This is a genomic window from Virgifigura deserti, assembly GCA_003576685.1.
Lineage (GTDB): Bacteria > Pseudomonadota > Alphaproteobacteria > Dongiales > Dongiaceae > Virgifigura > Virgifigura deserti.
The window spans coordinates 620,744-707,661 of the sequence record QOZR01000001.1; the positions used below are offsets into that span (position 1 = coordinate 620,744).

Consider the following 86,918-nt stretch of genomic DNA (forward strand, 5'->3'; position numbering starts at 1 on the left):
TCGCCTGGATTCCTTCCGGACTCTCGCTGTTGACCTCCATGTTCCTGCATGGCGGTTGGCTGCACCTGCTCGGGAACATGCTGTATCTCTGGATCTTCGGGAACAACGTCGAAGACGCGATGGGGCATGTGAAGTTTCTCCTGTTCTATCTGCTCTGCGGCGTGATCGCCGCTCTGACGCAAGGCTTCACGGATCCGGAGGTCCTGGTCCCGATGGTCGGGGCGAGCGGCGCGATCGGCGGCGTGCTCGGCGCCTACATCGTTCTGCATCCGCACGCCCGCATCCTGGTCCTGATCCCGCTCGGCTTCTTCATCACCACGGCCCGAATCCCGGCATTGCTCGTTCTCGGTCTCTGGTTCGTCCTCCAGTTCATTCAGGGCTCGATGGTCGTCGGCGAACAGGGCGGCATCGCTTTCTGGGCCCATATCGGCGGCTTCATCTCCGGGGCGGTGCTGGTCGTTCCGTTTCGTGACAAATCGGTCCCGCTGTTCGGCCGACGCCGTCGCGGGCCGTGGGACTAGGCGCCTTTGCAGACGCCGTATTTCGGGCGCTGCTTGATGTCGTAGGCGTCGCATCCTATTGTGACGGTACCTGTCATTGCATTGGCACGGGCGCGGGCGGAGATACTGCGATTACGGATGTTCTTGCCGCGGCAGAGCCGGCACCATCCGCGCAAATGGCTGTGGGTGGATGTGTTATGCCGCTTTCCCGCCTCACTCTCCTGGTCGCTGCCTTGGTCCTGACCGGCTGCGAGTATATGGGCCTCGCGCGCCCATCGGTCGTCGAGCAGCTCGAGCCGCCGGTGGTGCGGCTTGTCAACGAGCTGCCGCAGGTCGACCGCCCCAACGAGGCTTTGGTCACTCGCATCTACGCCACCGGCGGCCTGGCGCACGCCAGGTTGGGCGACGACGGCATCATGCGCGGCGAGATGTGGGCGCGCCCGGCCCAACTCATCTGGACGCCTGCCATCATCGTCATGCCCGAAGGCGGCCGACTCGAACTCACCGTCCACAACCCTGATATGATGAAGCACGCAGCGTTCATGCCCAGCAACGGCGGGCACCGTCTGCTGGAACTGCCGCCGCGCAGCTCCGGGCGGATCGCGATCGAGCTCGACGCACCTGGGTTCTATTGGTTCGGCTGTCCCGTCGGGAATCATGCCGGGCGAGGCATGCTGGGCTTCATCTTCGTCGAGGGCGGCGTGCCGCCTCAAGCGCGGCTCGATCGCCCACCCCAGCCGCAACCACCCGAAGACTGAGGCAATCCGAAGGAGGAGGAGATGCCCGCTCGGCTCCGAGGAATTTCGCTCGTCGTTACGTTGCTGCTCGCGGCCTGTATGCCTCCGCTCGAGCGCTTCCCGGTCAGCCGAGAGGCGCAGCCTTTCGATGCCGCAAACGCGCGCCTCGCCGGCACCGCACCACCGGTTGCGGCGACAGTGACGTTCGAGCGCCTCGTCAATGCCCGCTCGGAACCGCAGAACTGGCTCACCTATTACGGCGCCTACGACGCGCAGCGCTATAGCCCACTCGACGAGATCGATCGCGGCAACGTCGCCCAACTCCGGCCAGCCTGGATCTTCCAGTCCGGGCTCATCGGACTCGTCGCCGATCCTTCGGATTACGCCTTCGAGGCAGCGCCGCTCGTCGTCGATGGCGTACTCTACACCACCGGCCCCGACGGCCATGTCTGGGCGCTCGACGCGCGCACGGGTGGGATGCTCTGGCACTACAGACACGCGATCCCGCTCGACGTTCCTTTATGCTGCGGCAACGTCAATCGCGGCGCGGCAATAGCCCAGGGGAAGGTCTTCGTCGTCACGCCCAACGGTTACCTCGTGGCCCTCGATGCCGCGACGGGAAAGCCGGTCTGGACGCAAGTCTTCGCCGACGTGCGCGCAGGCGAGAGCGCATCCCTGGCACCGCTCGTCGTCAAGGATATGGTACTCACCGGCAGTTCGGGCGGCGAGTACGGCGTGCGGGGTCATATCGACGCCTTCGATATCGCCACCGGCGAGCGGCGCTGGCGGCGCTACAATGTGCCGAAGCCGGGCGAGCCGGGGTCCGAAAGCTGGAGCGGCGACTCCTGGCAGCGTGGCGGGGGCACGGCTTGGATCACCGGCAGCTACGATCCCGAGCTCGACCTCGTCTATTGGGGCACCGGAAATCCTGGGCCGGTCTTCGACGGCTCGGTTCGCGAGGGCGCCAATCTCTTCACCAATTCGATCATCGCCTTCCGGCCGGACGACGGCAAACTCGTCTGGTACTTCCAGATGACGCCGCATGGGATGTGGGATTACGACGGAGTCAACGAGAACATCCTCTTCGAGCAGGGCGGGCGCCGGCTCCTCGCTCATTTCGACAAGAACGGGCATCTCTATGTCCTCGACCGCACCAATGGCGCACTCGTACTTGCGACGCCCTTCGCACGCGCGGATTGGGGTGAAGTCGATCCGCGCACGGGTCACGTCACGGTTCGGCGCGTGCCAACGCCCGGGGGCACGGAGATCTGCCCCGGGCCGGCTGGGGCCAAGGAGTGGCCGCACGCGGCCTACAGCCCGCGCACGGGATTGCTCTACGTTCCGGTCGTCGAGCAGTGCGGGACCTTCAAGACCGCGGATACGGATTTCGGCGAAAGCCTGCCTTACTGGGGCGGCGACGTGGAAATCGTCAAGGAGCGGCAATGGGGCCACGTGAAGGCATTCGACCCCTTGAGCGGCCGTGAGGTCTGGTCGTGGCGGGGCGAGCATCCGATGCTTGGCTCGCTCCTCGCCACGGCCGGCGATCTCGTCTTCGCCGGCGAGCCCACGGGCGCCTTCTCGGCCTTTGACGCGCACACGGGCGAGAAGCTCTGGTCGTTCCAGACCGGCAGCGGTATTCACAGCAGCCCCGTAGCCTACAGCATCGACGGCAAGCAGTACGTCGCGGTCCATTCCGGCTGGGGCGGTTGGATCAAGGGATTCGCGCCAGAACTCTACGGTGCGCCGCGCGGCGACGCGCTTGTCGTGTTCGCCCTGCCCTGAGCCCCTGTCCTGATCCAAGTACGGAATCTCTCAAGGCGCGGAGCGGTCGAGCCGAAGCCGGGTGACGGCGATGTGATCGGATCAAACTCTAGGGCTTGCCTCCTGGATGTTGTCCGGGCGTCTTGGTCTTGGGATTTCCGCCCACGCCCCAGCCAACGCCGGGGAAGCCCGAGGCCACGGCGTCGTCGGGTGTCAGCGCGACCGCCAGCATCATCGTAATCGCCGGCGGCGTCACGATCGCGTACTTGCCGAAACGCTCGAGAAATCGCCGGCGCTCTTCGTCCCGTTCCGATGGTGACGACGTCTGCTCCGTTTCCATGGCCCTTGATCTCCTTGAGGACGCAGGTGAGTCCTGCTCAGGCACGTCTTGAGAGTAAGGCGAGTCTCGACCCAGGGCAGCCGACCTTTTGGAAAGCGTCCGACGCCAATAGCACTATGCCAAAAGTGGCATGCCATCGTTATCTCCGCTCGGTCGGGACAAGGGCACAGAGGCACGACACGGCCGAGTCGAGATCCGAAACATCCATCTCGAAGCTGTCGATCCCGGCGGCCCAACCTACCAGTCGGCGAACCTTGTCGGAGTCCAAGGACTCGCGAAGCCCGGAGCACAGCGCCACGAGGCGCTGCAAGCCCTCCGCCGGCGTCAATGGCCGCAACGCCGTCGCAGCGTCCGGGCGGTATCGGGGAAAGACGATCCATCGCACGCGAATTCCGGTTCCGTCATGCCCGCCGATGGTCCAAGGCGGCGCCAAATAGCGCGCTCGCTTGCCGTCATGGCGCAGGTGCGGGACGAGCCCGGCAAGACTTGGCCAGCGGCGCGACATCGTCACCCATGCGCCTTCCTTGATGCATAAGCTCTCCGGCACCGACACGGCATTCAAGTCTTGTTCCTCCAAGAGGACGATATCGTCGGACATGTAGCTCCAGCCGGCATCCGCCAGACCCGCGGCCAACGTGGTCTTGCCGCTGCCGGAGGGACCCGGGAGCAGCAGGCAGCCTTCGGGCGAGGCGACTGCGGCCGCGTGGAGAGCGATGAAGTAGCGACAGCGCCTCACAGCGAGATGAAGGAGGAGACCTTCGACCAGAGGAGCGAGCGCTTCCGGCGCATTACAGGAGGCCAGAATCCGCCCATCGCTCCGTACTTCGCAGCGACCCGGTATTGCCGTCACCACCAAGGCGATGTCCGCGCCCGCCGCCGATGTGATTTCCAGATGCTGCAGGATCGGACAAACACGCTCCTCCAGCGTTCGGTCGGAAAAGGTGATCGAAACGATGCTGTTCAGCAGCCGATAGCTGCGGCCGCCGGCGCATCCTGCACCGACCGGCGCTTCATCCACTCTCACCCTCTCCGCCTTCACGTGCCGCGGTCGCCCCTGGGGCTTACTGCCCGCCAGAAGGCCAAGGTCGCGCCACTGGCCGACGATGTCGCGCACGTACCCAGCGGCACTGTCGCGCTCGATACCCAGACTTCGCGCCGTGGCCGCGGCGACCGCCGCTGCGTCCGACTCTTGCTCCAAATGACACCAGACGCAGGTCGCCGCGCCGTTCAAGCGGTAAAGAGTCTGTGCCGATCGGTCGAAGAGGATACCCTCCTCGCCCAGGATATGCAGCTCTACGCCTCGCGCCGGATGCAGCGCCCCGTCGCAAGGCACTCGCTTCCGCGGCGGCATCACCGAACCTGAAAATCATAGCGGATCTTCTTGGCCGACCCGCGGCGGAGAACGGACCAAACCCGCCGAGCCCGTGACAGGTTAAGGTCGATTGCGCCGACGTCGCAGTCGCAGACATACTCCATGTTCACTCGGCTGAGCGGCTGGGTCAGGCCGGTCCAGTAACGCGCCGCGAGCGCCAGAGGCGCACTGCGAAGCTGCAGAAGGCAGCGCTGGAAATGCAGGCGCGCCCGGGGCGTCTCGTCGAGGCTGCGGGGCATCGGCAGCGCCAGCAGCCGGTGGGCGAGGCAGAGCGTGGCGTCCACGACATGCGCCAATCCCTGTTGTCCCATGGTCCCACGGATGGCAACCCAATCGATGGCCTCCGCGTGGCGGTGTGAGGTGACGGCGAGGTCATGGAGTTGCCGCAGCGAGATCACACCGAGGCGATGATTGGGGCCCGCGACCGCGGTGTTGACGATGTTGTGCAGAACGCGGTGGGCGGGCGACGGCGCCAGCAATCGCAGCCAATTTGCGGACAGGGAAACGGCGGACGCCAGGACCGCCTCGGCCGACAGCACACTCCGCTGCGGCCCCAGATCCCGGTGAAGGTCGATGGTTGCGAGCCCGCCGGCACGGGCCAGCGTGACGCCATGAGCGGGCCGTCCGTCCATCCCGCTTACGGCGACATAGCCGATCCGTGTCAGCGCGTCGATGGCAGCGGTGAAAGCCGGGCGCGGCACCAGGAGATCGATGTCGGCCATCATTCGACCGTCCCCGCCATGCCGCTCGAAAAGCTGCAACGCTCCCTTGAGCACCGCAGGGACAATGCCCTGTCTGTTCAACTGGCGCGTGACCTCGAGAGCGTCACGACGGATGGTCGCGTTCCGTCGGGCGTTCATACCGTGGATCTCGGCTAGGTATGATCGCAGATCGGGCGGCAGAGCGTCCGAGACGCCCTTACGCTGGAGAGACTCGAACAGCGTCGGCGTAACGAGGTGGTCGTTGGCCAACGCGACAACCTCCAGCCAAGAACCTTCGTTGGCGGCAATTGCGTTGCGCAGCGCCGCGACGGCCGCGTCGGAGTCATCGACGGCAAGACACTGCCCAAGGAACAGGAACACATCCACGCCAGCGCGCATGGTCGCGATCCTACGCGCGACCCGCGGTGCAGCCGAACGCCTTTCCGGGATACCCCGGTCGGGGGCCCATGGACGCCCTGGAGACGCCCTGGGGACGCCCTGGGGACGCCCCGGGGATGCGGCTGGGGACGCGCTGGGACCGCAACGGGGCGGACTGCGCCGGCGGGCGCTATCGGCTGGGTGGCTGCCGGCTCCGATGATTCGGGCCTTCCGGTCCCTGCGGATCGCCCGGATCCGGCGGCAGAACCGGATCGTTCGGGTTGCCGGGTACCGGGGGTTCCCCGGGATTGCGCGGACGGTGCGGGCCTTCGGGAGCCGGCGATTGGCCGGGGCTCTCCTCGCCGGGCAAAGGATTTCCAGTCATCGGATGCTCTCCAGGTTGTGTGCGATCAGGATTCCCTGAGAAGTAAGGAGAACGCCCGCCCCGCGGTTCCAACGGCTGCTCGAGGCCGGCTGCCATCCCGGTCCTGGACAATCGGAACCTTCGCTCCCAGTGGTCGTTAGACATTGTGTGCCTCGGGCGCGACCCGGCCCTCGAGACGATGGAAGAACGAGAGAAGAATGAAGGGAAAGCGGCCCTCACCTCCTGAAGAATCGCAGGAATTGAGTACGCGGGAGGCGCGCTCCGGCAAGGTCTTGGGCGTTCAGCGATATGTCTTGGCGATTTCCACGGTATTGGTCATCGTCGCCTTCGTGATCGTTTACTTCGCCTTTACCTAGTGGATCGAGCGCGACGCCGCTCCTTCCCTTACTGGGCCAGTCGGTGCGCGCTGCGCAGGATGTCGAAGAGATCAAGCAGACGGGCCGCATAGTGGTCCCGCAGCGTGAGCGACATCGGCCCCTCGTCGGTCAGCTCCCGCTCGATCGCCGCGAGGAGCTTTGATAGCCGCCGGCGATGGATGCCGAGCCTGCGTTGAACCGGGTCGGTCAGAATCCCCGCGAATGCTGCGACGCTCGCTGCCGTCATGAACAGCCCGCTCGTCACGCCGGCAACCAGCAGCGGCCCCGCGGTAACGGGAAAGGCGCCGTACCATAGGCCGCCGATGCCGGCGCCGAGCGGGAAGCTCATGATCGCCGTATGTTTCGCGATCGCCCCGGCGACGGCCGGACCGAGGGTCAGCATGCCCGGCGTGAACTGTCGCGCCGTGAGCGCCCCGACGCCGATGCTGACCAGCGATGTGGCAATGTCGCTCGCCGCCACGCGACTGCCGACATAAACGGCCACGACGTCCGCCAATCGGGCGTGGAATCCGGGATCGCGCGCCCGGTGGCCGATAGCCATGACGCTTGTCCGCACCGCATTGTCGACCCGCGGATCGCCGAGAATCGCCTCCGCGATTGCGTCGCGCGCGTGAATTCGCTCGCCGCGGGTCGGATGAACTTGCCGATAGGGCAGTTCGAGCAGATCAGTGTAGAGCAGCCATTCGATCTCGGCCGCCACATCGGTCTTCAGGAACAGACTTCGATGGCCGAGCCGATGGCCAAGCCGCTCGACCCGGACCGCATACCGCGCATCGAGCCGCTTCGCCACGGCTCGCCCCGCCAAGCCGGCGGAGAGAAGCGCGAGTTGCGGGAGCGCCAGGACGAGATTGGCCGGCGCCCGAAGCAGGTCCCAGCCAAAAGCCTGTCCATGCACCCGGACGGCGCCTCTGAACGAATAGTGCCGGTCGACGAACCCGGCAAGCCGGGCGCGGCGCTCGGTGCAGTAACGCGCGATCGCGGCATCGACGATGCCCGCCGCCGTGCCCGCATCGGCAGGCACGGGCAGCCGTCCGGAGCCGTCCGCTGTCGATGCCGCCTCTTCTCCGCTGTCCATCCGGTTCGCCGCTCCTGATCGTCGATATCGCCCGAGGCCACATCATCCCGATACCCCTACCCCGGGCCCTTAAATCGTCCTTCTTCAGTCATCCAATAACTACAGACAAGAACGTCGCAACCTTTTTGCGCCGACCGGTGTTATGACGGCGGTGGGCGCATAACAAAATGGGTCAACATGGTGAATAGTCTCGACCGTAGTCAGTTTTCACCCGGCCTCCTCGCCTCAATGCGTCGCCTTGACTGGGTGAATTTTTTCGCGCTCATGATCGCTATCATATTTATGTCTCCAGCCTCGGCGCAGACTGTCCATGACGCCGAGATCGAGTGCCTGGCGCTTACGATTTACTTCGAGGCGCGGGGCGAACCCGATCGCGGAAAGATCGCTGTTGGCTATGTGGTTATGAACCGCGTCATGGACCCGAGCTTTCCCGACACCGTCTGCGCAGTGGTCGAACAAGGCGGCGAATCGCCGCGCTTCCATTGCCAGTTCTCCTGGTGGTGCGACGGGAGAAGCGACGAGCCGACCGATCTGATAAGCTGGCAGCAGAGCTATTGGATCGGCCATCTCATCTACTGGGATCTCCTCGACGACCCGACGCAGCAGGCGCTTTGGTATCATGCCGACTACGTTCATCCGCCGTGGAAGGACACTCTGGCGCAGGGCCCGACGATCGGCCAACATATCTTCTATAATCGGGTCGAGGACCTTGTGGAGGCCTCGGACCGCGCCGGACCGCTGCTTGCATCCAGCGCAGAGTAGCACATCTCCCGCAGACTGCCGGCGAGTCGGAATCGCCCGCTACCTCGCCATATTGCTCTTTGCCCTGCTCTGCCTCCCACGTACGGCCTGGACGCAGCCCACGGCCCTGACAATCGCAATCACCGGGAGCGAGGGTGCGACCTTCTCCGGCAATTGCACGGTGATGACGGATAGCGGCCCGCAGACGCTGCGTCTCGACGGCGCGGTGCCGGAAACCTACGAATTGACGGCGTCAGGTTTGAGTTGCCGGGTCCGGCAGACCGGCCAAGGCGGAAGCCTTACCGTCGAGCTGCGCCGAAACGGAGCGGTCGTCAGCCATTCCAGCATGACCGGGGGAAGCGGAAGCCTGTCGATCACCGTGCAATAATCACCCGGAACGGATCGGCGCCCCGACCGTTGCATCCTCAAGCCAATGAGAGGAGATACGACGATGGCCGACCGTAAGCCGACTCGAAAGATGACGGACCGAAGCGAAGCGCAGAAGGCGAACCGCGCCCGTCCGGTAAAGACGCCCGACGAGTTCACCCGCGACAAGGCCGTCGTCCACCAGGGCGAGAAAACCGCCGGCAACGAGCCGCACCGCCAGATCGGCGGCTCACAGACGCAGCGAGACGACGGCTAGAGCCGCGAGCAGCCGCATCGACGGATTCGAAAGAACGCCCGGCCGAAGCGATGGCCAAAAGACACTTCACGGCGCAAGCCCGCTTGCGGTAGGAATGGTCCCCGCGAGTGTTCCGGTGCTGATGCCATGCCCCAGAGCGCGACCGAGACGAAGATTTGACACACTTCGTCGAGAGTCACCGTATCGGATGCGGCGGCCACAGGAGTCGTGATCAAAGGGTGCCGTTCATTCGTTGGTGATGTGTAACCCGGCCTCGCCCGGCCGGATGGGGGAATTTGTGACCTTCGTCTTCTTTCTTGCGGACCTGTTGTCAGGCGTTCAGGTCTGGACCGCTCTTGTCGTTGCATGGCTCGGCCAATGGCCCCATGCAGCTGACGCCGCTTTCGGCGGGATCCTTTTGGTTATCATGGCCGCGGCTGTCGCGGTGGCGCTCTGGCAGGCCGTCTACCGGACGGTGCTGGTCTGGTTGCGCACCCGATAGCAGCTTCCGGGACCGGTGCGAGACTGCTCTGCGCCGACCTGCATCCACGGATCAGTTTGCGTTCGATACCTGAACAGGAACGGTTTCGCCTTGAATCGATCAGCTGGGCGATATCGTCTCGGCATGTCAAGCTTGTGATGAATGGAACCAGCCATGGCACCATGCGTTCACGGTGTCATGGCATTGGAAGCAAGTATAGATATGCCACAATCGTGGCAGAAAAACCGCATTCTTGCCGCATTGCCTGAAGCCGATTTCGCTCGGCTTATGCCTTATCTTGAGCCATCTCCACTCCATGCGAAGGCTGTTTTGTTCGATGTCGGCGAGTCCTTTACACAGCTCTACTTTCCGCATTCCGGCGTGGTGTCTCTGGTTACGGTAATGGAGGACGGCACTACGGCCGAGACGGCGATGGTCGGCCGGGAGGGTATGGTCGGTCTCAGCGCTCTCGTCAGCGACAGCGGCCTGACGAGTCGGCATACCGTGCAGATACCGGGCGTCGCCTCCTGTATCGACTTCTCGCGCTTCCGGAGAATCATGAGGGAGAGTGCCGCGCTGCGGCCGGTTCTATCTGCCTATGCGCAGGCGCTGTTCTCCCAGGTGCTGCAATCCGTCGCCTGCAACAGCCTGCACGGGTTGCGCCAGCGATGCTCTCGCTGGCTGCTGATGGCCCATGACCGGGGCCCTGGCGATACCTTTCCACTGACGCACGAGGCTATGGCGGAAATGCTGGGTGTGCGCCGGGCCAGCGTCACGCTCGTCGCCAGAACGCTTCAGAAGGCAGGATTGATTCACTACCGGCACGGCATCCTGACGGTCCTGGACCGACGCGGGTTGGAGGCGGCTTCCTGTGAATGCTATCGGACAGTTCGGCGGATATTCGAGCGACTGCTTCCGCTGACCTTCGCCTGATTAAGGCGCCCGAAAGGCACTTTTAATCGGGCAAAAAGCAGACGCGAACCGTTGTACCGCGATCGGTTTCGATCTCGACGCTCCCGTCCAGTTGGACCGTCAAGGCTCGGATCAGCGTCAATCCGAAGGAGGTTCGATCCGCTTGATCCTTGCCACCGATATCGCCCCCAACGCCGTCGTCGATCACGGAAAGTTCGACCTGCCCTTCATCGAGGCGCTTCAGCCTGATCCGGATCGAACCGCCGGTATGGGCGGGAAAGGCATGTTTAAGGCAATTCGTGACGAGCTCGTTCACGACTAACGCAAGCGGCACCGTCTTTTGGGCCGCGACTCTGACATCCTCACCTTCGACATGAAGCGCAATTTTCCGCTCCGCACAGAGGGAGCGCCATAGGGCGGCCTGCTCGGCAAGATAATATCCGAAGTCTCCCTGACCTTCCGTTGTCTCCATCTGGGTTTGGAGCCGCCCGAGCGACAAGACGCAGTCGCGTAGCTGCAGCAGGTGCTCGCGACTCTCGGAATTCTTTGTTTGCTGAAGGCGAAGGCCGATCAGACTGGCAAGCAGCTGGAAGTGATTGCCGACACGGTGACGCAGCTCCGCCAGCGCAGTTTCTTGCATTCGGGTCAGGTCGTCGACGTGTCGGCGAAGCCGCTCGTTCTCGGCCTGCAATTCCTCAATGCTTGGGTCCGGCCCGTGACATCGCGTGGCCTGAGACATGACCTCCCCCGCCCCCCATCCGTCTCCCCTCTTCGACTGCTTATTGGTCGTATTTCAGGCGGTTCTGTCTGTACGCTTTCGTACAGATCCAAATGGCTTGGCGCTTGAAGCGCCCCGATCGCATCACACTCGCTGCACGTTGCCGGTTCGACCGTTCCACGTTCTCGGATTGCAACCAATAGGCCACTTGGTTCAGAATGACTCTTCCTCTGGGGGTAGCGGAGTCAGACTGCGAGGGAGCCGCAGAAGCTTGGGGCAGTTCGCGCCGCTGCAATAAGGGACCAGCATGCCGATCATAAGACAAAGCCGACGGCTTCCACGCAGGTCCGATCGCGCCACTCCTCCCCAATCTGCGCCCGTCGGCCTCACGATGTTCCGCGAGAATGCGCCGATTCCGGACGAAGCCGACCGAAATTCCGTCGACCGGTCGAGGCTTGCGATTCTCTCGGCCTTCGGTGCGCGGACGCTGGAAAGCACCGATCTTGATCTCCTCCTGCAGGAGGCTGCGGCGCGGGCCGCCGAGGGGATGGGGTTTCGATGTGCGATGGTTCTGGAGCACCGTCCGGCCACGGACGATCTTCTCCTGCGAGCTGGCATAGGCTGGCATGACGGAGTTGTCGGTCGCGTCGTGCTCAAGGCGCATATGGCCTCGCCGCCGGGCCACAGTTTCCGAACCGGCACGCCGCTCGCGATAGAGAATCTGCCGGAGCAGGAGCAATTCGAACAGCCCGACCTGCTGCGCAGCCACGGGATCGTCGCGCTGCTCACAGTTCCGATCCAATGGAACGGCTTCGCTTATGGCGTGCTCGGGGTCGGCACCGACGCGCCACGCCGGCTCGATCAGGACGGGACCGATTTCCTGCTGGCGCTCGCCAACGCCCTTGCAACTGCAATCCGGCACCGCGGAATCGAGGCGGATCTGGCCACTTCGTACCATGAGACCCGGGAAATCCTGGAGAGCATCGACGCCGGCTTCTATGCCCTCGATCACGAGTGGCGATTCACCCATGTCAACCGCAAGGCTGAAGAACTTTCGGGTTTCGAACGGGAGAGCCTGCTCGGTCAAGTCATCTGGGAGGCGTTTCCGCAGGTCGTCTCCGGCGAGATGCGCGCAGCGCATATTCGGGCCGCGGTAGAGCGTCGCCCCATCAAACTCGACGCGTTCTCTACCGTGCTGGGCCGTTGGATCGGAATGACCATTTACCCCAATGCGACCGGGATGTCGGTCTATTTCCGCGACATCACCGAGCGCAGGCAGACGGAAGCAGCGCTGTGCGAAAGCGAAGAACGCTTCCGCAGCACGTTCGAGCAAGCAGCCGTCGGCCTGTCGCATATCGCACCGGACGGTCACTGGCTCAGGGTCAATCAGCGCCTGTGCGAGATTACCGGCTACAGCCGCGACGAGCTGCTGAGCAAGAGCTTTCAGGAACTCACCTATCGCGAAGATCTCGACGCCGACCTCGCGAACACCGAGCGCTTGCTGGCCGGCGAGATCAGCACCTCCGCGACGGAGAAGCGGTGCATCCGCAAGGATGGAAGCCGGATCTGGGTTCGCCAGACGATCTCGCTCGTGCGGGACCAGGCAACCGGGAAACCGCATTACATGATCTCCGTTGTCGAGGATATCGATAAACGGCGGTCGGCGGAATGCAAGCTTCGTGAGAGCCGGGAGCGGCTGAGGACGGCGCTGTCCGCCTCCGGCATGGGCACTTATCGGCGGGAACTTCGCAGCAACCGTGTCGACCGGGACGAAAATCTGTGCCGGCTCTACGGGCTGACCCCCAGCCAGACGGTCGGTGACGTCGCCGAATGGCTCCAATGCATCCATCCCGAGGACCGTGCGACGGCAGCCGCAGCAGTCGACCGCTGCGTGCGCGAAAGCGGCGACCTTCAGGTGGATTACCGCGTCGTCTGGCCCGACGGCAGCGTGCACTGGCTGACCGAACGGGGAAAGACGGTTTTCAACGAAGCCGGCAAGCCGCTCTATGTGACGGGCGCAACGATCGATATTACGGAGCGCAAGCGGGTTGAGGAGAGCCTTCAGGAGCGCGACGAGCGTCTGCAGGCTGCCCTGCACGCCTCGTCGACGGCAGTCTACAGGTGGGATATTCGCAGCGGCGCGATCTTCGGGGACGGGAGTTTGGAGCGGTTCTACGGGCTCGCCCCGGGCGAGGCGGTGCGCGATGTCCACGAGGACCTTCGACATGTTCATCCGGAGGATCAGGCGGCCGTGACCGCGGCCAGCGAACGCTGTGTGCGCGAAGGCATCGACTTCGATATGGACTATCGCATCATCCGGGCCGACGGCACGGTGCTATGGGTTTCGGACAAGGGAAAACTGGTCCGCGACCGTGAGGGAAAGCCGCTCTATGTCACGGGAGCCTGCACGGACATCACCGAACGCAAGCAGGTGGAGGAGCATCGGAAGCTTCTGATGGCGGAGCTGAACCACCGGGTAAAGAATTCCCTGGCCGTGGTGCAGTCCATCGCCGCGCAGACCTTGCGGCACACGACATCGCCGGAGGCCTTTTGCGCATCGCTGACGGGACGGCTCCAGGCGCTGGCCACCGCCCACAACCTGCTGACCCGGAACAACTGGCAATCGACGAACCTGACCGCCGTGGTGTCGCAAGTGCTTGACGCGCATGCGAAGGAAGACAGCCGGTTCGAGATCCACGGATCCGACCTCGCGCTCTCACCGAAGCAAACCCTGACGCTTTCGTTGGTGCTGCATGAGTTGGCGACGAATGCGGCCAAATATGGGGCATTGTCGACAGCCGGCGGGCGGGTGGAGGTTCGTTGGGGCATCGAGGAAACCGATAACCGGCGCCTGCGGCTGACCTGGGTCGAACGCGGCGGGCCGCCGGTTAGGAAACCGACGACCTACGGCTTCGGCACCAAGCTGATCGAGCACAGCTTCGCCTATGACCTCGCTGGCAGCGCGACGCTCACCTTTGGCCGTGGGGGGCTGGAGTGCGAGCTTGTGATGCCCCGCGACGGGGGGATCGGGGCAAGGATGGTGGGTGCGGTGGGGATCGAACCCACGACCACCTGATTAAAAGTCAGATGCTCTACCGCTGAGCTACGCACCCATGGTCGCCGGCTGGACACCGGCCGACGGTGGCGCCCCATCTAACATTTTGGCCCGCCGATGAAAACCGGAAAACCGACCAGAAGGCTGTAACCTGCGGGTCAGGAATCCTTGAAGGTCTGGACGCTGGTCTTCTGGTTGTCGCCGTTCTGCCGTTCCCGGTCGAAGCAGGCGCGCAGCCGTTCGGCGACCCGCGGGCTGACGAAATGGCTGATATCGCCGCCGAGCCGGCCGATCTCCTTCACGAACCGTGACGAGATGAACTGGTGGCGGTCGGACGCCATCAGGAAGACCGTCTCGATGCCGGGATTGAGGCGCGCGTTCATGCCGGCCATCTGGAACTCGTACTCGAAGTCCGAGACCGCGCGCAGGCCGCGGATGATGACGCCGGCGCCGGCCGACTCCGCGAAGTGCATCAGGAGATTGTCGAACGCCTGGACCTCGACGGTCCGCCCGCCGGCGTTCAGCGCGGCGACCTCGGCGCGCACCAGCTCGACCCGCTCGTCGATGCTGAACAGCGGCCGCTTCCCGGCGTTGCGCGCGACACCGATGATCAGGCAATCGGCCAGCCGCGACGCCCGCCGAATAATGTCCATATGGCCGTTCGTGATCGGATCGAAGGTCCCCGGATAGATCGCGGTCCGCGCTTTACTCATCGATGGAGTCCCCCTCCTCTCCTACGGCTTCGGCCTCGTCTTCCGCCGCGCCGTTCACGGCGCCATCACCGTTCTCCCCATGGCCGTTTTCCCCATTGCCGTTCTGGTCGGCGAGCCGTGTCACCGAGGCGACCTGCTCGCCGTCCGCGACCTTGAACAGCACCACGCCCTGGGTCTTGCGGCCGGCAATGCGGATATCGTCAACCGGAAGCCGGATCAACTGGCCGCCGTCGGTAACCAGCATGATCTGGTCGGCATGTGCGATCGGGAAGGAGGCGACCACCGGCCCGTTACGGCTGGAGGTTTCGATGTTCGCGATGCCCTGCCCGCCGCGGCCGGTGACGCGGTATTCGTGGGCGGAGGTCCGCTTGCCGTAACCGTTCGCGGTCACGCTCAGGATGAACTCCTCGCTCGCCTCCAGCTCGGCATAGCGCTCCGGCGACAGGGCGTGGTTGCCGTCACCGCCGTTTTCCGCCTCCGCGCCCCCATTCTCGCCGGCTCGCCGACGCGCATTGGCGATGCGGAGATAGGCCTCGCGCTCGCTGCTGTCGGCCTCGACATGACGCAGGATCGACATGGAGATGACGGTGTTGCCTTCGGCCAGCCGGATGCCCCGGACGCCGACGGAGTTCCGGCCGCTGAAGACCCGGACATCGCCGACCGGGAACCGTATCGCCTGCCCGTTTCGCGTCGCCAGCAGCACATCCTCGTCCTCGGTGCAGGTCTGCACGCCGATCAGGCGTTCGCCGTCCTCGAGCTTCATCGCGATCTTGCCGTTCGCCTTGACGCTCGTGAAATCCGACAACCGGTTGCGCCGGATAGAGCCGCCCGAGGTCGCGAACATCACGAACATGTCCTTCCAGCTGCTTTCGTCCTCGGGCAGCGGCATCAGGGTCGAGATGGTCTCGCCCTCCTGGAGCGGCAGAAGATTGACGAGAGCCTTGCCGCGCGCCTGCGGGTTGCCGAGCGGCAGGCGGTAGACCTTCATCTTGTAGACCATGCCGGCAGTCGAGAAGAACAGCACCGGCGTATGGGTGTCGACGACGAAGAGCTGACTGACGAAATCCTCGCCGCGGGTCGACATGCCGGCGCGGCCCTTTCCGCCGCGGCGCTGCGCCCGGTAGGCGGAGACGGGAACGCGCTTGATATAGCCGCCGTGGGTCACGGTGACGACCATGTCCTCGCGCTGGATCAGGTCCTCGATATCATGCTCGAACTCGTTCTCCTCCAGCGTCGTCCGCCGTGGCGTCGCGAACTGGTCCCGAATCTCGATCAGCTCGGTACGCAGGATCTCCAGGCGCCGCGCGCGCGAGCCGAGGATCTCGAGGAAATCGGTGATACTCTTCGCCAGCGTCTTCAACTCGTCAGCGATCTTGTCGCGCTCGAGGCCGGTAAGGCGCTGCAGGCGCAGCTCCAGGATCGCACGGGCCTGCTCCTCCGACAGGCGATAGGTGCCGTCCTCCGCCACTGTGCGGCCCGGCTCGTCGATCAGCGCGATCAGGGGTTCGACCTCCTGCGCCGCCCAGGCCACCGCCATCAGCTGCTCCCGCGCCGTCGCCGGATCGGGCGCGCGGCGGATCAACTCGATCACCCGGTCGATATTGGCGACCGCGATGGCGAGGCCGACCAGGATATGCGCGCGCTCCCGCGTCTTGCCGAGCTCGAAGACCGTGCGCCGGGTGATCACCTCCTCACGGAAGGCGATGAAGGCGGCGATGATGTCCTTCAGGCTCATCAGCTCGGGCCGGCCGCCGTTGAGCGCGAGCATGTTGACGCCGAAGCTCGTCTGCAGCGGCGTATAGCGATAGAGCTGGTTCAGGACCACGTCGGCCATCGCATCGCGCTTCAGCTCGATGACGACGCGGACGCCGTCGCGGTCCGATTCGTCGCGCAGATCGGCGATCCCCTCGATCACCTTTTCCTGCACGACCTCGGCGATACGCTCGATCATCCGCGCCTTGTTCACCTGGTACGGGATCTCGGTGACGACGATCGCCTCGCGATCCTTGCGGATCTCCTCGACGTGGGCCCGGCCTCGCATCACCACTGAGCCGCGTCCGTTATGATAGGCTTCGCGGATGCCGGCCCGGCCAAGGACGGTGGCGCCGGTCGGAAAGTCCGGCCCCGGCACGAGCCGCATCAACGCGTCGATCGTGATCTCCGGAGTGTCGATATAGGCGCAGCAGGCGTCGATCACCTCGCCGAGGTTATGGGGCGGGATGTTCGTCGCCATGCCGACGGCGATGCCGCCCGCGCCATTGATCAGCAGGTTCGGGAAACGCGCCGGCAGGACCACCGGCTCCTCGGCCGATTCGTCGTAGTTCGGCTGGAAGTCGACGGTGTCCTTCTCGATGTCGTCGAGCAGCGCGCTGGCCGATCGCGCAAGCCGCACCTCGGTATAGCGCATGGCCGCCGGCGGGTCGCCGTCCATCGAGCCGAAATTGCCTTGCCCATCCACCAGCGGCAGGCGCATCGAGAAGTCCTGCGCCATCCGCACCATCGCGTCGTAAATCGCCGCGTCGCCATGCGGATGGAATTTACCCATTACGTCACCGACGACGCGGGCCGACTTGCGATATGGCTTGTTGAAGTCGTATCCGGCTTCCTTCATCGCGAAGAGAATCCGGCGGTGGACGGGCTTCAGCCCGTCGCGGACGTCGGGCAGCGCGCGGCTCACGATCACGCTCATCGCATAATCGAGATAGGAGCGCTTCATCTCCTCCTCGATCGTCACCGGCGTGATGTCGAAGGACGGTGGGGTGGGTGCGGTGGTCACTCGGTTTTTCCAGAAAAATCAATGACATACAAAGGCCACGCCGCCCCTCGCGCAGCGCCGGATCGGCGCGCTCGCAGGCGGGGTTAGCCCCAGGCTTTAAGATCCCGGAAACCTATCAGGTTTTGCAGGTGCGAACAATAAATTGTGCCCACGCAGGGCGTTCTCAAGAGGCTGTCGGCAGAATGATCGGAAGGAGAAAGGCGCCGTCGCTTATGAAGCAACGGCGCCCTCCGAAGTTCCCGCTTTTAGGCTTAATGCGGTAAAATCAATTCATTCCCGCCTTTACCTCGTTCACAAGCGTGATGTACTTGCCGCGATACGGTTCGTCAGGCTCCGGCTCAATCGACATAGCATTGAAAGTCGCTTCCGGATCATCCAATCCAAAGCTCTTGAGGAGTTCAGGGTCGATGAGATCATAGCTCCGCCTGTTCGAGTGAAAATATCCCTGATCCGTGACGAGATATTTCCCGACTTCCGGATCGAGCATCGCGTTGATGAGATCGTACGCCGCCTGCTCGTCGCCGGGTGCGCGTGCATGCCGGACGAGGCCACAGCAATAGCCGAGCATCCCCTCTTTCGGCACCATGTACTCGATCGGCACGCCTTGGTCTCGCAAAGCTTTCACCGAGCCGCTCCACGCATAGGCCGCGACGATCTCCCCAGATGCCATTGCTTGCTCCATCTGGGTGTTGTCCGACCAGTAGAAGCGCATCAGGTCACGCTGTTTCGCTAGATGCTTCCGAACATCGACAAGCTGCTCGTCGCTCAAGTGCAGGTAGTCATCAAAATAGCCAAGGATACGAGCGGAAATCTCGACCAGGGTCGTATCGGTGTCGTACATGGACAGCTTGCCCTTGTACTTCTCGTTGAACAACAAAGACCATGACGGTTCGGCCACATCCGCAGGGTCGACGAGATCGGTTCGATAAGCGACGGAAGCCGTGCCGGCATCCCAAGGAATGAAGTAGACCTCGCCGTTGAACGAGGTTTCCGGAATTGTCCTAAACTTCTCCCAAATATTTTCGTATTCCGGCACGCGAGAGATGTCGACCGGTTGCAGGATGCCTGCATCATTCCACCGTTTGATATTGTAGCTGCAGGGGTGCATGACATCGACATCGAACCCAGCAAGCATCTTTTGTAGCGCCTCCTCCTCGACCGCAAAGATCGAGAACTCCGGGGTGCCGCCATGCTCTTCCACATACTTTGGCATCAGTTCCGGAATGTCGTAGCCGGCCCAAGTGAGAAACGTCAGATCGCCCGCGGCACGGCTCGCGGTCGACAGCAGCGGCATCGCCGCGAACCCGAGCCCGGCCGCCCCGAGCGCGCGGTTAAACTCCCGGCGGGACATCTTTCCACCGAGCAGCCTATCAATAAATTTATTCTTTTCCATTGGTTACGGCTCCTTGCCAAGTCCCTGTCGAAGAACATGATCACAAAGTGGATCATGCGCTTGGCCGAGAAGACGCGCAAGCAGCCACACCGGCCCCGAACCGGGCCGGTGTCCAAGCGAGAAAGACAAGGAGTTAAGCCGAAGTCAAAACGGAATCTCGTCGTCGAGATCCGACATCGGGGCCGGTCCGCGGCTGCCGGACCGGCCGCCGCCCTGGCCGCCGCCATAGCCGCCGGAGCTGCCGCCATAGCCGCCCCCTGGGCCGCCCTCTTCGCCCTGCCCCTCGGCAAAGCCGCCGCCGCCTTCGCCGCGGCCATCGAGCATCGTCAGCTCGCCGCGATAACGCTGCAGCACCACCTCGGTCGTATACTTCTCCTGGCCCGACTGGTCGGTCCATTTCCGCGTCTGAAGTTGACCCTCGAGATAGACCTTCGAGCCCTTCTTCAGGAACCGCTCGATCACGTCGACGAGGCGGTCATTGAAGACGACGACGCGGTGCCATTCGGTCTTCTCCCGCCGCTCGCCGGAGGTCTTGTCCCGCCAGTTCTCGGAGGTCGCAACCGAGAGATTGGCTACGCGCGTCCCGTCCTGAGTGCTGCGGATTTCCGGGTCGCGCCCGAGATTGCCGATGAGAATGACCTTGTTGACGCTGCCAGCCATGACCTTACCCTCGCTGTCGATTTCTCGGGATCGTTCCTCGACGCCACCTTGCGGCTCCAAGCCTTGCTCACTTGTCATTGCCGGGCTTGACCCGGCAAATCCAGGGGCCGTACGCAGAACCGCGCCCGGCAGGACCCTGGATGCCCGGATCAAGTCCGGGCATGACAATCGGAGATAACTCTCGGAACCAATCGCAATCCGACCAGGAACAATCCGTTCTCTGTGTTCCGGGACTTTATACGGATTTCCCGCTTGCCCGCCACAGGCTTCTTGTAATCGGCCCGCCACAGGCTTCTTGTAATCGGATTGCGCGGAGCCACATATCCCGCGCGTCTGCGAAGCGCCTGTCGCGGTCGGTTTTCTGAGTCGATTTTTCCCGCCGCGGCGATAATATTCCGGCCCACATTCCAGAATCGGTCGATCTCTTTCATGCCCACGAAAACCGGGCCCCTAAGCACCGGGGCAACGAGCACCGGCGGTCACCAGATTTCCGTCCGCGGCGCCCGCGAGCATAATCTGAAGAATGTCGATGTCGACATCCCGCGCGACAGCCTAGTGGTCATCACTGGCCTGTCGGGCTCGGGCAAGTCCTCGCTGGCCTTCGACACGATCTATGCCGAGGGCCAGAGGCGCTATGTCGAGTCCCTGTCGGCCTATGCGCGCCAATTCCTCGAACTGATGCAGAAGCCCGACGTCGACTCGATCGAAGGCCTGTCGCCGGCGATCTCCATCGAGCAGAAAACGACCTCGAAGAATCCTCGCTCCACCGTCGGCACGGTGACGGAGATCTACGACTATCTGCGCCTGCTCTTCGCCCGCATCGGTGTGCCCTACTCACCGGCCACCGGCCTGCCGATCGAGAGCCAGACGGTAAGCCAGATGGTCGACCGCGTCATGGCCATGGCGGAGGGCACCCGCCTCTATCTGCTCGCGCCCGTGGTGCGCGGCCGCAAGGGCGAATACCGGAAGGAGCTGGCGGACCTGCAGAAGCGCGGCTTTCAGCGGGTCAAGGTCGACGGCGCGCTCTACGAGATCGACGAGGTGCCGGCCCTCAACAAGAAGCTGAAGCACGACATCGAGGTGGTGGTCGACCGGCTGGTCGTCCGCCCTGGGATCGAGTCGCGCCTCGCCGACAGCCTGGAGACTGCGCTCCAGCTATCCGACGGGCTGGTATTCGTCGATGACGCCGACGCCAAGCAATCGGGCAAGAAGGGCGACGTTGCGGGCCGGACGATCTTCTCCGCCCGTTTCGCCTGCCCGGTTTCCGGCTTCACCATCGACGAGATCGAACCACGCCTGTTCTCGTTCAATAACCCGTTCGGCGCCTGCCCTGTCTGTGACGGGCTCGGGACCAAGCTCTATTTCGATCCGGTGCTGGTGGTTCCCGACGATCGGAAGAGTCTGCGCGAAGGCGCCATCGCGCCCTGGGCGAACTCCTCATCGCAATATTACATGCAGACGCTGGACAGCCTCGCCCGGCACTATCGGTTCAGCATGACCGATCCGTTCGCCGAGCTGTCGGAGGCGGTCCGCAATGCGATCCTGTTCGGATCCGGCAAGGATGCAATCACGATACATTATGACGACGGGCTGCGCAGCTATCGCACGCAGAAGCCGTTCGAGGGCGTCATCAACAACATGCAGCGGCGCTGGCGCGAGACCGACAGCGCCTGGATCCGCGACGAGCTGTCTCGCTATCAGTCTACGAGCCCCTGTGAAGCCTGCCAGGGGCAGCGGCTGAAACCCGAGGCGCTCGCCATCAAGATCGCTGGGCGCAACATCGCCGAGATCTCCGCAATGTCGATCGCGCAGGCCGGCGCATGGTTCGCCGAGCTCAATGACGGCTTGACCGAAAAGCAGCGCGAGATCGCCTATCGAATTCTCAAGGAAATCAACGAGCGGCTCGGCTTCCTGAACAGCGTCGGCCTCGACTATCTGACGCTCGACCGGGCTTCGGCAACGCTGTCCGGCGGCGAGAGCCAGCGCATCCGCCTCGCTTCGCAGATCGGCTCGGGGCTAACCGGCGTGCTCTATGTCCTCGACGAGCCGTCGATCGGCCTGCATCAGCGCGACAATGCCCGCCTGCTCGACACGCTCCGGCATCTGCGCGACCTCGGCAACACCGTGCTCGTCGTCGAACATGACGAGGATGCGATTCGGGCCGCCGACTATCTGATCGATATGGGGCCGGCCGCCGGCGCCCATGGTGGGCGCGTGATCGCCGCCGGCCTGCCGGCGCAGGTCATGCAGAGCACCGAAAGCGTGACGGCGCAATATCTGACGGGAGTTCGGCAGGTGCCGCTGCCGAAGGCGCGCCGGCCGGGTGCCAAAGGTCAGGCGATCCGCATCGTCGGCGCGCGGGCGAACAATCTGAAGAATATCTCGGTCGCGGTACCGGTCGGCACCTTCACCTGCGTGACTGGCGTCTCCGGCGGCGGTAAATCGACCCTGATCATCGAGACGCTCTACAAGGCGCTGGCCCGCCGGCTCAACGGCGCGCGGGAGCATCCCGGCGACCATGACCGGATCGAAGGCCTCGAGTTCCTCGATAAGATCGTCGACATCGACCAGTCGCCGATCGGCCGCACGCCACGTTCCAACCCGGCGACCTATACCGGCGCCTTCACCCCGATCCGAGACTGGTTCGCCGGCCTGCCGGAGGCGACGACCCGCGGCTACAAGCCCGGCCGCTTCTCCTTCAACGTCAAGGGCGGTCGGTGCGAGGCCTGCCAGGGCGACGGCGTCATCAAGATCGAGATGCATTTCCTGCCCGACGTCTATGTCCAGTGCGACGTCTGCAAAGGCAAGCGCTACAATCGCGAGACACTCGAGGTCACCTTCCGGAACAAGTCGATCGCCGACGTGCTCGACATGACGGTGGATGAGGCGGCCGAGTTCTTCAAGGCGGTGCCGGCGATCCGCGACAAGTTCGTTACGCTGCAGCGCGTCGGCCTCGGCTATATCCATGTCGGCCAGGCGGCGACGACCCTTTCAGGCGGCGAGGCGCAGCGGGTGAAGCTGGCCCGCGAGCTGTCCCGCCGGGCGACCGGCCGCACCCTCTACATCCTCGATGAGCCGACGACCGGGCTGCATTTCGAGGATGTTCGCAAGCTCTTGGAGGTGCTGCAGGCACTCGTCGACCAGGGCAACACCGTCGTCGTGATCGAGCACAATCTCGAGGTGATCAAGACCGCCGACTGGATTCTCGATCTCGGTCCTGAGGGCGGCGACAAGGGCGGAAGGGTGGTGGCCGCCGGCACGCCCGAGCAGGTCGCGGCGGTACCGGAGAGCTACACCGGCCACTATCTCGCGCCCTATCTCCGCGCACCGATGACGAAGGCGAAGAAGCGAGCCTGACGGGTCGAAAGGGGGGACTCGACGATGTACAAGCTGTATTACAATCCAGGCAGCGCCAACATGGCGCCGCATGCCGCGCTGGAGGAGATCGGCACACCCTATGAGCTTGTGCTCATCGATACCGAGAAGCGCGAGCATCACAGCGAAGCCTACCGCAAAATCCATCCGCATTCCCGCGTCCCAGCACTGGTCGACGGTGACCTCGTCATGTACGAATCGGCGGCGATCGTGCTGTATCTCTGCGATCGCCACCCGGAGGCCGGCTTAGCGCCCGCCATCGATACGCCGGAGCGCGCGCTCTATCTCCAATGGATCGCCCACCTGACCAACACGGTGCAGGAGGCGCTGATGCATTGGCATCATCCGGATTTCTACGCGCCGGACGAGAGCTCACGCGCCGCGGTGAAGGCCGAGGCGGAGCGCCGGCTCGACCGGATGTGGGGCTACTTCGACGGGGTTCTCGCCAAATCGGGGCCCTATCTGCTCGGCGAGCGGTTCAGCGCGGCCGATCTGTTCTTCACGATGCTGACCCGCTGGACCCGGAATATGGCGAAGCCGGCGACGACCTATGAGAACGTTCGGCGTTGCGCCGAACTGGTGCGCGCCCGCCCCGCCTATCAACGGATGATGCAGGCAGAAGGCATTTCCTGACCGAGGGTGTGACGCGACAATGGCCGAAATTTACGTAGCGCGGAGCGCGACGCTGAACAAATGGGCGTCCGACGTCGGGCTGAGCAAGAATGTCTTCAAGGTCGGCTGCACCGACGCGCCGCTGAAACCATTAATCCATGCCGGCTGGGCCGGGGAAAGCGACTGGGCCCTGGTGAAGAAGCAGGAGGTCGAGGGGGTGACCGAGGACGAGATCATTGATCGGCTGTCGGGCAAGGAGAAGATGATAGACCCGAATCTCTATCCGAAGATCAAGGGCGCCACCGGCATCTTCAAGGTTTCCCCCACTCATGTGGAGAACCATATCCTCGTGTCGCGGGCCTTGGCCGGCGAGCAGAATCGCGCGCCCAAGCTGAAGCCGGTGGATTTCGCCGCCTATCTCATTCACAACGCGTTGCGCTGAGAGGTCTGCCGATCACCGGATCGGTTGCTGACACCCCTTCGGGACGCTATCTCTTCATCCGATGAGCCATGACGGGACAACACCGGTGCATGTGATCGGCGGCGGTCTTGCCGGCAGCGAGGCTGCGTGGCAACTCGCGCGCGCCGGCGTTCCGGTCGTGCTACACGAGATGCGGCCGCTGCGCCGGACCGAGGCGCATGGGACCGACGGCATGGCCGAGCTGGTCTGCTCGAACTCCTTCCGCTCCGACGACGCTTTTCACAATGCGGTGGGCCTGCTGCATGAGGAGATGCGGCGCTGCGACTCCCTGATCCTCGCCGCGGCCGATGCGCACAAGCTGCCGGCGGGCGGCGCACTCGCCGTCGACCGCGTGGCGTTTTCCAGGACGGTCACCGCGCGGCTTGAGGCCGAGCCGCTGATCACCATCGCCCGCGGTGAGATCGCCGATCTGCCTCCCGCCGACTGGGACCAGGTCATTCTCGCAACCGGCCCGCTGACCTCCCCTGCACTGGCCGAGGCGATCCACCGGCTGACTGGCGAGGAGTCGCTCGCCTTCTTCGACGCCATCGCGCCGATCGTCTACAAGGAGTCGATCGACCTTGAACAGGCTTGGTTCCAGTCACGTTACGACAAGGGCGGTCCCAGCGGCTCGGACGGTGCCGACTATATCAACTGCCCGCTCGACCGCACGCAGTACGAGGCCTTCGTGGCGGCGCTGCTGGCCGGCGAGAAGACCGAGTTCAAGGACTGGGAGGCGGACACGCCCTATTTCGAGGGCTGCCTGCCGATCGAGGTGATGGCGGCGCGCGGGCCCGAGACACTGCGCTACGGCCCGATGAAGCCGGTCGGCCTGACCGATCCGCGCACCGGCCGGCGACCCTATGCCGTCGTGCAGCTTCGACAGGACAATGCGCTCGGCACGCTCTACAACATCGTCGGCTTTCAGACGAAGCTGAAATATGCCGAGCAGGTGCGGATCTTCCGGACGATCCCCGGCCTGGAGCAGGCCGAGTTCGCGCGGCTCGGCGGCCTGCATCGCAATACCTTCCTGAACAGCCCGCGCCTGCTGGATTCGCGGCTTCGGCTGCGAGCGCAGCCGCGCCTGCGCTTCGCCGGGCAGATCACCGGCGTCGAAGGCTATGTCGAGAGCGCCGCCATCGGCCTTCTGGCGGGCCGGTTCGCGGCCGCGGAGCGGCGCGACGCCGATCTGCCCCCGCCGCCTCCGACGACGGCGTTGGGGGCGCTGCTTGGCCATATTACCGGTGGCGCCGACGCCCGCAGCTTCCAGCCGATGAACGTGAATTTCGGCCTGTTCCCGCCCCTGCCTGAGGCAATTACCGGACGCAAGGGCCGAACGCAGCGAAAGCCCGCGCTCGCGACACGCGCCCTCGCCGATCTCGATCGCTGGCTCAGCGCCGTTCCGGCGGCGGCGGAATAGGTCAGTACCGGCCCCGAAGGGCGCTGAAGGCGAGGCGCCAGGCGCGGCCCGGTGGCGCTTCCTGCACACGTCCGTCGAAGACATTGTAGCCGGCCTTCTCCAGATCCCGAAGATATAGGTCTGCCAATACCGCAGGCAGTAGGGCCGGCAGGAGCCGGCGTGGTATTTCGCGCTGCTGTTTCCGGGCCTTCCCAAGATATGTGCGGGCCATTTGCGCCACCTCCCGCACGACCTCGGCCAGTTGCGGTGACGGACGAAATTCGAAGACATCGTCCGGCCGAACGCCGGTCCGCGTCGTCAGATCTTCCGGCAAATATAGCCGCCTCGCCCGGGCGTGAAAGGGGACCGCGCGCAGCAGGCCGACCAGCGCCCAGGCGACGCCGATATCGCGCCCGGCCGCCCGCGCCGGCTCTTCCCTGCCCTCGCCGTCCGCCTCTCGATGCCCCGAAAGGAGCTCAAGCGCCAGCAGAACGAGGCTGGACGACGTGCCCTCGGCATAGCCGACCAGCGCCGATAGCGTTTTCGGGGGCGCATCCTCCATATCCGCCTCGCGGGCGTCGAGCAGCCGGTCGAAATGGACCCGCGACAACCCATGCCGGTCGACGGCCGCAGCAAGGGGCTGGACAACGGCGTGGTGCCGGACCGTGCCGGCATAGATGCCGTCGATCGACTCCCGCCACCATTGCAGGCGGATCATACCCATCATCGGCTCGCGCACCATTTCCCGCGTCCGCGCCACCTCCAGGTTGAAGGCATAAAGGGCAAGGAGATCTTCGCGTGACCCGGCCGGGGCGAACAAAGCCGTAAGAAACCGGTCGTGGTCGTCGCGGCGCACCAGATCGGCGCAATAGGAGAGTTCTGGCCGGTTCGCCATATCTTAATCCTGTCCGTCTTAGATTCTTCGCGGAATCGGCGGATTTGGCCGCATACTGCGCTGACACCACAACATATTGCGGCTCGATCGGCCTAGCTTGCTGTAGCCATTGGAGGCAGCCATGAAGAATCCGCTCGAATCACTGCATGCGACGCTCGTCATCGGACTTCTCGGAGCCGTCATTCTTCTGCTCATCCTGCACACCGGCGTCGTGGATGAAGCCGGCTATTACCAATTCCTGTTTCGCTGGTTCCACGTTCTTGCCGGCGTCCTGTGGGTCGGTCTCTTGTACTACTTCAACTTCGTGCAAATGCCGTCCATGCCGAAAATCCCCGACGATCAGAAGCCGGCCATCGGCAAGGTGATCGGCCCCGCCGCGCTGTTCTGGTTCCGCTGGGCCGCGGCTGCGACGGTGTTGTTCGGCCTGATCACGGCGCACCTGAATGGCTATCTGGTCGAGGCACTCACCTTCCAGCAGGGCGTTGCCACCATCGGAATTGGCATGTGGTTGGCACTCATCATGGCTTTCAACGTCTGGTTCGTCATCTGGCCGAACCAGAAGCGCGCGCTCGGCCTCGTCGAGGCGGATGCCGAGGCGAAGAAGCGATCGGCGCGACAGGCGATGCTGTTCTCGCGGGCGAACACGCTCCTGTCGATCCCGATGCTGTATTGCATGGTCGCACAACAGCAGGGTCTCGCGTGATCCGGAACACGGCCCGCCAGACGACGAAGCGGGGCCGTTTTGGCCCCGCTTTTTCTTCGCCTCCTGCAAGACCGCGTCAGGGCACGGCAATCAGCGCGGCGGCAACCTGCCGGCCCTCGGCCATCAGGACGTTGTAGGTGCGACAGGCCGCGCCCGTATCCATCGGCTCGACCACCACGCCCGCCGCCCGCAGGCGGTCGCGAAGCGCCGGCGGGACCATCGCCATCCGTTGTCCGCAACCGAGCAGAAGGACATTGACCGTCCCGGCCTCCCCCGCTCGCGCGACCTCGTCAAGGCTTTCGGGCGTGATCGCCTCGCTGCTGTCGACGGGCCACGGCAGCGTCCGATCGGGAAAGACCAGGATCGACCCTTCGATCGCAGTGCCGCTGATCCGAAACCGCCCCTCACCGTAGGATTCGATGATCTGCCGGCCCGCAGGGATGAGCGGGGTCAAGTCCAAGGTCCGTCAGCCCGCTAGTCGCCTGAACCGGCCGGATCCGCGGCGGGCCGCGCGGTGGATTCCTTCGCGCTTCTGCTCGGCCGCAAATTGAAATAGATCAACATCGGCGCGGCTACAAAGACTGTCGAGTAGGTGCCGATCAGCACACCCCAGATCAACGCTAGGCTGAATCCGCCCAGAACGTCGCCGCCGAAGACATAGAGGACGATCAGCACCAGCAGGACAGACCCGCCGGTCATGATCGTGCGCGACAGCGTCTTGTTAATGGCCAGATTAATCAGGTCCGGCAGCGGCATGGTCTTGTATCGGCGCAATTCCTCGCGCACTCGGTCATAGACTACGACCGTGTCGTTGATGGAATAGCCGGCGACGGTGAGGACAGCTGCTACCGAGGTCAGGTTGAACTCGAGGCCGAGGAGCGCAAAAAGCCCCACCGTAGTAATGACATCGTGGAATAGCGCGATAATCGCATTGACCGCGAACTGCCACTCGAAGCGGAACCAGATGTAGATCATGATTCCGATTATCGCCAGGACGATAGCGGTAATGGCATCGCGTACCAGTTCTGCCCCCACCGTGGGGCCGACGAATTCGGTACGGCGATACTCGTACCCCTCGCCGAGCGCTTCCTTCACCTGTGCGATGGCGCGAACCTGAGCCGCTTCGTCGCCCTCCTGGCGCTGGATTCGGATCAGCACATCGTCCGGAGAACCGAATTCCTGCAGCGCCACCTCGCCGAGGCCGAGATCCGCCAGCGCGTCCCGCATCTCCGTCAGATCCGCGGTTCCCGGCGTCCTGACCTCCATCAAGATACCGCCCTCAAAATCGATTCCGAAGTTGAGGCCCTTGAAGGCGACCAAGCCGATCGAGCCGAGCATCATGATCAGCGACAGGAGAATAAAAGTCCTCCTTGGCCGCATGAAGTTGATGCGGGTGTCGGGGCGAATGAACTGAATACCGCGGAACATCGGAGCGTTAAATCGGCACGGTTTTGGGGCGGGCTTTGCGGAGCCAGAGGACGGCAATCAACCGGGTCACCATGATCGCCGTGAACAGGGTCGTAATGATACCGATGCCCAGCGTAACGGCAAATCCCCGCACCGGCCCGGATCCGAACTGGTACAGAAGCACGGTCGAGATCAGAGTCGTAAGGTTGGCATCGACGATGGAGCTCATGGCCTCGCGATAGCCGGTATCGATCGCCGTGACCGGGCTGCGGCCGTTACGGATCTCTTCCCGAATCCGCTCGAAGACCAGCACGTTGGAGTCGACGGCCATGCCGAGCGTCAGCACGATTCCGGCGATACCCGGAAGCGTCAGCGTGGCTTGGAGCAGCGAAAGGGCCGCGAGCAGCAGGATCCCGTTGAAGATCAGAGCGATGTTGGCGAACAGGCCGAAGAGGCCATAGGCCACGAGCAGCGTTGCCACGATCAGCACCAGCCCAACCATGCTCGCCATCGTGCCGGCCCGGATCGAGTCCGCGCCGAGACCGGCGCCGACAGTACGCTCCTCCAGCACGGTCAGCGGCGCCGGCAAGGCGCCGGCGCGGAGCAGCAGGGCCAGATCCTGGGCCGACTGCACGGTGAAGTTGCCGCTGATCACGCCGCTGCCGCCGAGAATAGGCTCGCGGATAACCGGTGCGCTGATCACCTCGCCGTCAAGGACGATCGCGAACAGCCGGCCGACATTCTCCCGAGTCGCGTCGCCAAACCGGTTGGCCCCGATGGAATCGAACCGGAAGCTCACCACCGGCTGCCCGTCCTGGAATGTCGGTTGCGCGTCGACCAGGTTCTCGCCGCTGACCATGACGCGTTTCTGAACGACATAATGCCGCGGGAGACCCGGCTCGTCGTCGACGCTGGGCAACCGCTCCAAAGTCGGGGGAATCGATGCGGCCTCGGGCGACACCGAACTGTCGACCAGGCGGAACGTCATCTTCGCGGTCTTGCCGATCAGCTCCTTGACGCGCTCGGGGTCCTTGACGCCGGGGAGCTGAACCAGGATCCGATCATTGCCCTGACGCTGGATCGTCGGCTCGCGCGTTCCGGTTTCGTCGATCCGCCGGCGGACGATCTCGATCGACTGCTCGACGGCGCGCCGCGCCCTATCCTCGACCGCCTGTTCCGTCATTGCGATGCGCACGACGCCGTTCTCGATCGACAGGTCCATGTCGCCCGCAACGTCCTCCAGCAGCCCGCGGACCTGATCGGCGGTCGTGGGGTCGCGCAGCGTCACGGTCACCGCATTGCCTTCAATGCCGAGGCCGGTATAGCCGATATCGGCTCCCCGCAACTCGCTTCGCACGGAGTCGACCACCATGGCCAACTGCTCGCGAATCACGGACTCGACCTCGACCTCCAGCAGAAGATGCGACCCGCCCTGTAGGTCGAGGCCCAGATTGACCTGCTGATGCGGCAGCCAGTCCGGCAGCCGCTCGGCAAGATCACGGCTGATCAGATTGGGCGCGGCATAAGCCACGCCGGCGATTAGAACCGCCACGATCAGAATGATCTTCCATTTCGCAAAATGAATCATGGGAACCGCTTCGCAGCGCGCGACGGACCGGCGATCAACCCAGCCATTGTCCTGTCGGCTCCGGGCCTATTTGCCGCGCCCGCCGATCTGTCGGCTTCGGGCCTTCTTGTCCCCGTTCTCCGCAGCGCTCTCCTCCTCGAGGTCCGCCTCTTCGGCATTATCGGCCGGCGCCGTCTTCGACAGGACGTCTGTGATCGTTGCGCGAACGATCCGGACACGGACACCATCGGCGATCTCGAGCTGCGCTTCCGTATCGCTCAGAATCTTTGTGACCACGCCGATGATCCCGCCGGCCGTGACCACGCGATCCCCGCGCCGCAGGCCCGCGACCATCGCCTTATGCGCCTTCATCTTCTTCTGCTGAGGGCGAATCAGCAGAAAATAAAAGACAACAAAGATGAGAATCAGCGGCGCAAGCTGGATCAGGAACGAGCCTTCGCCGGCGGCACCCGCAGTCTGCGCATAAGCGGGGGAAATGAACATCAGGGTCTCCTCGTTTGCCGGCCGGACTATACCGACACAATCACGAATTGCAATGACATCTGCGGACGCCGCGGTTTGGCGAAGCCGGCGCTTTCACAAGGATATTTCGCGGGGGCCAGGTACGCCTTCCATGCCGGATGGCCGCCCCCGCGGCAACAATATTGAACCGGCCGGACTATATGATAGGCTCGCCGCCCGCTACGCAGCGTTAGGGCATAAGATGGGGTCACCAAACCCCGAACACGAGTCGCCAATGACAAATTTCGACCGAGACGCCGCCGTCCTGCCGTTGCTGCACTCGATCGCCGAAGCGCTGGAGCGGTTGGCGCCGCCGCCGCCCACATCGGCCGATCTCGGCGCCGCCGACGCCTTCATCTGGCATGCCGAGGGCGAGTGGCTCGAAGCGGTCCCGACGGTTAACCGTGTCGAGATCGAGCTTCTCCGCGGTGTGGACCGCCTGCGCGACATCCTGCTCGACAACACGCGGCGCTTCGCCGACGGCCTCCCCGCAAACAACGCCCTGCTCTGGGGTGCCCGGGGCATGGGCAAAAGCTCTCTGGTCAAGGCGGTCCATGCCGCCGTCAACGCGGACCGGCCGGGCGCCTTAGCGCTGGTCGAGATCCACCGCGAGGATCTCGTCTCCCTGCCGCGCCTGCTGCATCGGCTCCGGGGCCAGCGTCGCTCCGTCCTGTTCTGCGACGACCTCTCCTTCGACGGCGGCGATGCCAGTTACAAATCGCTGAAGGCGGTCCTCGAGGGCGGGCTGGAGGGGCGGCCGGAGAACGTCATCTTCTACGCCACCTCGAATCGCCGCCATCTGATGCCGCGCGACATGATCGAGAACGAGCGGTCGACTGCCATCAACCCGGCAGAGGCGGTCGAGGAGAAGGTCTCACTGTCCGATCGGTTCGGGCTCTGGCTCGGCTTTCATAACTGCGACCAGGACACCTATTTCGCGATCATCGAAGGCTATGCGCGCCGCTATCGCCTGAGCGTGCCGGTGGAGACACTGCACGCCGAAGCCAATGAATGGGCGGTGACGCGCGGCGCTCGCTCCGGCCGGGTCGCCTGGCAATTCATCCAAGATCTGGCGGGGCGCCTCGGTCAGCGTCTCGATTGAGCGCCGCCCCCTGCTCACCGAGGTGCGAGGTGGGATCGACCGAGCGGGCTCCGCGGCGCAGTTCGAAATGGAGCTGCGGGGTCGAGACGCTGCCGCTGCTCCCGACCCGCGCGATGGTCTGCCCGCGCGAAACCTTGTCGCCCCGCCGGACGAGCAGCGACTCATTGTGGGCATAGGCCGACATCCAGCCATCCGCATGGCGGATCAGCAGTAGATTTCCGAACCCGCGCAGTTCGTTTCCGGCATAGGCGACGACCCCGTTCTCGGCGGCCCGAACCGGCGTGCCGCGCGGAGCGGCGATGTTGATGCCGTCATTATGCAGGCCGCCGTCCTTCGGCCCGAAACTTGACAGGACGCGGCCATTGACGGGCCACAGAAACGTGCCGCTGCTCAATGGTGCCGGCTGCGGAACGACCACGGGCACGGCAGCGACGGGTTTGGCCGGAAGCGCCGGCGATACCGATGCCAAGCTTTCCGGATCGGGGGGCGCGGGCTGCGCGGCCGCGGTCGACTCGGTTTGCGCCGGGACCGTTTCAGCGGCCGCCGGCGATGGCGCGCTCCGCGGGGTTGGCAGCGGAACCGGCCCGGTCTGCGGTAGCAGCAGCGGCGTCGGGGGTTGGGACGCCGCCGGCCCGCTCGAACGCGCTGCGGGGCTCGGCGATGGGCCGGCCGTCGCAGCCGGCCCCGAGCCGAGCGGCGGGAGTTCCTCCACGGTCATCGATCTTGCCGGCGCCGGCGCTGGCGCCGCTGTCCGCACCGGCGCAGACGCGGTGGTCTTCGCGATATCTACCGATGCGACCTCGACCACGGCCGGCAGCCGCAACTGCTGGCCGACTTGGATGACGTAGGGCGGCGGGATGTCGTTGACCCGGGTCAGTGTGCTCTGATCGACCCCATAGCGGTGGGCAATGCTCCAGATCGTGTCTTCGGGCTGCACGATATGCGACTGGGGCGCCGGGATGACGAGGTGCGTTCCCGCCGACAGCTGGTAGGGCGGAGTCAACTGATTGACGTCGATTACCGATCGCACGGGTACGTTGAATCGACCGGCGACTCCATAGACTGTATCGCCGGGAATCACCGTATAGTCCCGCATTCCGGGCCCCAGCGGAGGGGCCGAACGGAGCGCGCCGCTTTGGATCGTGCCGGGATTGGCTGCCGACAGATTTGCCTCGCCGCCGAGCGGCCGGCCCGATTGGTTGCATCCGGCGAGCACGAGGCTCGTCATCAGCGCCGCAAGCAGCGGCAATCCTTTGCAGAGTCCAGCCATCACGTTGCGTGCTTTCGATTCCCCTTGGCCGTCAGCTTTACCGTCAGGCCCCGCTCGGTTGATCGCGTTGGACGGATCGAACCATATTTCATGCCAAATTGCGTCCGCGCGGTCCAGCGGAACCGGTAGAGCGCGACCTGTCCTCCTCCTTTGGGAGTGCCCCGGCGATCAGCGGCACGAACCGGACGTCGCCGAGCTTCTCGCGCCGCGGGCCCTCTTCGGTTCGGCTGATCCGGTAGAGCTCCTGGTCGCCCCTATCCGGGCCGATCGGCAGAACCAGCAGGCCGCCGTTCGCGAGTTGCTCGTAGAGGGCCTGCGGCACGTCATCGGCCGCCGCGGTGACGATGATGCGGTCGAACGGTGCCTGTTCCTTCCATCCGCGGCTGCCATCTCCGGCCTTTGTCACCGTATTGTGCAGCCGCAGCGCGGCAAAGCGCTCCTCCGCCTCGCGCAGTAGCGAACGATGGCGCTCGATCGTGTAGACCCGCCGGGCCAACCGTGAGAGCACCGCGGTCTGATATCCGGACCCGGTGCCGATCTCCAGAACCTTATGACGCTTCTCGACCCGCAGGGCCTGCGTCATCAGCGCGACGACCTGCGGCTGGCTCAGCGTCTGACCATGGCCGATCGGCAGAGTTCGATCTTCATAGGCCTGATCGAGAAAGGGTTGCGGAACGAACGCTTCGCGGGGAATCCGCTCGACCGCGTCGAGCACCGCCGTATCGGTTATGCCCGATCGGCGCAGATACATGATGAGCCGAATCTTGCGCGCTGCCAGACTCAAGAAAAAACCCTTCTCAAGAATACCTTTCTCAAGGGAAAACCTTCTTCAGTTGGCGCAGAGTCGCCGCATGGGTCAGGTCGAGATGGAGCGGCGTCACCGAGATCGCCCCGTGGCGCGTTGCCGCAAGATCGGTCTGCTGACCGACGGACTCGTCGCTGCAGAAATCGCCGATCCACACATAGGACCGGCCGACCGGATCCTGCATCTCGACGATCTCGATACCCGACTGTCGGCGCCCCTGGCGAACGACGCGGGCGCCGACGACCTCGTCCGCGGGCAAATTAGGAAAATTGACGTTGATCAGGACGCCGAATGGCCATTCAACCGAAGTCAGACGGCGAATGATATCCGGCGCATGATGTTCGGCCGTATGCCAGCGGACGTTCTGTGTGCCGTTGCTGCGGGTCTGGCTGAAGGCGATGGCGGGAATTCGCAGGAGCGTGGCCTCCATCGCCGCCGCGATCGTGCCAGAATAAGTCACGTCCTCGCCGAGATTGCCGCCGCGATTGACGCCGGAAAGGACAAGGTCGGGCCGTCGCCCCTTGATGATGTGATTGACGGCCAGCAGGACGCAGTCGGTCGGCGTGCCGTCCACCGCGAACCGGCGCGAGTTCAGCCGGCGGATCTGCAGCGGGCGCCGCAGGGTCAGCGAATGGGCGGCGCCGCTTTGCTCGGCCTCCGGCGCCACGACCCAGACGTCGCTGGACAGGCTGCGCGCCGCCTTCTCGAGCACCTTCAGGCCCGGTGCGTTGATGCCGTCGTCGTTGCTGATCAGGATCCGGGCCTTGCCGAGATCCAGCGGCGCATCAAGCATGGGCGTTATTCATCAGCGCTATTGGCGATTTTGATGACCTCGGTCCCGCCCATATAGGGATGCAGCGCCTCCGGCAGGACGACCGAGCCGTCCGCCTGCTGATAATTCTCCAGAAGCGCGACCATCGTCCGGCCGATGGCCAGCCCGGAGCCGTTCAGCGTATGGACGAACCGGGTCCCCTTCTCCCCGGCGCGACGGAAGCGTGCCTTCATCCGGCGAGCCTGGAACTCGCCGCAGTTGGAGCAGCTTGAGATCTCCCGATAGGCACCCTGGCCCGGCAGCCAGACCTCGATATCGTAGGTCTTCTGGGCCGCGAATCCCATATCGCCGGTCGACAGCACCATGACCCGGTAGGCGAGGCCAAGCCGCTTCAGCACCGCCTCGGCGCAGGCCGTCATCCGCTCATGCTCTTCGGCCGATTGGTCGGGATGAGCGACGCTTACCAGCTCGACCTTGCTGAACTGATGCTGGCGGATCATTCCGCGAGTATCTTTGCCGGCCGCACCGGCTTCGGACCGAAAGCAGGGCGTGTGCGCCGTGAAGCGGAGTGGCAGCTTTTCCTCGTCCAGGATCTCGTCGGCGGCGAGGTTGGTGAGTGGAACCTCGGCGGTTGGAATGAGCCATAAGCCTTCCCGCGTGCGAAACAGGTCGTCGCCGAACTTCGGCAGCTGACCGGTTCCGTACACGGCGCTATCCCGCACCAGATAGGGCGGCACGATCTCGGTATAGCCGAACTCCTGGGTATGCAGGTCGAGCATGAAGGCGGCCAGTGCGCGCTCCAGCCTGGCAAGCGCTCCCTTCAGAACGACGAACCGGGCACCCGAGAGCTTCGCGGCGGCATCGAAATCCATCAGGCCGACGCCCTCGCCGATCTCGAAGTGCTGCTTCGCCGGAAACCCGAGCTCCGGCGGTCGGCCGACCTGTCGCAGCTCGACATTCGCCGTTTCATCGGCACCGTCGGGGATATCCGCAGCCGGCAGGTTCGGGATGCTCTCGAGCAGGCGGTCTAGCGCAGTCGCGGCCGCCTGCTCCTGGGCCTCGGTGCCCTGCATCGCATCCTTGAGCGACGCCACCTCGGCGACGAGCTGGTCCGCATCCTCTCCCTTGCCCTTGGCAATCCCGATCCGTTTCGACAGCTCGTTGCGCCGCTGCTGCATCTCCTGCAGCGCGGTTTGCGCGGCGCGGCGCTCGGCGTCGAGCTCCAGGATCTCGGCCGATTTCGGCGCCAAGCCGCGGCGCCCGAGTCCCTGATCGAACAGCTCGGGGTTATCGCGAATCCATCTCAGATCGAACATGAGAGTGTGAGGTCGTCCAGTTTGCGGAGTTCAGGCAGGTCCCCGCTTTATAAGGCGATGCCTCTCCATCGTCCATTCCGGAACATCGGCGAAGCGGCGGTATTTTTCAGTCGGGTCGCTGGGTCAATCGACCGGTCATTCCACACCGGCGTCGCGAAGCCGCTCTGCCTCCGCCTTCTCGCGCTGCCGCTCCATCATCCGGGCCAGCCAGATCGAGAGTTCGTAAAGCAGAATCATCGGCACGGCGAGGCTGATCTGGCTGATCGGGTCGGGCGGGGTCACGATCGCGGCAACGATGAAGCAGCCGACGATCGCGTAGCGGCGCTTGCTGGCCAGCCCCTGCGGCGTGACGATGCCGGCGCGGGCCAGCAGCGTCAGCAGTACGGGAAGCTGGAAGCACAGGCCGAAGGCGAAGATCAGCTTCATCACGAGCGAGATGTACTCGCCCACCCGCGCCTCCAGTTCGATCGGCAGGCTTTCGGGGCCGCCCGACGTCTGAAAGCCGAGGAAGAATTCCCAGGCGAGCGGCAGCAGCAGATAGTAGAGGACCGAAGCTCCGATGAGGAACAGAACCGGCGTCGCCACCAGGAACGGCAGGAACGCCTTACGCTCATGCTTGTAGAGCCCTGGCGCGACGAACATCCACAGCTGGCTGGCGAAGATTGGAAAGGAGATGCAGGCGGCCCCGAAGAAGGCCACCTTCACCTGGGTGAAGAACACCTCGGTCAGGTCCGTATAGATGAACCGCTGGCCTGTCTGCTGCAGCAGGATGTCAGCAAGCGGCTGCGCCAGGAAGTCGAATATATTCTGGGCGAAGTAGAAGCAAACGCCGAACGCGACCGCCAGCGCCACAACTGAATACAAGAGGCGTGTGCGCAGCTCGATCAGGTGATCGAGCAGCGGCATTTTCTTTGCGTCGTCGATGGGTTCGGACTGAGACACGGACTATGCGCTTTTCGACGTGGGTGCCTCGATGGGTGCCTCAGCTGGCTCCGGCGACGGCTTCGGCGAAATCTTGTTCGGCTGCGCCTCGGACGACGGAGCATCCGAGGCGGGCGGGTTCTCCGCTTTGGAGATGGCGACGGGCTTCTTGTCGTCGAAATCAGGCTTGACCGCTTTCGACACTTCGCCTGTCGGATCTATCGTCTTCTCCAGCTCGCGATTGAGATTCGTCCGGCTGGCGGACTGAAGCGTCTTCTTCGCCTCGTCGAGTTCCGCCTCGCGAACCAGCTCGTCCACGCCGCTTTGGAACTCGCGCGCCAGTTTGCGCGCCTTCCGGACCCACAGAGCGACGGTCCTGAGCGCGTTCGGTAGCTCCTTGGGGCCGAGGATGAGCAGCGCCACGAGGGCGATCACCGCCATCTCGGACCAGCCGAGATCCAACATACCTCTGCCTTTCCTGGCTAACCCGCGCCGGCAGGCTTAGCTGGCGACCTTGTCTTTCTGAGTGGTCGTTTTGTCCGTCTCGATCGCGCCATTGGCAGACGCGTCGACCTTTTCCTTGTCCTCTTCCTTCAGGCCCTTCTTAAAGGCGTTGATGCCCTGGCCCATGTCCCGCATGAGCTTCGGGATCTTGCCGGCGCCGCCGAACAGAAGCAGCACGATGGCCAGCACGATCAGCCAGTGCCAGATACTAAAGCTTCCCATTACGAAATCTCCTTGTCTGCCGTGACCATGCAACTCTGGGCGGCCCTGGAGCGACTATGGCAAAAAGCCTCTCCGCCCGCAACGCATGCGTCCCGTCGCTTCTTATTTAAGCGACTCGACCGGGAATACAAAGGCTTGGCTTCGATCCAGCTCGACGCCGAGAGCCTCCCCCTCTCCAGGCAGAAACCACCCCGGCATGCGGGAATGGAGATGCAGCCGGCCATTCTGCGGATCGTCCGCCCGGAGATGCACGAGGCTGGTTCGGCCCAGCATCCGCGAGGCGATCACATGCAGCACGGGCTTCCCCTCGCCCGCCGCCTCCTCGGCTTGTCCGGCGCGGGTCAAGCGCAAGGCCTCGGGTCGGATCAGCACATCGACCGCGGCGCCATCAGGCAGGTTCGGCGCCGTCAGCGGACCGAAGAGCGTCGCCACGCAGCCATCCCGGACGGTTGCGGTGAACTGGTTGACCTGGCTGAAGAAACCGGCGGAAAAGGCGTCTACGGGCCGATAATAGAGGTCCGCGGGCGCGGCATCCTGGATGATCCTGCCGCTGCGCATCAAGGCGATCCGGTCCGCCATGAACATGGCTTCCTCCGGATCGTGGGTCACCATGAGCGTCGCCGTTCCGCCCCCCTTCAGAACATGCAGCGTCTCGTCGCGAACCTGGTCCCGCAGCCGAGCGTCGAGGCCCGAGAACGGCTCGTCGAGCAGCAGTACCTTCGGTTCGGGGGCCAGGGCCCGGGCCAGGGCCACGCGCTGCTGCTGGCCGCCGGACAGCATATGCGGATAGGCGTCCCGATAGTCGCCCATGCCGACTTGCGCCAGGACGGCAAGGGCCCGCTCGCGCCGCCGCTGCGCCGGAAGCCGCTGAAGGCCGAAGGCCACATTGTCGATCACCCGCAGATGGGGAAACAGCGCATAGTCCTGGAATACCAGACCGACGCCGCGGCGTTCGGGCGGCAGGTTGACATGGGCATCCGCGACCACCTCGCCCCCCATCTTGACCGTACCGCTTTGCAGGTCCTCGAGTCCCGCAGCAATGCGCAGGGCCGTCGATTTGCCGCAGCCGGACGGCCCGAGCAGGCAGACCAGCTCGCCCGGGGCAATGCCGAGATTGAGGCGATCGACAGCGCGCACCGCGCCAAATGCGTGGCTGACGTCCTCAAGGAGCAGGGCCGGCGTCATGGGTCTCGGTTTCGGTATCCTTGGCGGAGTCACGGCGATAGCAGCAGGAGGCCGTATTTGCGATGAACGCGCGGATCGCGGTCACGGTTTTGAGATGTATTGAGAATGCTTCGCAGCTTCAATAGATATCAATGTCGAGCGAGCTATTCCTCGTCGGCCAGCCGCTCATAGGCCGCTTCGTCCTCTCCGGACAGGGCCTCCTCGCCGTCCTCCCCATCTTCGTCCTCCTCGTCGGACTCGCGCGGCCCCGCCGCCGCCATCATCTGCGCGCCGAGCGTCGAAATGGCTGGCCGCGCATCCAGCAGCCCGGCCGCTTTCAACTCCTGGACGCCGGGCAGCGCATCGCAGCTTTCGAGCCCGAAATGGTCGAGAAAACCTTCCGTCGTGACCCAGGTCACCGGCCGGCCGGGTGTCTGCCGGCGCCCTTTCGGCCGAATCCAGCCCGCCTCGAGCAACGTATCGAGCGTGCCCTTCGAGATTGCCACGCCGCGGATCTCCTCGATCTCGCCCCGCGTCACCGGCTGGTGGTAGGCGACGATCGCCAGCGTCTCGACCGCGGCGCGCGACAGTTTGCGGACGACCTGCCGCTCGATTTGCAGCCTCGATGTCAGGTCCGGCGCGGTCCGGAACGCCCATCTGCCGCCGATACACATGAGATTTACGCCCCGATTCGCGTAGGTCCCCGTAAGCTCCTCGAGCAGGCCTGCAATGTCCGCACCCTCCGGAAGACGGGCCTCGAGATCGCGCTCCGCCACCGGTTCGGCCGCGGCGAACAGGAATGCCTCGACCATGCGCAGCAGTTGAAAACGGTCGTCCATCGTCATTGCTCACTTCCCGAAACCGGGCGCAGATAGATCGGCCCGAAGGTACTGTCCTGGCGGAGCTGCGCGCGGCCCGAGCGCACCAGCTCGAGGCTGGCAGCGAAGGTGGCGGCCATCGCCGAGCGGCGGCGCAGGCCATGCTTCATGTCGGGCGGCAGGAAGCTGCTGAGGGTCCGCCAATCAGGCACATGGCCCAGCATATCGCCTAACCGCTTCAGCGCATCGTCCATGGAATAGAGATCGGTCGGCAGCACCCGAAGGACGTCGACGCGGGTGCGGCCCGCATGACTGCCATAGGCGGACAGCAACTCGTAGAGGCTCAGGTCATAGACCGGCTTCGAGACGACGCTGAAGACCTCGGGCATGCCGCGCCGGAAGAAGTCCTGGCCGAGCTGCGGCCGCGCCACCAAGCGCGCCCCGGCCTGCTGCATGGCTTCCAGCCTCTGAAGCTGGAAGGCCAGCGCCGCCGCCATCTCGGCGCCGGTCGGCTCGCCGCCCTCCTCCTCCGGCTCGGGAAGCAGGAGCTTCGATTTCAGATAGGCGAGCCAAGCCGCCATCACCAGATAATCCGCCGCCAGCTCCAGCCGCAGGCGCCGCGCCCGCGCGACGAAGGAAAGATATTGATCGGCCAAATCGAGGATCGACAGCCGGGCCAGATCCACCTTCTGCTCGCGTGCGAGTGTCAGAAGGACGTCGATCGGTCCACCATAACCGTCGAGGTCGAGAACGAACTGGTCGTTCGCCCCCCCGTCCGGCCGGGCATCCTCGAACGGGGCGTCCTCGAAACTGTCGTCGGTCGGCACCGTCGATCTCCTCAGCTCAGCCCCGCCAGCACATCGATGAGATCCCACAGCATATCGACCGGAACGCCGACCAGCCATCGGAACAGGTTGAGGTCGAGGCCGAGCTGTGCGCCGATCAACGGCAGGAGGAACAGCGCCCCCACCAGGATCAGCAGGCCCCATCGCTCGAGACGTGCCAGCGGCAGCGCCAGCTTCGCAGGCAACAGGGCGACGGCGACGCGCCCGCCATCGAGCGGCGGCAGCGGCAGCATATTGAACACCGCCAGCAGAAGATTCAGGTAGATCGATGCGTTGAGCGCCTCGAACGTCCAGGCTCGAAAGGTGATCGGCAGCATGGCCGCGACATGGATCAGCAGAGCGGAAATGAACGCAAGGGCGAGATTGATCGCCGGACCTGCGGCCGCCACCAGCATCATGTCGCGCCTCGGCTTGCCCAGTCGGTCGAAGCGCACGGGCACCGGCTTGGCGTAGCCGAAGAGAAACGGCGAACGCATCAACAGCAGGATCGCGGGCAGGATGATCGTGCCGAACCCGTCGATATGCCTCAGTGGGTTGAAGGTGACCCGGCCGAGGCGATGGGCGGTGTCGTCGCCGAGGCGCCACGCCACGAAACCGTGCGCGGCCTCGTGAAAGGTGATCGCGATCAGGATGGGCAGCGCCAAGGCGGAAACGGTGTAGGCGAGAGCAACGGGATCGAAATCGAGCATCGGACGGCCGGTCAGGCGCGAAGCAGATGGTCGAGACGATCGACGGCTTCGGCCATGACCAGCGGCTCAGGCTGCTCGAGCCGCGCCGCGCCAGCCGCCAAACGCGCCGTCGCGGCAGACGACAAAGGTGCCACGGCGGTGGCGACGGCCTGCATTTCGGCCATATCGCCATTGCAGTGCAGGACGACATCGCAACCGGCCGCGAGCGCCGCGCGGGTCCGCTCGGCGAAATCGCCGGCGAGCGCCTTCATCGACAGGTCGTCCGAGACCAGAAAACCCTGGAAGCCGATATCACCGCGGATTACCTCCGTCACGACGGCCGGCGACGTCGTGGCCGGCCGTTCCGGATCGACCGCGCTGAACACGACATGTGCGGTCATCGCCCACGGCATGTCGTTCAGGGCGCGAAAGGTTCGAAAGTCCGTCTCGCGCAGTTCATCCAAGGGAGTGTCGACAACCGGCAGATGGTGATGGCTGTCGACCATCGCCCGTCCGTGGCCGGGGACATGCTTGACGACCGGCATCACCCCACCCGCCAGAAAGCCCTCGCAGGCGGCGCGGCCGAGCATCGCCACAAGGTCCGGTGTCTCGCCGAACGACCGGTCGCCGATCACCTCATGCGTTCCCGGCATGCGCAGATCGAGCAGCGGCGCGCAATCGACGGTGATGCCCAGGTCGAGAAGCTCGTCCGCGAGCAGTCGCGCATTCAGGCGAACCGCCTCCAGGGCGGCGGCCCGATTTCCGCCGGCCAGCGTGCCGAACACGGCCGGCGGCGGCGCCGCACGCCAGTGCGGCGGCCGCAGGCGGGCGACCCGCCCGCCCTCCTGGTCGATCAGGACCGGTGCATCCGCCCGCCCGACCGCATCGCGCAGCGACTCGACCAGGGCACGGACCTGGTCCGGCGTATCGCAGTTGCGTGCGAACAGAATGAAGCCGAGCGGATCGGCATCGCGGAACAACCGGCGCTCGGAATCGGTCAGCCGAAGCCCGGCGCAGCCGAAGATAACGGCTGCGGATGTCATGGCGCCACGACCAGGCAGGCCTGCTTCTGCTCCTCGAACCGATCGCAGAGCGAACGCGCCGCCGCGCGGTCGGGCAGCGGTCCCGCCTGAACGCGATAATAGACACCCTTGTCGCCGAGGTCGGCACGCTGGAGATTTACCTGCAACTCCTCCAGCAATGTCGGAAAGCGGCGCTGCAAACTGTCCCACTCCGTCTGCGCATCGACGCGCGTCCTCAACGCGGCGAGCTGAACGCGGAAGCTGCCGGTCACCGCCGCAGCGACCTGCGGCGCCGGCTCCGCGCCCGCCTCGGGCTCCGGCTTGGGCTCGGCGGGCGCCTTAGCGACTTCCGGAGCGACCTCGGGTTCCGTCGGCTTTGCCGCAGCCGGCTTCTCCGGCACAGGCGTCGCGCTCTCCGACGCCCCATCCTGCGGCGTCCCGTCCAGCGCCGAGGTTTCGACCGGAGTCGCGGCGGCAGCCGGCGGCTGCGGCGCGGTTTCTGCGGTGCTGGCGTCCGCCGGTGCGCTCTCCGCCCGCATCGTCTCCACTGTAGCAGCGGGCGCCGCTGCGTCGGTCGCCGGGCCGGCGGCCAGTGATCCTGGCGGCGGGGCCGGCGGTTCGATCGGCGTCTCGGGCGGCGGCAGGAGTCGTTCGACCTGCGGTCCGGAACCGGAATCACCGCCGATCTGGGAATAGATCAGCTTGTCCTGGTTGGGGACCTCCATCCCGCCCTCGTCTTCCGGACGGAACTTCGCCGCGCCTTCCTCGGCGGTGATCAGCGGCGCCGTGCCTAGCTCACCGGCGGGTTCCGTTCCATAGGCCCACCAGATGATCCCGGCGAACACCACCAATGTGAGGCCGGCGATCAGCATCGGCAGGATACGACGGCGGCGCGGGTTTTCCGCGGCCTCTCCGTCATGATCGGAATAGGCAATATCCGGTCGCAGGCGACCCGGATAAGTGGGGATATCGGATCCGTTCGTCTCGTTATTCAGCTCAACCTCCTTCTCGTCGTCCGCATGGCCCCGCACCCGCAGCCGATAGTCCGCTTCGAGCGGTGTCAGATCGCCCGGGTCGAGGCGCAGGTCGTGCCGTCGGCCTTGCTGCTGGGATGCCGCAATCGCTGCATCGATCTCATCAGGTCTCAGCTTGTCCGAGGGCATCAACGCATCTCCTCGACCGGTTGGACGCCGAAGATCATCAGTCCCGATGCAACGACGAACGCGACCGCCTGGACCAGCGCCAGACGCGCCATCGTCAGTTCGGGGTCATCCGGCAGCAGGAAGCGGAGACGCGCCTCGTCCTTGCCCATGTTCCACAAGGCGTGAAAGGCCGCCGCCAAATCGTAGAGATAAAAGGCGACGCGATGCGGCTCATGGTGCTCGGCGGCCGTTTCGACGAGCCGCGGCCACTCCGCGAGCCGCCGAATCAGCCCCAGCTCGGCCGGATCGCTCAGGCGCGCGAGCGGTCCCGCCGCGAGAGCGGCGGGCGACAGATCGACCTGCGCCATCTCCGCCCGGGCATGGCGCATAACCGAGGCGGTGCGCGCATGCGCGTACTGGACGTAGAAGACCGGATTGTCGCGCGACTGCTCGGTCACCTTCACGAGGTCGAAATCGAGCGCCGCGTCGTTCTTCCGCGTCAGCATGATGAAGCGGACGACATCCTTCCCGACCTCCTCCACCACCTCGCGCAGGGTGACGAAGGTGCCGGCGCGCTTCGACATCCTCACCGGCCGGCCTTCGCGCATAAGCGTGACGAGTTGGCAGATCTTGACGTCCAGCTCGCCTTCCCCGCCGGTCACCGCCTTCACCGCCGCCTGCATCCGCTTGACGTAGCCGCCGTGATCGGCGCCCCAGATGTCGATCATCAGCGGAAAACCGCGGCGGAACTTGTCGAAGTGATAGGCGATGTCGGCGGCGAAATAGGTCCAGCTTCCGTCCGACTTCTTCAGCGGCCGGTCGACATCGTCACCGAATTCGGTGGCGCGGAACAGCGTCTGTTCACGGGGCTCCCAATCTTCCGGCGCCTTGCCCTTGGGCGGCTCCAGCGTGCCGACATAGATCAGGCCCCGCGCCTCCAGCGTCTCCAGAACCCTGTCGACGCCACCGGCCTCGACCATCGCGCGCTCGGAGCTGAACACCTCCTGATGCACGCCGAGCGCGTCCAGGTCGGCACGGATCAGCGCCATCATTGCGTCGATCGTGAACTCCCGCACCGGCGCGAGCCATTCGCTCTCGGCCGCGTCCCGCCATTTGTCGCCGTCCCGCGCGGCGAGAGCGGCGCCGACATCCTTCAGATACTCGCCGGGATAAAGTCCCTCAGGGATTGCATCGATCGTCTCGCCCAGCGCCTCGCGATACCGCAGATGGGCGGAACGAGCGAGCGTATCGACCTGGGCGCCGGCGTCATTGATGTAATATTCCCGCGTCACGGAATAGCCCGCCTTCGCGAGCAGCGCGGCGAGCGCGTCGCCAACAACGGCCCCGCGGGCATGCGCCAGATGCAGCGGCCCCGTCGGATTCGCCGAGACATATTCGACATTCACCCGCGCGCCGCCACCCATCGTCGAGCTGCCGTAATGGACTCCGGCACGCAGAACCTCGGCAAGTTGCGCGTGCCAGAAGGACGGGTGCAGCCGCAGATTGATGAATCCAGGCCCGGCGACCTCGGCACTTGCGACGGCCTCATGGTCGCGCAACCGGCCGATCAGCAGATCGGCCAGCTCGCGCGGCTTCCGCCCGGCCGCTTTGCTCAGCACCATCGCGGCATTGGTCGAAATGTCGCCATGGCTCGCCTCGCGTGGCGGCTCGACGGCAACGCGACTGAAATCGAGGCCGGCGGGAAGTTCGCCGGCCTGGACCAGGGTTTCCAACAGGCGGACGACGTCGTCCCGGAAATAAGTGAAGAGATTCATCGGGACCTATCGTAGGGATCGAACAGGCGGCGATGCTCGTCGAGGGCGAAGCGATCGGTCATGCCGGCGATATAGTCGGCCACGACGCGCGCGGTCAGCGGCGTTTCGGGATCGTTCGTCTGCTCATGCCACTCGGTCGGCAGGCAATCGGGCTGGCTGACATAAAGCTCGAAAAGATCCTGCACGACGCGACGAGCCTTGTTGGTCATCCGATTGACCTTGTAGTGCCTGTACATCCGGTTAAAGAGGAACGTCTTCAGCGCCCGATCGTTCTCGCCCATCGCGGGCGAAAAGCTGACCATCGCGCGCCCAAGCCCGCGGAGCTCGGCGGCGGAGCCCGGCTTCGCCTCGGCCAGCCGCCGGCGCGTCTCCTCTATCAGGTCGGTCGCCATCAGGTCAATCAAGCGGCGCACCGATTCGTGGATCAGCCGGGCACTTTCCAGGCCCGGATAGCGGGCGGCGACCTCGGCGAAAACAGGCCCGACCAGAGGCACCTCGGCCAGATCCTCGATCGCGAACAGGCCGGCGCGCAGTCCGTCGTCGATATCATGATTGTTGTAGGCGATATCGTCCGCAAGGGCCGCGACCTGGGCCTCGGGGCCCGGCCAAGTCTCCAGCTCGAGGTCCTGCTGGCCGGCGACATAATCGGCGATCGTCGGAGGCAAGGGCTTGGCCTTCGCCTTGGCGTCGGCGCCGCCACCTAGCAGTGGCCCGTTATGCTTCACCACCCCTTCCAGGCATTCCCACGTCAGGTTCAGGCCGTCGAACGCAGCGTAGCGACGCTCGAGCTGTGTCAGGATGCGGAAGGTCTGCTCGTTGTGATCGAACCCGCCGAACGGCGCCATGCAGCCATCGAGCGCCTCCTCCCCCGCATGGCCGAACGGCGTGTGACCCAGATCGTGGGCGAGCGCGACGGCCTCCGCCAGATCCTCGTCGAGGCCGAGCGCGCGGCTAATCGAGCGGGCAATCTGCGCCACCTCGATGCTATGGGTGAGCCGCGTCCGGTAATAGTCACCCTCATGCTCGACGAAGACCTGGGTCTTGTGCTTGAGGCGCCGGAACGCAGCGGAATGGATGATCCGGTCGCGGTCGCGCTGAAACACCGACCGGCCGGGACTTTCCGGTTCGCTGACGAGACGGCCGCGGCTCTCCTCCGGCCGGGTGGCGTAGGGCTGCACGACCTGGGGCGACACCACCATGGCGGCAACATTACGCGCCTCCCGCGCGGCAGGCAACGGCAGCCTGAGAAGCTGCTTGGCTCGGGTGTTTGACAAAGCCAGGGCACTGCTTACATTCATGAGGCGCATAGGCACCATAATCGCCTAGCGGACGGATGGTTAAGAACGAATTAAGCGTTTCCGCGAGGAGAGATCAATGAGCGACGCTGTCGCGGCACCGGAGCGTATGGTCACGATCACTGAGAACGCCGCCAGGCGCCTGGCCAAGTTGGTCGCCGAGGAACCCGGCGAAGGGCTGATGCTGCGCGTCTCAGTTTCCGGCGGGGGATGCTCCGGGTTTCAATATGGCTTCGCCTTCGACGATTCGCACCAGGACGACGACGTCCTGTTCCAGCGCGACGGCGTGACCGTCGTTATCGATAGCGTCTCCCTCGATCTGCTGGCCGGCGCGGAGATCGATTTCGTCGAGGATCTTGTCGGATCGTCCTTTCAGATCCGCAATCCCAACGCCTCCTCCTCCTGCGGTTGCGGCAGCTCCTTCTCGATCTGAGACAGGCGGACCCTCATCGCTCGCCCCTCGACAAGCTCGGGGTGAGGAAACTCAGGATGAGGTTTCCAGAAACCGGACCGGGAGCTTCATGTTGAGCTTGTCGAAACATGAGGCGCTCTGATGACGAGCGGATATGATAGAAAGACGGCCCGCCTCGCGCGGGCCTTTTGGTTTACAGGGGAACGATGATGGTTCGACTCGCCACCTGGAACGTGAATTCGCTCAAGGCGCGGATCGGCCATTTGACGGACTGGCTGCGCGACGCCAAGCCGGACGTCGTGATGCTGCAGGAAATCAAGTGCCTAGAGGAGGCGGTGCCTCGCCTGGAACTCGAGGATCTCGGCTATAATGTCGCCGCCGTCGGTCAGAAATCTTATAACGGCGTCGCCCTGCTCTCCCGCCATCCCCTGACCGTCGAGCGGCGTGCCCTGCCCGGCGACGAGGGCGACGTTCAGGCTCGCTACATCGAAGGGCTGGTCGAACTGCCGGCCGAGACATCGGACGGCGGGGGCGGCGGAGCCGTCCTGCGCGTCGCCTCGATCTATCTGCCGAACGGCAATCCGGTGGACAGCGAAAAATACCCGTACAAGCTGGCCTGGCTGGACCGGCTGCGCGCGCATGTCGCCGACCTTCTGACGCTCGAGGAGCGGTTCGTCCTCGGCGGCGACTACAACATCGCCCCGACCGACGAGGACGTCTATGACCCGGTCGGCTGGCGCGACGATGCCCTCTGCCGCCTCGAGTCGCGGCTGCACTATCGCGCCGTCATCAATCTCGGGCTTACGGACGCCTACCGGGCGATGGAGCCACAGGGACCTGGCTACAGCTTCTGGGACTATCAGGCCGGCTGTTGGCCACGCGACGAGGGCCTGCGGATCGACCATCTGTTGCTGTCGCCGCAGGCGGCGGACCGGCTGAAGGCTGCGGGCGTCGATCGCGGTCCGCGCGGCAAGGACCGGCCCTCGGACCACACGCCCGTCTGGTGCGAACTCGACCTATGAAGGAGGCGGGGCGGAGCGGGATGAAGGTTCCTGGGCGCCGATAATCAGGCGCGCGCCGCGGTCGACGGTGAAATAGGCCCAAAGCCACTTTGCCGCAACGGCGAACCGGTTGCGGAAGCCGATCAGGAAATAGATGTGGACGAGGCCCCACAGCACCCAGGCGAAGAAGCCGCTGATCCTGAGCCAGCCGAAGTCGGCAATCGCCGCCGAACGGCCGATCGTCGCCAAATTGCCGAGGTTCCGATAGCGGAACGGCTCCGGCGCCGGGTGGCCGGCTAGCTTGGCCGAGATGACCTTCGCGACATATTCGCCCTGTTGCTTGGCGGCGGGCGCGACGCCGGGGACCGGGCTGCCGTCGTCCATTGTGACCAGAGCCGTGTCGCCGATCACGAAAACCTCGGAGTGCCCGGGAAGCGAGAGGTCCGGCGCGACCTTGACGCGGCCGGCACGATCCCTGTCCGCGTTCAGCCACTGCGCGGCCGGCGAAGCGGCATTGCCGGCGCCCCAGATGATCGTCCGCGCCTCAATCCGCTGCCCTCCAGCGACCACGCCGTCCTCGTCGCAGGTCTCGACCATCTTGCTAAGCCACACCTCGACTCCTAGCCGCTCGAGCGAGCGATCGGCCGCCATCGAGAGATTCTCGGGATAGGTGGAGAGCAAGCGATCCTGGCCCTCGATCAGGATGATGCGTGCGGATCGCGGATCGATATGCCGGAAGTCCCGAACCAGAATCCGCTTCGCGAGGCCGGCGATCGCGCCGGCCATCTCCACCCCGGTCGGGCCGCCGCCGACGATCACGAAGGTCAGCAGGCGACGACGCTCTTCCGGGTCCGTCTCCGTCTCCGCCCGTTCGAAGGCAAGCAGGATCCGACGGCGGATCGCCGTCGCCTCCTCGACCGTTTTCAGGCCCGGCGCGTAGCGCTCCCACTCGTCATGGCCGAAATAGGAATGCTGCGCGCCCGTTGCGACGACGAGATAATCATAGGAGACCTTCTGCCCGAGCTCTTGCAGGATGACGGTCCGCGCTTGCAAATCGACATCATTGACCGTGCCGAGCAGGATCTCAGCATTCTCTTGGTCACGCAAAATGCTGCGAAGCGGCACTGCAATCTCGCTGGGAGCCAGCTCGGCGGTGGCGACCTGATAGAGCAGTGGCTGAAAGAGGTGATAATTCGTGCGGTCGATCAGGGTGACCTTGGCCGAGGCCCGGCGCAGCGCCTTGGCCGCCGACAATCCGCCGAACCCGGCACCGACGATCACGATGCGCGGCTGCTTCCCCGCTGCTGCGTCCATGGCTTTCTCCGACAACGTCACCGGCCTTTCCCCAGCCTCCTAAGGGACGTTGGCGACGGTTGATTTGTTCCCGTTCATAGAGCTGCGAAGTTCGTAGAATGTTAACGATTTTCGGGCAATTCTCGCCGCAAATCTCCGTCATGAAGGCACGTGCTGATGAAAGCGCCGCTGGCGGGGATCGGAGGGCAGTCCAAGAAAAGTTTTGAGAGAGGCGTCGGCCCACTCTGGTTGGAGAGCAGCCATGAGCCTCTTTCAGGTCGTTATTCTCGTCTGCGCGATAGCGACGCCACGCGGCGAATGCCAGCCCGATACCGCCCTCGACGTGATTCGCGGCCCCGACGCTCAGAATGAATTGATGTGCGGTTTCCACGGTCAGGCCTATCTGGCTTCGAGCGCGATCGGGCGCCATCTTCGCACTGACGAATACGTCAAAATCAAATGCACGCGGACCGGCATCGGCCTGGCAAACGTCGGCTGAGTTTCCGCGCGGCACTCTCTGCGGACTGGACACCGCTTCACCGATGCGTCGGCTCCGCCGGCATCAGCCGCACGCCTGACCGCAGGCGCCGATAGGGCAACAGGCGGTGGTCGATGGGGTTCGGCCCTGGCGCGGCAACGACCAGGACGGTCCCCGCGATCGGCTGGAAATCAGCGCGGAAATGGACGGAACTCTTGAGCGCCAGAATGTTCTGCTCGGCCGGCTCGACGCCGAGATGGCGGAACATCGCCTGGTCCGCCGCCTGCTGCTTCACGCTGGCCACGATCACCCGGACTCCGGCGACCGACAGCAGCGCCATGGGGCCGAGACGCATCCGGGAGCCGCGATAGAAAGGGCCGGTCGCGGCGAAGCTGCCGTCGCCCAGCCGCTCTACCCGAAAGGTGCCGTCGAAAGGTCGATGTCCCGGTAAGCCGGACTTGGCTCCGAGCCTCACGGTAATCTCGCCGCCCTGCCCCACCGCATGCGCCGCCGCTGCGACTTCGGGATCATGGAGAACCGCGACCACCGCGCCTTCCGCCCCCAACCGGACCAGCGCGTCGAGCAGGCCGACCGTGTCGGAGCTCCCGCCGGCGCCCGGATTGTCCTGGGTGTCAGCCAGCACCACCGGCCGGGTGCCTTGCCGCACCAGGTCCTGGGCGCTGCGCACGGCCTCATCGGGCGAGTAGACTCTGCCGGCGAAGTCGGCCTCCCGCCGGCCGATCATATCGGCCAGCGTCTCGGCGGCTTGATCGGCCGCCTGCTGGCTTCGCCCATAGGCCATCACCGACGGGCCGCATTCGGCGATGTCCGCCGGCGGGAAGCCCGGCGCGAAGGACAGGCTCAGCACCTCGCCCTCCTCCAGCGCCTCCAGCTCTCGGTAGATCGAGGCCATCGGCTCGATCAGCGTACATTGCCACGGCAGCGGGATCAGGAAGAGCAGCTTGCGCATCGCCTTATGGACTGCAGCATCGTCGGTCAGAAGCCGATCGAGAAGCCGCGCCGCCCGGGCACCCGTCGCATCCATGTCGATATGCGGATAGGTCCGATAGGCGACCAGGGCCGAGACCTGCGCCACCATCTCCGCGGTGACGTTCGCATGAAAGTCGAGACTGGCCACGACGGGCACCGCCGGCCCGACCAGCGCCCGCACCCGTCGCAGCAACTCGCCGTCGCCGTCTTCCAGATGCTCCGTCACCATGGCGCCATGCAGGTCGAGATAGACACCATCGACCGGCAGGGCCTCGGTCAGGCGCTGCAGCAGCGCCTCGGCGATCCGCTCGAATGCCGCTTGCTCGACATGGGCGGACGGAGTCGCCGCGCACCAGAGCAGCGGCACCAGATCGTGTCCGGCCGCACGGGCCGCGTCGACGAAGCCGGTGACCGGCAGGTTGATTCCGGCCACTGTCTCGAACAGTGCCGGCCCGGCGGTCAGACCCGGCCAGCCCGCGCCCCGCTCGAAATCGGCGAACCGGGCTTTCGAGGGGGCGAATGTGTTGGTTTCGTGCTGAAACCCGCCGACGGCGATTCGGGCCACGGAAAGGCCTAAATGTCCGCGTAGATGTGCGTCTCGGCCTGTCCGCCGGGATGGCAGACGGCGCCCTTCTCCGCGTCACCAACCGTCTGGGCATAGCGCCACAGCGCCCCGGACTGGAAGTCATGCCGCCGCGACTTCCATTCGCCGCGCCGCGCCGCCAGTTCCGCTTCGGTCAGATCGACCTCGAGCGTCCCCTTCTCCGCGTCGATGCGAATGGTATCGCCGTCCTTCAGCAGGCCGATGGGGCCGCCGACCGCCGCCTCCGGGCCGACATGGCCGATGCAGAAGCCGCGCGTCGCGCCGGAGAACCGGCCATCGGTGATGAGCGCCACCTGATCGCCCATGCCCTGGCCATAGATCGCCGCCGTGGTCGCCAGCATTTCGCGCATGCCGGGCCCGCCCCGCGGCCCCTCATAGCGGATCACCAGCACCTCGCCAGCCTTGTAGTCGCCCCGCTCGACGGCGTCGAAGGCCTCCTCCTCGCAATCGAAGCAGCGCGCCGGCCCGGTGAAAGTCAGCTTCTTCATCCCGGCGACTTTGACGATCGCCCCTTGCGGCGCTAGATTTCCGCGGAGCCCGACGACGCCCCCGGTCGGCGAGAGCGGGCTGCTCGTCGGCCGGACCACCTCCTGGTCCGTCGGAATCGTCACATTCTCGAGATTCTCGGCGATCGTCTTGCCGGTGACGGTGATGCAGTCGCCATGCAGGTAGCCGCCGTCGAGCAGCGCCTTCATCAGCACCGGCACGCCGCCGATCTCGAACATATCCTTGGCGACGAAGCGGCCGCCCGGCTTGAGGTCGGCAATGTAGGGCGTCCGCTTGAAGATCGCGCAGACGTCATGCAGGTCGAAGTCGATCCCGATCTCGTGGGCGATCGCCGGCAGGTGCAGGCCGGCATTGGTCGAGCCGCCCGACGCGGCAACGATCATGGCGGCGTTCTCCAACGCCTTGCGCGTCACGATGTCCCGCGGCCGCAGATTCGATTCGATCAGCCGCATCACCATTTCTCCGGACGCCTCGGCATAGGCGTCGCGCGATTCGTAGGGCGCCGGGGCGCCGGCCGAGCCGGGCAGCGCCAAGCCGATCGCCTCCGAGACGCAGGCCATCGTGTTCGCGGTGAACTGGCCGCCGCAGGAGCCGGCGGACGGGCAGGCGACGCATTCCAGGTCGTGCAGATCCTCGTCCGACATCTTGCCGGCGGAATGGCTTCCGACCGCCTCGAACACATCCTGCACGGTCACGTCCCGGCCGCGGAACCGACCGGGCAGGATCGAGCCGCCATACATGAAGACCGAGGGAACGTTGAGCCGCACCATGGCCATCATCAAGGCCGGCAGAGACTTGTCGCAGCCGGCGATCCCGACCAGCGCATCGTAGCAGTGGCCGCGCATCGTCAGCTCGACCGAGTCGGCGATGACCTCGCGGCTGACCAGCGAGGATTTCATGCCGGCATGGCCCATGGCGATGCCGTCCGTCACGGTGATGGTGGTGAATTCCCGCGGCGTTCCGCCACCGGCCTTGACGCCCTTCTTCACCGCCTGAGCCTGCCGCGCCAGCGCGATGTTGCAAGGCGCCGCCTCGTTCCAGGTGGTCGCCACGCCGACGAAGGGCTGCGCGATCTCCTCCGCCGTCATACCCATGGCATAGTAATAGGATCGGTGCGGGGCACGGTCGGGCCCGACCGAGACGTGCCGGCTGGGTAGTTTGCTCTTGTCGAACGTCGCTTTGGCGGTCATCGGCCGTCGCCTCGCTTCTCTCCCTATCCCTCTAAAGCGAAGGATACCGACCTCGGGAAACCGCCTCCAGCCATTTATAGCGCATATACCTGCGCAGCCCGCGCATGGCTGCCAACCGGACGGTCAGCCAACGAGGCTTGTCTCCAGAGCGCATTGGAGTGCCGCGGGTCAGCGCGGCACTACCTTGCGATACAGGTGCCAGGTTGCGTGTCCTAGGACGGGCATGACGATGATGAGGCCGAGAAACACCGGGATCGACCCAATGGCCAAGCCGCCCGCGACGATCAGCCCCCAGAGCGCCATCGGGCCCGGGTTCATAAGCACGGCGCGGATCGACGTCCGCACCGCCGTGGCGAGCCCCACATCCCGGTCGAGCAACAGCGGGAACGACACCACACTGATCGTCAGCACCAGCAAGGCGAAGAGGAAGCCGACGCCCACGCCCACACCGATCATCGCCCAACCGGCACTCGTCGTGAAGATGTCGCGGATGAACGCGTTGACCGAGGCCGGCGGCTCGGGGCCGAGCGTGAGCGCGTAGATCCCATAGGCCGCGGCCAGCCAGAGCAGGAAGATCGCCAGCAGCAGCAGGCCCAGTAGCACGATCGAGCCGAACCCGGGCGAGCGAACCACGCCGAACGCGTCCACCCAGGTAATGTCGATGCCCTGTTCGCGTCGCCGGCTCATTTCATAGAGGCCGACCGCCGCGACCGGGCCGATGAGCGCGAAGCCGGCCGCCAGCGGGAATAGCAGCGGCAGCATGTCGTAGCCGAACGTCAGCCGTGCCAGGAAGACGCCCACGATGGGATAGATGAGGCAGAGGAAGATGACGTCCGTCCGGTAGGCCCCGAAATCGCCGAGGCCTTTGACAAGGACATCCTTCAGGTCGGCCGCCTCGATCCGGCGGACCGCCGGGACCGGGACATGTCGGACTTCCCGGGTATGATGCAGGGATTGGCCCGCCCGTTCCATGGCGAGATTTATAAGTCTGAGCTGATCCCATCCCCACTCGATGGGGTTTCGGATGAAGTTTCCGATGGCCATGTTTGTCCTCCCGAACCATTGGTTCGAGGGCCGCGGGTCATCGTGGCGCAACGCTCAATCCGGCCGTCGGCCACGAAAGAGCCGCGACCCGCCATATGGCAAAGCATACTCCGATGCCGGGCTCACGTCCCCTCACATCTCGGTGTTGAACACCATTTGATCAAGGACCGGTAGCGGACCTGACGAGTTTCCTGTCGACGGCCTTCGCTGACGCTCGGTAGAATACCGCACGTCCTGCCCCTACCCTCCAAGCAGATACAGAGCCGTGCCAAGAGAGAGCCTCGATCTCGACTTCGTCCGTCGCCAGTTTCCGCCGCTCGGCAATGGCTGGGCCTTCTTCGAGAACGCCGGCGGCAGCTATGCGCCGCAGAGCGTCATCGACCGGGTCCGGTCTTATATGACCGAGGCGCAGGTGCAGCCGGCCTGGAGCTTTGCGCCCTCCGCCGATGCGACCGAGCGGATCGCCCGCGGCCGGCGCGCGGTCGCCGAACTGATCAACGCCGAGCCGGACGAGGTGATCGTCGGCCCGTCCACGACGATGAACGTCTATGTCCTCGCTCAGGCGCTCCGCTCCGCTTTCGCGCCTGGCGACGAACTGATCGTCACCAATCTCGACCATGAGGCGAACAACGGCGCCTGGCGTCGGCTCGCGGAGTTCGGCGTGACCGTCAAGGAATGGCGGATCGACCCGTCGAACGGCGCCCTGGCGGAAGCGGATCTCGACGCTCTCCTCACGGACCGCACCCGGCTCGTCTGCTTCACCCATTGCTCGAACGTCGTCGGCACGATTCACGACGTCGCCCATCTCACCCGCAAGATCCACGCGGCCGGGGCGCGGGTCTGCGTCGACGGCGTCGCCTTCGCCCCGCATCGGCAGGTCGACGTCAAGGCGCTCGACGTCGATTTCTACACCTTCAGCGCCTACAAGGTCTTCGGCCCGCATCTCGGCATTCTCTATGGCAAGCGCGAGCATCTTCTGTCGGCGCGCGGCCAGAATCATTTCTTCATCGGTGAGGACGACATCCCGCTGAAGCTCAATCCCGGCGGCCCGAACCACGAACTGACCGCCGGGCTGGTCGGCGTCGCGGACTATTTCGATGCCGTCTATCGCCACCATTTCGACGCGCCCGAGAACAGCTTTCACAAGCGCGCCGGGCGGGTCTATGCGCTGATGGCCGCACATGAGGAGCGTTTGGCCGATCGGCTGCTGGATTTCCTGCGCGGGAAGCCCGGTCTGCGGCTGATCGGCGAGCCGACCATGGCCGATGGCCGGCGGGCGCCGACAATCTCCTTCGCGGTTCCGGGTCGCTCGTCACAGGCCTTGCAGACGGCCCTCGAGCGCGAGCGGATCGCCGTCGGCTACGGCAATTTCTACGCCCACCGCTGCGTCGAGGCGCTGGGGCTGGACCCGGAGGATGGCGTCCTGCGGGTCGGCATGGCGCATTACAACAGGCTGGAGGAAGTCGACCGGCTGATCGAAGCGCTCGACCCCCTGATCTGATACGGGAAACCCGATGCCGTGCCGCGCGTGGCTATTCGATTTCCACACGCATGTCTGCGATCAGCCGCTCGCGCTCCGCAAGTGCGCTGAGCGCCCGGCGCCCTAGCCTTCTCGCAACCAGATTGAGCAGCCCTTCACAGAATACGACATAGGCACCCATGCTGTTGGAGTAGAAACTGCTGGCATGGGGGATGAAGAAAGCGTGCCGGGCGGGCGGAACCAGGGGCGACGCGCGCGAGTCCGTAATCGCGACGACCGAGTGTCCGTTCGCGGCGGCGATCCCGGCGACATGCGCTACGCTTCGTGTATAGGGCGCGCAACTGGCGACCACGACCAAGTCCCCCTCGTCGAGCTGGGATATCGCTTCGGCGACACCCAACCGGGGCGAATCGAGGAGCGCAACATCTGAACGGAGCATGCCGAGTCCATAGGTAAGAAAGCTCGCCAGCGCATGAAACTGGCGGACGCCATGAAGGCGAACCCGACCTGCCGTGGCAAACAGTTCTATCGCACCTTGCAGGGACTCGGGCTCCAACTGGCCGAGAAAGCCGTTGATATTCGCCGTCGACTCGCGCGCCAAGCGCTCGAAGACCTCCAACTCGGCCGCTGTGCCCGCTTGCGCACTCAAAAGCCGACCGGCCTGACGGCTGTAGAAATGGCGCTGGTCGTTGGCGATCGCGTTGCGAAAGACGCTCTGGAATTCGCTGAAGCCGTCATAGCCGAGACGCTTGGCGAGACGGGTCAGGGTCGAGGGGTTGACGCCGAGGAGGCCGGCCAGCTCGGAGATCGATCGCACGGCCGACTGCTCCGGCGCATCGACGAGCTTGGCGAAGACGTCATGGGCTTTGGCGCCAAGCGAGATTTCAGCCTCGTCACGACCGATGCGGATCGCCAGCGCCCTGAGTTCCTCGACAGTCTGCGGTGGTCTGGCCACACTTCCCTCCGCCATCAGGCCACCGTCGTTTCAGGCCGCCGCCGGTACAAGCCCGCCTCCCATGACGAAGCGCGCGGGCTGCCGGGGAACATCGTAGACACTCCACTCCACCTTGTCAGCGGTGACGCCGAAGATCGCGGTTGCAAGCGTGTTCTCGACATCGGGATCGGCAGGATCGGTGCGGTGAATCGGAAGCTCGGGATCGTCGGCGTCCCACAACACCCGCAAGGCGTCCGGCTCACCGGCGGCTTGGCGCATTTGGCCGATCAGCTTGTTGCCGCGTGCCTGCCGCTGCCCCGACGAACCGGTCACGATCTGCGAGACCCGGTCCATATCGGCATGAATGAGATGATTGGCGTGAACGCCGGGCGTCCTGATCCGGCGCACCGAAAGGCGAGTCGCGGTGAATTCGACGCTCAGCAGCCGATCATCGCCCGCCTGCGCCAGCGTGAGGTGGAAGGCGCCGGCCCGATCGGCAGATCGGAGAAGAGCGAGGGCGCCGTCGAGATCGCGCGCATCGAGCACGGCCCGCGTCAGGATCATGCGCGGAACACCGGCGCCGCCATCGAGCGCCCGAACATTGTTGACGGTCTGGACGAGCCCGGCGGCGGTCACGGCAAATGCGTGTCCAGGCAGGGATCCCGGATAGACGAAAGCGGTGAAGGCGGTTCCAGCCTCCGATGCGATTCTCGCGAGGGCGCAGTGTCCGGCAAAGCCCGGATCGCCGTCCTCGTTGTGACCGATGAGATGTGAGGCTCCCGGCGGCGCTCCCGGAAACTGCACCGTGGTGCAGCCGTCCGGAGCCATTGATCGGATATCGCCCCGGCAGTTCCACAAGAAAACCTCGTCGAACGGCAGCCCAAGCCCGTCGGCAAGCCCATGCAGTTCGGCCCAGTAGCACGGGAACTGCGAACGCACGGCGGTGGCCATCCGGGGGATGCGCTCGTCGCCGGCGCGCGGCATCAGCTCGCGCCATGCCGGCGTGGCCGTCAGATGCTCATGGACCGCGCGCGCGCCGAACCGGCCGAGGGCATGGCCGATATCATAGGGTGCGCCCGATACCTCCAGAAACGGTAGCCGAACCGGGTCAGGCGACATGTTGCAGGAACTCTTGGAGGCGGACATTGTCAGGGCTGTCGAGCAGGTCGGACGGCGATCCGTCGACCGCGATCTTGCCATCCTCCATGAAGACGAGCCGCGTTCCTACCTTGCGTGCGAATGCTATTTCGTGCGTGACGACGATCATCGTCATGCCCTCTTCCGCAAGCGCCTGCATGACGCGAAGGACTTCATGGCGCAATTCCGGATCGAGCGCGGAGGTCGGCTCGTCGAACAGCATCAGCTTCGGCTTCACGGCAAGCGCGCGGGCGATCGCGACGCGTTGCTGCTGTCCCCCCGAAAGTTCGCCGGGATAGTGGTCGACGCGATCGGCGAGACCGACCTTGGCAAGCATCTCGCGCGCTTGGCGGCGTGCTTCCCGTCGACTCAGTCCGCGAACCCTTTGCGGTCCGAAGGCGACATTCTGGAGCGCAGTCATCTGCGGAAAGAGATTGAACTGCTGGAAGACCATGCCGGCTTCCTGGCGAATCAGCCGCACTTTCGAACCGCCGGCGCGCACGCTGATGCCGTCGACGATGAGGTTGCCGCCATCGATGAGCTCGAGCGCGTTGATGCATCGGAGAAGTGTCGATTTTCCGGACCCCGAGGGACCGATGACGACAACGACCTCTCCGGCCTCGATCGAAAGATCGATTTGGTCAAGCACCAGAAGAGCGCCGAACCGCTTGGTCACCTTCTTGAATTCGACGATGCTCATAGGATGCGCATCCGCTTTTCGGTGACGCGCAGAATGAGAGTGAGCGTTCCCGTCATGACCAGATAGAGGATCGCGACCGCGGACCATATCTCGACCGCCCGGAAGTTCGCCGCCATGATTTCCTGTCCCTGGCGCGTCAACTCGCCGACGCCGATGACGATGAACAGCGATGTGTCCTTCAGGCTGACGATGAACTGATTGCCGAGCGGCGGGATCATGCGTCGGAAGGCGACCGGACCGATGATGTAGACGAGGACTTTCCACACCGGCAGGCCGAGCGCGAGGCCCGCCTCACGCAACCCCTTGTGGACGGACAGGAAGGCGCCGCGCACGATTTCGGCAATATAGGCGCCCGCGTTCACGACGATTGCGATGATTGCCGCCGTCAGCGGATCGACGCGGATGTCGGCCAGTGTGGGAAGGGCGAAGTAGATGAACATCACCTGCACGACGATCGGCGTGCCGCGGATCAGTTCAATGTAGGTGAAGGCCAGCCCGTTGACCGCGGCATTGCCATAGGCGCGCATCAGGCCGGAGACAAACCCGACGACGAGACCGCCGGTGAGGCCTGCAAGCGCGATCAGGATGGTCAGCCGCGCACCCTTGAGGAGAGCCGGCAATGCGTCCACCACGACGGTCCATTCGAATTCCATAACCCTATCCAATCCGGCCAATCCGGAACCGCGGACCAAGCCCAGGGCAGCGATCCACCGACTCAGGGAGAAAGCGCGCGTCCGAGTTGAACCCCGGAGCGCGCGCAATCAACGAAAGGCGTCAGCTCTGCGGCTCGGTGCCGAACCACTTCTTGTAGATCGCCGCATAGCGGCCGTCGGCCTTGATGGCCTTCAGCGCTTCATTGACCTTGGCGACGAGGTCGCTGCCTTTCGGAAACGCGATGCCGTACTCGTGCGCCATCATCTGCTTGCCGACGGCCTTGACCCTCCCGTCCCCGGCATTGGCTATGTAATAGAGCACGTTCGGCGTGTCGTGCATGGCAGCGTCGACGCGGCCGGTCTGCAGTTCGAGATAGGCGTTGTCGATGTTCGGAAACTGCCGGAGTTCGGTCTCCTTGAAATTCTCCTTTGCGTAATCGGTCGCCGAAGTGCCGGTCTTGACGGCCAGCGTCTTGCCGGCGAGATCTTCCGCGCTCTTGATCGCGCTGTCGGCGGGAACCATCAGCAGGAAGCCGCTGTCGTAGTAGCCGTCGGAGAAGTCGATGACCTTCTTGCGCTCGTCCTTGATGGTTATGCCGGCGAGCGCCACGTCGACCTGCTTGGTCTGGAGCGCCGGGATTATGCCGTTGAAGTCCATCGGCTGAAGCTCGTAATCGAGGCCGAGATCCTTCGCGATCTCGTCCCAGAGATCGATATCGAAGCCGACATATTTGTCGCCATCCTTGAACTCGAACGGCACGAAGGCCGTATCGGTGGCGACAACCAACTCTTCCGCGCTTGCGGATTGGCCGAAGAGAAGGGTCGCGGCCAATGCGGTCGCGACCAGGTTTCCAATGGCGAGTTTCATGACCGGCTCCCTGTGATTCTGACGAATTGAGGCAGGTACCGTACCATCGATGGCGGTCTTACGCAAATATTCGATGCAATCTGACCGTATATGCACTTTTTATTTGCGCTAACCGTTGGCGCAGTTCGAACGGATGAACCTGCTCTCGGTGAAAGAACGCGATGTGCTGGGGCGTCTTCTCGACAAGCTGCTTTACGCTTGACCGCGAGCATTGTAACCACACCTGTCGTCTGTGCGATCTCGCCTCCTGCCCAAAGGAGAGATGTCATGACGGCACCCCGCTTTGCCATCGTCGAGGCCCCATCGATCCTCGGTCTGCGCCCGACCGGGGTCGAGTTCCTGCCTGAGGCGCTTCTCGAGGCGGGCCTCGCCGAGAAGCTGAACGCCCGCCATGCCGGACGCGTCACCCCACCGCCGCACGACGCCTTGCGGGATCGGGAAACGATGATGCTGAACCCGGCCGGCATCCGTGACTACTCGATCGAACTCGCCGATGCCGTGGGCAGCGTGCTGGACCGCGGCGAGTTCCCGATCGTGCTCGGCGGCGACTGCTCGATTTTGCTTGGAAACCTCCTCGCGCTGAGGCGGCGCGGGCGTTACGGGCTTCTATTCATGGACGGACACGCGGACTTCTATCAGCCCGAGGCCGAGCCGACGGGAGAAGGCGCCTCGATGGATCTGGCGCTTGCGACCGGGCGCGGTCCGGATATCGTCACCGACCTGGAGGGCCGCCGGCCCCTCATGCGCGATGAGGACGCGGTGCTGTTCGGCCAGCGCGATGCGGAGATGGCGGAGCAGTATGGCAGCCAGCCAGTACCGGAGCGGCTCCGGACCATCGACCTTGTCGAGATCCGGCGCGTTGGTGCCGGAGCGGCCGCAACGGGTGCCGTGGCTCACCTGACGCGCGACGAGCTGGCCGGGTTCTGGCTCCACCTCGATGCCGACGTTCTCGACGACGCGATCATGCCGGCGGTCGACTACCGCATGCCGGATGGACTCGCCTGGGACGAGCTTACGACGGTGCTGCGCACAGCCGTCGCGAGCGGCCGCGCTATCGGTATCGAGGTCACCATCTTCAATCCGCGCCTCGATCGAAGCGGCCAAATTGCCGAAGCGCTCACGCGGACGCTCGCGGACGGTTTGGCGTCGTAAGGTCGATCTGCCGAATTATCGCAACCTCTTGCGGTTCGCGCCGCCTCACCTTTCCTCGCCAAGCTGCGCGACCGCGCGCAACGGCTGCTGGAACAGGTAGAACTCCGAGACCGGTGAGGTGTCGCTTACGACGATGCTGAAGCTCGCCTTTTCCCCCGCTTCCACGGCGCCGTCCCAGAACGAGACGGAGTCATAAGGCTCATCCACCTCGGCATTCCGCGAGAAAGCGCTCGACAGGAAGGGTCGGCCGATCATGGTCGCCTGACCGAAGGACAGCCCATCGCCATAGGGACTGTGAGAGTCCAGAACTTCGCGAAGCTCCAGCTCATATTCGTACCAGGGCCGGCCGGTGCGGTTGATCGCCACCTTGGTCATGGCGAAACCGACCATATGCTGCGAACCGATCCGGTTGCCGAACCGCGGCGCGAGGCCGCGGATGACGAGAACGATCTCCCCCGGCCCCGTCACCTCCTCAATGACGACGAAGGGGTCGTCGAGCAGGCCGCGCCCCGTCACTCCGAGCAGCGTGAAGCCCCCCAGCTCGTCGCTGAAGGTCACCCCCTCGACGGTGAAGGTCTTCGCGGCCGCTGGGACAACCAAGCTTTGGGCAAGAAGGAGGAGCGCTCCCGCTGCGATCCGGTCACCGGCCCGCATCGGTCGCCGCTCCACCGGCTACATCGCCGCCAGCCGGTCGAGCGCGCCTTTCAGCTTGTTCCGCACCTGAACCGCCTCGGCGAGCCGCTCGCGCTGGTCATCGACAACCTCCGGCGGGGCCTTGGCGAGGAACTGCTCGTTGGCAAGTTTCTTCTCGATCTTGGCCGTGTCCGCCGCCAGCTTCGCGATCTCCTTATTGAGTCGCGCCTTTTCCTGCTCGACATCGACGAACTCCGCCAGCGGCAGGATCACCGTCGCCTCGTCGACCACGATCTGAACCGCGCCTTTTGGCGGCTCGTCCGCCGTAACCGCGATGGACGACAGCCGCGCCAGCCGCAGAATCAGCTCGCGATGCCTATCGAGACGCGCGCGCATGGTGTTGTCGGCGCCGCGCAACTGCATCGGAATCTGCGCTGCGGGGGGAACGTTCATCTCGGAGCGCACGGCACGGACCTCGGTGATCAGACGGATCACCCAGTCCATCTCGGCCGCTGCCGCCTCGTCCACCAGCTCCGGCGGATAGACCGGCCATTCGTCGGTGATCAGCATCCTGTCTGCGGCCGCCGCGCCGCCCGTCTGACGCCACAGTTCCTCCGTCAGGAACGGCATGAAGGGGTGCAAAAGGTGAAGCAACTGCCCCAAGGCCCACGCCGTGGCGGCCCCGGTCTCCTGCTTCGCCGCCGCATTCTCGCCAGTCAGAATCGGCTTCGCGAACTCAAGGTGCCAATCGCAGAACTCGTGCCAGATGAAGTGGTACAGGGCGTTGGCCGCGTCGTTGAAGCGATAGGCCGCCAGCGCCACCTCGACCCGGCGGGCCGTCTCTACGACACGACCGACAATCCAGCGGTTCACCGCTTGGCTGCAGGCCTTCGGGTCAAAGGCGGGGTCCGGCTGGCAGCCGTTCATCTGGCAGAACCGCGCCGCGTTCCACAGCTTCGTCGCGAAGTTCCGGTATCCCTCGACCCGCCCTTCGGAGAGCTTGACGTCGCGGCCTTGGGCGGCGAGCGCGGTCAGGGTGAAGCGCAGCGCGTCGGCGCCGTATTTCTCGATGAGGTCGACGGGGTCGATGATATTGCCCTTCGACTTCGACATCTTCTGGCCGAACTCGTCGCGCACCAAGGCGTGGATGTAGACGGTGCGGAACGGCACGTCCCCCATGAAATGCAGGCCCAGCATCATCATCCGGGCAACCCAGAAGAAGATGATGTCGAAGGCGGTAACGAGCACGTCCCCTGGGTAGTAGCGGTCCAGTTCCGGGGTTCGCTGCGGCCAGCCGAGCGTGGAAAACGGCCAGAGCCCGGAGGAGAACCAAGTGTCCAGGACATCGGCGTCGCGCCGCAGCGGCACGCTCTTGCCGTAATGCTTGGCCGCGGCGGCCTCGACCGCCTCCTCGGTCATCTCGACGAATACCTCACCGTCCGGCCCGTACCAGGCCGGAATCTGGTGCCCCCACCAGATCTGCCGCGAAATGCACCAGGGCTGGATATTCCGCATCCACTCGAAGTAGGTCGCCTCCCACTGCTGCGGCACAAATTTCGTGCGCCCCTCTTCGACCGCGGCGATGGCAGGCTTGGCCAGCGTCGCCGCATCGACGTACCACTGGTCGGTCAACCAGGGCTCGATGACGACGCCGGAGCGATCCCCGTAAGGAAGCATCAGGGTGTGATCGTCGATCCGCTCGACGAGCCCTTCGGCCTGCAGGTCGGCAACGATCCGCTCGCGGGCCTCGTACCGCTCGAGCCCCCGATAGGCCGCCGGCACGTTCTCGTTGAGGCAGGCATTCTCGTCGAAGATGTTCACGCGCTCGAGGTCATGCCGGCGGCCGACCTCGAAATCGTTGAAATCATGCGCCGGCGTGATCTTGACCGCGCCGCTGCCGGTTTCGGGGTCGGCATGCAGATCGGCGACGATCGGAATCCGCCGCCCGACCAGCGGCAGGATGACATGCTGACCGATCAGATCCTTGTAGCGCTCGTCGTCCGGATGGACGGCAACGGCGGTGTCGCCCAGCATCGTCTCGGGTCGCGTCGTGGCGACGACGATGTAGGCTCCGTCCCGCCCCTCGATTGGGTAGCGGAAATGCCAGAGATGTCCTTTGACCTCGCGCTGCTCGACCTCGAGGTCGGAAACGGCGGTGTGCAGCTTCGGGTCCCAGTTGACCAGCCTCTTGTCGCGGTAGATCAGGCCCTGCTTATAGAGGTCGACGAAGACCTTGCGAACGGCCTCGCTCAGGCCCTCATCCATGGTGAAGCGTTCACGCGACCAGTCCGCCGAGTCGCCCAGGCGGTGAAGTTGCCGGATGATGGTGCCGCCGGACTGGGCCTTCCACTCCCAGACCTTCTCGATAAACGCATCACGGCCTATCGTCTTGACATTGGAGCCGCCCGGGGAGCCCGGCCGATCGAGCACGATTCCCGCCTGCGCGAGCTGCCGCTCGACGACCATCTGCGTCGCGATCCCGGCATGGTCGGTGCCCGGCTGCCACAGCGCGTCGAAGCCGCGCATCCGGTGATAGCGAATCAGGATATCCTGCAGGGTGTGATTGAGCGCGTGCCCCATATGTAGGCTGCCGGTCACGTTCGGCGGCGGCATCATGGTGGTGTAGGGTCGCGCGGACGACTCCGGATGCGCCGCGAAGGCATCCGACTTCTCCCACAATGCATATTGCCTGGCCTCGACCTCGGCGGGCCGAAAGGTCTTGTCCAGCATCGCTGAACCTTCTCTTACTGACTCTGACTGATCGGACCGGGCTGTTCGACAACCCGGTCCAAGGAATCCGGACGAAGGAGGTATCCGCCGCTTAGGCCTTGTCTTCCGCCCGTCGGACCATTCGTTGGATTTCGGTGCGGACGACCCGTTCGACAAGATCGGGAAGATTGGCATCGAGCCATTGCCGAAGCATCGGTTTCACTGCTTCGCGCACGAGATCCTCGACCGAGCGGCCGCCATCTATCGGCGTTTCCTTGTCGCGCGACACCGTGCGAGCCAGCTCGGCGAGAGCAGCTGTCGACGCCGCCTCGGCTTCCTGGGAGACCAGCTCCAATTTCTTGCGCGCCTCATTCGACATCTTTTCACTCTCCATCCTGTCATCGGCCTCGAACGCGGGCATCGTCTCAGCCTGCGGCTTGGCCGTTTCGACCTTCGGTTGCTCCGCCGTCTCTGCAGGGGGGGCCTGTTCCAGCTCCGATGGGCCCAGCTCCGGCTGATCCGACTCCGGTTGAGCCGGCGCCCGCTCGTCCAGCGCCGGCGGCATTTTCCGCTCCGTTGCGTCCGGCTCCCCGAACGAGCCGACGGGTGAGTCCTCGGGCAGATCCCCTGGCAACTCCTCGGGCAACTCCCCAGGCAGCTCCCCGGGCGGGCTATCAGGCGGCTCCGGAAGGCCCGCTGATTCGGGAGTCGTCGATAAATCTGTGGCGGCCGGCGATTGCGCGGCGAGGCTGACGACGGATCCGTCCTCGGCGACCATCTCCGTCAGGACCAGAATCTCCGACTCGCCGCTCCCGACCGCCCGAAGCCGCGGCCTTTCCGCCTCTTCATGTGTCGGCTTCTGTTCGCTTTGCGCCGGCTGGGCCAGACGAGGCTCGCTCCTCTCCGGCGGCTCGGATTTCGACTCGCTCTGCGGTTCCTGGCCGTCCTCGGAAATGATCCGCCGGATCGATGCCAGGATCTCCTCCATCGACGGTTCCTGCTGGCTACGCGTCTCGCTCATTCGCCCGCCCCCTCAACAGCCGGTTCTACCGGCGATCGGCGCAGGGCACACAGATCCAATTATTTCGCCGCAAATAACGCGGCATGTCATTCGATCGGCGCCCCCAAGCCGTACCATTTGTCGCGAACCTCGAAGTAATGCTCGTCGACATCGTAATAGCTCACCGGCAAATCCAGATCCGGGGCCGTCAACTGTCCGACCGCGGCCAAGACCTGAAACCCGGCGACGACCCGATCCCGTTGCGCAGTGACGACATTCACCTGCGCGTCCAGCGCCTCCTGCTCGGCATCGAGGACGTCCAAAATCGTCCGGGCGCCGACCTGCGCCTCCTGACGGACGCCTTCGAGCGCGATATCGGCCGCCCGCGCCTGAGCCTGGAAGGACTCGATCTGGGCAATGGCGGTCTGCAGCGCTTCCCAGGCCGTCGTCGCCTGGCGCGCCGCATTGCGCCGTGCTTCGATGATCTGCAGGCGGCGTTGCGACGCGATCTGCTTCGCCTCCCGCAGGCGCGAGGTCACTTCCCCTCCCTGATACAGCGGCACGACAAGCTGTGCCGTGACTGAGGCACCGTCCGTCCGGACACCTTCGAACGAGAGATCCTCCCCCGTCGTCAGATCGCCATTCAGCGATAGCTGCGGCAGCAGCTCGCCGAATACGACATCCGCGCCCTCGACCGCCGCCTTCTCAGCGAAAATCGCCGCCAGCACAGCCGGATTCTGAACCGAGCCGGCGATCGCTTCATCCTGCGTCGCCGGCAGAGTCAACAACAGCTCCGGCGCTTCCAGCGTCCCCGGCATGTCGCCGACCAGCTCCCGATAGGCGGCGCGCGAAGCGGTGAGATTGCCTTCGGCCTGGATGCGGTTCGCGGTCGCTAGCGCAAGCCGCGACTCAGACTGCGAAACATCGGTACGGGTAATCTCGCCGACCTCGAAGCGGTCGCGCGCGGCCTGAAGCTGACGTTGGAGAACCTGCTCGTTGTTGATGGTCAGTTGCAGGACGGCCTGATCGCGGACGACGTCCATATACGCCGCCACGGTGTTGAGCAGGACATTCTGCTCGACCGAGGCAAGCTGCGCGCGCTGGGAAAGGACGAGGTTCTCTGCCTGGTCGGTGGCGGCCACCGTTCGGCCGCCGCGATAGAGCGGCTGATTCAGATTGAGGTTCGCCGAACGCGGAGTCAGCGTCTCGCTTCCGCCGGGCGACGATTCCTGCCATTCGCGGCCGACCTCGCCGTTGAGCGTGACGGTGGGGCGCCAGCCGGACAGGGCCTGAGCCACCAGCTCATCCCGTGCCCGCAATTCGGCGCGCCCGGCCAGCAGCGTCGGATTGTTCTGATAGGCCTTGGCAAGGGCGTCCACCAGCGTTTCCGCACTCGCCGCCCCGACGCCCCCTTGAACGGCAATGACGACAGCGACCGCGCCCGCTGCCAATCGACCCACCGCTCCGTAAAATCGGCGCATCGTTCCCCCAATTCCTGATCGGCCTTGCATCGACAATCCTTTGGTTCCGTCAACCATCTCCGCTCGACGTCTCAATAACGTTGCATCGATGGCTCAACCTGCCGGGCCCAAGCGTCGATCCCGCCGCTCAGGTTCACCGCATTATCGTACCCATTCCGGCGCAACCAAGCCGTCGCCTGCTGGCTGCGCATGCCGTGATGGCAGAGTACCACCAGCGGCTCGTCCTTCGGCAACATCCTTGCCTCGCCGGTCAAATGATCGAGCGGCATATGAAGGCTTCCGGAGATCCGGCAGATCTCCCACTCCCAACCCTCACGTACGTCGACTATGGTCACTCTTTGATTCTGCCGACGAAGATCGGCCAGATCGGCGACGGTGAGTTCCGGCGGAAGGGAGTCAGGCATCCACCGGGCCTAGAAGATGAAACCCGGTTGTCGGGAGAAGCCCGGGAGACGCGCCACCGCCGCGTCGAAGATGATCCGGCCCGAGGTCACGCCGTGCGTCCGCTTCATCAGAGTCGCCCGGCCGACGCCGTCATGGAGCACCACGGCCACGAGCCGCCCACCCTCGGCGAGCTGCTGCAGAATCGCGGGCGGCACGAACTCCACCGCGCCTTGGAGGACAATGACCTGGTAGGGGCCCTGCTTTGGACAGCCTTCCTCTAGCGGTCCTTCGACGACAGTGACGTTGCCGATCGACAGCTCGGCGAAGAGATCGGCCGCCCGAGATGCCAGGGCCTTGTCGCTCTCGACGGCGACCACCGTATTGGCCAGGCGCGCCGCCAGGGCGGATGAATAGCCGGTCCCACAGCCGACATCGAGCAGGGTGTCGCCCGGCTGGATCGCCGCCATCTGCAGGAGCTGTGCCAAGACCATCGGCTCCATCACGAATCGGCCATTGCCGATCGGGATGTCCTCGTCACAATAGGCGAGGCTGCGCAGGGCCTCGGGCACGAACAGTTCGCGCGGCACCGACGCCAAGGCCGCCAGCAACTCCTCGTCGGTCACCCTGTTAGGGCGGATCTGACCCTCGATCATGTTCTGCCGCGCGGCAGCGTAATCCATGATATCTCCGTCGTCTTCCCCAAGCGCCCGGCCCCCTCGGGAAGCCCCCCAGCGAGCCCCCAGCGAGCCTAGGGGCCCTGCGCGGCTTTATACTGACATCCTCAGGCGATGACAATGTCACTCGTAACCATTCCCGGCACCATTCCCGGCCATGGGGCGATCCGTCACGCGTGGCTCCGAAAGGCCTGTGACGTGCTTGATTCGCGGCCGGCCTAGGCTTATATGTCGCCGCTTGCCGCCGGCCCGCCATGATTTCGGGCCGGCGCATCTGGCCCGGTGGCAGAGTGGTCATGCAGGGGACTGCAAATCCCCGTACATCGGTTCGATTCCGGTCCGGGCCTCCACTCCTCGAAGCCTTATCTTGGCAAGGCAAATCGCGTGCCGGCGAACTCGGTCAAGGCCGCGCGCCGCCCGGCTAGGTGCGATGTCAGTAGAATACCTAGGCCGACGAGCATCAGGGCGAACGTTCCAGGCTCGGGAACGGCGGTCGACGACGTCGAGACGAGGCGCCATGAACCCTCAAAGGTACAGGGCGTCGGCGACCAGAAGCAGCCGTCATCGCCGAAGTCGCTGGTATAGGTGCCGGTCCACAGCCCGCCGGGATTGGAGGCCATGGTGAAGGTTTCCTCCAAGGTATTGAGGAAGAAGGTTCCAACGAGCAACGCGCCCTGCGGCTGAAGATCGAGCGTCATCCACGCCAGCGCGACCGGAATTTCGGGGAACGTCGGCTCCGTGCCGCAAAGCGGATAAGCGCCAAAGGCACCGCTGATGGCGCCGATACCGGCCGCCTCGAAGCTGCAGCCGTCGCCGTCGAACGTGACGGGTCCGTCGTCAAAGAGATGCAGCTTCAGATCCACACCCGAAAACGCCGATCCCGGCTCGCCGACGATTTCGGGGTCGCCGACCGCCGCCCGGGTGGTGTGAAACTGGTAGACGACACCCGCCTGTGCCGCTGTCGACAGCAGAAGCGCGCCCAGTAGCGTTGTCAGGAATTTTGTCATTCATTGCCTCCCTACGCGCCCGATGGAGAAGCTTGCAAATTTCGGGCCAGCCACGTGAATCCGCGAGCTTGGATTCGACCGGCACGGGTGACTGTAAAAATCATCAACGATCACGACCGTTGTCTGTGCGCGACTGCCGGGGAATGCCGCGACGGCTCGCGGATCTGGACGCTTCAAGGCCTCCCGTGTATATCAACCTGTGGGCGCTGAGATCTGGCCCCGGCGCGAGCCGGGGACGGAGGCGGAATGAAACCGACCGTCTTCATTCACACCAACCACAAGCAGATGGTCGGCGCCCGGGTCTCCGCCTACTCGATGGTCCGGAATTCGTGGAATCGGGACAAGTTCGCGGTCGAGATCATCGCCCTGTCGGATTTTCCCGCGCTGCACCGGCGCCAAGGCCAGATCTATCCGCGCGAGGGCCGGCGCACCACCTGGGACAACGAGGACCTGCAGTCCTTCACACCGCTGCGGTTCCTGCCGCCGCAGTTGATGAATTATCAGGGTCGGGCGATCGTCACCGATCCTGACGTCTTCGCCGTCGGCGATATTCACGACCTGCTGACGCGCGACATGGGCGGCAAGGCAATTCTGGCACGAAAGATAGCGCCCAAGGACGGTCGCCCTCCCTGTTACGCCTCCAGCGTGATGCTTCTGGATTGCGCGAAGCTGCGGCATTGGCGCTGGGAGCAGCAGATCGACGAGATGTTCGCCGGCGCGCGCGACTACCGGCCCTGGATGTCGCTGCTCCTCGAGCCGGACGACGCGATCGGCCCTCTCGAGGAGGCATGGAACTCGTTCGACGCGCTCGGCCCCGAGACGAAGCTGCTGCACAACACCGGCCGGGCGAGCCAGCCCTGGAAGACGGGCCTGCCGATCGACTTCATGCCGAAGATCGTGGCGGGGCGGCAGCCCCGAAAATGGGGCATCATCCCACGACCGTGGATCTCGCGGATCAGGGCGGCCCTGTCCGGCAGCGCTTCGACCCGCATCTATCGCCCGCATCCCGATCCGAACCAGGAGCGCTTCTTCTTCTCGCTCCTGAGGGAATGTCTCGAACAGGGCATCGTGACCGAGGAGATTCTCTGCGCCGAGATTGGAAAGCGCCATCTGCGGCCGGACGCCTTTACGGTCATGGACCGGCTGGCCACCGGTTGAAAGGGCCTCGCTCCTTGCCTGCCGCCACCGACAGCCGGTCCGACCACACGCAGCCCCCAGGAGAGGCATGAGGCCCGTATCGGAACTTTACGGCAGGCACCCCGGCAGCGACATCTACATCGTCGGAACCGGCAGCAGCGTACGTGTCTTCCCGCTCTCGTTCCTCGAGGGCAAGATCACAATCGGGCTGAATATGGCGTGGAAACTTGCGCCGGTCACCTATGGCGTGACGATACATCCGGATCTCAATGTCCCGGAGTTCATGCCCGGAGAGGCGCCCCGGCCGGAGATCATCTGGATCACCAAGCGCCGCAAGGCGAAAGCGGTTCTCACCCGGACGCAGTTCGCGCAGGCCGACCGGCGCTTCTACAGCTTCGAGGCCGACGGCCAGCCGAACACGCAACCGCCCCATCAACCGAACGACGCCGGCCGCATTCTCGATTGGGTGCGTCGACCGCACGGTGATTATCTCTATCAGTGGTCTTCGATCTCCCAGACGGCCGCCAATCTCGCCGCGAACATGGGCGCGAAGAACGTCATTCTCGTCGGCTGCGACAATTGCGCGTTGCTGGAGAACCATCACGCCCATGACCAGCATACCCGCTGGAAGGGCGTGGATCCGCAGGACCGCTATCGGCAGTACCATGAAGGGCTGTCGGAGGTGCGACTCGCGCTACGCGAACGCGGAGTCAACCTGATCAGCATGACGCCCTTTCTCTCGCTCCTCGATCCGGAGACGGAGTTTCAGCATCTGTGCGCGGAACTGGATGCGCCGACCTTCGTCGCGAACGTCGATGCATCACCTGCGGACCAAAAAACAAGCATCAAGATTCAGAAACAGCCCTACGCCAACCGCGAAGTGAACCGTTGTCGCTTGGATGCCATCAAGGCGCATGCCGGGCGATCCATTCTCAACGTCGGCTGCGGCAGCGGCGCCTACGTTCTTGAGCTTGCCGGAGAATACGACATTCGCGGCATTGATCTTCAGCCGTTCCCAAGCTGGACGGAGATGCCGGACCGGTTCTCGCTCTCCGACGCGGCCAAGCTGAATCAGGCCGACGACAGCGTCGACACGATCGTGTCCTTCGAGACGCTGGAGCATCTTCCCGACCCCGAGAACGTGCTCCGCGAGTACCGTCGCGTGTGCCGGAAGAACGTGATTCTCACGGTTCCGAACTGCGACATCACCGAAGGCATGCGGAAGAGCAACATGCTCTATTCGCACTGGAGCGACCGGACCCGCGTGCAATTCTTCAATATGGAAAGCATCACTGGGCTGGTCCGCAAGGCGGGGTTTCGAGTCGGCCATGCCGCCTACATCAACGAAATCAACCTCAGCCCGCTGCTTCTCGAATATCTCGGTCTGCGTGGCCGCACGGGTCATCTTGCCGCCGGGCTGCTCCGCCGCCTGGGCAGGCAGCGGCACTTCACCACCTCGCTCGTCGTCGGGGAGAAGGCCTGACCGCGCCGCAGATGAGACGCTTCATCGCCGCAGGACTGGAAACTGGGTTCGGTGCCGTCATCTGGTGCCTGAACGTCCTTTCATGGCTGACCCGACGCCGGTACCGGGGCCTCCGCCGTGCAATGTCGAAGGGCGTCTTCCGGCTTCTGCTGCGGCTCGAGGGCCCCGACTCTCTGCGCCCCTCGAACGCGGCGGAAAATCTCGACGATCTCATCTTCCCCATTCCGGAAAAAACCCAAGGCTGGGTTCTCGAGGGAATCTGCAAGGACCTGCAACGGCACTACCCCGGCAAGAGCTCCATCCGGCATGTGAACTGGCGGCTTCCCGACGCGCGGGCCTATTTCTTTCCGCATTACGCGATCTACCCACGCTATCTGGAGGACAATCCGCGGCTCTGGGGCCGGAAGGCCCTGGTCTGGTTCACGCATCCCCGGCGGATCGGCATGCCGCAGGAGCAGCTCGCCGGCTATCTCAACCACGCATCCCGGATCGTCTGCATGAGCCCGACCTTCTATCCGGTGCTGAAAGAATGGGGCGTCGAAGAGGGAAAGCTCGCCTCGCTCATCGGCGCCGCCGACGAGGAGCTCTTCCGGCCGCATCGGCGCGGTGGGGGAGCCGTCGGGTTCTGCACGGCCTATTACGAGCGAAAGGCTCCGGACACTGTCCTGGACATCGTCCGGAGCCTGCCGCACCGGCAGTTCCTGCTTCTCGGACGGAATTGGGGCAGCTACCCTCGTTTCGGCGAACTCCTGGCCTGCGGAAACTTCCGTTATGCCGAGGCACCCTACAGCGATTATCCGGGCTTCTATGCGCAGATGGACGTCTTCGTCTCGGTCTCGCGCCTGGAAGGCGGTCCCATCCCCCTGATCGAGGCGATGATGAGCAACTGCGTCCCTGTCGCCAGCCGCACCGGCTTCGCCCCGCAGATCATCGAGGACGGCCGCAACGGCTTCCTGTTCGACGTCAACGCGCCGGCCGGGACGATCTGCGACCTGATCGAGAGAGCCTTCTCGCTCGACCTGGATGTGAGCGCCACGGCGCGCCACCTGAACTGGAAAGCCTGCGCAGCCCAGTTGGCGGGGATCGTCGAGACGGCGCAGGAACCGTGCCGACCCGCCGGATCGGGCTGATGGTGCGAGCGCCGATGTCGAGGCTGCGACAGTTTCTCGCAAGACATCTTCCGGGCCCCGCGCGCGCCCTCGCGCGCGACACGCACCACCGCTTGCGACGGTGGAACGCCGCGCACCGCGCAAGGCCCTCCGTTGAGGAATTCGACCTCGTCTTCATCATCCCGCCGAAGTGTGAAGGCTGGATTCTTGAAGCGATCTGCGCGGAGATCGGCCGGCGGACGGACGGACGTTGGATCATCATCGAGAACCAGCCGCCCTTCCCGAAGGCGCGCACCTATTTTTTCGCCCATCAATGGGTCTATCTGAAGCATCGCCGCGACTCGCCGCACTTCAAGTCTGCGAACCTTCTCGTCTGGTTCACGCATCCGAGTCCCATACCCTATAGCGAGAAGGAGATCGTCGACGGGCTGAACGACAGCACGAAGGTGATCTTCAGCTGCTCCGCGTTCGCGCGGGCGATGGTCGCCAAGGGGCTCCGCGAGGATCGGGCGGCGGTCGTTCTCGGCGCTGCAGACCCGCTTCTGTTCCGACCCCATCGACGCTCCGGGGTTGGCGCTGTTGGCTTTGTCTCGGCGTTCTACGAGCGCAAGAACCCCGACATGATTCTCCAGATCGTGCAGCGCATGCCGCATCGCAGGTTTCTCCTGGTCGGCCGGAACTGGAAGGACTATCCGCGATTCGCCGAGCTCGAAGCCTGCCCGAACTTCCGGTATTGGGAACTGGACTACGCGGCCTACCCCGACGCTTACGCGCAGATGGACGTGTTCGTGTCGCCGTCGCTTCTCGAGGGTGGCCCGATTCCGCTGGTCGAGGCGATGATGAGCAATGTGGTTCCTGTTGCGAGCCGCACCGGCTTCGCGCCGGATCTCATCGCCGACGGCGAGAACGGCTTCCTCTTCGAGCCCGGCGCGCCGACCGAACGGATCTGTGCGCTGATCGAGCGCGCCTTCGAGCTCGACACCGATGTCCGCGGCACGGTGGAGCACTATGACTGGGACAATTTCGCCCGCCGGATTCTCGATTTCGCCGTCTCGATGCCGGGAGACCGATCCCGAATCACGATCGCCTGGTACGCCCCGGAGCGGGATCCGCAGGTCGCGAGCCTGCGCTATCGCTGCTTCCTTCCGGCGGCGCATCTGGAGGCGCTCGGATTCGACTCCGTCTTCATTTCGCGGACGAATCTGAAAGAGGTCCGCAAGGCCGACTGCCTGGTGATCGTGAAGTATTTCGACCCCTGGTCGCTCGCGGCGGCGCATCTTGCCGACGATGCCGGCATCCCCGTTCTGCTGGACCAGTGCGAGAACATCTGGCACCCGAGCTATCGGGGGGCGTCCGGCAAGGTCTGGCGAAAATATTTCGACGCGCTCGCCGCCCTCGCCTCCGCCGTGATCACGCCCAGCCTCTTCCTGGCCGATATCGCGCGACGGAGCCTGCCGCGCGAACTGCCGGTGCTCATGGTCCCGGACCCGGTGGAATCCGAGGCCGACTGGCGCCTCGTCACGGCGATGTTGCGGCGCCAGGGTGGGGCGTCGCAACCGAAGGGTACCAGACAGAAATCGTCCGCCGTTGCGACGGTCGCATCCGGCCTGCCCGGCAAGCGCATCCTCTGGTTCGGCAACCACGGTTCCGGCCATGCCAAGGGAATGCTGTCGCTGCTTTCCATCGCGCCGATTCTGGAGCGAATCTCCCGAGACATTCCGCTCCATCTCGTGGTCGCGAGCAACAGCCGGGATAAATATGACCGCTATATCGAACCCCTGGCGCTGCCGACCGCCTATGTCGATTGGGACCCGGTCGCGATCCACGAACTGATCCGCTCCGCCGATCTCTGCGTAATGCCGAATCCGACCGATGACCTGATGCTGGCGAAGTCATCGAACCGGATCACTCTGGCACTCGGCCACGGAACGCCGGTGGTGGCCACCATGCTTCCGGCGCTCGAACCGCTGAAGGCGTGCATCGTCGCGGATGACTGGGAGCACGGCATTCGCGCCTATCTCACGGACCCGGTTTTGGTGAAGCGGCATCTCGACAGCGCCGCGGCGATCATCGCCGCCGACTATTCCGGCGCGGCCGTTGCCACCAAGTGGGCGGAGACGCTGCGATCGGCGCTGCCTGTCCGCGCCTCGCCTCCACGTTCCGCCCGCACCTCATCGGCCGAGACGCGCCTCCTCATCGCCGTGACGTTGCCGCAAGATCTCGACCTGCTTCTACCCATCATAGCGGCAGCCCGACAGCGCACGGATCTGGTTCCGACCATCGCGGTGCCGCAGGGCGTCCTGACCGAGTCGCCCCGGGTCTATCGGGCGCTGCTCGAGATGCAGATCGTCCCGCGCGTCGTGACCGAGGCGGAGATCCTGAATGGCGCGCTGTGGGTCGATCAGGCCTATGACGCGCTGCTGACCGCCGCCGAAAGCGACCTGCCCGCGCACAGGCTGGGCCACGCGCTGACGCGCCACGGGCGCAGCCGCGGCGTCCGGACCTACACGGTTCAGCATGGCTACGAGAATGTCGGCCTGACCTATTTCGACTCGGTCCATGACAGGACCGTATCCTTCGCCTCGGCGACGATCTTCACCTGGCAGGACCTCTCGCGGCTGGAGACGGCGGTATCGCCGGAAACGCTGGCGCGCTGCGTCGCCGTCGGTTGCCCGAAGCCGATACAGCCCGCTGCGACGCCACTTCCGATCGAGGCCACGACCGGCGTCACCGTCGCCGTCTTCGAGAATCTCCACTGGCACCGGTTCAGCGACCTCTATCGCCGCCAGTTCATCGCGGACCTTTGCGCGACGGCGCGGGCGCTGCCCGAATGGCGCTTCCTGGTCAAGCCGCATCATGCCGGGCGCTGGCTTAATCACGGACGGCGAAGAGCCCTGTCCGAGAGCCGGAACATCCTGCTCATCGATCCGGCGGACCCACGTTGGGAGGCCTTCACGGCACCGGCCTTGATCGCTCATGCCGACGCCGTGATCTCGACACCCTCGACCGCGATCCTCGATGCCGCCCGGGTCGGCTTGCCGGCCGCGGTCGCCGGCTATGACCTGAATCTTCCGCTCTATCGGCCGCTGCCGATTCTCCGCGAGGAGGCAGACTGGCTCCGCTTCCTGCGCGACTCCGATCGGGCGCAACTCCTGACCCTCGGACGCAGCTTCGTCGACAAGGCCGTCCTCCCGGGTGATGGCGCGGCAAGAATTCTCGACCGGATCATCGAGGATGCCGTCAGCCGGCGAGCGCGCAGGTCGGTTCCGTCAGCGCAGGCCGTATCGTCTGGCGGCGCGTCCGAATGTTCGTCGCAGCGGGAGAAGCCGGGTCGACAATGATGATCGGGCCGCCGCTTCGCGCTCCCGCATCGCCGCATAAGCCGCCCGGTGCTTGATGAATCCGGCGTCGGCATCGATTCGGTCCAGCATGGCCTTGCGCGTCCGGTCAGCGATGGAATGATCGGCCGGCAGGCGCAGTTCGGCCAGCAAGGACGGGCGAAAATGGCCGAAACGCACCTCCTCTTCGATTTCGGCCCAGCTCAGAGCGCCCGCCTCCAACATCTGCTTGACCTCGTTCAACCAGAGCCAGCCGTTCCTGTTGTCCGTCGACACCCAGGGCTGAGTCTCCATGTCAGTGTAGTGGATCAGGCAGGTTTCCGGCCGGTAGACCTCAAGGCTGTTCCACCGGAATGGGACCGCATAGCGAATCTCGGTCTCGTCGAGGATGCAGAGGCGGTGGACCAGATCTTCGTAGCCGTAGGCACCGTCGAGGCCGGCGATGATCGCCTCCGGTTGCCAATCCAGGCGCTCGCAATCGAGCAACATCACCGAGCATTGCTTGGCACGCCTTGTCCGGCCGAGCCGTCGCTTGCCTCGATGCTCCTCGGGTATCGCCTCCTGGATTATCACCTTCGCGCCATCGAACGGCAGGGTCCAAAGTTCGGCGATGTCCTGAAGGACCAGCATATCGGCATCGAGATAGAGGGCGCGGCCGCGATAGCCGGCCAGACGCGGAATGGCGAAGCGCGCGAAGCTGAAGCCCGTGCGCTGGCGTTGGCGCAGATCGCGCGGCTCGGGCAGCGGCAGGTCGAGCATCGGGATCAGCTCGACTGGTAGGTCGGTATGGCGCCTGACGGAATAGTCGAGGACCTTCACCGCCAGGAGCTGGGAGCGGTCGGTGCCGACGAAGATGCGGACCGGATCTTCGGTCGCGCTCATCAGAAGGCCTTATCCCTGCGGCCGCGCATCAACCGTCGACCTCCTCCCGCACGATCCTCATCAGGTACTTGCCATAGGTCGTGTGCTTCAGCGGCTCCGCGAGGCCGGCGAGCTGCTCCGACCCGATGAACCCCTTTCGGTGAGCGATCTCCTCGACGCAGGCGATCTTCAGCCCTTGGCGCCGCTCCATCGCGCGGACGAACTCCGCCGCCTCGAGCAGCGATTCATGGGTTCCGGTATCGAGCCAGGCGAAGCCCCGCCCCATCTTCTCGACCCGCAGCGCGCCCATTTCAAGATAAGCCAGGTTCACGTCCGTGATCTCCAACTCGCCGCGTCCGGACGGCTTCACCCGGGCGGCGATGTCGACGACTTGGTTGTCGTAGAAATAGAGGCCGGTCACCGCCCAGTTGGATTTCGGCCTTTGCGGCTTCTCCTCGATACTGACCACCCGGCCGTCGGCATCGAATCCGAGCACGCCATAGCGCTCCGGGTCTTCGACCCAATAGCCGAAGACGGTGGCGCCCTCCGGCCGCTCCGCCGCATGCACCAGCATCTCGACCAGCCCGTGCCCGTGGAACAGGTTATCGCCGAGTACGAGGGCGCAGCGGTCATCGTCGATGAAGTCGCGGCCGATGATGAAGGCCTGCGCCAGCCCCTCCGGGCGCGGTTGTACGGCATAGGCAATAGTCATCCCCCATTGCGTCCCGTCGCCCAGAAGCTTGCGGTACAATGCGGCATCGTCCGGCGTCGTAATGACGAAAATGTCGCGAATGCCGGCGAGCATCAGGGTCGATAGCGGATAATAGACCATCGGCTTGTCATAGACCGGCAGAAGCTGCTTGCTGACCGCATGAGTTACTGGATGCAGCCGCGTACCTGCTCCGCCTGCCAGGATGATTCCCTTCATTGCCGTTTATCCCTTCCATCGGGTCCCAGCAATTCATCCAAGCACTCATCCAGCGCCGCGCGCCATAGCCGCGGGGTGATGCCGAAGGCGGCCGCGATGCGCCCGCAATCCAGGACGGAGTTTGCCGGCCGTCGCGCCGGCGTCGGGTAATCCAATGTTTCGATCGCCCGGAGGCGCGGCGTTGGAGCACCCCGGGCCGCGGCTGCGGCAAAGATCGCCCGCGCCAAGCCGTGCCAGGTGGTCAGCCCGGCGTTGCAGAAATGATAGGTCCCCCAGCGATCGAATCCATCGCCGACGGCGCGTTCCGCGACCGTCAGAATCGTCCGAGCAATGTCCGCCGCCGCGGTGGGACAGCCGGTCTGATCGTCGACGACTCCGATCTCCTCGCGCTCGCGGCCAAGACGGAGCATCGTCTTGACGAAGTTGTGGCGGAACGGGCTGAACACCCAGGCGGTGCGCAGAATCAGATGCTGATCCAACCGATCCCGAATGGCGCGTTCGCCGGCCTCCTTGCTTTCGCCATAGACGCCCAGGGGGCGGACCGCGTCCGATTCGGTATAGGCCGCGGCCTTGGTTCCGTCGAATACGTAATCGGTCGACAGATGAAGCAGCGGCAGGTCGCGGGAGCGGCACGCCTCCGCAATATAAGCGGCACCGTCGCGATTGACGGCGAACGCCTGCTCTCGCTCGCTTTCGGCGCGATCGACCTGGGTGTAGGCCGCCGCATTGACGACGAAACCGCATTGCGCGACCCCGATCGCACTGGCGATGGCGTCGGGCCGGGTGATGTCGAGGGCGTCGCGCCCCAGCCCCGTCACCGAGAAGCCGGCCGGCGGAACGGCTCGCATCAGCTCGCGCCCCACCTGCCCGTCCCCGCCGAGCACCAGAACGCGGATCCGCCGCTCGCTGCTCATTACGCGACCGGAAACGCCATGTCCGCGTGCGGCCGTTCCCCCAGGCCAAGCCGTTCGCCGCGATAACGCTCGGTCCGGATGCGGTTTGTCCAATTGGGATTTTTAAGATACCAGCGCACCGTCTGGCGCAGGCCGATTTCGAACGTATGGCGCGGCGCCCAGCCCAGCTCCCGCCGAAGCTTCGTCGCATCCATCGCATAGCGCTCGTCGTGACCGGGGCGGTCGGTGACGAAATGGATCAGATGCTCGTGCGGCCGATGCGGCGAGTTCGGCAGCAACTCGTCGAGGATCGCGCAGATCTGGCGGACGACGGCGATGTTCGACCGCTCGCAGTCGCCGCTCACATTGTACTTCTCGCCGATTCGCCCGTGCCGCAGAATCAGATGGAGCGCTTCCGCATGATCCTCGACATGGAGCCAGTCGCGAACGTTCTCACCGGTGCCGTAGATCGGCAGCCGTTCGCCTGCGACGGCGTTCAGGATCGTCAGCGGAATCAGCTTTTCGGGAAACTGGCGAGGGCCGTAATTGTTCGTACAATTGCTGATCACGACCGGCAGGCCGTAGGTCTTGTTCCAAGCACGCGCGAGATGATCGGCCGCAGCCTTGCTCGCGGAATATGGCGAGTTCGGCTGGTAGGGCGTTTCCTCGGTGAACTTGCCGGCCGCACCCAGGGTGCCATAGACCTCGTCCGTCGAGACATGGTGAAAGCGAAACGCGGCGCGCCGTCGCCCTTCGAGTGCCATCCAATATCGCCGCACGGCCTCGAGCAGCGTGTAGGTTCCGACGATGTTGGATTGGATGAAGGCGGCGGGGCCGTCGATCGACCGGTCGACATGCGACTCGGCGGCAAGATGCATCACCGCATCCGGCCGGTGTCGTGCAAACAAGCGGTCGAGCGCGGCGCTATCGCAGATATCGGTCTGCTCGAACCGGTAGCGCGGATGGCAGCTCGCCTCGTCAAGCGATGCCAGATCCGCTGCATAGGTCAGTTTGTCGAGGTTGATGACGGCGAAGTCGGTTTCGCCGATCAGATACCGAACAAGGGCGGAGCCGATGAACCCCGCACCGCCTGTAACGACGACCTTCACGGTTCTTTCCATCTCCCGGTCAGCTAGTGAACGAAGAAATGGCGGCCGAGGTTCCCTAATGGAACTCACCGGTAGTAATACCCCCGCCGATCAGCGGAACCATGTCGGAAGATCCCGCAGCCGCGGGAGTCGTCGGTCCTTCTCGGACAGGATGGCGCTCGCCTCCTCTACCGGCCAGTCGATCGCCAGATCGGGATCGTTCCACAACAGGCCGAGATCGTTGTCTCGGGAATAATACTGATCGACTTTGTAGAGAACCTCGGCTTCCGCCGTCAGGGTGCAGAAGCCGTGCGCGAAGCCGACAGGAATGAGCAGCTGGTTCCAGTCCTCCGCGCTCAGGATGGCGGCGACATGCCGCCCGAAGGTGGGGGAGCCTGCCCGCAGGTCGACGGCAACGTCGTAGATGGCGCCCCGGGTCACGCGCACCAGCTTGGTCTGGGCGAAGGGGGGACTCTGGAAATGAAGTCCGCGGACCGTGCCGCTGGCCGCCGACAGGGAGTGATTGTCCTGTACGAAATCGACGGTGATCCCGCTCGCGGCCAGCATCCGTTTGTTATAGGTCTCGGATAGGAACCCGCGTGTGTCGCCGTGCCTGACCGGCTGAATGAGCTTGATGTCCGGAATCGCCGTTCCGATGACTTTCACGCTTGTCGTTCCTGCGCGATATATGCTCAAGGCTCTCCTTACTAAGACTGCCTTCGTCCTCTCGGTCAAGATTCGAACGCAGCCTGGATCGATAGAAATACCGCGACCGGAGGACACAGGCATTGCTCTCTTCCGGAAGAGCGATTTCCGATCTATCCTTCCAAGAATTCCGCCAATTTTCCGGAGAACCTTCACACCGACAACAATGGTCTGATCCGATAAACCGACGGCGGCGCCTGAGTCTCGTTCACGCCGTCTTCTCCACCGTAGGAGCACGTCGCGCCGGCATGACCACGCCATCCGTCTGCGTCGTCATCGTCACCTACAACAACGCGCCGCATCTGGCCCGGTGCGTCGCCGACCTGTCGCAGCAGATTTACCAGGATTTCGAGGTCATCATCGTCGACAACGGATCGGGCGACGGCGCGATCGACGAGCTCGGAACGCTTCCGCCGAATTTCCGATTGCTGCGATCGCCTGAAAATTTGGGTTTCGCAAAAGCCAACAACTGGGCGGCGCGCAACACCCAGGCGGAATGGCTGGCGACGTTGAACGCCGACGCGTTTCCGGAGCCCGATTGGCTCGAACGGCTGAGGGCGGCGACGGATCGCCATCCCGATGCCCCGATGTTCGGCTCGACCCAGATCGACTTCCATCGGCCGGACCGGCTCGACGGCGCCGGGGACCTCTACCACGCTACGGGCCTCGTCTGGCGGAGCAAGGAGGGCCGGCCGGTGGCAGATGCCGCCGACGAGCAAGCTGCGTTCGGGCCTTGCGCCGCCGCCGCGCTGTATCGCCGCGACGCCTTCCTCGCGGCGGGCGGATTCGACGAGCGGTTCTTCTGTTATTGCGAAGACATCGATCTCGCCTTCCGCCTGCGCCTCGCCGGCGGTCGAAACATTCAGGTCGCGGAAGCCGTCGTCCGGCATGTCGGATCGGCAAGCGCCGGACGACGGAGCGATTTCAGCGTCTATCATGGCACCCGCAACCGGCTTTGGACCTTCGTCAAGAACATGCCCGGCCCCTTGTTCTGGCCGTTGCTGCCGGTTCATCTGCTCGCAAGCCTCATATTGCTGCTGCGCGCCGCGGGCCGGGGCTCGCTGAAATCGACATGGGGTGGGATGGCCCACGGCGTCCGCGGCCTCGGCCCGATCTGGGCGACCCGTCGCGAGATACAGCGCCAAAGGCGCGCCTCGACCCTGGACATCGCACGGGCGTTGCGATGGTCGCCCCTTGCTCCGTTCCGGCGCAGGACGATAGACGCCCCTGGCGCCGAATCATCGACATTCCGCCCCGGCTGCATAGGCTCTTGAGCGGATGGACGCCTCGATGGAAGCAGGCGTCAGCACGATCATGGTCAGCTATCACACGGGAGCCGTGCTGTTCGAGGCGATCGAGGGCGTGCTCGCACAGGATGCTCTTCGTGAATTGATCCTCGTCGATAACGGCAACCCGGATTCGATCCTCCGCGAAATTCACCGCCGCGCCGATCTCGATCCGCGGCTGGTCGTGATCTCGGGTCACGGCAATGTCGGATTCGCGGCCGGCTGCAATCTCGGCGCACGGCGCGCGGGCGGCTCCTTTCTCCTGTTCCTGAACCCTGATTGCCGCCTGCCTCCGAACGCGCTGCCGACGCTCCTTGCGGAAGCCGCACGTCGGCCGCGGCCCTGGATGCTGGGATGTCGGCTGGTCAATCCCGACGGCAGCGAGCAGCGCGGCGCGCGGCGCGAGATGCTGACACCCCGAACGGCACTGGCGGAGGTCTGCCGTCTCGATCGCCTGATGCCGGGCCGCTTCACACGGGTCAATCTGAACGACTTGCCGGTGCCGCGGCACGCCATATCGGTGCCGGTCATCAGCGGCGCCTGCATGATTCTGCCGACTGCGGACTACTGGCGGATCGGCGGCATGGACGAAGGATACTTCCTCCATGTCGAGGACATCGATTTCTGCCATCGCTTCCGCGCCGCCGGAGGCGAGATCTTCTTTGTTCCGCAGGTTTCGGTCCTCCACCACAAGGGAACCAGCGGCGCCGGACGACTGACGGTGGAGTGGCACAAGACCCGCGGCTTCATGCGGCATTTTCGGAAGAACTTCGACGGCACCCCGACGGCCTATAGGGCCGTGGTCAACGCTGGCATCCTCGCGCGCTTCGCTGTGATCACCGCGGGCATCGTCACGACCGCGTTCATCAACCGCCTCCGGGAACCACAAAGGCACAGAGGCACGGAGCTTGGCGTCTTCCTCTGTGTCTCCGTGCCTCTGTGGTGAGTCACCTTCATCCCGCCGGAAACACCGGGCGGAACGGCCGAGGATCGAATCGCAAAGCCTGTTGGGCCGGCCTTCCATCGAACGCAAGATCCTGATTCATCCGAGCGAGCAGCGCCGGACTATAACGCCCGCCATAGATCGGGCGCGCCGCGGCAAAGGCCATCCGCAGCAGGCTTCCCGGCACGGGAAGAATCGCCGGCCGCTGCCCGAGGCCGGAGAAAATGCGGCAAACCATCTCGCGGTAGGGCAGCGTCTCGCCGCCAGGGAGATTGAATGCCCGATCCCACGCATCCGGGTTGTCGATGGCCGCCACCATTGCTTGGGCGACGTCGTCGGCATGAACCGGCTGACGCAATCCGTTTCCTGGCCGGACGATGGGAAAGAAGCCGAACCGGCGGATAACCCGTGCGATCTCGCTGATATTCCTGTCCCGGCCCGGGTCGTAGATCAAGGTCGGCCGCAAGACCGTCCAGCTGCAGCCGGCGTTTCGGCAAAATTGCTGAACCCGTTCTTCGGCTGTCGCGATCCGCGCCACCAGATCGGCTTCGCGAGGGTCCGCGCTCGTCGCCTTGGAGAAGACGCTGGTCGTGCCGACCACGATGATGTGGCGTGCCGCCTCAAGGCTGGGAAGCGCATCGGACAACCGCCATAACGGCACCAGAGACAGGATTACGGTGCCCGCGGGCACGCGCCAGCCTCCCGGGCTCTGGATGTCCAGTCGGCGCCAACGGAACCCCGCCGGCATCGCCGCCTCATCGGTCGGCGGTCGTCGGCTGATAGCGTCGCCGAGGAAGCCCGCAACGGACAGACGCTCACAGAGATAGGGCCCGACGAGACTGGTGGCGCCGAGCACAACGGCGAACGGATGGCCTGACATTTCGCGTCCCGCGGCCGCTTCCTCGATTGTTCGATATCCCGGCCAAAGCTTGGCACCCGCCGACCGGCAAGTGCAAGCTCGGCATAACTCGATTCTCGTGCCCCCGGAGCCGTTTTAGAACTGCTGCGTAGCGCCGATCTCGATCTGGTGACGATCAAAATCGTAGAGATCGAGGCTCGAGTTGCGGCGGGAATAGATATAGCTGAGCTGCGGCGTGAAGCCGAACAGACTCCAACGGCGGTTCAGAAGGCTCACCCGCGCACGCAGTGAGCGGTCTTTTCGCACCTCGTCATAGGCGGCCGCTTTCTCGTCATAGTCGGTAAACGTGACCTCCGGCTGCAGGGTTGCCGTCCAGCCGTCCGGGAACTCGTGCAAATAGCCGATCCCCGTGCGCCAGGCGGTGTTCCGGAACACGTCGACGGCGGCGTCCTCGCGCGCCACGCCGGCCAGGAGACGGAGATAGCTGTTCGGCGTCAGCGCATAGACGGCGACGGCGACCGCCGTCGTCAGCGGCCCGCTCGCATCGTCGTTCCGGTCATAGGTGATTTCCTGGCGTTCGATCGCGCCGCCGAGGATGATGCGCTCGGTGAGGCGCCGGTTGGCCTCGATCCGGCCGCCGATCGCCCAGCTATAGGCCTCGCCGCCATACCAGCGCTTGTTCGCGGTCAGGAGAAGACTGACGTCGCCCTTCTCGATGGAGAAGCGGGGACCGGCATGGAACGAGGCGATGTAGTCGTCGAACGTGCCGCCGCTATATTCGGTGACGAAGGTCTGGGCACCGAGACGGATCTGCGTCCGCTCGGTGACGGGATGATAATACTGGCCGCCGAGCGTGCCCTTGAAGCCGACGCCCGAACGCTCGCGCGCATCCTTGGACAGGATGAAGGGACGCCCGAACAGCTCGACCGTCTCGATCGCCGGGCCGGCATTGATGTTGGTATCGGGCGCCAGCCCGACGCTGAGGTCGACGTGCCAGCCCTTGCGCTCGCGGATCGCGTCGAGGTAGCGGTTGACGTTGTCGACGACGGACTCCGGCATATCGCCCGCGAGCGCCAGACCGAACTGGTGCTTGGCGTTGTCGTCCTCGCCGTTCAGGAAGAACGCCCGGCCGAGCTCGAGCCGGACGCGCGGCAGCGCCGGGTCCCGGACCAGGATCGCCCGGAACCGCTCGATGGCGGTGTCATAGTCCTTCTGCGCCAGCGCGATCTGCCCGAGCAGGAAGTCGATATCGTTCGACCTCGGATAAGACCGCTCCAACTCGAGCAGCAGGTCCCTGGCGCGTTCGAACTCGCCGTCCCGCATCAGCGGGCCGACCTCCTGCAGCGCATGCAGGATGACGCCGCGCGTCGCGTCCACCTTTGGCGTGGCGCCGCTTGCGGAGGCTATCGTCAGCAGCCACGCAAGCACCCCCGCGAGGGCAAACATGATCGGCCTTCCTGGCATCGATGATCCTGCCTGTCGTGAACCGGGCCTGTCGGAACGGCGATTTCTGCTCTCAGAGATCCCGTGCCTGCGAGTCCTTCGCGACGGCTTACTGCGTCACCCCGAAAGCGCCGGTCGCCACGTTTCCAGAGGAATCCTCGAGGGTCCAGGCGCCGCCAGCTTCGTCAGCACCCGGTCCGAAGAACTTGCCCCCAACTACGCCGGAGGCGTCGTCGGCGAGCCCACCAGGATTGGTGTTAGCACCGCCCACGCTCGTCGTGCCGCTGAAGTCATTCGAGCCGGCGGCAATGGTGCCGCCGAAGTTCACGTCATTCCATGGCGAACTCGCTAGCGTTTCGACGTTCGTGGCGGTCGTGCCGGTGAAGTTTCCCGATACGTTGCCGGACCCAAAGTCCGCTGTCATCGCCGCGTTGCCGAGAAGATCGTAGGCGTCGCCGGTGCTATCCACAGCCACGCCGACCATTTTGCCAGTGTATGTCGCGGTTCCACTGGTCGGCATATCGCTCGGACGCGTCTCATAGCCGCCGACACCAACGCCGATGCCGACCTCGAGATCCGTTGGACCGCCGTTCGAGATGGCCCAGGCACCGAGTTCCATATAATCGAGGCCCGCCAGCACACCGTAGAGTTGGAGCACGACCTCCCTGCCGCTAACATTCTTCGTATAGGTGACGACACCGTTTTTCACAGTGCGGTGCGACCCATCGCGGAATTCGACGTCCATAAAGTTCTCGACCTTGAGACGCATGCCGTCCGCCAGCGGCGTAATGGATGCCTTCCGCGCGCCGGGCTCGCCCGTGATCTTCCCGCCGCCGTTGGCGTAATACCCTTGCGTCTGGAGAAGCGGGAACTCGGTGCCGTCCGGCGCATCGGCCAGCTTCGTTCCGTCATCTGCATATTGCGGGTCGTCCGACACCGGGATATTGCCGCCGAGAGCATCGCCCCCGCCGCTCCCGCCGCCACCGGCGCAGGCGCTCAGCGCGACGATCATCGCCGCAGCCGCGAGGCTCTCCAAAATGCGTTTCGATCTGATCATCCTGATCGCGCTCCTTCCTGCCCAGCGCCAGCATGCACCGGAGGCATGCTGGCCACTTCCTTCCTGGAATTCAGCCGATGGTCGCTCCGTTCAACTCCGGACGGCGCTCGCACCGAGCGAGCGAAAATAACCGCAGGCGTGAGTTAACTATTAATCTATGTAAAGAAACCAATCATATTTTAACTGAAACAATATATATCGAGTAAATACCATAAAACTTGGAAAACTTGAAGCCAATTTTCCAGCCTTAACTAAAGAGATTCTTCCCTGCCGACATTCGGGATCTGCTTGAACCCTGTTCAGGGTGGGTAGTCCGGGGCGATCTCGGCGGAATCCCCCGGAGTCGGAGACTCGCTTGCGGGGTCTCGATCGCCCGCACGAGCGGCATCCCGATCGCCGGCCTCGCGATGGCGCCCTCGGCCAACAGCGCGGCCCGCGCATCGCCGTCGAAATGAAAAACCCCGCCTACGTGGCGGGGTGTAGAGCGTTCCGGATATCGGGGCTCAGGCCGCTTTCCGCCGCCTCAGCACGGCCAAGCCGACAAGGCCCGCGCCAAGCAGCGCGAGCGTACCGGGCTCGGGGACTTGTGTCGGGTCATCGCCCACGATCGGTCCGGGCCCCTGCTCTCCGGGATTGGTTCCGAACATGGACCACATGGTGACCAGGATTCCGGTGAAGGCGTCGTCGGTCCCGGATGTGGAATTCCCGAGGTTCATCGGGGCGCCATCGACCGTCTTTTGACTGCTCTCCAGCACCGGCGTGGCTTCAGCGGAAACGTTCGTGAAGCTCAGCGGTATCAAAACCGCCAACGCGGCGGCCAGTGTTGATTTACGGATCATGTTAACCCCCAGGGTTTGCAGCGTCTCCAGAAGACATTGCAATTCCCGCGCCACAATGGTGAATAGTTTACACTACAACAACTTACGAAGAGGGCGACAGGGTCACAAGTGGGACTTGTCAAAAATTGTGACGGTTAACTTCGGCTTTCAGAATCAATCCGTGGCTGATTTCTTGCTAAAGACTATTAATTACTTAACGCTTCCGCAGATGTTCCCAAAGCCGGATAGTTCATATATGCCGGCTTGGCCCGAGAAATCGGAAATCGGGAATTCGGACATCAATGCGGAATAGAATGGGGAGAGGCCGAGGCCACCGCGGGGGGGGGGGGGGGGGGCCCTC

At 64.6% G+C, this 86,918-nt stretch carries 81 protein-coding genes and 2 tRNA genes (1 of these 83 cut by a window edge); 28 read left to right on the plus strand and 55 right to left on the minus strand.

All coding sequences use genetic code 11. From position 1 onward, the window contains the following. The 3 genes from DT069_RS03015 to DT069_RS03025 all read left to right on the plus strand — a co-directional run. On the plus strand, positions 1-521 hold the 3' portion of the coding sequence (locus DT069_RS03015; RefSeq protein ID WP_119458760.1) for a rhomboid family intramembrane serine protease. The gene continues 187 nt to the left of window position 1, outside the view; only the last 521 of its 708 coding nucleotides appear in the window; its start codon lies beyond the left edge, outside the window; it ends in the stop codon at positions 519-521. 176 nt (positions 522-697) lie between these two features. Next, positions 698-1,258, plus strand: coding sequence for an MSMEG_3727 family PQQ-associated protein (locus DT069_RS03020; protein ID WP_162912946.1), 561 nt, complete (start codon positions 698-700; stop codon positions 1,256-1,258). 21 nt (positions 1,259-1,279) lie between these two features. Further along, a complete protein-coding gene (locus DT069_RS03025) occupies positions 1,280-3,019 on the plus strand; it encodes a PQQ-dependent dehydrogenase, methanol/ethanol family (protein WP_425449957.1) in 1,740 nt (579 codons plus the stop codon). Positions 3,020-3,107: 88 nt separating this feature from the next. On the opposite strand, the gene DT069_RS03030 is transcribed toward DT069_RS03025, so the two are convergent. The 3 genes from DT069_RS03030 to DT069_RS03040 form a co-directional block, all read right to left on the minus strand. Further along, positions 3,108-3,338, minus strand: a complete 231-nt coding sequence (locus DT069_RS03030) for a hypothetical protein (RefSeq protein WP_119458762.1) — start codon at positions 3,336-3,338, stop codon at positions 3,108-3,110. A 139-nt stretch (positions 3,339-3,477) separates the two neighbouring features. Next, positions 3,478-4,689 (minus strand): PqqD family peptide modification chaperone, encoded by a 1,212-nt coding sequence (locus tag DT069_RS03035; RefSeq protein ID WP_119458763.1) that lies wholly within the window; start codon positions 4,687-4,689, stop codon positions 3,478-3,480. Next, on the minus strand, positions 4,689-5,810 hold the full coding sequence (locus DT069_RS03040) for a nucleotidyltransferase domain-containing protein (RefSeq protein ID WP_119458764.1): 1,122 nt from the start codon (positions 5,808-5,810) through the stop codon (positions 4,689-4,691). Before DT069_RS03040 ends, DT069_RS03035 begins: the two co-directional genes overlap by 1 nt. A gap of 561 nt (positions 5,811-6,371) precedes the next feature. Here DT069_RS03040 and DT069_RS24525 point away from each other — a divergent pair. Continuing rightward, on the plus strand, positions 6,372-6,530 hold the full coding sequence (locus DT069_RS24525; RefSeq protein WP_162912947.1) for a hypothetical protein: 159 nt from the start codon (positions 6,372-6,374) through the stop codon (positions 6,528-6,530). Between the two features lie 28 nt (positions 6,531-6,558). Here DT069_RS24525 and DT069_RS03050 read toward each other — a convergent pair whose 3' ends face one another. Beyond that, positions 6,559-7,626 carry a DUF6635 family protein gene (locus tag DT069_RS03050; RefSeq protein WP_119458766.1) on the minus strand — a complete coding sequence of 356 codons (1,068 nt, stop codon included), beginning with the start codon at positions 7,624-7,626 and terminating at the stop codon, positions 6,559-6,561. 282 nt (positions 7,627-7,908) lie between these two features. Between DT069_RS03050 and DT069_RS03055 the strand changes: the two genes are divergently transcribed. From DT069_RS03055 to DT069_RS03075, 5 genes are all read left to right on the plus strand, one after another. Then, the gene (locus DT069_RS03055) at positions 7,909-8,388 is read left to right on the plus strand and encodes a cell wall hydrolase (protein WP_162912948.1); all 480 of its coding nucleotides are present in this window, start codon (positions 7,909-7,911) and stop codon (positions 8,386-8,388) included. Between the two features lie 163 nt (positions 8,389-8,551). Continuing rightward, complete coding sequence (locus tag DT069_RS03060) at positions 8,552-8,755, plus strand: hypothetical protein (protein WP_425449958.1); 204 nt, start codon at positions 8,552-8,554, stop codon at positions 8,753-8,755. Between the two features lie 63 nt (positions 8,756-8,818). Further along, a complete protein-coding gene (locus DT069_RS03065) occupies positions 8,819-9,010 on the plus strand; it encodes a hypothetical protein (RefSeq protein WP_119458769.1) in 192 nt (63 codons plus the stop codon). A 277-nt stretch (positions 9,011-9,287) separates the two neighbouring features. After that, positions 9,288-9,491, plus strand: coding sequence for a hypothetical protein (locus DT069_RS03070; RefSeq protein ID WP_162912950.1), 204 nt, complete (start codon positions 9,288-9,290; stop codon positions 9,489-9,491). A gap of 267 nt (positions 9,492-9,758) precedes the next feature. Continuing rightward, on the plus strand, positions 9,759-10,403 hold the full coding sequence (locus DT069_RS03075) for a Crp/Fnr family transcriptional regulator (RefSeq protein ID WP_425449975.1): 645 nt from the start codon (positions 9,759-9,761) through the stop codon (positions 10,401-10,403). 22 nt (positions 10,404-10,425) lie between these two features. On the opposite strand, the gene DT069_RS03080 is transcribed toward DT069_RS03075, so the two are convergent. Next, positions 10,426-11,121, minus strand: a complete 696-nt coding sequence (locus tag DT069_RS03080) for a sensor histidine kinase (RefSeq protein ID WP_119458772.1) — start codon at positions 11,119-11,121, stop codon at positions 10,426-10,428. Positions 11,122-11,647: 526 nt separating this feature from the next. On the opposite strand from DT069_RS03080, the gene DT069_RS24865 reads away from it, so the two are divergent. Then, positions 11,648-14,176, plus strand: coding sequence for a PAS domain S-box protein (locus DT069_RS24865; RefSeq protein WP_425449976.1), 2,529 nt, complete (start codon positions 11,648-11,650; stop codon positions 14,174-14,176). Here DT069_RS24865 and DT069_RS03105 read toward each other — a convergent pair. The 5 genes from DT069_RS03105 to ssb form a co-directional block, all read right to left on the minus strand. After that, positions 14,139-14,213, minus strand: a tRNA-Lys gene (locus tag DT069_RS03105). The two genes, DT069_RS24865 and DT069_RS03105, sit on opposite strands and share 38 nt — an antisense overlap. 100 nt (positions 14,214-14,313) lie before the next feature. Beyond that, a complete protein-coding gene (gene coaD / locus DT069_RS03110; RefSeq protein ID WP_119458773.1) occupies positions 14,314-14,868 on the minus strand; it encodes a pantetheine-phosphate adenylyltransferase in 555 nt (184 codons plus the stop codon). Continuing rightward, a complete protein-coding gene (gyrA, locus tag DT069_RS03115) occupies positions 14,861-17,644 on the minus strand; it encodes a DNA gyrase subunit A (protein ID WP_119458774.1) in 2,784 nt (927 codons plus the stop codon). Before gyrA ends, coaD begins: the two co-directional genes overlap by 8 nt. 265 nt (positions 17,645-17,909) lie before the next feature. After that, on the minus strand, positions 17,910-19,037 hold the full coding sequence (locus tag DT069_RS03120; protein ID WP_119458775.1) for an ABC transporter substrate-binding protein: 1,128 nt from the start codon (positions 19,035-19,037) through the stop codon (positions 17,910-17,912). Positions 19,038-19,181: 144 nt separating this feature from the next. Beyond that, entirely contained in the window at positions 19,182-19,697 is a 516-nt protein-coding gene (ssb, locus tag DT069_RS03125; RefSeq protein WP_119458893.1) for a single-stranded DNA-binding protein, read from the minus strand. A 429-nt stretch (positions 19,698-20,126) separates the two neighbouring features. On the opposite strand from ssb, the gene uvrA reads away from it, so the two are divergent. The 4 genes from uvrA to trmFO all read left to right on the plus strand — a co-directional run bounded on the left by uvrA (position 20,127) and on the right by trmFO (position 25,564). Further along, complete coding sequence (gene uvrA, locus DT069_RS03130; protein ID WP_119458776.1) at positions 20,127-23,054, plus strand: excinuclease ABC subunit UvrA; 2,928 nt, start codon at positions 20,127-20,129, stop codon at positions 23,052-23,054. A 24-nt stretch (positions 23,055-23,078) separates the two neighbouring features. Then, the gene (locus tag DT069_RS03135) at positions 23,079-23,705 is read left to right on the plus strand and encodes a glutathione S-transferase family protein (RefSeq protein ID WP_119458777.1); all 627 of its coding nucleotides are present in this window, start codon (positions 23,079-23,081) and stop codon (positions 23,703-23,705) included. A gap of 19 nt (positions 23,706-23,724) precedes the next feature. Then, positions 23,725-24,126 (plus strand): hypothetical protein, encoded by a 402-nt coding sequence (locus tag DT069_RS03140; RefSeq protein ID WP_119458778.1) that lies wholly within the window; start codon positions 23,725-23,727, stop codon positions 24,124-24,126. 61 nt (positions 24,127-24,187) lie between these two features. Beyond that, complete coding sequence (gene trmFO / locus DT069_RS03145) at positions 24,188-25,564, plus strand: methylenetetrahydrofolate--tRNA-(uracil(54)-C(5))-methyltransferase (FADH(2)-oxidizing) TrmFO (RefSeq protein ID WP_119458779.1); 1,377 nt, start codon at positions 24,188-24,190, stop codon at positions 25,562-25,564. A 1-nt stretch (position 25,565) separates the two neighbouring features. Here trmFO and DT069_RS03150 read toward each other — a convergent pair whose 3' ends face one another. Beyond that, a complete protein-coding gene (locus tag DT069_RS03150) occupies positions 25,566-26,438 on the minus strand; it encodes a phytoene/squalene synthase family protein (protein ID WP_119458780.1) in 873 nt (290 codons plus the stop codon). A 121-nt stretch (positions 26,439-26,559) separates the two neighbouring features. On the opposite strand from DT069_RS03150, the gene DT069_RS03155 reads away from it, so the two are divergent. After that, positions 26,560-27,141: a urate hydroxylase PuuD gene (locus tag DT069_RS03155; RefSeq protein WP_119458781.1), complete on the plus strand. Its 582-nt coding sequence runs from the start codon at positions 26,560-26,562 to the stop codon at positions 27,139-27,141. A gap of 76 nt (positions 27,142-27,217) precedes the next feature. Here DT069_RS03155 and DT069_RS03160 read toward each other — a convergent pair whose 3' ends face one another. The 4 genes from DT069_RS03160 to yajC form a co-directional block, all read right to left on the minus strand. Next, complete coding sequence (locus DT069_RS03160; RefSeq protein WP_119458782.1) at positions 27,218-27,601, minus strand: Mth938-like domain-containing protein; 384 nt, start codon at positions 27,599-27,601, stop codon at positions 27,218-27,220. Positions 27,602-27,615: 14 nt separating this feature from the next. Continuing rightward, positions 27,616-28,569: a protein translocase subunit SecF gene (secF, locus tag DT069_RS03165; protein ID WP_119458783.1), complete on the minus strand. Its 954-nt coding sequence runs from the start codon at positions 28,567-28,569 to the stop codon at positions 27,616-27,618. A 7-nt stretch (positions 28,570-28,576) separates the two neighbouring features. Then, entirely contained in the window at positions 28,577-30,136 is a 1,560-nt protein-coding gene (secD, locus tag DT069_RS03170) for a protein translocase subunit SecD (protein WP_119458784.1), read from the minus strand. Positions 30,137-30,202: 66 nt separating this feature from the next. Then, entirely contained in the window at positions 30,203-30,619 is a 417-nt protein-coding gene (gene yajC, locus DT069_RS03175) for a preprotein translocase subunit YajC (protein WP_119458785.1), read from the minus strand. 253 nt (positions 30,620-30,872) lie between these two features. Between yajC and DT069_RS03180 the strand changes: the two genes are divergently transcribed. Next, positions 30,873-31,739, plus strand: a complete 867-nt coding sequence (locus DT069_RS03180) for an ATP-binding protein (protein WP_119458786.1) — start codon at positions 30,873-30,875, stop codon at positions 31,737-31,739. On the opposite strand, the gene DT069_RS03185 is transcribed toward DT069_RS03180, so the two are convergent. The 15 genes from DT069_RS03185 to DT069_RS03255 form a co-directional block, all read right to left on the minus strand. Further along, positions 31,696-33,009 (minus strand): peptidoglycan DD-metalloendopeptidase family protein, encoded by a 1,314-nt coding sequence (locus DT069_RS03185; protein ID WP_119458787.1) that lies wholly within the window; start codon positions 33,007-33,009, stop codon positions 31,696-31,698. The two genes, DT069_RS03180 and DT069_RS03185, sit on opposite strands and share 44 nt — an antisense overlap. Positions 33,010-33,097: 88 nt before the next feature. Beyond that, entirely contained in the window at positions 33,098-33,793 is a 696-nt protein-coding gene (locus DT069_RS03190) for a protein-L-isoaspartate(D-aspartate) O-methyltransferase (protein ID WP_119458788.1), read from the minus strand. Positions 33,794-33,821: 28 nt separating this feature from the next. Then, positions 33,822-34,607: a 5'/3'-nucleotidase SurE gene (gene surE, locus DT069_RS03195; RefSeq protein ID WP_119458789.1), complete on the minus strand. Its 786-nt coding sequence runs from the start codon at positions 34,605-34,607 to the stop codon at positions 33,822-33,824. A gap of 5 nt (positions 34,608-34,612) precedes the next feature. Continuing rightward, positions 34,613-35,902 carry a serine--tRNA ligase gene (gene serS, locus DT069_RS03200; RefSeq protein ID WP_119458790.1) on the minus strand — a complete coding sequence of 430 codons (1,290 nt, stop codon included), beginning with the start codon at positions 35,900-35,902 and terminating at the stop codon, positions 34,613-34,615. Between the two features lie 135 nt (positions 35,903-36,037). Then, on the minus strand, positions 36,038-36,844 hold the full coding sequence (gene tatC, locus DT069_RS03205) for a twin-arginine translocase subunit TatC (protein WP_425449959.1): 807 nt from the start codon (positions 36,842-36,844) through the stop codon (positions 36,038-36,040). A 3-nt stretch (positions 36,845-36,847) separates the two neighbouring features. Beyond that, positions 36,848-37,288, minus strand: a complete 441-nt coding sequence (tatB, locus tag DT069_RS03210; protein WP_119458791.1) for a Sec-independent protein translocase protein TatB — start codon at positions 37,286-37,288, stop codon at positions 36,848-36,850. 36 nt (positions 37,289-37,324) lie between these two features. Continuing rightward, positions 37,325-37,549, minus strand: coding sequence for a twin-arginine translocase TatA/TatE family subunit (locus DT069_RS03215; RefSeq protein WP_119458792.1), 225 nt, complete (start codon positions 37,547-37,549; stop codon positions 37,325-37,327). Between the two features lie 102 nt (positions 37,550-37,651). Then, positions 37,652-38,734, minus strand: a complete 1,083-nt coding sequence (locus DT069_RS03220; protein ID WP_119458793.1) for an ABC transporter ATP-binding protein — start codon at positions 38,732-38,734, stop codon at positions 37,652-37,654. 143 nt (positions 38,735-38,877) lie between these two features. Further along, the gene (gene scpB, locus DT069_RS03225; RefSeq protein WP_119458794.1) at positions 38,878-39,558 is read right to left on the minus strand and encodes an SMC-Scp complex subunit ScpB; all 681 of its coding nucleotides are present in this window, start codon (positions 39,556-39,558) and stop codon (positions 38,878-38,880) included. Continuing rightward, on the minus strand, positions 39,555-40,358 hold the full coding sequence (locus DT069_RS03230; RefSeq protein WP_425449960.1) for a segregation and condensation protein A: 804 nt from the start codon (positions 40,356-40,358) through the stop codon (positions 39,555-39,557). The genes scpB and DT069_RS03230 overlap by 4 nt, the downstream gene beginning before the upstream one ends. An 11-nt stretch (positions 40,359-40,369) precedes the next feature. Further along, positions 40,370-41,065 carry a site-2 protease family protein gene (locus DT069_RS03235; RefSeq protein ID WP_119458796.1) on the minus strand — a complete coding sequence of 232 codons (696 nt, stop codon included), beginning with the start codon at positions 41,063-41,065 and terminating at the stop codon, positions 40,370-40,372. A gap of 11 nt (positions 41,066-41,076) precedes the next feature. Next, entirely contained in the window at positions 41,077-42,087 is a 1,011-nt protein-coding gene (gene nagZ, locus DT069_RS03240) for a beta-N-acetylhexosaminidase (RefSeq protein WP_119458797.1), read from the minus strand. Then, complete coding sequence (locus tag DT069_RS03245; protein ID WP_119458798.1) at positions 42,084-43,229, minus strand: SPOR domain-containing protein; 1,146 nt, start codon at positions 43,227-43,229, stop codon at positions 42,084-42,086. The genes nagZ and DT069_RS03245 overlap by 4 nt, the downstream gene beginning before the upstream one ends. After that, on the minus strand, positions 43,229-44,983 hold the full coding sequence (argS, locus tag DT069_RS03250) for an arginine--tRNA ligase (protein WP_119458799.1): 1,755 nt from the start codon (positions 44,981-44,983) through the stop codon (positions 43,229-43,231). Before argS ends, DT069_RS03245 begins: the two co-directional genes overlap by 1 nt. After that, a complete protein-coding gene (locus DT069_RS03255) occupies positions 44,980-46,182 on the minus strand; it encodes a deoxyguanosinetriphosphate triphosphohydrolase (protein ID WP_119458800.1) in 1,203 nt (400 codons plus the stop codon). The genes argS and DT069_RS03255 overlap by 4 nt, the downstream gene beginning before the upstream one ends. Positions 46,183-46,357: 175 nt before the next feature. On the opposite strand from DT069_RS03255, the gene erpA reads away from it, so the two are divergent. Beyond that, positions 46,358-46,711 carry an iron-sulfur cluster insertion protein ErpA gene (erpA, locus tag DT069_RS03260; RefSeq protein ID WP_119458801.1) on the plus strand — a complete coding sequence of 118 codons (354 nt, stop codon included), beginning with the start codon at positions 46,358-46,360 and terminating at the stop codon, positions 46,709-46,711. Positions 46,712-46,896: 185 nt separating this feature from the next. Beyond that, positions 46,897-47,712, plus strand: a complete 816-nt coding sequence (gene xth, locus DT069_RS03265) for an exodeoxyribonuclease III (protein ID WP_425449961.1) — start codon at positions 46,897-46,899, stop codon at positions 47,710-47,712. Here xth and DT069_RS03270 read toward each other — a convergent pair. Continuing rightward, entirely contained in the window at positions 47,707-49,005 is a 1,299-nt protein-coding gene (locus DT069_RS03270; protein ID WP_119458803.1) for an NAD(P)/FAD-dependent oxidoreductase, read from the minus strand. The two genes, xth and DT069_RS03270, sit on opposite strands and share 6 nt — an antisense overlap. Before the next feature lie 241 nt (positions 49,006-49,246). Between DT069_RS03270 and DT069_RS03275 the strand changes: the two genes are divergently transcribed. Further along, the gene (locus DT069_RS03275) at positions 49,247-49,483 is read left to right on the plus strand and encodes a hypothetical protein (protein ID WP_119458804.1); all 237 of its coding nucleotides are present in this window, start codon (positions 49,247-49,249) and stop codon (positions 49,481-49,483) included. Between the two features lie 37 nt (positions 49,484-49,520). Here DT069_RS03275 and DT069_RS03280 read toward each other — a convergent pair whose 3' ends face one another. From DT069_RS03280 to DT069_RS03290, 3 genes are all read right to left on the minus strand, one after another. After that, positions 49,521-51,017, minus strand: coding sequence for a M81 family metallopeptidase (locus DT069_RS03280; RefSeq protein WP_119458805.1), 1,497 nt, complete (start codon positions 51,015-51,017; stop codon positions 49,521-49,523). A gap of 8 nt (positions 51,018-51,025) precedes the next feature. Further along, on the minus strand, positions 51,026-52,753 hold the full coding sequence (gene ilvD / locus DT069_RS03285; RefSeq protein ID WP_119458806.1) for a dihydroxy-acid dehydratase: 1,728 nt from the start codon (positions 52,751-52,753) through the stop codon (positions 51,026-51,028). Between the two features lie 168 nt (positions 52,754-52,921). Then, on the minus strand, positions 52,922-53,797 hold the full coding sequence (locus DT069_RS03290; RefSeq protein WP_119458807.1) for a DUF2189 domain-containing protein: 876 nt from the start codon (positions 53,795-53,797) through the stop codon (positions 52,922-52,924). Between the two features lie 265 nt (positions 53,798-54,062). Between DT069_RS03290 and DT069_RS03295 the strand changes: the two genes are divergently transcribed. Further along, on the plus strand, positions 54,063-55,298 hold the full coding sequence (locus DT069_RS03295; RefSeq protein WP_119458808.1) for a cysteine desulfurase-like protein: 1,236 nt from the start codon (positions 54,063-54,065) through the stop codon (positions 55,296-55,298). A 31-nt stretch (positions 55,299-55,329) separates the two neighbouring features. On the opposite strand, the gene DT069_RS03300 is transcribed toward DT069_RS03295, so the two are convergent. The 5 genes from DT069_RS03300 to glnH all read right to left on the minus strand — a co-directional run bounded on the left by DT069_RS03300 (position 55,330) and on the right by glnH (position 59,569). After that, positions 55,330-56,232, minus strand: a complete 903-nt coding sequence (locus tag DT069_RS03300; RefSeq protein ID WP_425449962.1) for a MurR/RpiR family transcriptional regulator — start codon at positions 56,230-56,232, stop codon at positions 55,330-55,332. 30 nt (positions 56,233-56,262) lie between these two features. Continuing rightward, entirely contained in the window at positions 56,263-57,330 is a 1,068-nt protein-coding gene (locus DT069_RS03305; protein WP_119458810.1) for a C45 family autoproteolytic acyltransferase/hydrolase, read from the minus strand. Continuing rightward, positions 57,320-58,048: a glutamine ABC transporter ATP-binding protein GlnQ gene (glnQ, locus tag DT069_RS03310; RefSeq protein ID WP_119458811.1), complete on the minus strand. Its 729-nt coding sequence runs from the start codon at positions 58,046-58,048 to the stop codon at positions 57,320-57,322. Before glnQ ends, DT069_RS03305 begins: the two co-directional genes overlap by 11 nt. After that, positions 58,045-58,701, minus strand: a complete 657-nt coding sequence (gene glnP / locus DT069_RS03315; RefSeq protein WP_119458812.1) for a glutamine ABC transporter permease GlnP — start codon at positions 58,699-58,701, stop codon at positions 58,045-58,047. Before glnP ends, glnQ begins: the two co-directional genes overlap by 4 nt. A 121-nt stretch (positions 58,702-58,822) precedes the next feature. Continuing rightward, positions 58,823-59,569 carry a glutamine ABC transporter substrate-binding protein GlnH gene (gene glnH, locus DT069_RS03320; protein ID WP_119458813.1) on the minus strand — a complete coding sequence of 249 codons (747 nt, stop codon included), beginning with the start codon at positions 59,567-59,569 and terminating at the stop codon, positions 58,823-58,825. A 267-nt stretch (positions 59,570-59,836) separates the two neighbouring features. Between glnH and DT069_RS03325 the strand changes: the two genes are divergently transcribed. Further along, positions 59,837-60,721: an arginase family protein gene (locus tag DT069_RS03325; RefSeq protein ID WP_119458814.1), complete on the plus strand. Its 885-nt coding sequence runs from the start codon at positions 59,837-59,839 to the stop codon at positions 60,719-60,721. Positions 60,722-60,766: 45 nt separating this feature from the next. Here the strand turns inward: DT069_RS03325 and DT069_RS03330 are convergent, their stop codons facing one another. The 6 genes from DT069_RS03330 to DT069_RS03355 form a co-directional block, all read right to left on the minus strand. After that, positions 60,767-61,375, minus strand: a complete 609-nt coding sequence (locus DT069_RS03330) for a hypothetical protein (protein WP_119458815.1) — start codon at positions 61,373-61,375, stop codon at positions 60,767-60,769. An 18-nt stretch (positions 61,376-61,393) separates the two neighbouring features. Continuing rightward, complete coding sequence (locus DT069_RS03335; protein ID WP_119458816.1) at positions 61,394-64,084, minus strand: valine--tRNA ligase; 2,691 nt, start codon at positions 64,082-64,084, stop codon at positions 61,394-61,396. A 91-nt stretch (positions 64,085-64,175) separates the two neighbouring features. Then, on the minus strand, positions 64,176-65,084 hold the full coding sequence (locus tag DT069_RS03340) for a DUF2497 domain-containing protein (RefSeq protein ID WP_119458817.1): 909 nt from the start codon (positions 65,082-65,084) through the stop codon (positions 64,176-64,178). Between the two features lie 86 nt (positions 65,085-65,170). Continuing rightward, positions 65,171-66,544: a TolC family outer membrane protein gene (locus DT069_RS03345; RefSeq protein WP_119458818.1), complete on the minus strand. Its 1,374-nt coding sequence runs from the start codon at positions 66,542-66,544 to the stop codon at positions 65,171-65,173. Positions 66,545-66,615: 71 nt separating this feature from the next. Then, positions 66,616-66,948, minus strand: coding sequence for a rhodanese-like domain-containing protein (locus DT069_RS03350; protein WP_119458819.1), 333 nt, complete (start codon positions 66,946-66,948; stop codon positions 66,616-66,618). Between the two features lie 9 nt (positions 66,949-66,957). Next, a complete protein-coding gene (locus DT069_RS03355; RefSeq protein WP_119458820.1) occupies positions 66,958-67,608 on the minus strand; it encodes a protein-L-isoaspartate O-methyltransferase family protein in 651 nt (216 codons plus the stop codon). Between the two features lie 270 nt (positions 67,609-67,878). Here DT069_RS03355 and DT069_RS03360 point away from each other — a divergent pair. After that, positions 67,879-67,952, plus strand: a tRNA-Cys gene (locus DT069_RS03360). Between the two features lie 12 nt (positions 67,953-67,964). On the opposite strand, the gene DT069_RS03365 is transcribed toward DT069_RS03360, so the two are convergent. After that, a complete protein-coding gene (locus tag DT069_RS03365; protein WP_119458821.1) occupies positions 67,965-68,609 on the minus strand; it encodes a PEP-CTERM sorting domain-containing protein in 645 nt (214 codons plus the stop codon). A gap of 246 nt (positions 68,610-68,855) precedes the next feature. On the opposite strand from DT069_RS03365, the gene DT069_RS03370 reads away from it, so the two are divergent. From DT069_RS03370 to DT069_RS03385, 4 genes are all read left to right on the plus strand, one after another. Next, a complete protein-coding gene (locus tag DT069_RS03370) occupies positions 68,856-69,767 on the plus strand; it encodes a hypothetical protein (RefSeq protein ID WP_119458822.1) in 912 nt (303 codons plus the stop codon). Positions 69,768-69,834: 67 nt separating this feature from the next. Then, entirely contained in the window at positions 69,835-71,229 is a 1,395-nt protein-coding gene (locus DT069_RS03375) for a class I SAM-dependent methyltransferase (protein WP_119458823.1), read from the plus strand. 11 nt (positions 71,230-71,240) lie between these two features. Then, positions 71,241-72,359 carry a glycosyltransferase family 4 protein gene (locus DT069_RS03380; RefSeq protein ID WP_119458824.1) on the plus strand — a complete coding sequence of 373 codons (1,119 nt, stop codon included), beginning with the start codon at positions 71,241-71,243 and terminating at the stop codon, positions 72,357-72,359. 14 nt (positions 72,360-72,373) lie between these two features. Continuing rightward, positions 72,374-75,679 (plus strand): glycosyltransferase family 4 protein, encoded by a 3,306-nt coding sequence (locus DT069_RS03385; protein ID WP_162912951.1) that lies wholly within the window; start codon positions 72,374-72,376, stop codon positions 75,677-75,679. Here the strand turns inward: DT069_RS03385 and DT069_RS03390 are convergent. From DT069_RS03390 to rfbC, 5 genes are all read right to left on the minus strand, one after another. Beyond that, positions 75,608-76,558 (minus strand): glycosyltransferase, encoded by a 951-nt coding sequence (locus DT069_RS03390; protein ID WP_119458826.1) that lies wholly within the window; start codon positions 76,556-76,558, stop codon positions 75,608-75,610. The genes DT069_RS03385 and DT069_RS03390 overlap by 72 nt on opposite strands. Positions 76,559-76,586: 28 nt before the next feature. Further along, positions 76,587-77,465: a glucose-1-phosphate thymidylyltransferase RfbA gene (gene rfbA / locus DT069_RS03395; protein WP_119458827.1), complete on the minus strand. Its 879-nt coding sequence runs from the start codon at positions 77,463-77,465 to the stop codon at positions 76,587-76,589. Continuing rightward, positions 77,462-78,379: a dTDP-4-dehydrorhamnose reductase gene (gene rfbD, locus DT069_RS03400; protein ID WP_119458828.1), complete on the minus strand. Its 918-nt coding sequence runs from the start codon at positions 78,377-78,379 to the stop codon at positions 77,462-77,464. The genes rfbA and rfbD overlap by 4 nt, the downstream gene beginning before the upstream one ends. After that, a complete protein-coding gene (gene rfbB / locus DT069_RS03405; protein ID WP_425449963.1) occupies positions 78,379-79,467 on the minus strand; it encodes a dTDP-glucose 4,6-dehydratase in 1,089 nt (362 codons plus the stop codon). Before rfbB ends, rfbD begins: the two co-directional genes overlap by 1 nt. 90 nt (positions 79,468-79,557) lie before the next feature. Next, complete coding sequence (rfbC, locus tag DT069_RS03410; RefSeq protein WP_425449964.1) at positions 79,558-80,112, minus strand: dTDP-4-dehydrorhamnose 3,5-epimerase; 555 nt, start codon at positions 80,110-80,112, stop codon at positions 79,558-79,560. 287 nt (positions 80,113-80,399) lie between these two features. Here rfbC and DT069_RS03415 point away from each other — a divergent pair, with 287 nt between their 5' ends. Beyond that, positions 80,400-81,425 (plus strand): glycosyltransferase family 2 protein, encoded by a 1,026-nt coding sequence (locus tag DT069_RS03415; protein ID WP_119458831.1) that lies wholly within the window; start codon positions 80,400-80,402, stop codon positions 81,423-81,425. Between the two features lie 16 nt (positions 81,426-81,441). Then, positions 81,442-82,383 (plus strand): glycosyltransferase family 2 protein, encoded by a 942-nt coding sequence (locus DT069_RS03420; RefSeq protein ID WP_162912952.1) that lies wholly within the window; start codon positions 81,442-81,444, stop codon positions 82,381-82,383. A 7-nt stretch (positions 82,384-82,390) separates the two neighbouring features. On the opposite strand, the gene DT069_RS03425 is transcribed toward DT069_RS03420, so the two are convergent. The 4 genes from DT069_RS03425 to DT069_RS24870 form a co-directional block, all read right to left on the minus strand. Next, positions 82,391-83,260 carry an NAD-dependent epimerase/dehydratase family protein gene (locus tag DT069_RS03425; protein ID WP_119458833.1) on the minus strand — a complete coding sequence of 290 codons (870 nt, stop codon included), beginning with the start codon at positions 83,258-83,260 and terminating at the stop codon, positions 82,391-82,393. 114 nt (positions 83,261-83,374) lie between these two features. Beyond that, complete coding sequence (locus DT069_RS03430) at positions 83,375-84,685, minus strand: surface lipoprotein assembly modifier (RefSeq protein ID WP_162912953.1); 1,311 nt, start codon at positions 84,683-84,685, stop codon at positions 83,375-83,377. 106 nt (positions 84,686-84,791) lie between these two features. Beyond that, a complete protein-coding gene (locus tag DT069_RS03435; protein ID WP_162912954.1) occupies positions 84,792-85,694 on the minus strand; it encodes a transferrin-binding protein-like solute binding protein in 903 nt (300 codons plus the stop codon). Positions 85,695-86,242: 548 nt separating this feature from the next. Beyond that, positions 86,243-86,578, minus strand: a complete 336-nt coding sequence (locus DT069_RS24870) for a PEP-CTERM sorting domain-containing protein (RefSeq protein ID WP_425449965.1) — start codon at positions 86,576-86,578, stop codon at positions 86,243-86,245. Between the last annotated feature and the right edge of the window lie 340 nt (positions 86,579-86,918).

Excerpts from the sequence above, each read along its gene's own strand:
- DT069_RS03135 (WP_119458777.1), top strand. The coding sequence starts at position 23,079 with ATGTACAAGCTGTATTACAATCCAGGCAGCGCCAACATGGCGCCGCAT.
- DT069_RS03270 (WP_119458803.1), bottom strand. The coding sequence starts at position 49,005 with ATGGACGCAGCAGCGGGGAAGCAGCCGCGCATCGTGATCGTCGGTGCC.
- DT069_RS03150 (WP_119458780.1), bottom strand. The coding sequence starts at position 26,438 with ATGGCGAACCGGCCAGAACTCTCCTATTGCGCCGATCTGGTGCGCCGC.
- DT069_RS03275 (WP_119458804.1), top strand. The coding sequence starts at position 49,247 with ATGAGCCTCTTTCAGGTCGTTATTCTCGTCTGCGCGATAGCGACGCCA.
- DT069_RS03365 (WP_119458821.1), bottom strand. The coding sequence starts at position 68,609 with ATGACAAAATTCCTGACAACGCTACTGGGCGCGCTTCTGCTGTCGACA.
- DT069_RS03215 (WP_119458792.1), bottom strand. The coding sequence starts at position 37,549 with ATGGGAAGCTTTAGTATCTGGCACTGGCTGATCGTGCTGGCCATCGTG.
- DT069_RS24525 (WP_162912947.1), top strand. The coding sequence starts at position 6,372 with ATGAAGGGAAAGCGGCCCTCACCTCCTGAAGAATCGCAGGAATTGAGT.
- DT069_RS03245 (WP_119458798.1), bottom strand. The coding sequence starts at position 43,229 with ATGCCCTCGGACAAGCTGAGACCTGATGAGATCGATGCAGCGATTGCG.
- DT069_RS03355 (WP_119458820.1), bottom strand. The coding sequence starts at position 67,608 with ATGGATTACGCTGCCGCGCGGCAGAACATGATCGAGGGTCAGATCCGC.
- DT069_RS03180 (WP_119458786.1), top strand. The coding sequence starts at position 30,873 with ATGACAAATTTCGACCGAGACGCCGCCGTCCTGCCGTTGCTGCACTCG.
- DT069_RS03040 (WP_119458764.1), bottom strand. The coding sequence starts at position 5,810 with ATGCGCGCTGGCGTGGATGTGTTCCTGTTCCTTGGGCAGTGTCTTGCC.
- DT069_RS03380 (WP_119458824.1), top strand. The coding sequence starts at position 71,241 with ATGAGACGCTTCATCGCCGCAGGACTGGAAACTGGGTTCGGTGCCGTC.
- DT069_RS03435 (WP_162912954.1), bottom strand. The coding sequence starts at position 85,694 with ATGATCGTCGCGCTGAGCGCCTGCGCCGGTGGCGGCGGGAGCGGCGGG.
- glnQ (WP_119458811.1), bottom strand. The coding sequence starts at position 58,048 with ATGAGCATCGTCGAATTCAAGAAGGTGACCAAGCGGTTCGGCGCTCTT.
- xth (WP_425449961.1), top strand. The coding sequence starts at position 46,897 with ATGATGGTTCGACTCGCCACCTGGAACGTGAATTCGCTCAAGGCGCGG.
- DT069_RS03030 (WP_119458762.1), bottom strand. The coding sequence starts at position 3,338 with ATGGAAACGGAGCAGACGTCGTCACCATCGGAACGGGACGAAGAGCGC.
- DT069_RS03290 (WP_119458807.1), bottom strand. The coding sequence starts at position 53,797 with ATGGCCATCGGAAACTTCATCCGAAACCCCATCGAGTGGGGATGGGAT.
- nagZ (WP_119458797.1), bottom strand. The coding sequence starts at position 42,087 with ATGACATCCGCAGCCGTTATCTTCGGCTGCGCCGGGCTTCGGCTGACC.
- glnP (WP_119458812.1), bottom strand. The coding sequence starts at position 58,701 with ATGGAATTCGAATGGACCGTCGTGGTGGACGCATTGCCGGCTCTCCTC.
- DT069_RS03340 (WP_119458817.1), bottom strand. The coding sequence starts at position 65,084 with ATGAGCGAGACGCGTAGCCAGCAGGAACCGTCGATGGAGGAGATCCTG.
- DT069_RS03420 (WP_162912952.1), top strand. The coding sequence starts at position 81,442 with ATGGAAGCAGGCGTCAGCACGATCATGGTCAGCTATCACACGGGAGCC.
- DT069_RS03235 (WP_119458796.1), bottom strand. The coding sequence starts at position 41,065 with ATGCTCGATTTCGATCCCGTTGCTCTCGCCTACACCGTTTCCGCCTTG.
- DT069_RS03080 (WP_119458772.1), bottom strand. The coding sequence starts at position 11,121 with ATGTCTCAGGCCACGCGATGTCACGGGCCGGACCCAAGCATTGAGGAA.
- DT069_RS03035 (WP_119458763.1), bottom strand. The coding sequence starts at position 4,689 with ATGCCGCCGCGGAAGCGAGTGCCTTGCGACGGGGCGCTGCATCCGGCG.
- DT069_RS03155 (WP_119458781.1), top strand. The coding sequence starts at position 26,560 with ATGAAGAATCCGCTCGAATCACTGCATGCGACGCTCGTCATCGGACTT.
- DT069_RS03305 (WP_119458810.1), bottom strand. The coding sequence starts at position 57,330 with ATGTCGCCTGACCCGGTTCGGCTACCGTTTCTGGAGGTATCGGGCGCA.
- DT069_RS03255 (WP_119458800.1), bottom strand. The coding sequence starts at position 46,182 with ATGGTGGTGTCGCCCCAGGTCGTGCAGCCCTACGCCACCCGGCCGGAG.
- tatB (WP_119458791.1), bottom strand. The coding sequence starts at position 37,288 with ATGTTGGATCTCGGCTGGTCCGAGATGGCGGTGATCGCCCTCGTGGCG.
- scpB (WP_119458794.1), bottom strand. The coding sequence starts at position 39,558 with ATGACGATGGACGACCGTTTTCAACTGCTGCGCATGGTCGAGGCATTC.
- serS (WP_119458790.1), bottom strand. The coding sequence starts at position 35,902 with ATGTTCGATCTGAGATGGATTCGCGATAACCCCGAGCTGTTCGATCAG.
- DT069_RS03335 (WP_119458816.1), bottom strand. The coding sequence starts at position 64,084 with ATGCTGGACAAGACCTTTCGGCCCGCCGAGGTCGAGGCCAGGCAATAT.
- DT069_RS03060 (WP_425449958.1), top strand. The coding sequence starts at position 8,552 with ATGACGGATAGCGGCCCGCAGACGCTGCGTCTCGACGGCGCGGTGCCG.
- secF (WP_119458783.1), bottom strand. The coding sequence starts at position 28,569 with ATGTTCCGCGGTATTCAGTTCATTCGCCCCGACACCCGCATCAACTTC.
- coaD (WP_119458773.1), bottom strand. The coding sequence starts at position 14,868 with ATGAGTAAAGCGCGGACCGCGATCTATCCGGGGACCTTCGATCCGATC.
- trmFO (WP_119458779.1), top strand. The coding sequence starts at position 24,188 with ATGAGCCATGACGGGACAACACCGGTGCATGTGATCGGCGGCGGTCTT.
- DT069_RS03020 (WP_162912946.1), top strand. The coding sequence starts at position 698 with ATGCCGCTTTCCCGCCTCACTCTCCTGGTCGCTGCCTTGGTCCTGACC.
- DT069_RS03050 (WP_119458766.1), bottom strand. The coding sequence starts at position 7,626 with ATGGACAGCGGAGAAGAGGCGGCATCGACAGCGGACGGCTCCGGACGG.
- glnH (WP_119458813.1), bottom strand. The coding sequence starts at position 59,569 with ATGAAACTCGCCATTGGAAACCTGGTCGCGACCGCATTGGCCGCGACC.
- DT069_RS03065 (WP_119458769.1), top strand. The coding sequence starts at position 8,819 with ATGGCCGACCGTAAGCCGACTCGAAAGATGACGGACCGAAGCGAAGCG.
- secD (WP_119458784.1), bottom strand. The coding sequence starts at position 30,136 with ATGATTCATTTTGCGAAATGGAAGATCATTCTGATCGTGGCGGTTCTA.
- DT069_RS03185 (WP_119458787.1), bottom strand. The coding sequence starts at position 33,009 with ATGGCTGGACTCTGCAAAGGATTGCCGCTGCTTGCGGCGCTGATGACG.
- argS (WP_119458799.1), bottom strand. The coding sequence starts at position 44,983 with ATGAATCTCTTCACTTATTTCCGGGACGACGTCGTCCGCCTGTTGGAA.
- DT069_RS03075 (WP_425449975.1), top strand. The coding sequence starts at position 9,759 with ATGCCTTATCTTGAGCCATCTCCACTCCATGCGAAGGCTGTTTTGTTC.
- DT069_RS03345 (WP_119458818.1), bottom strand. The coding sequence starts at position 66,544 with ATGCGCCGATTTTACGGAGCGGTGGGTCGATTGGCAGCGGGCGCGGTC.
- yajC (WP_119458785.1), bottom strand. The coding sequence starts at position 30,619 with ATGTTCATTTCCCCCGCTTATGCGCAGACTGCGGGTGCCGCCGGCGAA.
- DT069_RS03325 (WP_119458814.1), top strand. The coding sequence starts at position 59,837 with ATGACGGCACCCCGCTTTGCCATCGTCGAGGCCCCATCGATCCTCGGT.
- surE (WP_119458789.1), bottom strand. The coding sequence starts at position 34,607 with ATGCTTGATGCGCCGCTGGATCTCGGCAAGGCCCGGATCCTGATCAGC.
- DT069_RS03415 (WP_119458831.1), top strand. The coding sequence starts at position 80,400 with ATGACCACGCCATCCGTCTGCGTCGTCATCGTCACCTACAACAACGCG.
- ilvD (WP_119458806.1), bottom strand. The coding sequence starts at position 52,753 with ATGACCGCCAAAGCGACGTTCGACAAGAGCAAACTACCCAGCCGGCAC.
- uvrA (WP_119458776.1), top strand. The coding sequence starts at position 20,127 with ATGCCCACGAAAACCGGGCCCCTAAGCACCGGGGCAACGAGCACCGGC.
- ssb (WP_119458893.1), bottom strand. The coding sequence starts at position 19,697 with ATGGCTGGCAGCGTCAACAAGGTCATTCTCATCGGCAATCTCGGGCGC.
- DT069_RS03025 (WP_425449957.1), top strand. The coding sequence starts at position 1,280 with ATGCCCGCTCGGCTCCGAGGAATTTCGCTCGTCGTTACGTTGCTGCTC.
- DT069_RS03055 (WP_162912948.1), top strand. The coding sequence starts at position 7,909 with ATGTCTCCAGCCTCGGCGCAGACTGTCCATGACGCCGAGATCGAGTGC.
- DT069_RS03375 (WP_119458823.1), top strand. The coding sequence starts at position 69,835 with ATGAGGCCCGTATCGGAACTTTACGGCAGGCACCCCGGCAGCGACATC.
- DT069_RS03120 (WP_119458775.1), bottom strand. The coding sequence starts at position 19,037 with ATGGAAAAGAATAAATTTATTGATAGGCTGCTCGGTGGAAAGATGTCC.
- rfbA (WP_119458827.1), bottom strand. The coding sequence starts at position 77,465 with ATGAAGGGAATCATCCTGGCAGGCGGAGCAGGTACGCGGCTGCATCCA.
- DT069_RS24870 (WP_425449965.1), bottom strand. The coding sequence starts at position 86,578 with ATGATCCGTAAATCAACACTGGCCGCCGCGTTGGCGGTTTTGATACCG.
- DT069_RS03430 (WP_162912953.1), bottom strand. The coding sequence starts at position 84,685 with ATGTTTGCCCTCGCGGGGGTGCTTGCGTGGCTGCTGACGATAGCCTCC.
- DT069_RS03370 (WP_119458822.1), top strand. The coding sequence starts at position 68,856 with ATGAAACCGACCGTCTTCATTCACACCAACCACAAGCAGATGGTCGGC.
- rfbD (WP_119458828.1), bottom strand. The coding sequence starts at position 78,379 with ATGAGCAGCGAGCGGCGGATCCGCGTTCTGGTGCTCGGCGGGGACGGG.
- erpA (WP_119458801.1), top strand. The coding sequence starts at position 46,358 with ATGAGCGACGCTGTCGCGGCACCGGAGCGTATGGTCACGATCACTGAG.
- DT069_RS03330 (WP_119458815.1), bottom strand. The coding sequence starts at position 61,375 with ATGCGGGCCGGTGACCGGATCGCAGCGGGAGCGCTCCTCCTTCTTGCC.
- DT069_RS03350 (WP_119458819.1), bottom strand. The coding sequence starts at position 66,948 with ATGCCTGACTCCCTTCCGCCGGAACTCACCGTCGCCGATCTGGCCGAT.
- DT069_RS03390 (WP_119458826.1), bottom strand. The coding sequence starts at position 76,558 with ATGAGCGCGACCGAAGATCCGGTCCGCATCTTCGTCGGCACCGACCGC.
- DT069_RS03425 (WP_119458833.1), bottom strand. The coding sequence starts at position 83,260 with ATGTCAGGCCATCCGTTCGCCGTTGTGCTCGGCGCCACCAGTCTCGTC.
- DT069_RS24865 (WP_425449976.1), top strand. The coding sequence starts at position 11,648 with ATGGGGTTTCGATGTGCGATGGTTCTGGAGCACCGTCCGGCCACGGAC.
- DT069_RS03140 (WP_119458778.1), top strand. The coding sequence starts at position 23,725 with ATGGCCGAAATTTACGTAGCGCGGAGCGCGACGCTGAACAAATGGGCG.
- DT069_RS03220 (WP_119458793.1), bottom strand. The coding sequence starts at position 38,734 with ATGACGCCGGCCCTGCTCCTTGAGGACGTCAGCCACGCATTTGGCGCG.
- DT069_RS03385 (WP_162912951.1), top strand. The coding sequence starts at position 72,374 with ATGTCGAGGCTGCGACAGTTTCTCGCAAGACATCTTCCGGGCCCCGCG.